This is a genomic window from Citrobacter sp. Cu231, assembly GCF_030332265.1.
In the GTDB taxonomy this organism is placed as follows: domain Bacteria; phylum Pseudomonadota; class Gammaproteobacteria; order Enterobacterales; family Enterobacteriaceae; genus Citrobacter; species Citrobacter meridianamericanus.
The window spans coordinates 692,059-805,835 of the sequence record NZ_JAOWIE010000032.1 but is presented as its reverse complement, the minus strand read 5'-3'; the positions used below and the strand labels follow the sequence as shown (position 1 = coordinate 805,835).

The window sequence follows — 113,777 nt, the reverse complement described above, 5'->3', positions numbered from 1 at the left end:
GCATTCAGACTGAAGCTGCATCCGGGCGAAAAACCGGGGGGTCTGTCGATTTACTGTGGGTAAACGGCGAAAATTTTCGTACGCTGAAAGAAGCCGGGCTGCTGCAAACCCAGTGGGCGCAAACGTTGCCTAACTGGCGCTATGTTGATACCCAAAAACCGGTGAGCGAAGATTTCTCCGTTCCAACCGAGGGGGCTGAATCCCCCTGGGGTGGCGCACAGCTAACCTTCATCGCGAGGCGCGATCTCACCGCGCAGCCACCGCAATCCCCACAGGCGCTGCTGGAATTTGCCCAGGCGCATCCTGGCACGGTGACCTATCCGCGTCCACCAGACTTTACCGGCACGGCGTTTCTGGAGCAGTTGTTAATTTCGCTCACCACGCAACCACAAGCGCTTAAAATCGTACCAGATACAGCCACATTCGCCGACGTTACCGCGCCATTGTGGCATTATCTTGATACACTGCACCCTGTACTGTGGCGTGAAGGTAAAGACTTTCCGCCCTCGCCTGCACGAATGGATGCGCTACTCAATTCTGGAACCCTGCGTTTATCATTGACCTTTAACCCTGCCCACGCGCAGCAAAAAGTAGCCAGCGGCGAATTGCCTAAAAGCAGCTACAGTTTTGGTTTCTCACAGGGCATGCTCGGCAACGTGCACTTTGTTGCCATTCCGGCGAATGCCCGCGCCAGTGCAGGAGCAAAAGTCGTGGCAAACTTCCTGCTTTCGCCCGAAGCACAACTGCGTAAAGCCGACTCAACTGTCTGGGGAGATCCTTCGGTGCTTGATCCACAAAAATTGCCCGTCGAACAACGTGATGCACTGCTGGCACGGATCCCGCAAGGACTTCCCGCCGTGCTGCCAGAACCGCATGCCGCCTGGGTAAACGCTCTGGAACAAGAATGGCTACGCCGCTACGGTACGCATTAATTTTGCTACTCTGGGCCATCATGGTGGCAGTTTATCTGCCGCTGGCGCCAGCGGTTTTCTCTCTGATAGTGCCAGCCCTTAGTCTGACCCATTGGCTGGCGCTCTTTGCCGACCCTCAACTTGCGCAGGCATTACTGGCGACGCTTGTTTCCACAGGACTCGCTGCCGGCGGCGCACTGATCATTGCACTACTGGCAATCCTCGCCTTATGGCCCGGCGCTGGCTGGGCGCGTCTGTGCTCGCGCCTTCCGTGGCTGCTGGCGATTCCGCACGTTGCCTTCGCCACCAGCGCGCTGTTGATTTTTGCTGAAGGCGGTAAAATCTGGCAATGGCTCCCGTTCCTCAGCCCACAGCCAGACCGTTACGGCATTGGACTTGGCGTGACGCTGGCGGTGAAAGAAAGCGCCTTTTTGTTATGGATCCTCTCAGCCCAACTGAGCGAAAAACACCTTTCGCAGCAGGTTATCGTTCTGGATTCGCTGGGCTACAGCCGACTGCAATGCCTGAACTGGCTAATCCTGCCTTCAATCGCCCCAGCCTCAGGTAAAGCGATGCTGGCGATTGTCGCCTGGTCACTCTCCGTTGTGGATGTGGCAATCGTTCTTGGCCCCGGAAATCCGCCAACGCTTGCCGTTTTGAGCTGGCAATGGCTCAGTCAGGGCGATGCCGGGCAGCAGGCGAAAGGCGCGCTCGCCAGCCTGTTGCTGGTGCTGTTGCTCCTCATCATCGCGCTGGCAGGGTATCTGTTGTGGCGCGTCTGGCGACGCACCATTCCCGCAGTAACCGGTGAACGCCTGCGTTTTCCATCCTGTACAACCGAACGTTCGTTAGTACAACTTTTACCCCTTAGCGGTATGGTATCCGCGCTGGTTCTGGCGCTGCTCGCCAGCTATTCATCGCTAAATAGCGAGGCGCTCAGCAATAGTCTGCAACTGGGACTTGTCTCCAGCCTGCTGGCGCTGCTAATACTTTTTGCCTGGCTGGAATGGGGGCCGCAAACCGGACACCGTTGGGTCTGGCTACCGCTGATTTTGCCCGCGCTACCGCTGGTAACCGGACAATATCTGCTGGCGTTATATGCCGGACAGGATGGACTGATAACGACCATTATCTGGGGCCACCTGCTGTGGGTGATGCCCTGGATGCTATTTGTGCTTAAACCGGCCTGGCAGCGCATTGACCCGCGATTGATTTTGATTGCGCAAACGCTGGGCTGGACACGGAGCCGCATATTCTGGCAGGTAAAATGTCCCCTACTGGCTCGCCCGGCGCTGATTGCCTTCGCGGTAGGATTCTCTGTCAGTATCGCCCAGTATATGCCGACGCAGTGGTTAGGTGCTGGGCGCTTTCCCACGTTAACCACCGAAGCGGTCGCATTAAGCAGCGGCGGTAGCACTGCTATTCTGGCAACCCAGGCGCTATGGCAACTTCTGTTGCCACTCACCATTTTCGCCCTGGTCGCATTTCTCGCTGCATGGATTGGCCGCTTTCGACAAGGACTCCGCTAATGCTCATTGTGCAAAACGTTTCGTTGTACCAGGGTGCGACTGCGCTGCTGAAGAACGTTACCTTTCAGGTTGATAAAAGTGACATTGTCACAATTATGGGTTCTTCCGGCAGCGGAAAGTCTTCGTTATTTTCGTGGATGGTCGGGGCGTTGTCGCCGCAGTTTCAGGCATCAGGCGAGCTGTGGCTCAACGAACGACGCGTTGACGCGCTGCCTACGGCGCAGCGCCAGATTGGCATTCTGTTCCAGGATGCGTTGTTGTTTGACCATTTCAGCGTTGGGCAGAATTTACTGCTGGCTCTGCCCGCCAGTCTGCAAGGACCAGCCAGACGACACGCGGTGGAAAGCGCTCTCGCACGTGCGGACCTGGCCGGTTTTTATTCGCGCGATCCGGCGTCGCTCTCCGGCGGACAACGCTCGCGTGTCGCCCTGCTCCGCGCGCTACTGGCTCAGCCCCAGGCACTGTTACTTGATGAACCCTTTAGTCGGCTGGACGCGTCGCTACGTGATACCTTTCGTCAGTGGGTCTTTACCGAGGTACGTAAGCAGGGTATTCCAGTGGTGCAGGTTACCCATGACGCGCAGGATGTCCCGCCAGCAGGTCGTGTATTACAGATGGAAAACTGGGCGTGAATGTGGCGATATGCTGCGTTAACGCAAGGTTTTTACTTAACCGGCGGCACAGAATGTCGTCCTCTTTTTTCAACGTCGGGCTATTCGATGAAACGTGTTTCTCAAATGACCGCGCTGGCACTTGCTTTAGGGCTCGCTTGCGCTTCCTCCTGGGCTGCTGAAACAGCACAGACGCTCACCCTCGACCAGTTACACCAAAAGCAAGGCGCGGCGATCGATACCCGTCAGAGCGCTTTTTACAACGGCTGGCCGCAGTCGCTTAATGGCCCTTCAGGACACGAACCTTCCGCTCTGAACCTGTCTGCTGCCTGGCTAGACAAGATGAATGATGAACAACTCAGCGCCTGGGTTAAGTCACATCAACTCAGCACCGATGCGCCGGTGGCGCTGTATGGCAGCGATAACGACATGCAGGCTGTCAAATCCCGCCTGCAAAAAGTTGGCTTTAACCATATCTCTACCCTCAGCGATGCGCTTACGGACCCTGCCCGCCTGCAACGTCTGCCGCACTTTGAACAGTTGGTGTACCCGCAGTGGCTTCACGACCTGCAGCAGGGTAAAAACGTAACCGCTAAACCAGCGGGTGACTGGAAAGTGATTGAGGCCGCCTGGGGCGCACCGAAGTTGTATCTGTTGAGCCATATCCCCGGTGCGGGCTACATTGATACCAACGAAGTCGAAAGCGAACCGCTGTGGAACAAAGTGTCAGACGACCAGCTCAAAGCGATGCTGGCGAAGCACGGCATCCGCCATGACACCACGGTGATTTTATACGGCCGTGATGTCTATGCCGCCGCGCGCGTGGCGCAAATTATGCTGTATGCAGGCGTAAAAGATGTTCGTCTGCTCGACGGCGGCTGGCAAACCTGGTCCGACGCAGGTTTACCGGTTGAACGCGGCACTGCGCCATCGGTGAAACCAGAACCTGATTTCGGCGTGACCATTCCCGCCCAGCCGCAGTTGATGCTGGATATGGAACAGGCTCGCGGCCTGCTGCATCGCCAGGATGCGTCTTTGGTGAGCATTCGTTCATGGCCGGAATTTGTCGGTACCACCAGCGGCTATAGCTACATTAAGCCAAAAGGTGAGATCGCAGGCGCACGTTGGGGCCACGCGGGCAGTGATTCCACCCACATGGAAGATTTCCATAACCCGGATGGCACCATGCGCAGTGCGGATGACATCGCCGCCATGTGGAAGCAATGGAATATCCTGCCACAGCAGCAGGTCTCGTTCTATTGCGGTACCGGCTGGCGTGCTTCGGAAACATTTATGTACGCCCGAGCGATGGGTTGGAAAAACGTCTCAGTCTACGACGGCGGCTGGTATGAGTGGAGCAGCAATCCCAAAAATCCGGTTGCCAGCGGTGAACGGGGTCCTGAAACCAGCAAGTAAGGCTGTCATTATTGCCGGATAAGCGCATCCGGCAACGCAATACGCTACGCCTGACGCTGGACCGCTTTCAGTGTCAGGTATCCGCTCCGGATCCGGGTAAACGTCGTCATCCAGCACAGTGCGCCAAAGACCCACGCCATCATGGCAAAATATTCCGGGAACAGACACCCCAACACAAACAGCATAATCGTCTCGGTACCTTCGGTCAGCCCCCCCAAATAATAAAACGATTTATGCGCGTACCCCGGGTTATCAATTTGATGTTTCGCCGCCAGCGCGGCAAAGGCCAGAAAGCTGCTGCCGGTTCCCATAAAGGCGAACAGTAGCCAGCCACCAGCCAGCGAGTTAGCCGCCGGATCGGCGAGCATAAAACCGAATGGTACCAGGGCGTAAAACAGAAAATCGAGCGAGATATCAAGAAATCCTCCCGCGTCGGTTAGCCCTCTGCGCCGCGCCAGCGCCCCATCCAGCCCATCAAAAAGCCGATTAAGCACAATCGCCGCCAACGCTGCCAGATACCAGCCTAACGCCAGAAATGGCAAGGCCAACACGCCAATAGCAAAACCGACCAGCGTAAGCCCGTCCGGCGTAATCGCAGGCTTATCAATAATGCCCACGCAGCGATGCAAAAGCGGTTTTAATCGCGGATGAAGATGACGATCAAGCATGCGGGCGTCCTTTAAGGCTGTCGCACAGCCCCTGGGAAGGGATCTCGAGAGCGGCATTAAAACGCGCCGAGAGATTTTGAAACGCAATCAACGCGGTCATTTCAGTAATGGCGTCCTCGGTAAAATGCTGCTTCATCTGCGCTTTAAGCGCAGCGTCAACCTGTGGAGGCGTAGCGGTGACCGCATCAGCATAGGCCAGCGCTACGCGCTCTTCTGTGTTAAATAGCGTCGATTCTTGCCAGTTGGCAACCTGTAAGACTTTATCCAGCGCGCCACAGCGTTCAGCCAACCGTAAACTGTTGGCATCAACGCAGAAAGCGCAGTGGCACACCTGAGAAACGCGGGTCATCAACAGCGCGCGCATCACCGGCGTTAAACGTGCTTTTTTACGCTCCAGAAATCCGACAAACAGCGCCACCAGCCAGAACAGAAACGGCATCCGCCCCCACCAGCGAGTAGGATGCAATACATCGCCATAATGCTTTTTCTGCGTAGCAACGAGCGGTTTTAAACTGGAAGGGATGCGCGTTAACGGTTTTACCCACGACTGAGGATCATTCAACGGTTGCTCCTGAATACTTTAGATAAAACAAAGATAACGATAGTATGTCATTTTCTGTCATTAGATCTTGATGAATATAATGAAAACCCTCGACGTGGTCGCCGCTATTATTGAACGTGATGGCAAAATTTTACTGGCTCAACGTCCGCAGCATACAGATCAGTCAGGGATGTGGGAGTTTGCGGGCGGCAAGGTTGAATCGGGCGAAAATCAACCCGAGGCGCTGATCCGTGAATTGCGTGAAGAGTTGGGCATTGAGGCGGTCGTGGGTCGCTACATTGCCAGCCATCAACGCGAAGTTTCGGGCCGACTGATTCACTTACATGCCTGGCATGTACCGTCATATCAGGGGGAACTGAAAGCGTATGAACATCAGGATATCGTCTGGTGTTCACCCGAAGAGGCGCTGCGTTATCCGCTGGCGCCTGCTGATATCCCACTACTGGAAGCGTTTATTCTTTTACGCGACGCCAGACCAGCGGATTTGTGCTGATCGTTTTTTCATCGCGTTGGCACTGAAGCAAAACGCCGTCCGCTTTAATCACTGCCCCTTCTGAGTAGTTTTGATCCTGATAAATACAGCACTGACTACAGGGTTGCGCCCGCTGACCGCTGGAGCTAAACACTTCCGGCGGTACATTCACCTGCACGTCCAGGCGATAAAGCTGATTTGCCAGCGTCGCGCTGGACACCAGGGCCAACACGCCTGCCACGATTAAACGGCGCATATTCTTTCCTTTTTAACTGACAATTATGCTCAGTATAACGGTATAAATCGGCAGAAACTTTAGCCTCTTCGATCATCGCTTTTAGTTATGACCCACGACGCAATATTAATTTACTTAGCGGGGTTAATTTTTTCTTGCGTCGCGTCACAGTGCTGATGGTATAGTCAAAAACTGCACAACACTTAACACAAAAATCAAAAATATAACCATATCAATACATAAGAGGTTCTTATATCTATGGATCAGACATGTTCTCTGGAGTCATTCCTTAACCATGTGCAAAAGCGCGACCCGAATCAGACCGAGTTCGCGCAAGCCGTTAGTGAGGTGATGACCACGCTGTGGCCTTTCCTTGAACAAAACCCGCGTTATCGCCAGATGTCATTGCTGGAACGTCTGGTTGAACCGGAGCGCGTAATCCAGTTCCGTGTAGTCTGGCTGGACGACCGCAATCAGGTGCAGGTCAACCGCGCATGGCGCGTGCAGTTTAGCTCTGCCATTGGCCCATACAAAGGCGGTATGCGTTTCCACCCTTCCGTGAACCTGTCGATCCTGAAATTCCTTGGCTTCGAGCAGACGTTTAAGAATGCCCTCACCACGCTACCAATGGGCGGAGGTAAAGGCGGGAGCGATTTCGATCCAAAAGGGAAAAGTGAAGGCGAAATCATGCGTTTCTGCCAGGCGCTGATGACCGAACTGTTCCGCCATTTAGGTCCCGATACAGATGTTCCGGCGGGCGATATCGGTGTGGGCGGCCGTGAAGTCGGCTTTATGGCCGGGATGATGAAAAAACTCTCCAACAACAGCGCCTGCGTCTTTACCGGTAAAGGTCTCTCTTTCGGCGGCAGTCTGATCCGCCCGGAAGCGACCGGCTACGGTCTGGTGTATTTCACCGAAGCGATGCTCAAACGCCATGGTCTGGGCTTTGAAGGTATGCGCGTAGCGGTTTCTGGCTCCGGTAACGTAGCCCAATTCGCCATTGAGAAAGCCATGGAGTTTGGCGCGCGGGTGGTTACCGCCTCCGATTCCAGCGGTACTGTGGTCGATGAAAGCGGATTTACCAAAGAAAAACTGGCGCGGCTGTGCGCAATCAAAGACAGCCGCGACGGTCGCGTAGCAGATTATGCCCGTGAGTTTGGCCTGACCTACCTGGAAGGCAAACAACCGTGGTCAGTTCCGGTCGACATCGCCCTACCGTGTGCCACGCAGAACGAACTCGATGTGGAAGCCGCGCAAATGCTTATCGCCAACGGCGTCAAGGCCGTGGCTGAAGGCGCGAACATGCCGACCACCATCGAAGCCACCGACCAGTTCCTCGAAGCGGGCGTACTGTTTGCGCCGGGTAAAGCCGCCAATGCCGGTGGCGTCGCCACATCCGGTCTGGAAATGGCGCAGAACGCCGCACGTCTGGGCTGGAAAGCGGAGAAAGTGGATGCGCGCCTGCACCACATCATGCTGGATATTCACCATGCCTGCGTTGAGTACGGCGGCGAAAGCAAGCAAACCAACTACGTACGTGGCGCCAACATCGCGGGCTTCGTGAAAGTTGCCGACGCGATGCTGGGCCAGGGAGTGATCTAATTCATTCCGTACGCCGGATGCGGCACACGTGCCTTATCCGACCTGGAAACTACACGCCCGCCTCTTCAGATGGCGGGCTTTTTTTCGCCGGGCGTTTACGCGGCGCACTCTTTTTCTTATCGCCACCACCACCGTCCGGTGCAGCAATTCCACGAAAGCGTCGTACCGGTGTGCTGCGCGCCTGATCGATAAGCTGATACAGCGTTCCCACCAACGGTTGCATAAAGTCCTGATAACGACACTGCTTTTCACTGATTTGGGTCAGGATAGATTCCCAGTGCGCGGTCATATCCGGACGCGTCGCCATTTCAGGTAGTGAATGAAATAGCGCTTTTCCGGCATCGGTGGAATGGATATAACGCCCTTTTTTCACCAGAAAACCTCGTTTAAACAGCAGCTCGATAATCCCGGCGCGTGTGGCTTCCGTTCCCAGGCCATCCGTTGCACGCAGGATCTTTTTCAGATCTTTGTCTTGCACAAAGCGCGCAATCCCGGTCATTGCTGACAGTAGCGTGGCATCGGTAAAGTGTCGTGGCGGTTGAGTCTGGCGTTCAACCACTTCGCCTTTTTCACACAGCAACTCGTCGTCTTTTGCCACCACCGGCAACGGCGTCCCGTCGTTATCTTCGTCGCGCTCTTTGTTGCCAAGCAGCGTGCGCCATCCGGCTTCCGCCAGAAAACGTGCTTTGGCGACAAACTTGCCTTTGGCGATGTCCAGCTCAATAACGCACTTCCTGAATACCGCATCCGCGCAAAATTGCATCAGATACTGACGGGCAATCAGGTTGTAGATTTTCGCTTCGTTGTCATTCAGGTTGATGGACGCAGTGCGTGCGGTAGGAATGATGGCGTGGTGCGCATCCACTTTTTTATCGTCCCAACAGCGGTTTCGCGTATCTGGATTGACCGCCGGTTGTGGGAGCAGATCCGGCGCATGAACGCTAATCGCGTTCAACACCGCGTGACGTCCGGCAAAGTGTTCTTCCGGCAGATAGCGGCTATCCGAACGCGGATAGGTAATCAGCTTATGGGTTTCATACAGCTTCTGACAGATATCCAGAACGTTTTGGGCGCTTAAGCCAAAGCGTTTCGCCGCTTCAATCTGCAACGCCGACAGCGAGAACGGCAGCGGCGCAGATTCTGATTCCCGTTTATCGTTATAGCTGGTGACTATCGCTGGCTGACCGTTAATGCGGTTTACCACGTGTTCAGCCAGCGTGCGATTCAGCAAGCGCCCTTCTTCATCCTGATACGGCTCACACGCTTCGCTCGGCTGCCAGATAGCGGTAAACCGCTCATCAGCAGGCGTCACGATATGCGCCTTTACCTCAAAGAAGTCTTTGGCGACAAAGTTTTCAATCTCTTCATCGCGACGCACCACCAGGCCGAGCACTGGCGTCTGTACGCGTCCGACCGAAAGTACGCCCTGATAACCCGCATTACGCCCAAGAATGGTGTAAGCGCGCGTCATATTGATGCCGTACAGCCAGTCGGCACGCGCACGCGCCAGCGCCGAGACGCACAGCGGAATAAACTCACTGTTGGCGCGCAGACGCTCAATAGCCCGCTCCACAGCCTGCGGGTTAAGGTCGTTAATCAGGCAACGTTGCACCTGCTGGCGCTTTTCAGGCGCCAGTTGCAGGTAATCCAGCACTTCATCCACCAGCAGTTGCCCCTCACGATCGGGGTCACCTGCGTGAATGACTTCACTGGCCTCATGCAAAAAACGCTTAATGACGTTAAGTTGCTTGGTCACTGAGGGACGCGGCTGCAGTTGCCACTTTTCCGGGACAATCGGCAGATCGACCAGACTCCAGCGAGCATAGCGACTGTCGTAGGCGTCTGGCTGCGCCTGCTCAAGCAGGTGACCGATGCACCAGGTCACCACTTGTCCGTTTCCGCATTCAATAAAGCCGTCACCTTTGCGATGTGGCTTTGGCAACACATCGGCGATAGCGCGCGCCAGACTCGGTTTTTCGGCAATAAACAACCGCATCGAGTTAACGGATCTCAACCATGGCGCGACCGCCACGAGCTTCCACTAACTCACCAATCGCGGTGAGGTCGATGCCAAACTGCGCCGCTGCCGCTTTAACTTCAGCCTCAGCTTCCGGCGTTACCGCCAGTAGCAAACCGCCGGAGGTTTGCGGATCGCAGAGCAGATCGCGTACCGACTGCGGCATTTCACCCATCAGGTGGCCGTAGCTGGCAAAGTTACGCTGGGTGCCACCCGGCACTGCGCCCAGTGCAATGTACTCTTCAACACCGGGAAGCTTAGGAATATCCTGGTAGACGATCTGCGCCTGAATGCCGGCCCCCTGACACATCTCACTCAGATGTCCCAGCAGACCAAAACCAGTAACGTCGGTCATGGCTTTCACGCCGTCTATGTCGGCGAATGCCGCACCAGCAATGTTCATCTGGCACATCACTTCCGTCGCCAGTCCTTTGTGTTCGTCCTTCAGCAGTGATTTTTTTTCTGCGGTAGTCAGGACGCCAATCCCCAGCGGCTTGGTCAGGAACAGTTTGCATCCTGCCTCGGCGGTGCTGTTTTTCTTCACACGTTCGGTCGGGACAATACCGGTTACCGCCAGACCAAAGATAGGCTCAGGGGCATCAATAGAGTGACCGCCCGCCAGCGCGATACCCGCCTGACGGCAGGCAAAGCGCCCACCTTCGGTGACTTCGCGGGCGATTTCCGGCGCCAGCTTATCAAGCGGCCAGCCAAGAATAGCAATTGCCATAATCGGTTTGCCGCCCATGGCGAAAATATCGCTGATGGCGTTAGTGGCGGCAATACGCCCAAAATCAAACGGATTATCGACAATCGGCATAAAAAAATCGGTGGTACTGATTACGCTGGTACCGTTCCCCAGATCGTATACCGCCGCGTCATCGCGTGTTTCATTACCCACCAGTAAGTTCGGATCAACAAACTTCGCCTGCTCACTGTGCAGGATGGTTTCCAGTACTTTGGGGGAAATTTTACAACCGCAACCGGCTCCGTGGCTGTATTGCGTTAAACGAATAGCTTGCTCGCTCATGGACATCTCCTGTCAGTGCAATCCGGATATGGTAGCGCTCATTCCATGATGTGGTAAGAGTGACTGTCTGAATTCGGGTCTCTTTGCTCATAATCCAGACAGTTTTGCCGTTGTTATCAGAAATAACGGACGAATGCGCTCGGATCGGCCAGGTTAATCGTCGAGGAGGGTTTGAGCTGCGGTGTGCCCAGATAGAGGAAACCGACGATTTTATCCTGTGGACGACAGTCGAATGCTTCGCGAACAACCGCACTTTCGGTTAATGCACCGCTGCGCCAGATACCGCCAAAGCCTTGGGCAACTGCCGCCATCTGCATGGCCATTACTGCACAACCGGCAGACATTTCCTGTTCCCACAGCGGAACCTTGTCGTTTTCTTCACATTTCGCCACCACGGTAATAATCAGCGGCGCGCGAAACGGTGCGCTGCGCGCTTTTTCCTGAGCTTTTTCATCGCTACCTGCGGCAATCGCGCCTTTCTCAAGTACGGCGCTAAAGCGTTCACGCCCTTCTCCCTCAATGACATAGAATTGCCACGGTTGCAGCGTTTTGTGGTCCGGAGCGCGCATTCCCGCCCGCAGAATATTTTGCAGTTGCTCTCCTGTCGGGGCTGGCTCGACGAGACGAGAAGCGCTACGACGGGTGATAAGTAATTCGAGTGCATCCATTTGCTTAACTCCAACAATGAAATTTGTTCACAAAATTAACACGTGAGCGGATTTTGTTACAGCACAGGCGGCGATTCCTGCTGACAAGTGCCTGTCGGGTCATTACGATAGCCTCATCTTAACGCCTTTCTCCGGAATTTCGGGTGGCGTGTTGTTAATCGGTAGGGAGAATACATGCGAACCCTGTGGCGATTTATTGCCGGATTTTTTAAATGGACATGGCGATTACTCAATTTCGTCCGTGAATTTGTGCTTAACCTGTTCTTCATCTTTTTGGTGCTGGTTGGTGTGGGCATCTGGATGCAGGTCAGTAGCAGCAACACCAGCGAACATGCTGAGCGAGGCGCACTGCTGCTGGATATCTCGGGCGTGATTGTTGATAAGCCCTCGAGTACCAGTCGCTTAAGCGTTATTGGCCGTCAGTTGTTTGGCGCCAGTTCCGATCGTCTGCAGGAAAACTCCCTGTTCGATATCGTGAATACCATTCGCCAGGCGAAAGATGACCGCAACATCACCGGTATCGTGATGGACCTGAAAAACTTTGCCGGGGCCGATCAGCCGTCCATGCAGTATATCGGCAAAGCGCTACGGGAATTCCGCGATAGCGGTAAACCGGTCTTTGCCGTGGGCGATAACTTCAGCCAGGGGCAGTATTATCTCGCCAGTTTTGCCAACAAAATTTACCTCTCTCCACAAGGTTCCGTTGATCTGCACGGCTTTGCCACCAACGGCCTGTACTACAAATCCTTGCTCGACAAGCTGAAAGTTTCCACACACGTGTTCCGCGTCGGAACCTATAAGTCTGCCGTCGAGCCATTTATCCGCGATGATATGTCTCCTGCCGCGCGTGAAGCAGACAGCCGCTGGATCGGCGAGCTGTGGCAGAACTATCTCGACACGGTCGCCGCCAACCGCCAAATCCCTGCGCAACAGGTGTTCCCCGGCGCGCAGGCCATGCTGGACGGTTTGACGAAAGTCGATGGTGATACCGCGAAATATGCGCTCGACAACAAACTGGTGGATGCACTCGCCTCCAGCGCTGAAGTCGAAAAAATGCTGACCAAACAGTTTGGCTGGAGCAAAGCGGATAAAAACTACCGCGCCATCAGCTATTACGATTACACGCTGAAAACCCCGGCCGACACTGGCGACAGTATTGGCGTTATCTTCGCCAATGGCGCGATTATGGACGGTGAAGAAACGCCTGGGAATGTGGGCGGTGACACCACTGCCGCACAAATCCGTGAAGCACGTCTTGATCCGAAAGTGAAAGCCATTGTTCTGCGCGTAAACAGCCCTGGTGGCAGCGTGAGCGCCTCTGAAGTGATCCGTGCTGAGCTGGCTGCGGCAAAAGCGGCGGGTAAACCGGTTGTGGTGTCCATGGGCGGCATGGCAGCCTCCGGTGGGTACTGGATCTCCACGCCAGCCAACTACATTGTGGCGAACCCCAGCACTCTGACCGGTTCAATCGGCATCTTTGGTGTGATCAATACCGTTGAAAATAGCCTGGACTCTATCGGCGTACATACTGACGGCGTAGCGACCTCCCCGCTGGCGGATATCTCCGTCACCAAAGCATTACCGCCGGAAGTGCAGCAGATGATGCAACTGAGCATTGAGAACGGCTACAAGCGCTTTATCACGCTGGTCGCAGATGCGCGTAAGACAACGCCTGAGCAGATTGACAAAATCGCCCAGGGCCACGTCTGGACCGGTCAGGATGCGAAGGCCAACGGTCTGGTAGATAGCCTCGGTGATTTTGACGACGCCATCGCGAAAGCGGCTGAGCTTGGCAAACTGAAACAGTGGCACATTGAGTATTATCAGGACGAACCAACATTCGTTGATATGGTGATGAACAGCATGTCAGGCTCCGTTCGTGCCATGTTACCTGACGCCATACAGGCTATGCTCCCGCCACCGCTGGCCTCTGCGGCCAGTGCAGTAAAAGCCGAAAGCGATAAGCTGGCCGCATTCAACGATCCGCAAAACCGCTATGCGTTTTGCCTGACCTGCGCCAACGTTCGCTAACTATTGACCCCTCTTCGGGATGAAGAGGGGTTTTCTTTGAGACAGAAGAAAAGTCATGCAGAAAAAATCAATTTACGTTGCCTATACCGGCGGTACCATTGGTATGCAGCGCTCAGAACAGGGTTATATTCCCGTTTCCGGTCACCTGCAGCGCCAGCTGGCATTGATGCCTGAATTCCACCGTCCGGAGATGCCAGACTTCACCATCCACGAATACGCCCCGCTGATGGATTCCTCCGATATGACACCGGAAGACTGGCAGCATATTGCGGAAGACATTAAAGCGCACTACAACGATTATGATGGCTTTGTTATTCTGCACGGCACCGACACCATGGCGTTTACGGCTTCGGCGCTCTCTTTTATGCTGGAAAATCTGGGTAAGCCCGTAATTGTGACAGGGTCACAAATACCGTTAGCCGAGCTACGCTCAGACGGGCAAATCAACCTGCTCAATGCGCTGTACGTTGCGGCAAATTATCCGATTAATGAAGTGACTCTGTTTTTCAACAATCGACTATTTCGTGGCAACCGTACCACTAAAGCGCACGCCGATGGTTTTGACGCCTTTGCCTCACCCAACCTTGCACCGCTGCTGGAGGCAGGGATCCACATTCGTCGCCTGGGGACACCGCCTGCACCACATGGCACCGGCGAACTGATTGTGCACCCTATTACGCCACAACCGATTGGCGTGGTCACCATTTACCCCGGTATCTCCGCTGATGTGGTGCGAAACTTCCTGCGCCAGCCGGTAAAAGCGTTAATTCTGCGTTCTTACGGCGTGGGCAATGCGCCGCAAAATAAAGAGTTTCTGCAAGAACTTGAAGATGCGAGCTCACGTGGCATTGTGGTGGTTAACCTGACCCAGTGCATGTCCGGCAAGGTAAATATGGGGGGCTATGCGACGGGGAATGCCCTGGCACATGCGGGTGTGATTGGCGGCGCGGATATGACGGTCGAAGCCACGCTCACCAAATTGCACTATTTACTGAGTCAGGGACTGGATACGCAGACCATTCGTGAAGCAATGACGCAAAATCTGCGCGGTGAGCTTACCCCGGACGAATAAAGGAGTTTATGCCCATGACCCGAGCCTTACTGTTGGTCGATTTACAAAATGACTTTTGTGCCGGTGGTGCGCTCGCCGTTCCGCAAGGCGACAGCACAATTGATATTGCCAACCGTCTGATTGACTGGTGTGCCATACGCGGTGACACCGTCGTTGCCAGCCTGGACTGGCACCCGGCTCATCACGGCAGCTTTGCCAGTCAGCATCAGGTTGCCCCCTACAGTCAGGGACAACTCGATGGCCTCGCGCAAACCTTCTGGCCTGACCATTGCGTACAGCACAGCGAAGGTGCAAGCCTGCATCCACTGCTGAACCAGCGGGCAATAACTCAAACCTTTACCAAGGGCGAGAACCCGCTGGTCGACAGTTACAGTGCGTTTTTTGATAACGGTCGTCGCCAGGCTACAGCACTGAATGCGTGGCTACAGCAACATCATATTACCGACCTCATCATCATGGGGCTGGCAACTGATTATTGCGTCAAATTTACCGTTCTCGATGCGCTCGACTTGGGTTATACCGTCAGCGTTATTACCGACGGTTGCCGTGGCGTTAATATTCAACCCCAGGACAGTGTAAACGCCTTTATAGATATGGCGGCGGCGGGCGCAACGCTGTATACACTTGATGACTGGCTGGAAACCCAACGCTAATTGATGCCGACAGGATCCCCCTGTCGGCACGTTATCTCAAGCCAGTGTTGAAATCTCTTCCAGCGAAACTTTGCGTGTTTCGATGCCAAAGCAAAAAAGAATCAGAGCGCACAGCACCAGCATTATGCCTAGCACGATAAAGACCGTGATCGAGCCGTAGCGGGTCAATAAGATTGCGACGCCATAGGGAGTAAATACTGCGACAATTCTTCCCACAGCATTCACAAAGCCTGATCCCCGCAATCTAAGGTGTGTGGGCCACAGTTCGGGGACATATACCGCAGAGGCAAAGCACACGTACATATACAAAAAAAAGATCATCACCAGCCCATAGCTCAAAATAGCCCACTCTTCGGTTTGAATTGAATAGAAATAGCCGAGCAGCGCGATAATAATCAACAAGAATGAACCAAACAATCGCCGTGGAAAACGATCGATAATCAGTGTGGCGATAAATATTCCAACGGGTGCGCCAATCATAATTATCGCGGTCATAAAAATAGATTTCGTCACATCTATTCCCGAATTAACAAAAATCGTCGGGATCCATACCGTAATAGTATAGAGCGAAATATTCATCGCGATAAGCACGGTGATTGCCACCAGCGTGCAACGCAACATCGCCCCTTTGAACAAGAGCCAAAATGAATCACTTTCCGTGCATATATCAGTCGTCAGGCAATCGCTATGACAGGAAGGTAAAGTGATGTTTTTTTCTTTCTGAATTTGGAGTTCCACCTGCAGAAGATGTTTTTCAGCTTCGTTTCTCTGTCCTTTGCCAGCCAGCCAACGAGGAGATTCAATATAGTACTTCCCCGACAGATACCATGCTAAGAGCATTGCCATGCCACCGAGTAAAAACATCATCCGCCAGCTTAGAAAGGCGATAATCACAACGCCAATTGCCGCGGACAGCATCGGCGACCAGTTGCCGACAAACGACAGGCGAGCAGACCACTTCCCACGTACCCCGGGCGGAATAAATTCAGTAAATGAGGCATAGCCCACCATAATTAGCGCTCCCATTCCACTCCCCATCAGGAAGCGGAAAAAGATAAGCCAGTACATGTTAGGCACAAACGTTGCCACACAGGCAGAGATCCCGACGATCAGCAAATTGAAGCGGAACGCTTTGCGTCGACCAAGATAATCACCAATAAAGCCACCGGTTAGTGAACCAATAAAATAGCCAAACATCAGAGCCGAGGTAAACATGGCGTTGAGGTAATTATTAGACCAACCGGTACTGACTAATTTTGCCAATACCACATTCCCGGAATAGCTGAGAAAACCGGTGACTAATAAACTAAAACTGATAATGCCGAAAATACGAAAATGAAATCGAGATAAAGGTAAGCGATCTAATCTTGCACCGATAGGGTCACATTGTTCCATCTGGATGCCTCAAATTAAGCTAAATAGAAAGTATGGCGATCGCGGCAAAAAATTTGCCGCGCCATCCATCATCATTAGATTCTTATGGCATTTCCCAGGTGCAAATTAAAATAATATCGACACGACCCACGTTAAAATTAATATACGAGTTGAATATTATTCTCTTTGCAAAATGCAATCCACTCTGCACCCGGTGCCTTATTGGTTATCAGGTAATTAATATGGCTAAAGTCCACGAGCTGGACGAACGCTTTACGATCGAACTTCGAATGATCAACTAACAGAGCTACTTCGGTCGCCTGGCGGATCATCGTCTTTTTGATTTCCGCTTCCGCTTCGTTAGAGTCAAGCGCTCCGCTCTGCATATCCAGACCTTTGCAGCTCATCACCAGGATATCAACATGATAGCGGCTGATAATCTCCTTGGTGATCCTTCCCTGAAGCGACAGCGTATTCTTATTTAATTCACCGCCAGTTGAAACAACATTAATCTCTGACTGTGCCAGTTCATGAAAAGCTTCAGCTGAGTTGGTCAGTAGCGTCAGATCGTTTCTTTCCTTCAACAGTTTCAATAATTCCATCGCGGTACTGCTGGAATCTGCAGCCATGGTGGTCTTATTTTTAATAAACGGTAATGCATTACGGGCAATGATCTGCTTTTCTTCAAAAAAAGATTTTGCACGCTTATAAAAATGGATATTGTCGGACAACGCGGTGGTGTTGAGTACAGCACCGCCATATGTTCGGGTCAAAAAACCTTCATCTTCCAGTTTTTCCAGATCGCGGCGAATCGTTTCTTCAGTTACCTGAAAGATCGAGCTTAAATTAGATACCGCTACTTTCTTATCATTCGCCACCATTTGCTTAATGGCCTGAATCCTGTCTTTTGCCGCCACGATGACACCTCTGTTTCCTGCAAAGTAATAATAAGACCCAAGTATCTCACAGGCTATGTTTATTTTCAAAAGAACATGTCTGAATCACAGATTTTAATACTATTTTACACAGAAACAGAGGTAGCTCCCATTTGGCCTATATTGTATCCAATGCCTCAGCCATTCGCCTCATCAATAAAGAATCATCATCGGTCAGGGAAATCGTTAATGCCTGAACATTTTCACGAACCTGTTCAGGTGCGGTTGCGCCGCTCAGCAAGGTGATTAAATCGCTTTGCTGTAAAATCCACGCCAGTGCCAGCGCGGGGATTGTACAGCGGTATTTTTCGCACAATGGCCGCCATTGCTCAAGCATGTCAATCACCCGTAGCATATTGTCCCGTTGGAACCAGACTTTGTTGGCCCGCGCTCCGCCTGGGATATAATCGCGATCAATAGTTCCGGTCAGCAGCCCCTGCTCAAGCGGTGAATATACCTGCACCACGATGCCATGCTGCTGGCATAACGGCAGCAGTTCAGCCTCCAGTGCCCGGTCAAGGATGCTGTACTTAGCCTGGATGATATCCAGCTCACCGTGTTTGAGATACTCCCTGATATGTTCCGCATCAACGTTCGCCGCACCAATAGAACGAATTTTCCCCTCTTTCTTGAGTGCGTTTAGTGTATCGACGGTTTCCGCAATCGGCGTAAAACAGGGTTCGACCGACTGCCAGTGGGTCATGTAGATATCAATGCTCTCAATACCCAGTCTTTGCAGGCTGGCATCCACCTCTTCGCGAATCGACTCGGGCGTGAGATTTTTATACAACTGCCGGTCGCCCACTTTGTTAAACAAACTTCCTGTTCGCTCCCAGACGATGCCGCATTTGGTTTCAACAACGATATCGTTACGCGGCAGCTTTTTCAGTGCCTGTCCGACAATCACCTCACTATTACCGAAGTTGTAACCTGGCGCGGTATCAATCAAATTAATACCGCAGCGATGCGCCTCAACAATGGTATCAATACAGGCCTGCAAATCGAGATCGCCGTTCCATGCCGGACCGCCGCCAATCGCCCAGGTGCCTAATCCCATGCGGGAAAGCGTAATATCCGTATTGCCTAAAGGAATCATTTTCATCTGCCGCTATTATCCTTCATATTCATCGAGAAGTTGTTCAACCAACTTTCTGTTCTTCACACCCGTCGTGGCCCCTACGCTCAAAACCGATATGGCTGCCGTTGCATTAGCAAACAGCGCGCATTCACGCAGGGTTTTGCCTTCAAGCAGTGCGGAAATAAATCCCGAGGCAAAATTGTCTCCCGCGCCGATAGTGTCGATGGCGGTAATTCCAGAAACGGCTGGAACCTCGATTTTCATGTCGACACGCTTGATAAAGCAGCCTCTCTTGCCGGTCTTAATCACAACTGTTTTCACACCACAGTTCAGGAAACTGTCGGCAATGTCATCCAGCGTCTCTTTCCCGGTGAGGAGTTTTGCCTCCTCAAAATTAGGAAACAGATAATCCACGTAGCTCAATGCCTGTTGGATATCTTCCAGTGTTTCATTAAGCCGCGGTTTGATCATATCCGCGCAGATAATTAACCGATGCGCTTTCGCCTGAGTGAAAATTGCCGTCAGTGCATCGCCATCCAGTAACGGGCTATTAAAAATACTCGCCAACGACAGCAGTTTTGCCTGCGAGAAGCGGTCAAAATCAACATCGCTGATATTCAGCTTCCACAGACTGCCGTTACGGTTAGTCACAAAAGTACGCTCGCCATCGGCGGTGACTAATCCCACGTTAATAGATGTATCAATTGCGGCATCCTGTTTCAGGCTCAGAATATCTATATTCTCCCGACGACAGTGGTCGAGAATAAAATGGCCTGCTGCATCAGCACCTACCCGGCTCATTAACGCTGTACGATGCCCAAGACGAGAAATAATTGTCGCTTCATTAATTGCGTCGCCGCCGGTTGTCATCGCTATTCGTTCTAACGGATAAGAGTCGACATCAAAGATATTTTTACTCACAGGCTGCAAAGGAATATCAACAATAGCAGCCCCTATACAAATAACCTCGATATTATCCATATTGTCATTCCGCTTTACCGTCAGAACCAAACAATTTAATTTTCTCCAGCGCGCGCTCTTTTACCGCTTTGCGAACTTCACGTTCAACGTGCAGGAAGGGCTGATTTTGGTTCTCCTGCACTGCCACCATGGCAGCCTGGCACAGTTCGGTATGAATATTGATTTTAGAGATACCTAATGAAATGGCTTTTTTGATATCCGCATCGCTGATACCCGACGCACCATGCAGCACCAGTGGAATGGATACGGCTTCCCGCACGCGTTTAACCACGTCGAAATTCAGTTTCGGCTCTGAGGTATAGACGCCGTGCTGATTACCAATCGCCACCGCCAGCGAATCACAGCCGGTACGCTCGACAAATTCCGCCGCCTGGTTCGGATCGGTATAGTGATAACCCGCCAGTGCTTCTTCATATACCGTTTCATTGCCCACATGGCCCAGTTCAGCTTCGACCGGCACACCCAGCGGATGGAAAAAATCCACGGCCTCTTTTGTCAGACGAATATTCTCTTCGAAATCAAAAGCAGAGGCATCACGCATCAGCGAATTCATGCCATGAGTCCAGGCATTATGGATAATCTCCATGCTGCGTCCGTGATCCCAGTGGGTAATAACTGGAACCGAGGCCTTTTTAGCCATTGAAACCATCATGTGCGAAAAATCTTCGAACGAGGTGTTACCCACAAAACCAGTACCGAAGGAGATAATCACTGGCGATTTTGATTCTTCAGCCGCATCAATCACCCCCATTAGCATTTCTGCATTCCACACGTTGAAGTGAGCAATCGCATAATGTTTATTTTGGGCATCATTTTCCCAATATTTAATATCTGCCAGCATAGTTATTTCTCCCTTTTCGATAAATTAATGATTTACTTTAATTACGCCTTTAATAATTTCGCTTTTGTTATTAACGGATTCATCAAACGCGCGCTGAACATCTGCATAATCGTAAATATGCGTCACCATCGATTTCACATCGAACCGGCCGGAGGATATGGCTTCAATAGTAACCGGATAGCGGTTGGCGTAACGGAAAACGGTCTGAATAGACACTTCGCGGTTAATTTTGAGGAAATTAATTGCGGAATCACCGGGTACTGTACCGACGATCATGATTTTCCCTCCGCGCATCACCAGATACGGCGCCTGCTTAACGGTGATGGCTGAACCGGCAGTTTCGAAAACAATGTCCGCGCCCATATCGCCAGAAAACTGCTGGCAGCGGGCAATGGTGTCCTCTTTTGCACCGTTGATAACGGCTGTCGCCCCGAGTTGTTCGGCCATCGCCAGACGTTTGTCCAGCACATCAACCACCGCGATCTCGGTTGCGCCCAAGCATTTACACGCTTGCAGAGTCATTAAACCAATACACCCCGCCCCGAGAATGACGATTTTCTTACCCGGTTTAACGTCTGCCAGCATTGCAGCATGCATACCTACAGCTGCAGGTTCCACCAGCGCACCTTCCAGGGTGTCCATGTTATCGGGCAATTTGTAAGTGAAACTCTCTGGATGACAAAGATAGTGGGTTAGCGCGCCGCGATAGTTGGGCTGCGTGGCCATAAAGTCAACATCAGGGCAGATGTTGTATTTCCCTTCCAGGCAGTAGCGGCAGTGACCGCACGGTACACCGGGTTCAATATTCACCCGATCACCCGGTTTAAATTTGGTTACACGGCTACCTACCGTCACCACCGTACCGGCGCATTCATGCCCCAGACCAATTTCCTGATGAGGATCTTTCGGTGGAATAAAAGGACCTGATTCAAAACCGTGAACATCTGAACCGCAAATACCAACGTATTCAACTTTAATCAGCACTTCATGTTCATTGGGCACCGGAATATCGGCGGCGATGATTTTCATCGTGCCCGGCGTTTTTAATATCGCTTTCGAGTTTTTCATTTTATTTCCCGTCAATATTATTTGCTGGTAACTACATCAATCCCAAGACTTTCGACAGAGACGCCTTTGGTTTCAATTCCGATGGTAGCAATGGCAATAGCGACAATGATGGAGACCACACCTAACAGTACAAACACCCCTGTCACACCGTAACCATTAAGTAATACTGCGACCGCATAAGGTGCGGCGATACCACTGACACGCCCGACAGCGTTGGCCAGTCCCGAACCGCGAAGTTTCGCTTCGGTCGGCCATATTTCCGGAACATATACAGCGGAGGCATAACAAACATACATATAGACAAAGGTAATCAGGAAAAAACCGATTAATGTAATTAGCAGCATACTGGTTTGTAGCGAATAGATATAACCCAGCACTGCAATTAACACTAATAACCCCACCCCCATTGTTTTTCTCGGAATTTTATCCATGACCAGCATGGCGATAAAAATCCCAAACGGCGCACCGAACATGCTCATCGTATTTAAGACAATGGAGTCTTTCAGATTAATACCCTGGGTCATAAATATTGTCGGTAGCCAGTTAATTAATGTGTACTGAACGACGTTCATGGCAATCAGAACAAAAGAACCCAAAATAACCCGCTTCAGCAATACGCCGGTTAATAAGGCGGAGTACGGTACAGAACGCGGTTGTTTGCCATTATCCTTTATCACGACTGGCGGCAGAGGCTGACCGGTCTGTCGAATGACACCTTCTTCAATTACCCGCATCACCTTTTCGGCTTCCTGGTAGCGACCGCGAGATTCAAGCCAGCGAGGCGACTCAGGGAAACTGCGCCAGGCAATAACAGTTGCTATGAGCGACAGTACTGCTGGAATCAACAGCTGTACGCGCCAGTTCCATTCTGCGCTGATAAGTGGCGTCAGCCCCATCGCGATCAGTGAACAGAGCGGGTAAGACCAGTTGCCGATAAACGAAACCCGACTCGACCAGGTACCACGATTTCTGCCAGGCATATATTCCGTAAACCCGGCAAATAAAGTGACCAGCAACGCACCTAATCCAACGCCCATCACAAAGCGACAGGCGATCAGGAAAGTCATATTGGGTGAAAACGCACCCACTATCATAGAAATAATATGAATCGCTTCATACAGAATAAACGCGTTTTTACGCCCGATTTTATCGCCAATAATTCCCCCACCGAGCGCACCGAGGAACATTCCAGCTGTCGTAATGGCAGAGAACGTGGCGGTAGTAGAATTATCAGTCCAGCCAAGTTCTTTTAACTGCGCGAGAATTAATCCGCCGACAGCATTACTCCAGCAAACCAGTAATCCGAAGGCAACCATGGCAAACATTGACGTATGCCAGCGACAGTCAGGCAGCCTGTCCAACCTCGCGCCGCAGTGCGGTTTTGCTATTTGTTCCATCCGGGAACCTTCCTTTAATAAATGGGGTTATTCATCAAAGTCGTAGGTCATGATGACCTTAATCGCGGTCTTATCGACCATCGCGTCAAAACCTTCTCGCCATTGGGATAAGCCGATACGGTGAGTGATCATCGGTTTGACTTTTATCGCACCGCTCGCGAGCAGGCGAATAGCATTGCGCCAGGAAGTGGAATCGTAGGCCATATGACCAATGATGCTTTTATTCCACGCAGTGATGTCGTTAATAGAAAAATCGAGAGGTTTGAAGCCCATCCCCACGCGGACAACTTCACCGTTAGGACGCAGCATTTCGATAGATTGTTTCAGGGCAATATTTGCACCGGAACATTCGATGACCAGTCCCAGATTGTCTTTCCCGCAGATCTCCTGACAACGTGCGACCACATCTTCGGTCGAACCATTGACGACAGCCGTGGCCCCCATTTCTTTGGCTATCGGGAAACGCACCGCGACATCGTCTTCCAGCCCGACCATCACGATATTAACGGCCCCCATAATGCGCGCCATTTGTACGGAAAAAAGTCCTAGTGGGCCTGTACCAAAAACCACCACATCCTGACCCGGAAGAAATTTGGATTGCTGAGCGATAGATTTGTAGGCATTGCAGATAGGATCGAGTACAGCCGCCTCTTCATAATCAACGCCTGTTGGGATTTCCCACAACGCATGACGGTGAATTTTGAGGATCTCCCCAGGAACCAAACAATATTTTGAAAACCCACCTCCCCAGGTATTGTTATCCAGACCTAAATTCACCTTTTCTGTACAACAAAGAAAATCACCTTGCTCGCAAGCCGGACAAACGCCACAGACGTGCCCGCTGTTGTCAGAAACCACTCGTTGACCGACTTTCCAGTCCTTAACCTTATCGCCAACTTGCACAATTTGGCCGGCAAATTCGTGACCACGAATCGAATTGAACTGATCAGATCCACTGTCGACGTTATAGTGTTTCATGTCCGCGCCGCAGATAGCTGCCGCCTTAATTTCAATCACTACGTCATCCTGGCCGCATACCGGTTCCGGGACATCAATCATCTTGTAGCCGCCAAAGGCCTTGCCAAATCTTGCCAGTGCTTTCATTGAATTTTCCTTTGTGTTTAGTTTTGCATCACCTGGCATCATATTTATCCATATAATTTTTGAGGTCAACATAAAATCTTTAAAACAAAGATATCAATCTGCATTTCACAACTTAGATCACAAATAAGTGCCAGAATAAACGGAAAGCCAAAGGCACATCGTAGCCGCCTGGCTAAAATGCCGTGAACCCTTTCGCATTTTTTCTGTTATGAAACTGTTAACCTGAAAGTGCTGTTTTTTTTCGCCATCCCATTTCCGTGGCGTGTTTGCTTGTTTAAATGTCAAAGAGGAACACCGATGAAACTTTTGCCTTTGTTGGCAGCATTACCCCTGCTCTGCGCGAGCGTTGTTTCCGCCAGTTCGCTGATGTCTGTTGGCTATTTCAATGGCGGTGGCGATGTCACCGCGGGTCCTGGTGGCGACATCAATAAACTGGATGTTCGTCAGATAACCCATCTCAACTATTCTTTTGGTCTTGTCTATAACAATGAAAAAGACGAGACCAATGACGCCTTAAAAGATGCCAGCAAGCTCCATCAAATTTGGCTTTCACAGAAAGTGCAGGATGATTTGCTGAAAATTCCACAGCTGCGTAAACAGAATCCGAACCTGAAAGTTCTGCTTTCCGTCGGCGGCTGGGGCGCACGCGGTTTCTCTGGGGCTGCAGCAACGAAAGAATCACGCGCGGTGTTTATTCAGTCTGCGCAGGAGATAATTGCGAAATATGGACTTGATGGCATCGACCTTGACTGGGAATATCCGGTTAACGGGGCATGGGGGCTGGTTGAAAGCCAACCAGCCGACCGCGCGAACTTTACCGCGCTGTTAACAGAACTGCGTGCCGCGTTAGGTCATAAAAAACTGCTAACCATCGCCGTGGGTGCGAATGCGGAAAGTCCGAAAAGCTGGGTAGATGTGAAAGCCATTGCGCCATCGCTCGATTACATCAACCTGATGACCTATGACATGGCTTACGGCACCCAGTATTTTAACTCGAACCTGTATAATTCGACGCAATGGCCGACGGTCGCTGCGGCGGATAAGTACAGCGCCGATTTTGTGGTCAGTAACTATCTCGCAGCCGGTCTGAAACCGAGCCAAATGAATCTGGGCATTGGCTTTTATGGACGCGTACCAAAACGCGCCATTGAGCCAGGCATTGACTGGAGCAAACCTGACGCGCAGAAAAAACCGGCTACCCAGCCCTATTTCGGGCCAGCGCAAATTGAGTTGTTCAAATCACTGGGCGTCGATCTGAGCAAAGATACCTATGTGAAGTACAACGATATTGTGGCGAAGTTGATCAACGATCCGCAAAAACGCTTTAGCCAACATTGGGATGATGAAGCGAAAGTGCCGTGGCTGTCGGTGCAGTCTGCGGATGGAAAAACACTCTTTGCCCTCTCCTATGAAAATCCGCGTTCGGTGGCGATAAAAGCCGACTACATCAAAAGCAAAGGGTTGGGAGGCGCCATGTTCTGGGAGTACGGCGCAGATGACAATAATCAATTGGCGAAGCAGTTAGCCGATTCGCTAGGCATCAAACACTGATCCCAACGCCTGACACAATAGGTTATGATTAGCCCATTCTGCTGCGCCAGCTTTTGGCGCAGCTCTTCATTATCTACTGGAGGCATGCGCTTTTATGGCTTTTATCCCTAAAAATTACGCCCGTCTGGAAGTCGGATACCGGGAAAAGGCGCTAAAACTCTTCCCCTGGGTTTGCGGACGTTGTTCACGTGAGTTCGTGTATTCCAATCTGCGCGAGCTGACGGTACATCACATCGATCACGATCACTCCAATAACCCGGAAGATGGTAGCAACTGGGAGATGCTGTGCCTGTATTGCCACGATCATGAGCATTCGAAATATACTGAGGTGGATCAGTATGGTTCTACTGTAGTGGCGGGGGAAGATGCGCAGAAAGACGTCGGCGAGGCGAAATATAATCCGTTTGCCGATCTGAAAGCGATGATGAATAAGAAATAACATCAACTGCGGGCCCGACACCGATGTTTGTCGGGCCTGGATAATCAGGATTTAAACGTCGCAATCGGTTCGGGCATAATACCAAATTCCACTTTCAGCTGTTGCTTACTCTTCATCACCATCTCACCATTGGTATCAATCGTCATATGCTGCGCGTCAATATTGTTTCGCGCCTGCCATAACATCACCAGCTGTAAACTGTTCTCTTTTTGTTCTGCCGTTAGCGCGACGCCATCCGGCCATTTTCCGAGTTCAACGGCTGTAGATAAGCGCTGGTAAACTTCCGGCGTCATGCTGTTGATCATCTCATCAAGATTCATGTTAAATCCACTCTTCGTAGAATAATTTGCTGAATCGTTTCCTCAGCCCTTGGTTTGCCCACCGTTTTCACCATCGGTGAAGTTCAAAGACGCTGAGTTAACGCAGTAACGTTCACCGGTAGGTTTAGGGCCATCCGGAAAGACGTGTCCGAGGTGCGCATCACAGTTACCACAGCGAATTTCAATGCGCTGCATGCCATGTGACGTATCTTTTATGTAACGGATAGCCTCTTCACTGACGGGCTCGTAAAAGCTGGGCCAGCCGCAACCAGAGTCATATTTTGTCTCGGAAAGAAATAGCGGTTTATCGCAGATCAGACAATGGTAGATGCCGTCACGCTTGTTATGCAGCAAACGCCCGGTAAATGGCGGTTCTGTCCCGTGATTCTGCGTCACGTAGAACTGCATTTCGGTTAAATTTTTTTTCAGTTCTTCTGGAGAAGGTTGATTAGCCATTTGCTCACATCTCACTTTATCTAAACTCACATTGCGAGACAGATTCTAACAAAACATTAACACCGGAGTGCGAACTTTTGTTCTAAACTTGATCCTTGCGAAATGGCAGCCTGTAATTCGTGATCAGACTCACGTTTTTATCTTAATTGCCCTTTAAAATTCGGGCCGCCGACCCCATGTGGTTCCAAGCCCAAAGGAAGAGTGAGGCGAGTCAGTTGCGCAAAGCTTAGGCAGCAGATTGATTTGTCGCAATGATTGACACGATTCCGCTTGACGCTGCGTAAGGTTTTTGTAATTTTACAGGCAACCTTTTATTCACTAACAAATAGCTGGTGGAATATATGACTATCAAAGTAGGTATCAACGGTTTTGGCCGTATCGGTCGCATTGTTTTCCGTGCTGCTCAAGAACGCTCTGACATCGAGATCGTTGCAATCAACGACCTGTTAGACGCTGACTACATGGCTTACATGCTGAAATATGACTCCACTCACGGCCGTTTCAACGGTACCGTTGAAGTGAAAGACGGTCATCTGATCGTAAACGGTAAAAAAATCCGTGTTACCGCTGAACGTGATCCGGCTAACCTGAAATGGGACGAAGTTGGTGTTGACGTAGTTGCTGAAGCTACTGGCCTGTTCCTGACAGACGAAACCGCTCGTAAGCACATCACTGCTGGCGCGAAAAAAGTGGTTCTGACTGGTCCGTCCAAAGATAACACTCCGATGTTTGTTAAAGGCGCTAACTTTGACAAATACGAAGGTCAGGACATCGTTTCTAACGCTTCCTGCACCACTAACTGCCTGGCTCCGCTGGCTAAAGTTATCAACGACAACTTCGGCATCATCGAAGGTCTGATGACAACTGTTCACGCGACCACCGCTACTCAGAAAACCGTTGATGGCCCGTCTCACAAAGACTGGCGCGGCGGCCGCGGCGCATCCCAGAACATCATCCCGTCCTCTACCGGTGCTGCTAAAGCTGTAGGTAAAGTTCTGCCAGAACTGAACGGCAAACTGACTGGTATGGCGTTCCGCGTTCCTACCCCGAACGTATCCGTTGTTGACCTGACCGTTCGTCTGGAAAAAGCTGCTTCTTACGAAGAAATTAAGAAAGCAATCAAAGCTGCTTCCGAAGGCCCGATGAAAGGCGTTCTGGGTTACACCGAAGACGACGTAGTATCTACCGATTTCAACGGTGAAGTTTGCACTTCCGTGTTCGATGCTAAAGCAGGTATCGCACTGAACGACAACTTCGTGAAACTGGTATCCTGGTACGACAACGAAACCGGCTACTCTAACAAAGTTCTGGATCTGATTGCTCACATCTCCAAATAAGTTGAGATGAAACAGTAATCTGTAAGAGCGACTCTGGTCGCTCTTTTTTTTGCCTGAAGATACCCGTCATACTTCAAGTTGCAGGTGTGTTGGCTACGCTCTCTCACTCGAATCGCTTACTACAGTAAGCTCATCGAGGTGAATCAGGGACATCCATGTCCCTGACCGAAGGCAACCTTCGGTTGTTCAAATTCGTTCCTGACGAATTTGTCGTTCACTTGCCGCCGTCCTGCAACCCGAATTATTCAAGGTTAAAAAGGATTGCGTAATGATTAATAAAATTTTTGCACTTCCGGTAATCGAACAAATTACCCCTGTCCTATCCCGCCGTCAGCTTGATGAGCTTGAGGTTCTTGTTGTCGATCACCCACAGGTTAAAGCTTCTTTCGCGCTGCAGGGCGCACATCTTCTATCCTGGAAACCAAACGGCGAAGAGGAAGTCCTGTGGCTAAGTAACAATACCCCGTTCAAAACCGGCGTAGCGCTGCGTGGCGGCGTCCCCATTTGCTGGCCGTGGTTTGGCCCGGCGACTCAACAAGGTTTGCCTTCTCATGGTTTTGCTCGTAACTTGCCATGGACGCTGAAAGCGCACAATGAAGACGACAATGGCGTGGTCCTGACATTTGAGCTGCAAAGTAGCGCTGAAACGCGTCAGCTGTGGCCACACGAATTCTGCTTGCTAGCCCGCTTCAAAGTAGGCGCCACCTGCGAGATGGAACTGGAAGCTCACGGTGAGTTTGAAACCACCTCCGCGCTGCATACCTATTTCAACGTCGGTGATATTGCGGCAGTGAAAGTCAGTGGTCTTGGCGATCGCCTGATCGATAAAGTGAATGATGCTAAAGAAGATGTACTGGCTGACGGCATTCAGACTTTCCCAGACCGCACCGATCGTGTTTATCTGAATCCGCAAGCGTGCAGCGTCATTCATGATGATGCGCTGAATCGCAATATTAACGTGATCCATCACCACCATCTGAACGTTGTCGGCTGGAACCCGGGCCCGGCGCTATCCATTAGCATGGGTGACATGCCGGATGATGGCTACAAAACGTTTGTTTGCGTCGAAACGGCTTACGCGACCGAACCGCAGAAAACTACCGCCGAGAAACCGTCTCGCCTGGCGCAAACCATTCAGGTTGCTAAACGCTAAGATTGTATCCATTGCCTGAAACAGCTCAGAGCACCATGCCGGATGCGGCTAACGCCTTATCCGGCCTACAAACAACACGTAGCCGGAGACCTGAGCATCGTCATTTGACAAATCAGACCATATCCAGCGCCGTTTTACCTTTTGGTGCCGGATATGCCTCATCCAACAGCTTCAGTTCATCAACCGAGAGCATGATTTCCAACGCGGCAGCATTTTGTTCGACATGCGCTACGCTTGCCGCTTTTGGGATCGCCATCACGCCCGAAAGACGAATCACCCACGCCAGTAAAATCTGCGCGACGCTAACATGGTGTGTGTGTGCGATGTCGTTGACCACAGGGTTAGAAAGCAAGCCACTGCGCAATCGCCCCGCCTGAGCCAGCGGACTGTAAGCCATGACCGGCATCTGCTGCTGCTGGCACCACGGCAGTAAATCATATTCAATACCGCGCGATGCCAGATGATAGAGCACCTGGTTAGTTGCACATTCCCGCCCACCAGCGACCTGCCATAACGCCTGCATATCATCGTAATCGAGATTAGACACCCCCCAACGGCGAATTTTGCCCTGTGCGATAAGCACTTCCATGGCGTCAACGGTCTCGGCAAATGAAAAATCTCCCGTCCAGTGCAACAAGTAGAGATCCAGATAATCGGTTTTCAGTCGGCGAAGACTCGCTTCACAAGCAGCAATGGCCTTCTGCCCACCCGCATTCCATGGGTAAACTTTCGAGACTAAAAAAGCGCTATCACGGCACCCCGTCAATGCTTCACCAACCACCTCTTCCGCTGCACCATCAGCATACATTTCGGCGGTATCGATCAGCCGCAGGCCGAGATCCAAACCAGCCCGCAGCGCAGATACTTCATCCCGGCGTCGGCCAGCATCCTCGCCCATATACCATGTACCCTGCCCAATAGCAGGAAGTGATACCTGTTTTGTAAACATCACCTGTTTCACGGTCATCGCACCCTCCTGTGTTGATGCACCACAGTAAAGCAAAACTACTGGCATATGTCCTGTTAAGGTGCACAAATTGCACCATCATGATCTGGGGGTTATCTTAATTTTAATGATGTAAAAAAGCCCGCATCTCAGCGGGCTAGTATTTGACACGCAGTGATATCAGAACTTGTAGGTCACACCCACCGAGAAGATGCCAGACCAGGATTTATCAACCATCGGGCTATCCTTCACTTCATCACTCAAACGCACATAACGGCCTGTGCCGTATACGTCCCAGTTGCCAAGGAAGTTATAGCTCGCAGTCAGCTCCAGGAACGGATCCCATCCATCGTCAGCGTTGTAGCTTTTCAGGCCACTGCGGCGAGACTCTTTATTGGAAACGCCATAATAATAGTCGTTGTAGTTTTCGCTGCTGTACTGCACACCGATACCCGGCGTCAGAGTCAGCGCACCATTGGTGTAACGGTAGAGCCAGGCCAGATCCCAGATAAAGCCGTTGCTGTTATCCAGGGTATCACCCGCCAGTGCGGTGCGCAGGAAACCATACTGGGTGTTGTGTACATACGAGAGGCCAGCCATCAAGCTGCCTTTGCGCTTGTCGAGCTGGCGCAGAGCATGGCTATCGCTATCACCCGGCTTGAAGTGCGTCGGATCATAGTACGCCATGATGGAGAGCTTATCTGCCGTGTCATTCCACAGATAGTAGCCGCCACCCAGACCGCGGAACCAGACGTTATCGCCTTCATAGGTAACAACCGGAACGGGATAAACATCGCGGTCATACTGTTTGTACGGGCTGTTAATCACGCCGACACCAGCACCAACAGTCCACTGACTTTCCGCCTGTGCGGTGCTAACTGCGGTTGCGGCAAGGACGCCCAATGCCAGAAGTTTGAGTTTGGTCACAGTCCATAATTCCTTATTCAAATGTGTAGCGGTCAAAGTGTAACCGCCAATACGCTTCAACCCAACTATTTTACGTATTCCCCCCAGAATGTAACCCCCTAATTTCTCAGCGAGTGATGACAATTTGCTTGCAGGAAGGTGAACACCGCATGAATCCTGCCCCATATCTTTACATTAGATGTGCTTTTTTTGCCGATGAGTTATTGATATGCCATTGAAATTCATTTGCGCGCACAGGCAAGTTTTGCAAATGCCATCTACGCTTAATTTTAGAAGGTGTATCACCGAATACGTTGATCTCCTGACCACCACAATGGCATGAGAGTTGCTTATTTCTTCGGCAACGACGTCGTTCAGTTTACCTCTTCAGGGGCCTCTACTATTCATATGAACGGCTCTTAACATGTGCTAAAAAACGAAAGGACGGCATACCATGAATATATTCGATCACTATCGCCAGCGTTATGAAGCTGCCAAGGACGAAGAGTTCACACTGCAGGAGTTTCTTACCACTTGTCGGCAAGATCGCAGTGCTTATGCCAATGCGGCTGAGCGGCTATTAATGGCTATTGGTGAGCCTGTCATGGTCGACACTGCCCACGAACCTCGACTTTCTCGACTCTTTTCGAATCGGGTGATTGCACGGTATCCCGCATTTGAAGAGTTTTACGGCATGGAAGATGCCATTGAGCAGATTGTTTCTTATTTGAAGCATGCGGCTCAAGGTCTGGAAGAGAAGAAGCAGATTTTGTATCTGCTGGGGCCTGTGGGAGGGGGGAAATCATCTCTTGCTGAACGGCTGAAGTCGCTGATGCAGCGAGTACCGATTTATGTCCTGAGTGCCAACGGCGAACGTAGCCCGGTAAACGATCATCCATTATGCCTGTTTAATCCGCAGGAAGACGCGCAAATTCTGGAAAAAGAGTATGGGATCCCGCGTCGCTATCTCGGGACGATCATGTCGCCCTGGGCTGCGAAACGTCTGCATGATTTTGGCGGGGACATTACAAAATTCCGCGTTGTCAAAGTCTGGCCGTCTATTCTGGAGCAGATCGCTATCGCTAAAACAGAGCCTGGTGATGAAAACAACCAGGATATCTCTGCGCTGGTCGGGAAAGTGGATATTCGTAAGCTCGAACACCACGCCCAAAACGATCCTGATGCCTACGGTTATTCGGGCGCACTGTGCCGTTCAAACCAGGGGATTATGGAGTTCGTTGAGATGTTTAAAGCACCGATTAAAGTGCTGCATCCTCTGCTGACCGCAACCCAGGAAGGAAACTACAACGGGACAGAAGGTATCTCTGCCCTGCCGTTTAACGGGATTATTCTTGCCCACTCGAACGAGTCCGAATGGGTGACGTTCCGTAATAACAAAAACAATGAGGCGTTCCTTGACCGTGTTTACATTGTCAAAGTGCCTTATTGCCTGCGGATCTCCGAAGAGATCAAAATTTACGAAAAACTGCTTAATCATAGCGAGCTGACCCATGCACCTTGCGCTCCGGGGACGCTGGAAACGCTCTCTCGCTTTACCATTCTTTCTCGCCTGAAAGAGCCGGAGAACTCGAGCATTTACTCGAAGATGCGCGTTTATGATGGTGAAAGCCTGAAAGATACCGATCCTAAAGCGAAATCCTATCAGGAGTATCGGGATTACGCCGGGGTCGATGAGGGAATGAATGGTCTGTCAACGCGTTTCGCGTTTAAGATCCTCTCACGCGTCTTTAACTTTGACCATGCCGAAGTGGCAGCTAACCCTGTGCATCTGTTTTACGTACTGGAGCAACAAATCGAGCGTGAACAATTCCCGCAGGAGTTAGCTGAACGTTATCTTGAATTCCTGAAAGGCTACCTGATCCCGAAATATGCTGAATTCATCGGTAAAGAGATCCAGACGGCTTATCTCGAATCTTATTCCGAATACGGACAGAACATTTTCGACCGTTATGTCACCTATGCGGATTTCTGGATTCAGGATCAAGAGTATCGCGACCCGGATACCGGTCAACTGTTTGACCGTGAGTCGCTGAACTCAGAACTGGAGAAAATTGAGAAACCGGCTGGTATCAGTAACCCGAAAGATTTCCGTAACGAGATAGTCAATTTTGTTCTGCGTGCCAGAGCGAATAACAGCGGTCGTAATCCAAACTGGACCAGTTACGAAAAACTGCGCACGGTTATTGAGAAGAAAATGTTCTCCAATACCGAAGAACTGCTGCCGGTCATTTCGTTCAATGCGAAAACCTCGACTGACGAGCAGAAAAAGCACGACGATTTTGTCGACCGTATGATGGAAAAAGGCTACACACGTAAACAGGTGCGTTTACTGTGCGAATGGTATTTGCGCGTACGTAAATCATCTTAACAACATAAACGGCCCGGAAAATTTTATCCATTTACCGGGCCAACAGTTCTTCTGTACGCGAAATCATTCAAGAGGTATCAGGGCGGCAAATGAGTGAATCCCCAGGAGCGTACATAAGTACGTGACTGGAGTGAGCCAACGCAGAGACAACTTGAAGGATGAAGCGTAAGTTGGCAAATGCAGTACGGGGGGCTTATGACCTGGTTTATTGACCGGCGTCTTAACGGCAAGAACAAGAGCACGGTAAACCGCCAGCGCTTTTTACGCCGTTATAAATCGCAAATTAAACAGTCGATCTCCGAGGCCATTAACAAGCGTTCGGTGACTGATGTGGATAGCGGCGAATCTGTCTCTATTCCTACCGATGATATTAGCGAACCGATGTTTCATCAGGGGCGTGGTGGACTGCGCCATCGTGTGCATCCGGGTAACGACCATTTTGTACAGAACGACCGTATTGAACGCCCGCAGGGCGGAGGCGGCGGTTCAGGCAGCGGGCAAGGCCAGGCCAGCCAGGACGGCGAAGGCCAGGATGAGTTCGTCTTCCAGATCTCTAAAGATGAATATCTCGATCTGTTGTTCGAAGATTTAGCACTGCCTAACCTGAAGCAGAATCAGCAGCGCCAGTTAACGGAGTATAAAACGCACCGGGCAGGTTTTACCTCTAACGGTGTGCCGGCCAACATCAGCGTGGTGCGCTCACTGCAAAACTCACTGGCACGCCGTACGGCCATGACCGCAGGTAAGCGTCGCGAGCTGCACGCGCTTGAAGCGGATTTGGAAACCATTGCCAAAAGTGAACCCGCGCAGTTGCTGGAAGAGGAACGGTTACGCAAAGAGATTGCCGAATTACGGGCAAAAATCGAACGCGTACCGTTTATCGACACCTTTGATTTACGCTACAAAAATTATGAAAAACGGCCCGATCCTTCCAGCCAGGCGGTGATGTTCTGTCTGATGGACGTTTCCGGCTCAATGGATCAATCGACCAAAGATATGGCTAAGCGTTTTTATATCCTGCTGTACCTGTTCCTGAGCCGGACCTACAAAAACGTGGAAGTGGTTTATATTCGCCACCATACCCAGGCGAAAGAGGTGGATGAGCATGAGTTCTTCTACTCTCAGGAAACCGGGGGAACCATTGTTTCCAGCGCGTTGAAGCTAATGGATGAAGTGGTAAAAGAGCGCTACAACCCGGCGCAGTGGAACATCTATGCCGCACAGGCTTCGGACGGTGATAACTGGGCGGATGATTCACCGTTGTGTCATGAAATTCTGGCGAAAAAACTGCTGCCGGTAGTGCGGTATTACAGCTATATCGAAATCACTCGCCGCGCTCACCAGACCCTGTGGCGTGAATACGAACATCTGCAATCAACCTTTGATAACTTTGCGATGCAGCATATTCGCGATCAGGATGATATTTACCCAGTATTTCGCGAACTGTTCCATAAGCAAAGTACAACCAGTAATAATTGACCGACAACAATCAGCCGTAGCTCTGGCTCCGGCTGATTGTATTCCTCTTTCCAGAATAGTGACATTTTGCAATGGTTTATCCCGCCGCTCCGTTAGAGCGTTACTGGTGCATGTGCTAAAATCGCATCTCTACTCCAGGGCTGTAAATCATTATGAAATTGCATCATAAAGCGCTCAGGCTCTTTATCTCCGTAAGCGTAATTGTTTTGACGTCTTCTTTTTTGGTTTATGAGCTCATTGCCAGCGATAAAGCAATGAATGCGTATATGCGCTATATCAATGAGAAAGCCGATTCATCGTTTCTTTATGATAGATATACTAATCAAAGCATTGCAGCCCATCTGATGCGCACATTTTCATCCCCCAAGGAACCCGCTTCTGTCGAACAACAAAAAACACTTTGCAACGCTTTCGACAGCGTGAACGGCACTCATGGGCTCAATCTCATAGAGCATAACTACCCGCTTTTGCACGGAACGCTGCAAACCACCTCAACGAAATGTAGCGAAAAACTTGAAGACATATTCCTGCTGCCCTCTTTTGATAAGGCGGTCAACGCTAATCGAGAACAGAAAGATTACGGTCAGGGTTTAGGTACGCTGGAGTATAAATTCAGATATTACGTCGACCTCAAAAATAATTACGTCTATTTTTATGACCGGATCGACTCGCGCCAATTTGCGATACATAACTGGACATTTTTGCAAAAAGGCAGCCTGGGCATCGACCAGAATGATATTGACGGTATTTTCACTGGGCGCACGGTGATCTCCAGTATTTATCAGGATAACCTGACCGGGAAAAAGGTGATGAGCTTTTTAACGCCGGTCTACTATACCGGTAAGTTAAAAGGTGTAGTAATGGTGGATATCAACAAAGAGAATTTAAAGAATATTTTTTATACCAGCGACCGGCCTCTGGTCTGGCGCTATCTTAACGTTACGCTCTCGGATATCAGCTCCGGTAGAGAAATCCTCGTTAACCAAAGTGAGACTGACCTGTTTCACTATGTTCACTACGAGAAAGACATTCCAGGCGGAATACGAGTCACCTTATCACTTGATTTAATGTATTTTATTGTCTCGTCCTGGAAAATCTTCGCTTTCTATCTGCTGGCAACAATTCTGCTGTTGAATTTGGTCAGAACGCATTTTCGCTTGTATCACAACGTCACGCGCGAAAATATCAGTGACGCAATGACCGGACTCTACAATCGGAAAATTTTAACCCCTACGCTCGAACAACGTTTGCAGCAGTTGGTCAATGCGGGCACTCTCGTCACTTTTATCGCCATCGACTGCGATAAGCTGAAAGTCATCAATGATACATTAGGGCATAAAGAAGGCGATCGGATTATCACCCATCTGGCCAAAGCCATTCAAAGCTCTATTCGCAAAAGCGATTATGCCATCCGCCTCGGTGGCGATGAGTTTTGTATTATCCTCATTGACCACCCCAGTGATTTAACGCCCCGCCTGCTGGAAAGGATTCGCTATAACTTAAAAATTATTGCGCATGATATATCCATCAGCTTCTCCACCGGGGTTTATAATATGCAGCCGAACGACACTATTGATGATGCTTACAAAGCATCTGATGCACAGCTTTATCTGAACAAACAGAAAAAACGCGCCGGTGTGTGATTATTTTTCTGCAGGATTTTCATTGTTGTACCAGGAGTCAGTCATGACGGAAGTGAACAAAGGTAACGCAACGCATGAGCGTTTAATTTCGCTGTTATCAGAGCAAGGCGCAACGTACCGCGTGGTAAGCCATGAAGCCGTCGGCAAATGTGAGGCGGTTTCTGAAATTCGCGGCACCGCACTTGGCCAGGGAGCAAAAGCCCTGGTCTGTAAGGTCAAAGGCAATGGCGTTAATCAGCATGTGCTGGCAATTCTTCCCGCGGACCAGCAGGCCGATCTCAGTTTGTTAGCGGGCCATATTGGTGGGTTAAGAGCATCGCTTGCCAGCCCGGCGGAAGTCGATGCACTGACAGGCTGCGTTTTTGGCGCGATCCCACCGTTTAGCTTCCATCCTAATCTCAAACTGGTTGCCGATCCGCTATTGTTTGAGCGTTTCAATGAAATTGCGTTTAATGCCGGGTTGCTGGAAAAATCTGTGATCATGGATACCGCAGATTATCTGCGTATCGCGCAACCTGAATTAATCCCTTTCCGGCGCGAGCAATAACGGTTGGCGTTAGCAGTAAAAAACGTCGCCTCGTGCGTTAGCCAAAAAAAAATCATAATCATAAAAAAAGCCTGTTCCGTCACGCGTTTACGCGTACAGTAAACAGGCTTATTATTTCTTCTGGTAAGGAAACTACGATGTTTGATGTCACTCTGCTGATCCTCCTCGGACTGGCAGCTCTGGGCTTTGTCAGCCACAACACCACTGTCGCTGTTTCAATCCTGGTGCTGATCATTGTTCGAGTTACCCCTCTCAATACTTTCTTCCCATGGATAGAAAAACAGGGTCTGACCGTCGGGATTATCATTCTGACCATTGGCGTCATGGCGCCAATAGCCAGTGGAACGCTACCGCCCTCCACGCTCATCCACTCCTTTGTGAACTGGAAATCACTGGTCGCTATTGCCGTTGGGGTATTTGTCTCATGGCTCGGCGGGCGCGGCGTCACGCTTATGGGCAGTCAGCCCCAGCTTGTTGCAGGTTTACTGGTCGGCACGGTATTGGGCGTGGCGCTCTTTCGCGGTGTGCCGGTGGGACCGCTCATTGCGGCAGGTCTGGTCTCATTGATTGTTGGGAAGCAGTAGCCAGCCCCGCCAGATAACGGCCTGGTGTTTGCCCCAGGCCTTTTTTGAACATGGTGATAAATGCTGTGGTCGAATCGTAACCGAGCATTTGCGCAACCTGTTGCACGTTATGACCATCTATCAGCGCCTGCAGCGCAAGAATCAGTTGAAGCTGGTGACGCCAGCGACGAAAGCTTAATCCTGTTTCCCTGACAACCACACGGGCAAGGTTTCGCTCACTCATCGCAAATTCGCTGGCCCATTGCCCTAGCGTTTGCCACTGCGCAGGCTCCCGCGCCATCGTCTCCACCATTCTGCGGATTTTCGGGTGATCGGATACCGGCAATTGCATTTGCTCCTGCGGCTGCTGCGGGAGTTCATCAAATAACACCTGCGTCAACCGCTGGGTTACCGGTTCCAGTCGTTGAGCATCCGTTTTGGACGCCAGCGCCAGAATGAGTTCCCGACATAATGGGGCGATTTTAAGCGTGCAACAGCGTTCAGGCATCACGACCGCCTGCGGTTCAATAAACAGAAAACATAATTGCGCGCCCACTGTAACATGGTTGCTGTGTGGAATTTCGCCGGGGATCCACACCGCATATTGCGGAGGCACCATCCACATGGCGTTTTCAACCTCACAAGTGATCGCGCCATGCAGCGCCAGGATCAATTGCCCCTTACGATGCTGATGCAGAGGGCTGAAAAGTTCATCTTCCCGAGCCTGAATACAAAATGCGACCGCTGCATCATGATGCAAATCGGGTTCATAACCATCCAGTCTCAGCCCCAACATAATAATGTCCTATTTTAGCGATAAACTGTCATTTTAGCTTGATTCATCCATAGTGTAAAAACGCTAAAGTATCGCCTCGCCTGACGATATGAGAAAAAAATGATTACGACACCCTCCTCCCGCGGCAAAAACACAGTGCTGCTGATCGCGGGGATCCTGATGATTGCCACCACACTGCGTGTCACCTTTACCGGAGCGGCCCCATTGCTGGATGCCATTCGCGCCGACTACGGCCTGAGTACCGCCCAGACGGGACTTCTGACCACTCTGCCGCTGCTGGCCTTCGCGCTGGTATCCCCCCTGGCTGCCGCCGTTGCGCGCCGTTGGGGCATCGAACGCAGCCTGTTTGCCGCTATGCTGTTGATTTGCGCAGGTATTGCGATACGTTCGCTACCTTCGTCAGGATTCCTGTTTAGCGGTACTGCCACCATTGGGTGCGGTATCGCTCTGGGAAATGTGCTACTACCCGGGTTGATTAAGCGCGATTTTTCCCAACATGTGGCAAAACTCACTGGCGCATACTCGCTGACCATGGGCGCGGCGGCCGCACTGGGTTCGGCCATTGTAGTACCGCTGGCATTAAGTGGATTTGGCTGGCGCGGGGCGCTGATGGTTCTGATAGCCTTTCCACTTCTGGCGCTGATTATCTGGTTGCCTCAATGCCGCCAGACCGCTCATGCCAGTCTGAGTAACTCGCGCGCCTTGCATTCCCGCGCAATCTGGCGCTCTGGCCTCGCCTGGCAAGTGACGCTGTTTCTGGGGATCAACTCCCTTGTCTATTACGTCATCATCGGCTGGCTACCCGCCATTTTAATTAGCCATGGCTACAGTGAATCTCAGGCCGGTTCGTTGCATGGTTTACTGCAGTTGGCAACTGCCGCGCCGGGGTTATTGATTCCCCTCATTCTGAACAGATTTAAGGATCAGCGCGCCATCGCCGCTCTGGTTTCGTTAATGTGCGCTATCGGCGCGGCGGGATTCGCCCTCATACCCGACCAGGCTTTGCTGTGGACCATACTGTTTGGTTTTGGCTCAGGCGCGACTATGATCCTCGGCTTGACCTTTATTGGCCTGCGCGCAAGCTCGGCGCATCAGGCTGCGGCCTTGTCCGGCATGGCACAGTCTGTCGGGTATTTATTGGCCGCCTGCGGGCCACCGCTGATGGGGAAAATTCACGACCTCAACGGGAGCTGGCTGATGCCGTTAGCCGGGGTCGCCGTGTTGGCAATGCTGATGGCGGTATTTGGTCTGTGTGCGGGACGCAATCGGGAGATAGCGAGCGCATAATGCAGCGGGCAGGTGGTGATCGACCTGCCCGTTTTTTATCCTCGCGCAGCGCGCAGCATCGCCTGAACTAACGGCACGGGTTTTCCCACCAGTGCCCCACGTTCATGCTGAAAGAGTGTGCCGACATAAAAAGGATGCGTCACCAACTCAATGGCGCGAATATCACCTGCTTCATCCCAACCGGTAACACGAAGATCGCCGCTCTCCAGCAAAGCGGCAAAATCTTCCGATACGCCATAGTTGCAGTGGTATCCCTCCGAGATAACATCCCGTCCGTAGGCTTTGGCAATCAGCGTATTGGCACGCAGTTCAATATCATCCGTTTTTTCTACCAGCGAACAGCTCAACGGTGCGATCACTATCCGACCCGTGGTATCTGTTTCCGCATGGGCGGCATCGCTCCAGCCCAGCACATTGCGGGCATACTCCAGAATCGCATGCTGAAAACCGCCACAGGTTCCCAGGAATGGGATGCTGTTTTCACGCGCATAGCGTATCGCGATCAGCGCCCCTTCCAGGTGGCGATAAGGACTGCCTGGCACGACCCAGATGGCATCATAGCCAACCAGATCCTCACTGCTGCTGATATCAGATGTGGTTAGCCAGTCATAATCAGCCACTAATTCCAGGACGGCAGCAGCATCATCGATGGCAAGAGGAATCGCCTGATGCGCCACAATATCGGGGTTGTAATCGCCCACCAGCGCAATGCGAAGCGTATCTTTAATCGGGGAAATTTCCATTAAACTTTCCTTATGTCCAGACAATGAGGGACACTATAAGGAGCCTCAGCCTACCGATTTTTTGTTGGTATCACAATCCCTTAAATTGGGAGGCAGGGCTGGTCGAATGCTATAATGGTTACGTTTTACGATCTTATTTTACCGTATTAGCAATGGCGTAATGGAGCGGATGAAGAGATGAATATTCAGTGCAAACGCGTGTATGATCCGGCAGAAAAAAGTGATGGGTATCGTGTACTGGTCGACCGGTTGTGGCCTCGTGGGGTGAAAAAGAGCGATCTTATTTTCAACGAATGGAATAAAGTACTTACCCCGTCATCTGATTTACGCAAGGCATTCCACGCGGAGCTGCTCGATTTCTCGCATTTTTCTGAGCAATATCGCGCTGAACTGGCTCAACAGCAGCAGGAAGGAAAGCGTCTTGCAGAGATTGCCCGAAAGCAAACCTTAACGCTACTGTATGCGGCGAAAAATACCCAGCAAAACCACGCGCAGGTGCTGGCAGACTGGCTACGTCAATGCTGACCGTGTATCACTTGACCGTGGTGGGATGATCTCTGCGCCAGAGCGCCCATTCATCAATCACTTCCCCACCAGGTAGTTTGCAGTCTGACCTTACGCCTTGTGGAGTCTGCACCGCAATCAGCGAACCGCCCTTTTGTTCGCAATACACCGATGCCGGATTCGCCATGCCTATTTTTGGCGGTTTGGGGGCGTCAGGCTGCGTGGTACATCCTGCCAGCACCAGCAAGCCGGGCAAAACAATAGTCGTAAGTTTCATCTCTACTCCTGTTTAAAAGCATTATTCCGGCAGATTACCCCGACTTCCCTTCTATCTCCATGTTTAACGTTACGATTTCAATTTTGTGATTACATTTCAGCCAGGAACGCGTGTTTCATCTTGCTCCCGGATGTTCTATCATGCGCCCACATCAGCCCTGTCATCACTCAAGAGTATTTACACCTCATGTCGGACATGATCCTCGCCAGAGTCTCACAATCCTTAGCCATGGAGCAGTCAGTTGAGAATCTGGTTCGCCAACTTCTGGAGATGCTGGAAGTGGTGACAGAGATGGAATCCACCTATTTAACCAAGGTTGATTTAGATGCCCGCCTGCAGCATATTTTGTACGCGCGTAATAGCCGACAAATGCAAATCCCCGAAGGGCTGTCCGTACCGTGGGATGAGACGTTGTGCAAACTCGCCATAGATGAAAACTGTCTGTACAGCGACAACGTACCCACACGCTGGCCGGAATGCAGCGCTGCCCGCGCGCTGGAAATCACCACCTTCCTGAGTACTCCGGTTCATCTTCCCGACGGCACTTTCTACGGAACACTCTGTGCTACCAGCCGCCGCCAGCATGCGTTGAGCGAACGTGGTGAACAGGTGTTGCATCTGTTTGCCGGACTTATCGCCCAGTCGATTCAAAAAGAGTCGCTGGTGGCGCAGCTACGCGAAGCGAACGCCGCGCTGGTTGCTCACTCCTACACTGATGCCCTGACCGGATTACCGAATCGGCGCGCAATTTTTGAAAACGTCGAGACACTTTTCTCGCTCGCCCAACATCTTAGACAGAAAATAATCTTTGCCTATATTGATTTGGATGATTTCAAATTGATTAACGATCGATTTGGTCATGAGATCGGCGACCAGTTTCTAATCCAGATTGGGCAGCGCCTGCTCCGTGAATGCGGTGACAATGATATTCTTGGTCGACTGGGCGGTGATGAATTTTTAGTCGTTAGCTTGTCACCGGAAGATGACAAGGAGCAGCGCGATCGCCTGCAGCAGGTGAAAAATCAGTTGCAGCAGCAAATTTGCGGCGACTATCACCTGGGCGACATTCATTTGTTTTATCCTGGTGCCAGTCTGGGCGTGGTGGAAATCGATCCGCTGGAGACGGATATAAACTGTGCGCTTCATCTCGCAGACAGTGCAATGTACAAGGATAAAAAGCGTCAGGATAAAACCACTTTTGTCGTACATTAACCCCTGCTATGCTGACCCGTCTTTAAATAACCCTGGCAGATAATCGTATGCGACTCGGTATTATTTTCCCCGTCATCATTTTCATTTCCGCTGTCGTTTTCTTATCCTGGTTTTTTATTGGCGGCTACGCTGCGCCGGGAGCATAACGATGAAAAAAACAACGCTCATTATGATTGGCGTGGCTATCATCGTCGTTCTGGGAACAGAACTGGGCTGGTGGTAATCTGAAAAAGGCCACTTATCAGTGGCCTTTTTTGTCAGTATGTTTGCTTAGCTTTTGATTTTTCTGTAGATAAGCAGCACCACAATTGCGCCGATAACGGCTACGACGAAACTGCCGAAGTTGAAACCATCGACTTTACCAAAACCAAAGAAGGTACTGATCCACCCCCCTACTACCGCACCAACAACCCCTAAGATAATGGTCATAAAGAATCCGCCGCCATCTTTACCCGGCATAATCCATTTTGCCAAAATCCCAGCGATAAGACCGAAAATCACCCATGAAATGATGCCCATAATATCCCTCACTTATGTTTTTAAGTTAACGATTCGCTCGCTGTATAAAAGCATAGCATAGCGCTGAAAAATTAAAATTTGTGATGAACATCACCTGACATTTTCATCTTTTTCTGATCTTTCATAAGGTTAAACCATTCAATGGCGAAACTTGCCCTGACGTAGCTCGTCATTAATGTCGAATCGTCAGTCATTCAGGTTTGTCTCATTCCCCCTCAGCACCTGCAATTGCTGGGTTTTCACTTCTGGCACACTTTATGCTTTAACAGTCCGTCACTATGACAAATCGTAGTCCGCGATGCGTATCGCGTGGCTCCGTTTACAATTCGCGCTATTTCAGCATTTAACAGGTCTGTTATTGATGAAAAAAATCACCAGTGTATGCCCATACTGTGGGGCCGGGTGCAAGCTCAAGCTTGTTGTGGAAAATAACAAAATCATCCGCGCCGAGGCCGCAGAGGGGGTAACGAACCAAAATCAGTTATGCCTGAAAGGCTACTATGGTTGGGACTTTCTTAACGACACTCGCCTTCTGACTCCCCGTCTGACTCGCCCGATGATCCGGTATGAAAAAGGTGGAAAATTCACTCCCGTTAGCTGGGATGAAGCTATTCGTTACACCGCAAAACGCTTATCTGAAATCAAAAATACCTATGGTCCCCGTGCCATCATGACTACCGGGTCTTCACGTGGAACAGGGAATGAGACCAACTACGTGATGCAAAAGTTCGCGCGTGGCGTTCTCCATACCAACAATGTCGATTGCTGTGCCCGTGTATGCCACGGCCCTTCCGTTGCCGGGTTACAGGAAACGTTAGGCAATGGTGCCATGAGCAATTCCATCAGCGACATTGAAAACTCAAAATGTCTGCTGATCTTTGGTTATAACTGTGCCGACTCGCACCCCATAGTGGCCCGCCGGGTAATTAAAGCTCGCCAAAACGGCGCAAAAATCATTGTCTGCGACCCACGTCGTATTGAAACTGCTCGTATCGCAGACCAACATTTGCAATTGAAAAACGGTTGCAATATGGCCCTGGTCAACGCCTTTGGCCATGTTCTCATCGATGAGCAACTCTACGATCGCGAGTATGTACAAAAGCATGCGGAAGGACTGGAAACATACTGGGAAACCGTGAAGGACTATGCGCCTGAAGCCGTTGAACATTTGACGGGCGTTCCCGCACAGCAGGTTCGTCAGGCGATGCGTACTTTTGCCGCTGCGCCATCGGCAACCGTGATGTGGGGAATGGGTGTCACCCAGTTTGGTCAGGCCGTTGACGTGGTTCGAGGCTTGTCGAGTCTGGCGTTGCTGACCGGTAATCTGGGACGCCCTAACGTCGGCGTTGGTCCGGTGCGTGGGCAAAATAACGTCCAGGGCGCGTGCGATATGGGAGTGCTACCTAACCAGTTCCCAGGGTATCAGGACGTGACCGACTTCACCGTCAGGGAGAAATTCGCCAACGCCTGGGGGATTGATGTTAATCAGATGGATGACAAGGTTGGGACCCGCATCACCGAAGTTCCGCATCTGGCTATCGAAGGCAAAATTAAAGCCTACTACATCATGGGGGAAGATCCGTTGCAAACCGAGGCTGATTTGGGTCTGGTTCGCGAAGGCTTTAACGCGCTCGATTTTGTCGTCGTGCAAGATATCTTCATGACCAAAACAGCGGAAATGGCTGACGTCCTCCTGCCAGCCACCTCCTGGGGTGAACACGGTGGCGTCTTTACCTGCGCCGATCGCGGCTTCCAGCGTTTTGAAAAAGCGATTGAACCCTCAGGTGACGTAAAGCGTGACTGGGAGATCATCAGCCTGCTGGCCAGCGAAATGGGCTATCCCATGCAGTATCAAAGTAACCAGCAAATCTGGGATGAGATGCGCGAACTATGCCCTCTGTTCTACGGCGTAACCTATGAGAAAATGGGTGAGATGGGCCATGTGCAGTGGCCATGCCCGGAACTCGATCACCCCGGTACCCCTTACCTCTATGCGAACAGCCAATTTGATACCGCCAATGGCAAAGGCAAACTGTTTGCCGCACAGTGGCGAGCGCCCGCAGAAGTTCCTGATGAAAAATATCCACTGGTACTGTGTACGGTGCGTGAAGTTGGGCACTACTCCTGTCGCTCAATGACCGGCAACTGTGCAGCGCTGCAAGCCCTGGCAGATGAACCAGGGTATGTGCAAATCAATACCCATGATGCAGAAAAATTAGGTATTCGTCATCGTGACCTGGTATGGGTCAGTTCGCGTCGAGGTAAGGTCATCAGCCGCGCGGATGTCTCCGATCGCATTAACGTCGGAACGGTGTATATGACCTATCAATGGTGGATTGGCGCATGTAACGAGTTAACCCAGGATAACCTCGATCCTATTTCAAAAACGCCGGAAACCAAGTATTGCGCCGTAAATATTGAGCACATTAGCGATCAGGGATGGGTAGAAAAGTATGCCGCACAAACGTATAGCGACATGAAATCACGCTTGTGTGAGGCCATTGGGTAAGTCACCACCAGGCCGCCTGAGTCTGGATCCCCAGACTCAGGCATTTTCTCGTTACTTCGCCAGTTGTGGTTCACTAAAACGAATGGTAGCTGATTCCACCTGCTTATCCCGCTGCATAAAACCGAGGTTCATCAGGAACAATCCTGCCATAAACGGGAGTTCATACAGCTCTTCAATGAGATCGCCGTACTGCGCATTGTGCAAAAAGATAGGGGCCAGCAGACGATGATGCTCTACCGTATCGGATATCAAAAATGCACAGATGGTGATCGCTAATAGCCACAGCGGTAGCGGTTCATTGCGTAAGCGACAGGCAATATCCTGGCGTAAGTGTTTTGATATCAGGACAGGCAGAATAATCATCGCAATCAATACCACTGAGATAGCTCTGAACAGAAGTTTAGGTTGATCAGGGAAATAATCACGGCCCCAACTGGTACTGCGACCCAGCAACACCAACCACCACACAGCCGCCCAAAGCCAAAATTGCTTCTCGCCTTCGGGACGTGATAAGGGCCGGATGTAGCTGAGAGTAAAAAGCGCACCAAACAGCAGCCATAACGCCTGGCCATTCTCAATCCATCTGACGACAGTACCGTTGAGCAAAGGTAGATTCCAGTTCGCAGTGAACGGGATCGTTACGATGACCAGCCCAAGAATGAAAGTAGGTAATGTTAGTCGGGTATTCAGTTTCATAAGCGAGGTTCTGTATTGTGACTGTTTCACGATCATAACCCCTGTGAATGATCCAACATTAGCAATCAATGCGGATTTCTTAAGGTATTCTTAATAAATCTTTTTACGAATATTTCCCGGATAGCACGGATAAAAAAAACCGCGCTGCGCCGTCAAAACGCAGTGCGGTTTATAAATCAAAAACGATGATATTCAATCAGAAGCAGAGGCTAACATCTACCAACCGCAGACATCGTGCTCATTCTCGGTATCGTATGAACGTACCGTATTGACCAGGTCCTTAACCACTTCAGCGGCCACATCCGGAATCAACAGCGTCATCGGCGCTTCAGTTTCATAATCGACTGACACACCATTGCTGTTATTGGTCACTGTTACGGTATAGGTTGCTTTGCCCATGATTTACTCCTTGCCGGTATGCACGACTTTTCGTTGATTTGCAGTCTCCATCAGAATTTCCGGGGCAACAAAAAAGTCGATATTAAAGTAAGTATCGTCGGTCATCACTTCAATGTTATGCCATTTTTCCGGCGGAAAAACGCCAAACTGACCGGCTTCAATCACCATCACCTGTACTGGCTCCGGGCTGTGTTCATCTGCGTATCCGAGATATTTGACCGCCCCCTGCATAACCGAAAGTCGAGGATAAACCCCGGCACGGGTTCCTTTATCAAGGTGGCGTTCGAAAATTCCGGCAGGCGCCGTTTCTTTGTTCCAGAATGGAGTAGAGCGTGTATGGATATGGTTCTGTGGAATTTGAAGCATTTTTCTTCCCTTTTCCAGTCGACAACCAGCGAGTTCTTTCTGAACCGCTGCTGTACACAGGGTACGCCTCTAAATATACATTTAAAATACCATTTATTGGTTATAACAATACAAGTGTAAATGAATTGCAGTACGTAATATTGAAGGCCCGCCGTAATCAACGGGCCAATGGCATCACGACTGAAGCGTGGCCAGACGAGCAGCAAAACCAACGAAAATCAGACCGATAAGAGAATTGCCCACTTTGGCCAGTTTCTTTTTCGTACGGATATACTGCGTCACGAACGCGCCAGAGAAAATAAGAAAGCTCAGATAGAAAAAGCTCACTATCTCAAGCGTAATAGCCAGAATAAAGAATGACAGCCCTGAGTGCGGCGCATTGACATCAATAAACTGCACGAAGAACGAGACATAAAAAAGAATAGCTTTGGGATTGGTCAGGCTCAGAATTAATGCTCGTTTAAAAATAGCACCAAACGGGACTTCCTCAGGCGTCGCATCGCCAGCCCTCGATTTGAGTGTTGCATACAGGATTTTCGCGCCAAGATACAGCAGATAAAACGCGCCGAGATAGCGAACAATGTTGAACAAAACAGGCGTTGTTTTAATCAATGCGGCAACACCGGCATAAGCCAAAAACATCAGTACGGCATCACCGATAAACACACCGCTGGCGGCGAGATATCCGCCCTTTACTCCCCGTCCGACGCTATTTTTCAGCACAAATATTGTATTTGGCCCCGGTACCAGCACGATAAAAATAGCCCCTACCAGGTACGTCCAGTAATTCAGAACTCCATACTCTGCGAACACATTAACCTCTTCCTGAAAAAACACATGCACTTGCTGCGAGACAATATGCTAACGAATGCATCGGGTGATGGAAAGAGAAGGTTATTAATTAAAAAACCCGCCACTGGCGGCGGGTGTGTACAGATAAGTTTAGTCCGGCTTAATGGTGCAGCATCTCATCCACGACCTCTTCGCCCTTTAACTGATAAGGATAGTAGGTAGGCCAATTTTCCATCTCTTCCAGCAAGGCGGCTTGTGAGGTATTTCCCATAAAAATATGGAAATGGCTGGACTTACGCGGCGCGATAATATGATCGCTGAATTGTACGTATTTTGGTGCTTTGCTGTCAGCGTCTTTACACTCAAACAGATAACGTACACCTTTCTTGCCTGATTTATAGTGCAGAATTTTATACCCGGCGTAGTCGTATTTACACGATACAACCTGACTACCGGTGTGAAATTCCATGACGTCATTTTCGATGCCGATAGTGTCTACGTTAGTTGCATAACCTTTACGGTAGTACTCTTTAATTTGTTCTGCCGTTTTGCTTTTGTCTTTCTCCGCTTTCTTTTTGAATACCGGATCAAGCTCACCGCTGACCAGATACGGATAGACTGATTGCCACATGCCATCCCAGTCGGTCAGTGCCCTGTTTTGTACCTGGTTGTCATCAAATACCCCTTCCGATGCCTTTTGTTCCGCTTCACTCATCGGCGCACCATGGGAATGATGACCGTGCGCCATAACCGAACCACTGACTAAAAGCATCCCCAGAGCGATTGTCAGTTTTTTAATACGAATAGCCAAAATTTCACCCTCAAATCATTTGCGAGTGAAATGTTATAATATAACATATCAATTTAATCAATAGACCACCTGAAAGCCCTTGCCTTACTCTTCAATAAGTTTCCTGGAGCAGACCTGATCAAGCAACGCCTGCTGATGGCTGATAATCAGCATAGCCAATGGCCGACGCTGACATTCTTCAAGCAGCAGCGCCCAGATATCTCTTTGAATGGAAGGGTCGAGCTGGGCGGTAATTTCATCGGCAATAAGAAAACACGTCCGCGGATCCAGTGCGCGAAGTATGGCGATGCGCGCCAGTTCACCGCCAGAAAGCTGTCCTGGACGGCGAGTTAACCACTCAGGGTTAATATGAAGACGGGTAAGCATTTCCGCATCAGGTAGCCAGGCATCATGAACCGCATCGCCAGTACTGCGTCGGGGATTAAAGGTTAATTCCGGATGTTGCGGCACCAGCTGCACCGGGCAATATTGGTGCATCGGCAGCGGTTGGTCATCGATCAGGATCTCGCCTGAAGTCGGTTTTTGCCAACCCGCCAGCACGCGCCCCAGCGTCGTTTTGCCTGTTCCGCTAGGGGCACAAACTCCTATGCGTTCTCCAGGGCGCAGAGAGAAGGTCAGATTTTGCCACAAAACCCGTTCTCCCTGGCGAATGGTCACATCACGACAGCACAGCATCCCGCTCTCCAAAAAGTTGACTTATTTCAGGTAGCGCCCGCCATTGACGTTGCAGATGCTCGCTGATCTCTCCGCGTAACAACTGCTCTCTGCTGACGTTATCCGACACCCTTCCTTGATGCAGCGCGACAATGCGGTCCGCATGGCGGGCTGCCAGTGTGAGATCGTGCGTTACCCATAACACGCCAGCCCCTTTCTCACAAAGCTCGCGCAGTTGTTCAAGCAGTTGATTAGCCAACGGTGCATCAAGCCAGGCGGTAATTTCGTCCGCCAGAATATAACGAGCCAGACTCAGTGACGCGTGACAGGCCAGAACACGTTTCGCCATACCACCAGAAAGCTGCCGCGGGAAGGCATCCAATACACGGCTTTCCAGTTGGCTACGTTTGAGCAATTGGTCAATCTTCCCGGCATTCCACTCCTTGCCGGAGAGATGACTTGCCCTACGCAGATGCTTTTCAATCGAGAGTAGCGGATTAAGCGCCTGAACGCCTTGCGGGACATAGCTGAAAGTATTGCCACGACATTTGCGAATATCCTCGCTGTCCAGCGTTTTACCCTCCAACGTGATAGCGCCGTGGAAGCGCAAATTGTCCGGTAAGAGATCGAGAAGGCATTGCAGCAGCAGGCTCTTACCCTCCCCGCTTCCTCCAACTAACGCCACCATCTGGCCGGGAGCCACGTCGAAAGAGATATCCTGCAACAGCGAAGACCAGTTTCGCGCGCCGTACCAGCGATAACGCGCCACCTCCAGCGAGACCTGCCTTAAACTTAACATGCGTCACCTCGTAACCATAAACGATGCACCGCCCTTGCGAGCTGATCGAATAACATCACCAGACTGAACAGCATCAGCCCCGGAAACAGCACTAACCACCAGTCGCCATGACTGATAAATCTCAGCGCATCCGCCAGCAGCAGTCCCAGTGACGGTTCATGAGGCGCCAGTCCAAAACCGAGGAAGCTTAACGCCGCGCTATGCAACACCGCGTGGGGAAACATCAGCAGTGTTCCCGTTAGCCATTGGGGTAACAAAGCGGGTAGATAGTGATGTCGCCAGCAGTAAAAATGTCCGTGTCCCAGACGCCAGGTCAACGTCAGATAGTCACTGTGCGCCACGCGCTGCGCTTCGGCACGCAGGATCAGAGCCAGACGCGGCCAGTGGGTCAGCGCAACTGCCATAATCACGCCGTTTTTCCCACCACCTAGCGTAAAACAGATCAAAATGAGCAACAGCAGATGCGGCATCGACAGCATGGCATCGGTAATCAGGCGCATAAACACATCCAGACGCGGATGCATACGCGAAACAGCCGCCATCATTAATGCAATGAAACCGCTGCACAGGGCCGCGCCGATACCAATTTGCAGACTGGTTAACGCGCCCTGAAAGCAACGGATCCAAAGATCGCGACCGAGATTATCGGTGCCAAACCAGTACAACGCATCAGGCGGTAAATGCCGGGCAAGCAGATTAACGCTTAATGGGTTATCCAGCGTCGTCGCGCCATACACCGCAATGCCCAGCAGGCAGCTAAAAGAGAACAAAAGACGAATCAGCGTCGGCGTCGGGTTATAGAGCATCAGGTCGCTCCAGAGCACGGTTCAACGCATGAACAAGCCAGGTAGACACCGAGTTGCCAATGAAAACCAATACGGTACTGAACAACACAATTCCCATCAGTAACGGCAGATCGCCACGTAATCCAGCATCAATAGTGGCCTGCCCCAGTCCTGGATAAGCAAACACTTTTTCTGCCAGTAGTGCGCCGCCCAGCAGTTCACCCAGTGAGGCAAACTGCAGGCACAGCGCTGGCGTGATGGCGTGGCGCAAAACCTGATGGCGCAACAGCGACCAACCTTTGTCTCCCTGAGAACGCGCAAAACGAACAAATTCGCTTTTCATCACGCTGGCGATACTTTCCCGCGTATGGAGCGTAATTTGTCCCAGGCCCAACAAACTGAGCGCGCAAACGGGAAGCACCAGGTGGCGTAGACGTTCACTCAATGTTGCCATATCACCGCTATTGCCAGGCTCCCATGCACAGCAGACCGGAAAGACCGGCCAGCGCACGGCAAATAACGCCAGCAACAGCATGCCAATCCAGAAGGTCGGCAACGAAGAAAGCAGATAGCTCAGGCGACAGATTGCTTTATCCGGCCAGCGATTCAGATAGCGTCCCGCAACAAATCCCAGCATCGTTCCAAGTATTCCTGACAGCAGCCACGCGCCGCTTAGCAGTGCAAACGAGGTCGCAAAGCGCTCCTTGATCACGCTGGCAACCGGCGCGTTAAACAACATTGAGTAGCCGAGATCGCCCTGTAATACCCGGACAAACCAGTGCCCAAAACGCTCCCATAGCGGTTGGTCCAATCCCCAGCGAGCCGCAATACGCGCGTATTGTTCCGGCGGCACGTGCAGGAGATCGTTACCGATATAAGCCCGAATCGGATCAACAGGAGAAAAGCTGAGCAGCATAAAAGTGCCAGCCGCAACCAGCACTAATAACACCATCAGCCGTAGAAAATGGCCTACAACAGACTTCATCAACGGCAGGTCCAGGTCCATTCATCCAGATTATTGAGCAGTGACCAGCTACCGTGAATTTCCGGTGCGCCTTTGCCAAGATCAATGCACGGATTTGCCAGGTAAGTGTGCTGAATATTCAGCAGCCATGCCCAGGCCGCATCCCCTTGTACACCAGCTCCTTGCTTGCCATCCCATTCCACTTGTTGCCAGAACGGCAACGCTTTTTGCCAGTCTGGAGCGTCAATTGCCTGTTTAAGATGCTGCTCAACGGCGGGATTGCTGTAATACCCTGGATTGTAGTATTCCACGCCCGCAGCCTGATTACTGTAGTGATGGAAAAGCTCCATCGGATCCAGGCTTCCCCAGCCAAACAGCGTCGGGTTGGCATGCATATGCCGCTCAACGGTTTCCCAGCTTCCGGATTGCAGAGAAATCTGAATACCCACTGGCTCCAGCATCGCACGTACGGCTTCGGCTAAATCCCGACGCGTGCTGTCACCGCTGGCGTACCACAACGTCAAGCGAGCTTCTTTACCGTCTTTCACTCGTATACCGTCTTTACCCACCTTCCAGCCGGCTTCTTCCAGAATCGTTCGCGCTTTTTCGCTATCGCCATCTTTGAACGCAACTGATTGTCCCTGCCATGGCAGACCCTGAACCGCGCTATACGCCGGAATCGCATGACCTTCCATAACCTGATCGGCAAGCTGCTTGCGGTCGATGGCGTAGTTGATGGCACGCCTGATGGCAACATCGGCCGTGATATCGTTACCGACCGGATAACCGTTAGCATCTTTTTTACCCGCAGGAACCATCGGGAACACAATGCCGCGATTTTCCACGCTGTCGCGAACCCAAAGCTTCAAATTCTGCTGCTGAGGGGCAACCGCCATCGAAGGTGCAATGCGCACGAGTCCCAGTTGACCACTGCGCGCTGCGGCATAAGCGTTATCTTCATCAAGGAAAACAAACACCAGCTTACTGAAATCATTTTTCTTGCCGGCATACCAAGGGTTAGCCTCCACGATCAATTGCTGACCCGGCTGAAAGCTCACCAGTCGATACGGACCCGCACCAATCGGATTTTTCGCAAATGTTTTTTCGTCATACCGTTTTTCCGGAACAATGCCTAATGAACCGAGCACATTCACAAAGGTACTTTGCGGGCTACGCAACGTAATTTCTACCGTACGGTTATCTTTCAGGCTGGCATGGGCGAAGTTACCCATATCGATTTTGCCGCCGCTTTTTGCGGCTTTGTTATAAGTGAAGACCACATCTTCAGCAGTTAACGGGGAACCATCAGAGAATTTAAGGTCGGGTTTTAACGTCAACGTCCAGGTTTTGCCATCAGCGCTGGTTTCTACTTTTTCCGTCAGCAGGTTTCCCCAACTCATATCAGCATTTTGTTTTAATAATGGTGCATGCAAAAGCAAATAGCTGCCATGACTCCATCCCAGCATCGGGTCAAACCCCTCCGTTGGCTCTGGTCCAATTGCCAGCTTTAACGTCTGTCCTTCGCTGGCATTTTGTGCAGCAAAGAGTGGTGAGGTTAATGCGAGAGTCAATGCGCACGTCAGCAGTGCTAGCTTGCCTTTGATCATTATTTTTTCCAGATTTGCGTTATTTTTATACCGCCGAACGACTGATAGCCGTTTAACGGCCTCCTGGGGATAGGATTATGGCGGACAGAAATGACGAAAAAAATGATGCGGCGCAGAAAAGTATGACGATTTTCTAAAATTATCATACTTTTTTCTGATACTCCGTTATGAGTACGACCTGAATCTCAGAAAATTGAGTAAACCTTAGCCATGTATTCAATGCCATATTAATCACAGACTAATAGTTATCAATAAGGATTATTGGCCACCCCGATTTTCCTTTATCTAAAACTCATGACAATTTATGTATATTTATTCAAGAAAATCACCAGAAGTGACAAGTTATGTAAATTTGTAATGATAATTATTTGTATTATCATTTCGATCACTTATCTTACTGCCTTTGATTTTTAACAAAGGAAGTTTGACTATGCGTTTAAAACCTGTTGCCTCTGTCGTTCTGTCCTGTTTAGGATTTTCCAGCCCCTTTGTTTTCGCCGAAGATGTCATGGTGGTAACCGCGTCCGGTTACGAAAAGAAAATCACCAATGCCGCCGCCAGCGTCTCTGTAATTTCACAGCAAGAATTACAAACCAATAAATATAATGATTTAGGTGAAGCCCTGCGTTCTGTTGAAGGGGTAGATGTTGAAAGTAGCACCGGTAAAACCGGTGGTCTGGAGATCAGCATTCGTGGCATGCCCGCCAGCTATACCCTGCTTCTGATTGACGGTATTCGTCAGAATGGCAGTAGCGACGTGACGCCAAACGGCTTCTCTGCCATGAATACCAGTTTTATGCCTCCACTGGCGGCGATCGACCATATTGAGGTAATTCGCGGCCCGATGTCGACACTTTATGGCTCTGACGCAATCGGTGGCGTAGTCAATATCATCGCCAAAAAAAGCACCGACAAATGGAGCACTTCCATCAATACCGGCGTTAATCTGCAGGAGAGTAATAAGTGGGGTAACAGCACGGTCGCCAACTTCTGGTCAAGCGGCCCATTAATCGCAGGCGTACTGGATATGCAGGTGCGAGGAAGCACCACCCAACGTCAGGGTTCGAGTATCACTTCGTTGAGCGATACCTCTTCCACCCGCATACCTTATCCAACCGAGTCGGAAAACTACAATATCGGCACGCGACTCGACTGGAAAGCCAATGAAAGCAATACGCTGTGGCTGGATCTCGACGCCGCCAGACAGCGTTATGACAACGATGATGGTCAGTTGGGTAACCTGACGGGAGGTTATGATAAAACGCTGCGCTATGAGCGTAACAAAGTGACCCTCGGTCACGATACCGCCTTAACATTTGGTACTTGGAAATCCTCCCTTGGCTGGAACGAAACCGAGAACAAGGGCCGACAACTGGTCTCCTCCGCACTCACGCCAGAAAACGCCGGCCGGGCCGGTGATGCGCGTGAGCTTAAAAACACCAACGTCATTCTGGACTCCGTACTGCTGACGCCACTAGGTGATTCGCATCTGTTAACCCTCGGCGGAGAATACTGGGATGCGCGGATGAAAGATGGTGTGGTGCTGGCTAATACTGGCGAGACGTTCCATCAAAAAACATGGGCAGCCTATGCCGAAGATGAATGGCATATTCTCGACTCGCTGGCCTTAACCGCAGGGACGCGCTATGAACATAACGATGTCTTCGGTGGTCATCTCAGCCCGCGTGCGTATATGGTCTGGGACGTATCTGAGGAATGGACGCTCAAAGGCGGCGTAACGACCGGTTATAAAGCGCCATCACTGAGCCAGTTACATAACGGGATCAGCGGCGTAACCGCACAAGGAACGGTGAATACGGTCGGTAACCCGGACCTCAAACCGGAGGAAAGTATCAGCTACGAAACCGGGCTGTATTATGAGAACGACGCAGGGCTGAACGCCAACATAACCGGTTTCTATACCGAATATAAAAATAAAATTGTCTCGTATTCTATCGATGACAATACCAATAGCTATACCAACAGCGGTAAGGCGAGAACCGATGGCATTGAATTTGCCAGCACCTTCCCTCTTTGGTCGGATGTACTGACCCTATCCCTCAATTACACCTACACCCAGAGTAAGCAAAAAGACGGTGACAATAAAGGCGCGCCGTTAAGCTACACGCCAAAGCATATGGCTAACGCCCGTCTGAACTGGCAGGCAACGGATGATATGAACGCCTGGCTGAGCGCACGGTATCGCGGTAAAGCCCCACGCTTCACGGAAAATTACGACAATCTCAGCGCAGTACAAAAAGCCGTCTATGACGATAAAGGTGCTAATTTAAAAGCCTGGACCGTCCTGGACATGGGAATGTCTTACAAACTGACCAAAGATCTGACGCTGAATACGGCAATCAATAACGTGCTGGATAAAGACTTTAGCGAGGTTAAACTTTACCAGGTGGGCCGTAGTAGCACCTACGCGGGGGATTACTATCAGACGGCGCAATCAACCACCGGATACGTAAACCCAGGTCGCAACTATTGGGTATCCTTAAACTATCAGTTCTAATGTTATTTCCTCTTCCTGACGGGCTGTCAATGATAGCCCGTCAGGGATATGTTACATAATAATCACTGTCAAACAACGATGTTACAACAGCCTATTCTTTATAAGAGTATCATTAAAATAACGCCTGCTTTTTGTAACTAAAAGTAACGAGTCCGACTGCAATATTCTCACGAAGTAAGAAATCCGGAATCAAATTCATTCGCTCTATGAATATTTAGATTTTAAAAACCGAAAAATAAAACCCAATATCATCATATCTTCCTGATCTACATGCCATCACCCTCAAAAAAAACATTTATCATTACAATAATAAATATACATTCATAAAACCAATCATCTAGATTTAAAAAACAAAACGTAACATCTCTTTTATTTTATCCAGATACGCAATGTTATTATTTCGAAAATAACATCAACGGTAACCATCATGCTCATCACGCACGAAGTACTTTATAGAATAATCGGTGAAAGGATTTCCGATGATTGTATTATTTACTTGTCTGGACCGTCATCATTAGATACGCCCCTTGATATAATGCGTAGTAAAAACTGCATTTGCGTAAATGGTAGCGCAGGTTATTTGGTTAACAACAATATACCTGTATTTATCTATGTTGTTTGTGACGGTTCATTTTATGAAAATAATAAAGAATTATTTTATAAATATTGTACCTATGCCCAACATACTTTTATTAGTGAGGATGTTGTTAAAAGAGCTGACATGACCGAGAAAGAGAACTTACTCAGCACATGCTTTCTTTTAAAGGACATTTGCAAATCCAGAGGAGGCATTGGCCGAAAAATTCGTTATAAAATAAAATCCTTTGCTAATAAAAACCTTAAAATTAAGTGTTCAGCCTTCAGAAAAGTGAAAACGATCGCATTTTCAACTGATGTCACCTATGGCCATTTTGGTAGTGCAACGGTCGCATTTAGCGCATTACAAATAGCCATTAGCTTAAAGTTTGAAAGAATAATATTTTCTGGTTTAGATTTAAATGGGAGCTGTAAACGATTTTATAACGAAATAAATACGCAACCTACAACACTTCCAGCTGACTTTGAATTCATATTAAAGTCATTTTCTTTTGTAAGCAGCAATTATGACGGTAAAATCTTCAATCTTTCGTCCCAAACTGCTATTCCGTACGATGTAATTCCATTTATAAGTACGGAAGAAGCAGCTTGTTTCAGCATCCACTCGTGACTCAGTAATCACATTAAAATAGCTAAACAATTAATACAAAAACACCCCTTCCTGCACCATTAGATACAATACCAAAGCAATAACTCCAGCGATACCGCCTAAAAACAGGACCGCTGCAATCGCAAGTTGGTTGCGGTTTGTGTATTTCACATTGCTTTGCACATCCAACTTTTCTTTATTTCCTGAGACCGCCTCGTGACGTGAATCACACTCCATAGCGAATGTTATATCTGCCATACCGTTATCCAATTACTGTACAGGAAAACACAAATAACCATCACACTGCTAAGGATATAGGCTTTAAAGAACAGGAACTGAGATTTATCTCACGATAATCGCTGGATTGTTCACAGCTCAACCAGACATCTGACGCTTTTTGGGGGATGAATCTCATCCATTTCTCACCAAAAAACTTGACTTTTGATTTTGTTAACAGAACGCAGCGCTATCAAAACCTGAACTGTAGGTCCAGGAGGCCCATGAGGCCCATGAGGCCCAGGTAACACGTCAATACATTACACCTGGTATCAGGTTGAAAATAACTAAATCCTAATCTCCTATTGATAATAAGGATTTGTTAAGCTTTCTGCGATACGGTAGCAGCGACATATCGTTTGAGGAAAAAATAATGTCCAGGTTCTCAAAGCTTCAGATCCACTTACACTGGCTAACATTGATGTTAATAGCAATAACCTATGCAGCTATGGAGCTCCGTGGCTGGTTTCCCAAAGGCGGCAATGCTTACCTGTTGATGAAAGAGACCCATTACAATGCCGGCGTATTTGTTTGGTTTTTAATGATAGTGCGTTTAATTATTAAGCATAAATACAGTGACCCGGCCATCATACCTCCCCCACCAGCATGGCAACTGGCGTCTGCCAAATTGATGCATATCCTGCTCTATGTTTCTTTTCTGGCACTACCATTGTTAGGGATCTTAACGATGGCTTTCGGTGGTAAGAGTTGGACTTTTTTGGGATTAAATATTCCTCCTTTCGTTGACAGTAACGGAGAGATAAAGTCAGTTGTTAAGGACATTCACGAAACACTTGCCAATATTGGCTACTTCCTGATTGCAGCCCATGCTGGGGCAGCATTATTCCATCACTATATACAGAAGGATAATACGCTTGTGAGAATGATGCCGGAGTCTAAACACTTAAAATAACGGGAAATTACTTCATTCCGCATTGCAGACATGAAAGCATACAAGCTGTCATTATAACGGTTATTTATTAAATTTTGGCAAATAGTCAGACTGACAAACGCCAGTCTGACTATATGTACCATTCGTTCAGCGTTCCCTGGTTTCCGGCAAATTCCCCCATTTTCCAGGCTTATCCCATTTCCAGCAAGGCGCCGTAATGCGATTCATCATTGGCATACACGCCGGTGCTGTAAGCATTGACTGAACCTTTGCAACGGTCATCCGTCCGGTTTTCGCTTAAGCGGCTTATGAAAACCCTGCACCTACAAAGAATCATGCTGTAGTGAGATAGAGGGGATATTCAGGCATGGATTGCCTAAGAGGCCCATTCAGTTCTTGCCGTTTCGAATCGTGCCTGGCGATTTCAACATCGTTATGTTGTGGCATCGATTACGCCTTCTATTGAAATCCGCATAAAAACGCAGTATAAACCCTGTATATTCATCCAGCAAAGAGACAATGAGCAATGTTTGTGGAACTCGTTTATGACAAAAGGAATTTTGATGGACTGCCCCGTGCAAAAGATATCATTCTGGACGAATTAACAAAGAGAGTTCACCGAATCTTCCCCGATGCTGAGGTCCGGGTTAAACCGATGATGACCCTGCCAGCCATCAACACTGACGCGAGCAAACATGAGAAAGAACAGATAAGTCGTACTGTTCAGGAAATGTTTGAAGAGGCTGATATGTGGCTGGTTTCAGATTAAGTGCGTTCGATTCATCTTCCTTTACCCTATCCCGCTCGACTGTATTCTGCTGCTATGTGCAAATAGCTGTCACCACCGGGATTTCATGCAACAGTCAGTAATTCATCTGTGTTGAGGCCTGATTGAGTCGTATCAGGGTTAAATTATAAAGTGACCTTAACTGGAGAATTACTGATGGAGTGGGTAAACGCGTTGATGAACCATTTCGCGCTTCATCCTTTCAGCCTGTGGGGCCTTCTTTTTGGAATAGCATTCGCAAAATCTACGTTCCTCATTTCTGCTGTATTGCCGCCAGCATCTGTTATGTTGGTTGCTGTAATTTCTGTCGGAAAGGCGACGCTTTCACCATGGGAAGCGGGAATTGCTGTAATGATTGGAGCATGGTGCGGGACAATTGTTAATTATCATCTTGGAATGATGATGGGACACCTGGCCTGGCTTGCACGCATAATGTCCCATCATGCCGATACAGTAGTACGGGTTCGACGCCGGTTGCAAAACAGTTCAGTACCGATACTTTTTACTTCACGCTTTATTGCCGTACTCCGTTATATTGTGCCACTAGTGGCTGGAATGTTGCGGCTTCATCCAGTGAAAGTATATGTAGTCAGTCTGATATCTGCGGCGAGCTGGTCAGCACTTTATGTTGGAGGCTTTACTCTCGTTTTGCCTTTTATTAGCTAAATCGCTCATAACGAGCCCACAACAAGCCTTGATGACTCCCTGCTAACGAGTGGATAATAAGACAGGGAAACAATTTCATTGCAGGCACGTTCAACACGCTACCGTTAATTGCAAACCTCGATGGTAAAGATCTTACAGTCGCAATGTTAAATCTTGCGGGTAAGGATCAAAGTAATTTTGCGTCAGCAGGTAGCCGTCCGGGTATTCCGCCAGATAATGTTTCAACAGCGTCATCGGGGCCAATATGGGCAGTAGCCCGGCGCGATAATTAAGGATAACCTCGCGTAACTCACCGCGTTGGCGCATCGTTAACTGATTACGGAAGTACCCTTGAATGTGCATCAGCACGTTAGTGTGATTTTTACGCGAGGCCGGTTTCTTCAGGATTGCCATTAATTTGTCGCGGTAGACCGCAAAAAACGCGTCCAGATCGTCCCACTCATGCAGTGATGCGACAAATGGACCAATTTCCCGGTATCCGGCCTGATGGTGGGCCAACAATTGCAGTTTATAACGGCTATGAAATTCCAGTAGCGTCCGCCGCGTCAGACCATTTTGGCGCAGCGTATTGAGCTCATGTAACGCGAAAACACGTTCGACGAAGTTTTCACGCAGAACCGGATCGTGCAGCCGTCCATCCTCCTCAACCGGCAGCCACGGATATTTCTCCATCAGCGCAGCAGTAAAGCGCCCTACCCCGTCTTTACGCCCACGATTCCCTTTTTCATCATATAAACGCACGCGTTCCATGCCACAGCTGGGGGATTTGGCACAGACAATAAAACCAGACAATGTTTCCAGCCCAGCCAGATACATCTCGCAAAAGTCGTCCATTTTGTCGGTTACGTCTTCGTGAGGGGCATGGCTAAAACGCATACGGATATCCCCGGTCGTCGTCTGTACCAGCCGCAGCGCCGGTCGGGGGACAGGCAAGCCCATCGCCATCTCCGGGCAAATTGGCCGGAAAGTCACCCAGTGGGCCAGCCTCTCCATCACAAATTCTGCCCGCTTATGCCCGCCGTCAAAGCGAACGGCAGCCCCCGTTAAACAGCCGCTGATCCCAACGATGGGTTGCATTTTCATGGCGTCTTCCTCGCTATTGCGTTTTACGGGAGAAGAAGAGCGTCACCGTGCCGACGGTGAGACCAAATTTCTTCATCTCCGTTTTATTAAACAAATGGTTAGCATCCTGCAGGTACATCCAGTCATCAAAATTCAGCAACCAGGTTCTGCCGCTGGCTTTCACATTCATACTGTAATGCCAGTTGAACGCGTTGCCCGCTGCTTGCCCCTTCGCCACGCCTTCAATATCGCCAGCGGTACCTTCGTAACGATCGGCGCTGACTTTACGGATATGCCATACACGCTGCTGCTTCTCTCCATCGTCGTACACAAAGCGTTCATTGAGGGTCAATGTGTCCCCCACCACATCGCCGTTAATATCGACATGGAAACGACGAAGCTGTTTACCGCTGCGATCCTGAACCATCCCCCATGCTTGCGTTTCTCCCTGAAAATACTGAAAGATATCCAGCGTCGGCTGCTGCTGGCGATACTCAGTAATTTCGGCGCTACAACCAGAAAGTTGCATCATCAGCGGTAAGCTTAGGGCTAATAAACGTTTCATTTATTACCTCCAGTGAGCTGCTGCCGCAGCTCAGGATATTGCGTACGGGAACCCAGCCAGACAGCGAGAAAGTTTTCGCTGAACGCCGCCGACTGTGGTGGGCCAAGCGGGATGAAATGCCTTTGTGCCACTGACAAGCGATACCAAAATTGCCCCTGCTTATCCTGGAAGACAAAAACCAGTTGTGTACCCGGCGCAACGTCTGGCCATAGCTCACCCAACATGCGAAGCCAGGACTCACTCTGCGCTTCCCGTGCCAAAATACCCTGCGCTCGCCACTGATCACGGGTGGCATCCACCAGTTCTTGCCGTTCAATATTGCGCTGATAGGTGATAATCAGTGCCTGATCCTCTTTCAACCCACGATAGCGCCCATCCGGAGTGCGTAATTGTGAGTTATAGATCGTGAATGGCCCCCAGGTGAGCGTCGCATCACCGACTTTCCGCCAGCTTAACCAGTCTGTGGCACCTGCAAACGGCGCAATCGCCATTACTCCCAGCAGTATCAGTAAGGCAAGTTTCATTGGTGTCTCCCCATAAAAATATGAAAAAACAGCATCAACACCAGCCAGCCCGTCGCCATTAAACCGACCACAATAAATGTCGGCTCCAGAAAAGTAATGGCTCCCAAACGCTCTCCTATCAGATAAGCGATCGGTCCACCACCGGTGGCCATGATTACCAGCATCCATCCTGGCAAGGAGGTCGAACAGGTGAGGTGCGTCCACATGACGGCGAACATGAGCCAGAGCGCAAGCATCCATAACGGCAACAATGCTTCGCCGTGAAAATCGATCAACCCGGTCAGCGCCCACAACGCATCCAAACCACCGCCCGCAGCTGTCAGCATTAACGCGCACAGTCGTTGCGCCGCAGGCAACATGAAGCAGGCCAGAATAGCCAGACCAAGCCATAACACCAGACCGCGCTCACGAAATAACACCACCATGAACCAGTACAGATCGAACCCGACAGCCAGGAGAAAGACCTGTAAATGGCGCTTCATGGACGCTCCGCCGTCAGTTGCACCACACTGATTGTGCGGGCGTTAAATCCGGCTTCGCAGTAACCGAAGTAGTACAACCACATACGGCGAAAACGCTCATCAAAGCCCAGCTTTTCAATTTCATGCCAGCCGTGAACAAATCCTTGCCGCCAGTGCGCAAGAGTCCGGGCGTAGTCGGGCCCCATATCGAACAGGTTGCGAACCACAAAGTCAGTATGTTTTGTCATCAGGCCGCTCATCGCGGTGATGCTGGGTAAAAAACCTCCCGGAAAGATATAGCGCTGAATAAAATCGACACTTTTACTGTAATCGCGATAGCGCTGATCCTGAATGGTAATCGCCTGAAGCACCATTTTGCCCCCAGGGCGCAGGCGTGCCTGACACGTACGGAAAAACGTCGGCAGATAGCGCTGCCCCACCGCTTCGATCATTTCAACTGATACCAGTTTGTCGAATTCCCCGGTCAGGTCGCGGTAGTCGCAGAGCAATACGGTGACTCTCTCCTGTAAACCAGCGCGGGCAATGCGCGCTTTCGCCCAGGCAAACTGCTCCTGCGACAGGGTCGTGGTGGTCACCCGGCATCCGTAATGACGCGCGGCGTATTCCGCCATCGCTCCCCAGCCGGTCCCAATTTCCAACAGATGATCATTCGCGGTCAGCGCCAGCTGATCGCAAAGTCGCGCCATTTTGGCCTGCTGAGCCTGCGCTAACGACTGCTCGGGGCAGGTGAACAAGGCGCTGGAATAGAGTAAATCCTCATCCAGAAAGTGCGCGTAAAAGGCATTGCCGAGATCGTAATGCGCGGCAATGTTTTCTTTTGCCTGTTGCCGATGGTTGCGGCGCGTCCAATGACGTAAACGCTCAACGGGTCGGCCAAGCAGGCGGAATCCACTTTCCAGTCGCCCCAGCAGGGTGCTGTTGAGCGCAAATATTTGCAATAACGGCGTGAGCTGCTGCGTTTCCCACTCTCCATCCATCCAGGACTCTGCCGCTGCAAGACTTCCCCCCGTCAACACCCGCCAATACACTGTGGGCGAAACAATATGTACGTCGGCGCGTAATTCAGCCGAAACATCACCAAAATGAAAGACCTGGGCCCCTTCCCGCACCGTGACTGAACCCTGACAAAGGCCGCTCAGCATACGAAAAAGGAACCAACGCGCAACACGCAGGTTGCGCGGAATATCGGGTTCAATCGCAAAGGTGGGATCGGTCATGATCGTTCACTCCTGCTCACGGGATGATTGTAGAGAGGGACTCGCTTGAGCCACAGTCGTAGCGCCTGCCAGTAAATCGCTGACACCGTTTTCAGCGTCATTATCGGCAGTCGTCGCAGCAACGTGCGTAAACTTGCCGGCGTCAACGGCTCGCGTTTGAGCATCAGGGTGGCATCAAAAATTTTCTCTGCCTGATGGTTTTCGATATGCATATGCAGCGTTTTACCCGGCGAGTTAAATCGCCAGTGATAGACCATATCCATCGGATTAAACGGCGATACATGGAACGCTTTTTCCAGTGGCCGCTTTTCCTGCGCATCTACGGCATAGTAATGACGCTCATTCCACGGCGTATTGCGGACCTCCGCCAGCACCCAGCGCAGGATCTGCGCGCGGTCATAGCAGTAGTAAAAATTGACCGGATTAAAATGAAAACCGAAATAGCGCAACTGCGTCAGGAGCATCACGCGACCTTCAGGACGATCGCCCGTCAGGCTGGCAAGCTGATTCAGCACGTTCTCTTTTAACGGGGTTCCCAGCGGGTAATCCGCATCATGAAAAGCAGTTGCAGCGAAGCGATTACGTTTCACGCCCACGCCCGGAAGCTGAGCGAGCTCGTCCAGATCGAGCCAAGCCATAAACACCTGATAAGTAAACTGGTGCGTGGCCGGCTGAAGGCGTCGGTGGCGTAATACGCCGTGGTACAGGCAGCTGTTCATCTTAGCGCCCCTCTCCTGCGGCAATGCCGTGTACCACATCCAGCGCACTGCGTACGCCATCTTCGTGAAAACCGTTGTACCAGTAAGCACCGCAGAACCAGCTCCGATGCTGACCGTTGATCTCAGCGCGACGCGCCTGCGCCCGCCAGCTTTCAGGGTTAAACAACGGATGCTCGTAAACAAAGCGTCCCCAGACGAAGCGGTCGTCGATGGGGATGTCCGGATTGAGGGTCACGCAAAATAGCGGGCTTCCTTCAGGCAATCCCTGGAGAATATTCATGTTATAGGTGACGCAAGCGCTGGCCCTCTCTTGCTCACTCAGGCGGTAATTCCAGCTTGCCCACGCGCGTTCGCGTACCGGTAACCAGCGGCGATCGCTGTGCAACACAACCTCGTTACGTTGCCAGCCAATTGCGCCCAGCACGTCACGTTCTGCTGGGGTCGCATCCTCAAGTAAAGCCAGAGCCTGCGAGGAATGGCAGGCGAAGATCACCTGATCAAATGTCTGTATTGATCCTGCCAATTGTATTTTGACGCCGCTGTCGTAGCGAATAACCTGCTGAACAGGTGAATTGAGGTGCAATTTCAGACGATCGCCCAGCTTCGCCAGCATGACACGAATGTATTCGCGCGATCCGCCCGGCACCACATACCATTGCGGTCGATGCCAGATATCCAACAAGCCATGGTGCTCAAAGAACCGTAAGAACAGCGCCAGTGGAAAACGGCGCATCTCCTGAAGTGAAGATGACCATATGGCCGCGCCCATCGGCAAAATATAATGCCGCGCAAAGAACACGCTGAAGTGGTGTTGGTCGAGGAAGGTCTGAAGCGTCGCGTTCACATCGGTCTCATTTAATGCCTGTTTCGCCAGACGATTAAAACGGACAATCTCTTTCAGCATTCCCCAATATGCGGGGTTGACCAGATTTCGACGTTGGGCAAACAATGAAGTCAGCGTATGACCGCTATACTCCATACCGCTTTGCGGATTATGCACCGAGAAGCTCATCTGCGTTTTTTGCCCCTGAATGCCGAGTTCGCTCAGCAAGCCCATAAAACGCGGATAGGTTCGGTCGTTATAGACGATAAAGCCGCTATCAATCGCGAAACTCCCGTGCGGAGTCGCCACATCCACTGTCGCAGTATGGCCGCCAGGGGTCGACGCCGCTTCAAAAAGCGATACCTGATGGTGTCCGGCCAGACGCCAGGCGCAGGTTAGTCCGGCAATACCACTGCCAATGATAGCAATTTTCATGAACGTACCATCCTGCGCAGCAACATGCGCTGGAAACACTCAGGCAGCCCGGCCAACAGACGCAGCAGCACGCCAAAGCCTGTCGGGAAGGCAATATGATTTTTTCCTTTCACCAGGCCACGGCGAATCGCCTTCACCGCCTGCTCTACACTTACCTGACCGGGCATAGGAAAATCGTTTTTACGGGTAAGCGGGGTATCGACAAATCCTGGCGAAACGACAGTCACGGCGACACCTTTCGGTTCCCAGTCCAGACGCAAACTGTTAGCAAACCAGGTTAGCGCCGCTTTAGACGCGCCATAGGCTTCAGCCCGAGGAAACGGCATCCAGTGCGCCATCGAACTGACCAGCACCACGCGGCTACCGGAGGTTAACTGCGTCTGAAGCGCTTCCAGGCAGTTGATGGGGCCCAGATAATTCGTCGCCATCACCCGTTCAACCTTCTCGGCATCTATCCAGCCGTGGTCGAGATATTCGCAGGTTCCGGCGCAGAGAATAACCAGTTCGGGTTTGCAGTCCGCCAGCGCCTGGCGACAGGCGTCCCTGTCTGTCATATCGAACAGGCGTACTGTAATGTTGGCATGGGATTGGCGCAATTGTTCCAGCCGTTCAGGGTTGCGACCACAGGCAATCACGTGACAGCCGTCATCGGCCCATGACTTTGCCAGCCCGGCCCCAATCCCGGAGCTTGCGCCAGTAATGAGGACAGTCATCATGCGCGCACCCTCCTTTTCACACCGCGAACGGCCCAGCCCAACAGTGGCAGATGCTCATAGAGCATCTCACCGGCATCGTAATAATCACGCTGGCGAAAAATCTTCTCACCATGCGTCTCTACCATTGAACATCCCGGCAAAGATCGTATTTCTCCACCAGAAATCCGCGGATGCGACCAGTACATGGTCCAGGTCACGGCAAACCGCCCGCTCTCACAAAGCGGCGGATCTATAGCAAAACGGCAGGCGTTTACATTCGCCAGGAGGTGCGAGAAATAGCGCTGGATGGCAAACAGCCCGTTATGTTCCCCGAACGGATCGACAAGTACCGCATGCACGTCGTACAACCCGGCAAGCGCGGGGACAGGCTGGCGATCCAAACTGGCGTAGTAATCCACAAACCTGTCGATAACGGATGGCTGTGCGCGCATAGCTCTTACCCTTAAGTGAACCACATGACGTAGTGGCATAATTAAAACTTACACAAACACTTAAATTTGTCCAAGTTTTTGCTAAAAAATATTTATAAATCTATTTAATTCAATAAATTAGAAATAATTATTTTTAGATAAATCATTCAGAAGCTACTAAAGCAGTGGCTGATCGACACACAGGAAAGGTCGTGACAGAGGATTAAAGCGGGATCACTTCGAGGGAGTTGACCTGTTGCTGCCAGAGCTCTATCTGTTTTTTACGCGCCGCAGTGAGCTTACCAGACGTCACCAGCAGCCATTTTCGCTCGGGAAAAATCTCAGGCGCAAGCGTCTCGGGCGGCACGGGAAGCACATCAATGCGCAGTCCCTGTCCGGTACGACAAAGCGCTTCAAGCCAGATTTCGCAGGGGTCGGTAAGATGCCAGCCGGTAATCAGGTAGTTATCGCCCGGCGCACGCTTATCCCCTTCCAGACAAAATGAGGTGTAAGAAATGATAATGCCATCAAGGATTTCACGCAGTGTCATGATAGCCGGCACGTTGGCCGAGACCTGACTTCGCAGAGGTCGCAACACCTCACTCACCAATTCAGGACGAGGATACTCGCGGCCCGCATCATAAATAAGCTGGCGCAGGGATTCAATTTTCCCTTCATTCAGGCGCTGCAGCATACTCTCTTGCAGGGTGAGCCAGTTATTCGTTCGCCGGGCGCCAGGGCGGGCCAGCAACGGTTTTACCTGACTAATTGGTACGCCTTTTTTCACCCAATCGAGAATTTTAAGCGCCTGCCGGATATCGTCATCGCTATACAACCGGTGCCCACCATCCGTACGCTGTGGTTTGAGAAGTCCATAACGACGTTGCCAGGCACGCAGCGTTGTGGCGGTTATTCCACAAAGCCGCGCAAATTCACCGATGGAATAGGACATACAGAACACCTGATAACAAAGAATACGCTCAATATACTACGAACTACGTTGGATTAGATAAGCGAAAACTACTTGCCTTACAATTGCTAAATACCATACAACCGCCTTCAGGAAGACGTAAACAAAATAACCTGAGAGTAGCGCGCAATTTTTCAATTCTAACTAATTGATATATTAGGCTATTAACTTTACGGCTTCCTGGTAGCTGTTGTTCCTAAAATATTTTTACTTTTTGAAGATTTTCCCCTGCGTTCCGGCATCCGTATCCCGCCAGACATCCTCACCTTTCACGCGACGGTCTCCCTGGAGGGTATAAATCACCATCCCCTGCTTGAACTGCAGCCCACCATCTATTTTTGTGGCATGTACGCTCTTTCCATTGACGATGACTTTATCATTTTTATCAATACTGATGTTCGCAACCGTATCACCGCTATCACTCAAAGCTAACCACTTACCTGCATAAGGACTGGTTGCTGATGCTGTGGTATCGCTGCTCTCATTAACAAAACCAGCTTTTGCATTTTCAGCTTTAGATTTGTTGATATCACAACCTTGCGCCTCAGAGACCTGAGTACAACCAGACTGCTCAAGTTTATGCCGATAATCTTTATTGATAGCCCAGGTAGTGGATGTGAACAGCATAGAAACTAATGACAGGCAAATAACTACCCTTTTTGTACACATAGTGCGACCTCACGATGATAAGCCCAGATGAGAAGCAGCGAATAGCTACCCTTCTAAAATCTTAGTCAAGATCGTAGATACCTGTTATAAAAAGAGTATCACCATTCGATTTTTTGATAAATTTTTAAGCAGCAAGGGGCAATGAGCAAGATAGTTATTCGAATACCGACTGCTGTTGCTACGGTACAATGTGACAAACTAATCAAGGCCGAATAGCAACCATCTTGATGCGTAAAAAGACGAAAAGATAATGCGATGTTAAAAATGAAAGAAAACAACATTAATATCAACCGAATTCACTTTCTTTATGAGGCGTTGGCCAGGAGACATGCTTCCCCTGAAGATAAATACCTGGCCATTCTGAATGAAGGATTGAAAGCCTTTGACCTGTCTCTTGGTATTATTAGTCAGATAGAGGGTGAGCGTTACTCTCTACTTGCGGTTTCTCCAACAAGTGGAGACATTTCAGCTGGTATGGTTTTTGATCTGAAAAACACTTATTGTCAGCAAGTGGTCAGAGAAAATAGAATAATAAGCGTTGAACATGCAGGAACACATCCTGACTTTAATTCCCATCCAGTCTACATTGGTATGAGGCTGGAAAGTTATATCTCAGCGCCAATATGGGTGAGAGAAAAATTATGGGGCACAATCAATTTCTCCTCCACTCAGATAAGAACCATAGAATTCTCTGAGGATGACTATGAATTTATTAGTTTAATGGCCGAGGGTATTGGTTCGTTAATCGAGATAAATTTATTAATCAGTGAAAATGAAATTGTTATTTCAGCACTACAAAAAAACAATGACATACTCGAAGCTATTTTTAAGAACTCAACTATCGGGATGGCTCTTGTCGCTTCTTCTGGCCAATGGAAAAAAGTTAACAATTCACTGACCCGTATGCTGGGATATACTGAAGAACATCTGCTTTCCATTAACTTTCAAAATATAACCCACCCCGATGATTTAAGCACTGATTTAAAACAATTAGATGCACTTTCTCGAGGAGAAATTCCATTCTACCAACTAGAAAAGAGATATCTGACAGCGACCGGGAATTATATCTGGATACTTCTGAGTGTTTCTTTGGTACGCGAAGATAATGGTGAAGTCAAATATTATATTGCTCAGATACAAAGTATTAATGAGCGTAAAAAGATGGAAATTGAGCTCAAAAAGCAAAAGGAGGAGTTACACAAAATCAATACTATGCTGGAGCGAATGGCCACTGAGGACAGTCTGACGGAGATTGCAAATCGCCGAAAGTTTATGCTCTGGTTTGAGAATGAAATGACCAGAATGGCGCGACATCCCGTACCGGTGTCACTTGCCATTGCCGATATCGATTTTTTTAAATCATATAATGATTCCTATGGCCACCAGGAAGGTGACTATGCACTTAAGAATATCGCCAAAGAACTTAGCCATACCCTGCGAAGCCAAGATAAAGTCGCACGATTTGGTGGTGAGGAATTTATCATGCTTTTCCCTGAAACGGATGAAAAAGGCTGTTTTTTGGCTTGCGAAAGATTAAGGAAAAGCATTGAGAAACTGAGCTCGCTCAGAAGACCGGTCACAATCAGTATTGGTGCAGTAACCTACCATCCCAGAGAAGGGAAGCTTGTTACCTTTGATGATTTATTGAAAGTGGCAGACTCCAAACTCTATGATGCTAAAAGGTCTGGGCGAAATAAGGTAAAAGTAGTCAATTTAGCAGACCATCAGGGCTAATCGAGTCTCTATCTCGACGCGAACCCGCTCAATTGGTTCTTAATCAGAACGACACCGTTGCAGCTGCGGGCAGTGGTATGGATGTGGGTCTTTCTACCATGACCGATGGGTAAAGCAGTTGTGCAATAAACGGCAGTTCGCAACGGAATCAGTGGGTTATCCCAAAAACTGATACTGGAAAAAACCTAAAGCTGTAGCCAGTTTAAGTTGACCACTTCAGAGGCAAATACGGCATTGAATGGGAAGCAGGAACCGCCCCAACCTTTCATGAGCAACGATCGCTTTCAGTAAGAATTAATGGGAACAAAGAATTGATACACAGAAATTATTGGGACATAAATCAAGAAAAATGACAGACAAATATAACGACGACAGAGGTAAGGATTGGATAGTTGTCGAAGTAAAAAAAGAGGTGAGCATGCCTGGTTTTTGGGAAAACGTTTTGGAGAGAGTTTTGGGGAAACAATGTTGCAGGCATAAAAAACGGGAACCACCTGGCTCCCGTTATCATACAACCCAAAATCTGGATTACATATTTTCGATGATCGCGTCACCAAACTCTGAACATTTCAGCAGCTTAGCGCCGTCCATCAGACGTTCGAAGTCATAGGTTACGGTTTTCGCGTTGATTGCGCCTTCCATACCTTTAACGATAAGGTCAGCCGCTTCAACCCAACCCATGTGGCGCAGCATCATTTCAGCGGACAGAATGATAGAACCCGGGTTCACTTTATCCTGACCGGCATACTTCGGTGCAGTACCGTGGGTTGCTTCGAACAGCGCGCATTCGTCACCGATGTTCGCGCCCGGAGCGATACCAATACCACCAACCTGTGCTGCCAGCGCATCGGAGATGTAGTCGCCGTTCAGGTTCATACAGGCAATCACGTCATATTCAGCCGGACGCAGCAGGATCTGTTGCAGGAACGCATCGGCAATAACGTCCTTAACCACGATCTCTTTGCCGGTTTTCGGGTTCTTGATTTTGACCCAAGGACCGCCGTCAATCAGCTCACCACCGAATTCTTCACGCGCCAACTGATAACCCCAGTCTTTGAACGCGCCTTCGGTGAACTTCATGATGTTACCTTTATGTACTAAGGTAACAGAATCACGATCGTTAGCGATGGCATATTCGATTGCTGCACGAACCAGACGTTTAGTTCCTTCTTCAGAGCATGGTTTGATACCGATACCGCAATGCTCAGGGAAGCGGATTTTCTTCACGCCCATTTCTTCGCGCAGGAATTTAATCACTTTCTCAGCGTCGGCAGAGTCCGCTTTCCACTCGATACCCGCGTAGATATCTTCAGAGTTCTCACGGAAGATGACCATGTCGGTCAGTTCTGGGTGTTTAACCGGGCTAGGCGTACCCTGGTAATAACGCACCGGACGCAGGCAGACATACAGGTCAAGTTCCTGACGCAGGGCAACGTTCAGAGAGCGAATACCGCCGCCAACTGGAGTAGTCAGTGGGCCTTTGATGGCAACACGATATTCACGAATCAGATCAAGGGTTTCAGCAGGAAGCCAGACGTCCTGGCCATAAACCTGGGTGGATTTCTCGCCGGTGTAGATTTCCATCCAGGAGATTTTACGCTCGCCTTTATAGGCTTTCTCGACAGCAGCATCGACAACTTTGATCATCGGTGGGGTTACATCAACGCCGATACCGTCGCCTTCAATGAACGGGATAATCGGATTTTCAGGAACGTTGAGTTTGCCGTTTTGCAGGGTGATCTTCTTACCTTCCGCCGGAACAACTACTTTGCTTTCCATTCACCTCTCCTTCGAGCGCTTCTGGTTCTGCTCGTCTGTCATCGCGCTGCATGTGCGTTTGCGTCCTGCTGCACGAATGCGTTAGAGCAATTTTTTGTTAATGTTTTGTAATGAGCATGTCAATACTACCCTAATGTTCGCCGCCATGAAAGACACTCGTTCTTAGGCTATAATGCGGCAATTGATATAATCTGAAAATACCATGCAAAAAACTTCTTTTAGAAATCACCGGGTTGAGCGATTCAGCTCACGACAAGTCACCAGACAGCGTAAAGAAAACCAGCCAAAACGCGTGGTTTTGTTCAATAAACCCTACGATGTTTTGCCGCAATTTACTGACGAGGCTGGCAGAAGAACGTTAAAAGATTTTATTCCCGTGTCGGGGATCTATGCTGCGGGTCGACTCGATCGGGACAGTGAAGGGCTTTTGGTGCTGACCAATGATGGTGCGCTGCAGGCCCGGTTAACGCAGCCCGGTAAGCGTACCGGGAAAATTTATTACGTCCAGGTCGAAGGCGAGCCGACGGCAGAAGCGCTTAATGCGCTGCGTAACGGGGTAACGCTCAATGACGGTCCCACGCTGCCCGCAGGTATTGAAGTAACAGAAGAACCTGCATGGCTGTGGCCGAGAAACCCGCCTATCAGGGAGCGGAAAAATATCCCTACCACCTGGCTGAAAGTCACCTTATATGAAGGCCGCAACCGTCAGGTACGCCGCATGACAGCCCATGTTGGATTCCCGACGCTGCGCCTCATTCGCTATGCCATGGGGGATTACACACTGGATAATCTCGCCAATGGTGAATGGCGAGATGCAACTAACTGAATAAGGAACAGGTATGTTCAAACCGCACGTTACGGTCGCCTGCATCGTGCATGCAGAAGATAAGTTTTTAGTCGTTGAGGAAACAATCAATGGCAAAGCCTTATGGAATCAACCAGCCGGACATCTGGAAGCGGATGAGACGTTAGTGCAGGCCGCCGCTCGCGAGCTATGGGAAGAAACAGGTATCCACGCGCAGCCACAACATTTTATTCGAATGCATCAATGGATTGCGCCGGACAAAACGCCGTTTTTGCGTTTTCTGTTTTCTATCGAGCTTGCCAATATGTGCGCTACTGAACCTCATGACAGCGATATTGACTGCTGTCGCTGGGTCAGTGCAGAAGAGGTTCTCTGCGCGCCAAACCTGCGCTCTCCGTTAGTTGCGGAGAGCATTCGCTGCTATCAGAGCGGACAACGCTACCCGCTGGCGATAATCGGTGAATTTAACTGGCCGTTTACAGAGGGTGTCAAGTAAGGGGCTGCGTGCTAGAATATGCCGCCTTGAAGTTCAATGTCGTGAGTATTCCTATGTCTGAAAGCCCAAAAAAAGTGATCGTCGGCATGTCCGGCGGTGTCGATTCCTCCGTTTCTGCCTGGCTGTTGCAACAACAGGGTTATCAGGTAGAAGGCCTGTTCATGAAGAACTGGGAAGAGGACGATGGCGAGGAATATTGCACAGCGGCTGCCGATCTTGCAGATGCACAGGCTGTCTGTGACAAACTCGGCATTGAGCTGCATACCGTCAACTTTGCCGCAGAATATTGGGACAACGTCTTTGAATTGTTCCTTGAAGAGTACAAAGCGGGCCGTACGCCAAACCCGGATATTCTGTGTAATAAAGAGATTAAGTTTAAAGCCTTCCTCGAATTTGCCGCTGAAGATTTAGGTGCCGATTACATCGCCACCGGTCACTACGTGCGTCGCGCGGATGTCGACGGTAAAAGCCGTCTGCTGCGTGGGCTCGATGGCAATAAAGACCAGAGCTATTTCCTCTACACGCTCGGCCATGAGCAAATCGCGCAAAGCCTGTTCCCGGTGGGCGAACTGGAAAAACCGCAGGTGCGTAAAATTGCTGAAGATCTCGGTCTGATTACGGCCAAGAAAAAAGACTCCACCGGTATCTGCTTCATTGGCGAACGTAAGTTCCGAGAATTTCTCGGTCGCTACCTGCCGGCTCAACCCGGTAAAATCATCACCGTTGATGGCGAAGAGATTGGCCAGCATCAGGGGCTGATGTACCACACCCTGGGTCAGCGTAAAGGTCTGGGCATTGGCGGGACGAAAGAAGGCACGGAAGATCCGTGGTATGTGGTGGATAAAGACGTTGAGAACAACATTCTGGTTGTTGCTCAGGGTCATGAACACCCGCGCCTGATGTCCGTTGGCCTGGTGGCGCAACAGTTACATTGGGTCGATCGCGAACCGTTCACTGGCACAATGCGCTGCACGGTGAAAACCCGTTATCGTCAGACCGACATTCCGTGCACCGTTAAGGCACTGGATGCCGAGCGTATTGAAGTCATTTTCGATGAACCCGTCGCGGCGGTAACGCCGGGTCAGTCGGCTGTCTTTTACAATGGCGAAGTTTGCCTCGGCGGCGGCATTATCGAACAACGATTACCTCTGTCGGTATAATTACCTACACATTTGATACAAGGAAGCAGTGAACGTGGCAAAGAATTATTATGACATCACCCTCGCCCTGGCAGGCATTTGTCAGTCGGCACGCCTGGTGCAAGAACTGGCGCACCAGGGGCATTGTGATGCCGATGCATTACACGTTTCACTGAACAGCGTCATTGACATGAATCCCAGCTCTACGCTGGGCGTGTTTGGCGGCAGCGAGGCCAACCTTCGTCTCGGCCTGGAAACACTGCTCGGCGTGCTCAACGCCAGCAGTCGTCAGGGACTGAACGCGGAACTTACTCGCTATACATTAAGCCTGATGGTGCTGGAGCGTAAACTTTCAGCCGCTAAAGGCGCCATGGACACGCTGGGAGACCGTATTAACGGCTTGCAGCGCCAGCTGGACCATTTTGATTTGCAGTCAGAAACGCTACTGAGTGCGATGGCAGGCATTTATGTTGACGTTATCAGTCCACTCGGCCCGCGTATTCAGGTCACTGGCTCCCCGGCCATCCTTCAGAGCCCACAGGTTCAGGCCAAAGTTCGCGCTTCGCTGCTGGCTGGCATTCGCGCGGCCGTACTCTGGCATCAGGTGGGTGGAGGCCGTCTGCAACTCATGTTTTCTCGTAATCGCCTGACGACTCAGGCAAAACAAATTCTTGCTCATTTAACCCCGGAGTTGTGATCTATGGAATTATCCTCACTGACCGCCGTTTCCCCTGTCGATGGACGCTACGGCGATAAAGTCAGCGCGCTGCGCGGGATTTTCAGCGAATACGGTTTGCTGAAATTCCGTGTACAGGTTGAAGTACGCTGGCTGCAAAAACTGGCCGCGCACGCAGCGATCAAGGAAGTTCCTGCTTTTGCTGCCGACGCAATCGGTTACCTTGATGCGATCGTCGCTAACTTCGATGAAGAAGATGCTGCGCGTATCAAAACCATCGAGCGTACGACCAACCATGACGTGAAGGCAGTTGAGTATTTCCTCAAAGAAAAAGTTGCGGATATCCCGGAACTGCACGCCGTTTCCGAGTTTATCCACTTCGCATGCACCTCAGAAGACATCAACAACTTATCTCACGCGCTGATGCTGAAAACCGCACGAGACGAAGTAGTCCTGCCGTACTGGCGTCAACTGATTGATGGCATCACAGCACTTTCTGTTGAATATCGCGATATTCCCCTGCTCTCTCGTACTCACGGGCAACCGGCCACCCCATCAACGATGGGCAAAGAAATGGCAAACGTGGCGTATCGCATGGAGCGTCAGTACCGCCAACTCAACCAGGTTGAAATCCTCGGTAAAATCAACGGTGCTGTGGGTAACTATAACGCCCACATCGCCGCTTACCCGGAAGTTGACTGGCATCAGTTTAGCGAAGAGTTCGTCACCTCGCTTGGGATCCAGTGGAATCCATACACCACACAGATCGAGCCGCACGATTACATCGCTGAGCTGTTTGATTGCATCGCCCGCTTTAATACCATTCTGATCGATTTCGATCGCGACGTCTGGGGTTACATTGCGTTGGGTCACTTCAAGCAGAAAACTGTCGCGGGAGAAATCGGTTCTTCGACCATGCCACACAAAGTGAACCCTATCGATTTCGAAAACTCTGAGGGTAACCTGGGTCTGTCTAACGCGGTTCTGCAACATCTGGCGAGCAAACTGCCGGTTTCGCGTTGGCAGCGCGATCTGACGGATTCAACCGTTCTGCGTAATCTGGGCGTAGGTATTGGCTATGCGCTGATCGCCTATCAGTCCACCTTGAAAGGTGTGAGCAAACTGGAAGTGAACCGCGATCATTTGCTGGACGAACTGGATCATAACTGGGAAGTTCTCGCAGAGCCGATTCAGACCGTGATGCGTCGCTATGGCATTGAAAAACCGTACGAGAAGCTGAAAGAACTGACCCGTGGAAAACGCGTTGACGCCGAAGGTATGAAGCAGTTTATCGACAGTCTGGCACTGCCGGAAGAAGAGAAAACGCGCCTGAAAGCCATGACGCCAGCCAATTACATTGGTCGTGCCATCATCATGGTTGATGAACTGAAGTAATCAACAACCCGCAGATGCTGAACTGAAGCCGGATGAGCGTAAGCGATTCCGGTTTTTTATCGCCGTATGAACATCCCTTTCCCGTTTTATTAAATGGTTATCCCCACGGATCATGCTCAGCGCTAGACTAAAAAAGTAATTTTGTAAGTTATTTACTGATAAATTATATTAAAATCAATAGGTTAATAAAATATTATTTTGGACCATTGCGGGAAATATGAGTCATTTCAGCGCCCCAAATTTGGCCCAAAAGTAACAATCGATGTTGGTCTGAATTGCCACAGGTTTAACAAACACTTTAAAATCATGCATAGGCAGCATCGTCTACCTGGAGGCGTCAGTCTAGGTAAAAAGTGAAGATTTTAGCAAAGTTTTATGTTTTATGTTTTATGTTTTATGTTTTATGTTTTATGTTTTATGTTTTATGTTTTATGTTTTATGACAGAAATAAAAAAGCATTATCTTTCAAGATAATGCTTTTTCACCTGAACTGATTCTTATAACAATTAGATTAATGTAATTTTAATATCGTAACTTTCAAGCCCAGTCATTTTTTCACGAGCAGTAAACTGGATATCAGAGACTTCTTTTCCTGTCTTTTTTTTGAGTTCAATAATTTTTTTTGTGATGAATTCAGAAATATCCGCTTCAGTTTTTCTTTTTAAATCTTCGACGTTCATTATTTACCTCTCTTGATCTCTAACGCATCAACGCCAGGCGCGTTACTTTCCCCGTGGAGCACAGGTAAAAGCGCTGACATATTTAAAAGATAGAATGGAAATCCTAAATTATCAAGAGGTTGCAGTATAATCTTCATGCAAAAGAGCTCGTAACCCTACAAACCACTGACTAAAATCTGGGTCGGTCACGAAACAACCAGTTCTCATTTCAAAAGCTTCGATGCGGCCTCGAGAATCTCTTCGGAACTGACATCACGATCTGAAGCCACATAAACTATTTTATGGTCTCCAGTCAGAGATGGAAAGCCCGCAGACATTACGGATAGATGCGCTTTTTCTCCATTGGGAAACTCACGCATTATCGTCGTAATACCTTTCATTACAGATACAACGACTGCCGGTTGTGAGTTAAAAAAAACAATTACTTTTTTCATAATTTTACCGTGACGGTTCTTATATAAATGAACGGTTAAGCATACAAAAAAGGCTCCATAAGGAGCCTGAAATTTATTTTCTATAATCTGATGAAGACTGACCAGAACGAATGTATAGTGCCACATTATCAAATGTTATCATTGTTGATTTGCAAAAAATACATTTCGCTCCGAAAGGATTTTTTTCAGTAACATCAAAGTTTGACGTTCTGTACTGAGATCCGTGACAACACGGGCATCTGAAGTGAATATTATTAGTAATAACAGTTACCTTATACAGCCACAACATTAACTGCTGTGGGGCCTTTGGGTCCCTGTTCAACACTAAATTCAACTTCCTGATTCTCATTCAGAGTTTTGAAATCATTGCTCTGGATAGCAGAGAAGTGTACAAACACATCTTTACTGCCATCTTTAGGGGTGATAAACCCAAAACCTTTTTCAGGATTGAACCATTTTACTAAACCAGTCATTTTATTAGACATAATCATTACCTTAATTGAGTGAGCCCTTGGGCAGATTGGTCCGAAAAAAATTATCAGAGAGAAAAGCTAACAAGGAAATCTCAACAGGAACAAGGAATAAAATTATTTCAGCGACTGCTTCAGATAAATTCGTAACAAACCAGAGATTCATTAACGCATGATTAACCAAACATAGCAAGCTTTAGTTTTGTAAGGAAATCACCCATAACTTTGAGCATAAAAATTAATTTAAACTGCAATATTTCCGAGCATGTCGGTGAGCATTGTGACGTTCATCCAGACGCATTTCTCAGTAGACAGCTTCATGCCCTGAACTACCGACTTTTTTATCAGCCCCCATTGGTTAATAAAATTAAGATTTCCTGGACAAATTAAGGTAAAGTTAAAGTCCATCCAATCAAGGAAAAGCCTATGTCAGAACGTAAAGACTCTAAATCACGCCGTAACTATCTTGTCAAATGCACTTGCCCAAACTGTACCCATCAATCTGAACATAGTTTTGCAAGAGTACAAAAAGGTTCCCTTTTAATCTGTCCTCATTGCAATAAAGTATTCCAAACAAATCAAAAAGAAGCAGCCTGAATCTGTTTGAGATACCGTTTCTCGCACAGAATCACCACATCTGTATTTTAATATTGTTCAAGCCACCGATAATAAAAAAAACGCTCAGGCCTTAGCCGTCATTGTTATCGCATACACACATAAAGCGGATTTTACTTTGCGATAACTCCACTGCCGGCAACCGGACCTTTAGTACCATGTTCAATAGAGAATAAAACTTTTTGACCTTCAAACAAAGTGCGAAAATTACCGTTCTGGGTAGCAGAGAAATGAACAAACACATCTAATCTGCATGACTCAGAAGTACTCCTTCCCGGATTACGCGTTGAGTTTTGTCGAATGAATGGTTTCGAGGCCCGTCTGTAGCGAACATGTATCTCTCATCATTTGTAGCCCCTGATTTCTGGAATCATAAAAGATAAATTAAAAACAGGGAGAGGTTCACATGTATCCGAAAATATATCTAAACGACTGGTTGACAGGCCTTAAGAGCTCATGTTGCACGCTGGTAGTGACTACACTTTCTGTCATCTAACCTGCCAGGCTAAGTGATTTTTTTACAGACACCAAAGCTTTAGAGGTATCTGGTGCAACAATGCTGTCGATTACTTCTATTGTATACACATTACAGCGTGTTATCGGAGAAAATACCCGTCTGGTAGATATTGAGCATACCGACATTTTGCATTACCGAAAAGAGTTATTGACCGGGACAATTATTAACCCGGCAATGCCGAATCTCACCAGGCAGGGCCGCGCGCCCTCAACAGTCAATAAACAGATGGCAGTTTTATCAGAAATGCCTAAGCTCGCAAACCGAAGCCAGTTTATATTGCATGCTCCTTATGAGGGCGTGTCGCGACTCAAGTTATCTAAAAATGATCCCGACCCACTTTTACTTCATAAGTACCAGGCACTGATAACCCCCCTTCCCCGTAGCCAGGCATTAATCATCATTGTTGCCGTATATACAGGGATGAGGCCGGGCGAGATAGGCGCCCTGGCATGGGAAGACGATGCACATATGGTGTACGAGATTTACTCCAAGTGGATTGGCGACATGAACCAGGATCAGGTCAATATGCTGAACAATCAGATGCCAACAGCACTGCCCCCAGAACGCCCCACAGGCAGGGGAGCATGAGAAAAGTTATTTAAGTTCATAGCGCTGCTTTCAATCCACATAATCAGCGTTAAACTATTCATACCGTTATTTTAGGGAGAAACGATGATGCGCGTACTGGTTGTCGAGGATAATGCTTTATTACGCCACCACCTTAAGGTTCAGCTACAGGATTTAGGTCATCAGGTAGATGATGCAGAAGATGCCAAGGAAGCAGACTATTATCTGAATGAACATCTTCCGGATATCGCACTCGTTGACTTAGGCCTTCCCGATGAAGATGGTTTGTCGTTGATCCGCCGTTGGCGCAGCAATGAGGTTTCGCTGCCGATTCTGGTATTGACCGCGCGTGAAGGCTGGCAGGACAAAGTGGAAGTACTCAGCGCCGGCGCTGATGATTACGTCACCAAACCGTTTCACATTGAAGAAGTGGCTGCGCGCATGCAGGCGCTGATGCGTCGCAACAGCGGTCTGGCCTCGCAGATTATCTCCCTTCCGCCTTTCCAGGTTGATCTCTCTCGCCGCGAATTATCCGTCAATGATGAAGTTATTAAGCTCACGGCGTTCGAATATACCATTATGGAAACACTCATCCGTAATAGCGGCAAAGTCGTCAGTAAAGATTCGCTCATGCTGCAGCTATACCCGGATGCTGAACTACGTGAAAGTCACACTATTGATGTCCTGATGGGACGTCTGCGTAAAAAAATTCAGGCGCAATATCCGCATGAAGTAATTACCACAGTACGTGGGCAAGGCTATCTTTTCGAACTGCGCTAATGAACAAATTATTGCGTCATTTTTTCCCGTTATCGCTGCGGCTGCGCTTTTTACTGGCAACCGCAGGTGTGGTATTGGTGCTTTCACTGGCCTACGGCATGGTTGCCCTGGTAGGTTACAGCGTTAGTTTTGATAAGACCACGTTCCGCCTGTTGCGCGGTGAAAGCAATCTGTTTTATACCCTGGCGAAATGGGAAAACGGCAAGATTAACATCGAGCTGCCCGAGAACCTCGACATGCAAAGCCCAACAATGTCGCTGATTTACAATGAAGCGGGTGAGCTTCTGTGGGCACAGCGCAACGTGCCCTGGTTGACGCAAAGCATCCAACCAGACTGGCTTAAAACCAACGGTTTTCATGAGATTGAAGCCAACGTTGACGCCACCAGCACCCTACTGGGCGAAGACCACTCCGCACAGCAACAGTTAAAAGAAGTCAGAGAGGATGACGACGACGCCGAAATGACCCACTCCGTGGCGGTTAACGTCTACCCCGCCACTGCCAGAATGCCACAGTTAACCATTGTGGTTGTCGATACAATTCCTATTGAGCTAAAGCGCTCATACATGGTCTGGAGCTGGTTTATTTATGTGCTGGTCGCCAATCTGTTGCTGGTCATTCCGCTCTTATGGGTGGCCGCCTGGTGGAGTCTGCGGCCAATTGAGTCGCTGGCGCGTGAAGTCCGCGAGCTTGAGGAGCATCATCGTGAGATGCTGAACCCCGCCACCACGCGCGAACTGACCAGTCTGGTTCGTAACCTGAATCGACTTTTAAAAAGCGAACGTGAGCGCTACGACAAATACCGCACCACATTAACTGACCTCACCCACAGCCTGAAAACACCACTGGCGGTATTGCAGAGTACCCTGCGCTCGATGCGTAATGAAAAAATGAACGTGAGCGACGCCGAGCCTATCATGCTGGAACAAATCAGCCGTATTTCCCAGCAGATTGGCTATTACCTGCATCGTGCAAGCATGCGTGGCAGCAGCTCTCTGCTCAGTCGCGAACTGCATCCAGTCGCGCCGTTGCTTGATAAACTCACCTCCGCGCTGAATAAAGTTTATCAGCGTAAAGGCGTCAATATCAGTCTCGATATCTCCCCCGAAATCAGTTTCGTAGGCGAGCAGAACGACTTTGTCGAAGTGATGGGTAACGTACTGGATAACGCATGTAAATACTGTCTGGAGTTTGTCGAGATTTCAGCGCATCTGTCAGAAGATCAACTGCATATTCTGGTTGAGGATGATGGTCCTGGTATTCCGCAAAGCAAACGGGAAGTGGTGTTTGACCGTGGTCAGCGCGTCGATACGTTACGACCTGGACAAGGCGTCGGACTGGCAGTGGCGCGAGAAATAACTGAACAGTATGACGGGCAGATTATTGCCAGTGATAGCCTGCTGGGTGGCGCGCGCATGGAGGTTATTTTTGGTCGCCAGCAGCCGGGGCAGAAAGACGAGTAATCGCCACGTGTAATAAATATGTGCTGACTTCACGCTTGAGGTTAAGTATCCGTTATAATCGGTTGCAGATACCAGCCTGCGGGAAGCTCACTATGGAATACCAACTCACACTTAACTGGCCCGATTTTCTTGAACGCCACTGGCAGAAACGCCCGGTGGTATTAAAACGCGGGTTTAACAACTTTATTGACCCACTTTCTCCTGACGAACTGGCTGGACTGGCAATGGAAAGTGAGGTCGACAGCCGACTCGTCAGCCACCAGGACGGCAAATGGCAAGTTAGCCACGGTCCCTTTGAAAGCTATGACCATCTCGGCGAGAACAACTGGTCGCTTCTGGTCCAGGCGGTCAATCACTGGCACGAGCCAACCGCTGCGCTGATGCGTCCGTTTCGCGAACTGCCTGACTGGCGTATCGACGATCTGATGATCTCCTTCTCCGTCCCTGGCGGCGGGGTTGGCCCGCATCTGGATCAGTACGATGTATTTATCATCCAGGGAACCGGACGTCGCCGCTGGCGCGTAGGTGAAAAACTGCAGTTAAAACAACACTGTCCTCACCCGGATCTCCTTCAGGTCGACCCGTTTGAAGCCATCATCGATGAAGAGCTGGAACCCGGCGATATCCTGTATATTCCACCGGGGTTCCCGCACGAAGGCTATGCGCTGGAAAACGCCATGAACTATTCGGTCGGCTTCCGTGCGCCAAACACGCGCGAACTGATTAGCGGGTTCGCCGACTACGTATTACAACGTGAGCTGGGCAGCACGTATTACAGCGATCCTGACCTGCCGCCGCGCGACCATCCTGCCGACGTACTGCCACAAGAGATGGACAAGCTGCGCGAAATGATGCTGGGGCTGATTAATCAACCGGAACATTTCCAGCAGTGGTTTGGCGAGTTTATTTCTCAGTCTCGTCATGAGCTGGATATTGCGCCGCCGGAGCCACCGTATCAGCCAGATGAAATTTACGATGCCCTGAAGCAAGGGGATGTGTTAGTGCGTCTGGGCGGATTACGCGTATTGCGCATCGGCGACGACGTCTACGCCAACGGTGAAAAAATTGACTCGCCGCATCGTCCTGCCCTGGAAGCGCTGGCCAGCCATATCGTGCTAACGGCTGAGAACTTTGAGGATGCGCTGGAAGATCCGTCTTTCCTTGCCATGCTTGCCGCGCTGGTCAACAGTGGGTACTGGTTCTTCGAAGGGTGATGAGTCATTTTGCCGGATGACGTTTTGTGCATCCGGCATCTACTTCGGGCTTGTTACTGCTGCTTCGCAGTTAACTCCGCAATACGCACAATCACCTGCACCGCTTTTTCCATTCCTTCCAGGGTTACAAACTCATGTTTGCCATGATAGTTATAACCACCGGTGAAAAGATTCGGACACGGTAATCCCATAAACGACAGCTGTGCGCCGTCAGTACCGCCACGAATAGGTTTCAGCACCGGCTCAATATCGCAATCGCGCATTGCCTTCTGGGCGATATCCAGCACGTGTGGATGTTCAATCACTTTTTCGCGCATATTGTAGTAACTGTCTTCAATCACCAGTTCGATATAGCAATCCGGGTGTAACCCTTTGCCGACCTTTTTGGCGATATCCATGATCTTACGTTTACGCGCTTCAAACTGCTTGCGGTCAAAATCACGGATGATGTAGTGCATATCTGCACGATCGACCGTCCCTTTCATGCTCGCCAGGTGATAAAAGCCTTCGTAGCCTTCCGTCGTTTCCGGGCTTTCGTCTGCCGGAACCTCAGCGTGAATACGCGCCGCCAGCGACAGCGCATTCACCATCACCCCTTTTGCAGTACCGGGATGCACATTGTTGCCGACAATTTTGATATTAACCGAGGCGGCGTTGAAGTTTTCAAACTCCAGCTCACCTACGCCACCACCGTCAACAGTGTAGGCCCACTGCGCATCGAATGCCGCAACGTCAAAATGCTTGGCCCCTTTACCAACCTCTTCATCCGGCGTGAAGGCCACGCGGATATCACCGTGCGGAATGTTTTTTTGAATAAGCACGGCCAGCGCGGTCATGATTTCCGCCACGCCTGCTTTGTCATCCGCGCCCAGCAGGGTTTTACCGTCTGTAGTGATTAGCGTCTGGCCCAGAAGTTGATGTAGCACCGGGAACATCACCGGCGACAGAACTTCATCACCAATGCCTAACGCAATATCGCCGCCGCGATAGTTTTCGACGATTTGCGGATTAACGTTTTTACCGCTGAAATCCGGTGAGGTATCCACATGGGAAATAAAGCCGATCGCGGGAATATTGCCAGCAACGTTAGCGGGCAGCGTCGCCATCAGCGTACCCTTTTCGCTCAATGAAATATTAACCAGCCCCATCTCTTCGAGCTGTTGTTTGAGCAGTTGTAACAACTTCCACTGTCCTTCGGTGCTGGGTACCTGCCGCACGCCCGATTTTGATTGGGTGTCCAGCGACACGTAGTGTAAAAAACGCTCAAGTAGTTTATCCATGCAGTCACCCTCACTTTTTGTGACAACATTATCAATAAGCAACAAAAGACAAATATTGCGTCAGGTCACTTTTATCCCCGCAAGTAAGAATATTTCTCCTCGACATCCCCTCTGACTATAGGGTTAAGTCAGTAATTCGCAACAAGGATTGGCGATTACAATGGTTTGCCGTAGAATAACCGCCCTCATTAAGAGTCATCAAGGTGGTTAACCACAAACCCCGCATCGGTCAGCCATCCGTTGCGTTTACATGGGACAGAGTAAAAAATTGAATAAACAACCGCGTTCGCTTTCTCCACTGGTGCAATTAGCGGGAATTCGCAAAAGTTTCGATGGCAAAGAGGTGATTTCCAGCCTGGATTTGACCATCAATAATGGCGAGTTTCTCACGCTGCTCGGCCCCTCTGGCTGCGGTAAAACAACCGTTCTTCGCCTGATTGCCGGCCTGGAAACTGTTGATTCCGGTCATATTATGTTGGACAACCAGGACATCACTCACGTTCCTGCGGAAAACCGCTACGTGAACACCGTCTTCCAAAGCTATGCGTTATTCCCCCACATGACCGTATTTGAGAATGTGGCCTTTGGCTTACGCATGCAAAAAACGCCCGCTGCCGACATTTCTCCCCGCGTTACTGAAGCTCTGCGCATGGTGCAACTGGAAGAATTCGCCCAGCGAAAACCACATCAACTCTCCGGTGGACAGCAGCAGCGCGTAGCGATTGCCCGTGCGGTGGTGAACAAACCCCGCCTACTCTTGTTAGATGAATCCCTCTCTGCACTGGACTACAAACTGCGTAAGCAGATGCAGAACGAACTGAAAGCGTTGCAGCGTAAGCTGGGTATCACTTTTGTCTTTGTCACACACGATCAGGAAGAAGCGCTGACCATGTCAGATCGCATCGTGGTGATGCGCGATGGTAAGATTGAGCAGGACGGTACGCCGCGCGAAATCTACGAAGAGCCTAAAAATCTGTTCGTCGCCGGATTTATTGGCGAGATCAACATGTTTAACGCCACGGTGATAGAACGTCTGGACGAACAGCGCGTTCGTGCTAACGTTGAAGGTCGCGAGTGCAATATTTATGTCAACTTTGCGGTGATTCCTGGGCAGAAGCTGCACGTTCTGTTACGCCCGGAAGATCTGCGCGTGGATGAAATCAACGACGATAATCATATCGAAGGTCTTATCGGCTACGTGCGTGAGCGCAACTACAAAGGCATGACGCTGGAGTCGGTTGTGGAACTGGAAAACGGCAAGATGGTGATGGTCAGTGAGTTCTTCAACGAAGACGATCCTGACTTTGACCACTCGCTCGACCAGAAAATGGCGATTAACTGGGTAGAAAGCTGGGAGGTCGTACTGGCTGATGAAGAACACAAGTAAATTCCAGAGTGTGGTGATCGTCACCATTGTCGGTTGGCTTGTGTTATTTGTCTTTCTGCCCAACCTGATGATCATCGGCACCAGCTTTTTGACCCGCGACGACGCCAATTTCGTCAAAATGGTCTTTACGCTGGAAAACTATACACGCCTGCTCGATCCGCTCTATTTTGAGGTGCTGGTTCATTCTCTCAATATGGCGCTGATTGCTACGCTCGCCTGTCTGGTACTCGGCTACCCGTTTGCCTGGTTTTTGGTGAAACTGCCGGAAAAAGTGCGTCCACTGCTGCTGTTCCTGCTGATTGTTCCGTTCTGGACCAATTCACTTATTCGCATCTACGGACTCAAAATTTTCCTCAGCACCAAGGGCTATCTCAACGAATTTCTGTTGTGGCTCGGCGTTATCGATACCCCTATTCGCATCATGTTTACCCCCAGCGCGGTGATTATCGGCCTGGTGTACATCCTGCTGCCGTTTATGGTAATGCCGCTCTATTCCAGCATTGAAAAACTCGATAAACCGCTGCTGGAAGCCGCGCGCGATCTGGGCGCCAGTAAACTTCAGACCTTCACCCGCATCATTATTCCGTTGACGATGCCGGGAATTATCGCCGGATGCCTGTTGGTTATGCTGCCCGCAATGGGGCTGTTTTACGTATCCGACTTAATGGGCGGGGCGAAAAACCTGCTGATTGGTAATGTGATTAAAGTTCAGTTCCTGAACATCCGCGACTGGCCGTTTGGTGCCGCCACCAGCATTACGCTGACCATTGTGATGGGGCTGATGCTGCTAATCTACTGGCGCGCCTCCCGCTTGCTGAACAAGAAGGTTAGTGACATAGACAGTTAATTTTTATTATTCAATGAGTTAGATTGCTTTTTGGCATGCTTTTTACATGCAAGTAAATTGCATGCCAAACTCTCTAAAATCATGTAGTTACAACGGAGTTTTGGAAAATGATTTTTCGCTAATTATTCTGCTGGGGATATTTGTCTCCGATGATATCTGGGATTCTTACATCACCGGATAGTCATCAAACTCCTCGCTATTGGCATCATTAATGATGTACGTCATCACTCCAAATATCATGAAAGGAATACTGTTTTATATAATCCAGCAACACATGATTATCATATATTAGAGCATGGCGACAATTTCAAGTAAAACAATACCAGCATGCATTATTTATCATTGAATAATTCATTGCTGCAACCTGATATTTTGTATATACGTTACTTACCAGTTTAAATATCACATGATACTTCCCGCCTCATGTTGATACTGATAGAATGTTTCCATGTGACTGATATCAAAAAAAATATGCTTTCAACATTCTTGTAATTATTGGATAGGTATAAAACACGGATAGCTTAAAAATGAACACATCTATCACCATTGTTACCGCATTTTTCGATATAGGACGAGGAGACTGGACGAGTAATAAAGGTTTCTCTCCTCACTTAGAGAGAACAGCTGATACCTATATTCAGTACTTTGAAAATCTGTCTGAATTGGGTAATGACATGGTCATTTTCACATCCAGTGAACTTAAACCCAAAATTGAAGCAATTAGAAATGGTAAAAGCACTGTTGTAGTGACTTTAGATATTAATAAAAAATTTCAACACATCAAAAAAAGAATTGCGCGGATTCAAAAAGATAACGAGTTCATAAGCAAACTTGAAACTCGCCAGTTGATAAACCCCGAATACTGGTCCCCAGACTATGCACTGGTTTGCAATCTGAAAACATATTTTGTAAACAGAGCTATAGAGTTAAATCTTGTGAATGATGATATGGTTGCATGGGTTGACTTTGGTTACTGTCGTACTGCAGACGTAACCAGAGGGTTATCTCGATGGGACTATCCTTTTAACCGAAACAAAGTAAATTTCTTTACAGTTAAAAAAGGCTTGACCGTCAAAACTATCCATCAGGTTTTTGACCACATGATTAACAATCGCTCCTATATTATTGGCGGGGCAATTGTAGCAACACAAAATAAATGGAAAGAGTTTTATAAACTGGTTTATCAGTGCCAAATAAAAACACTCAGAAATAATATAGTTGATGACGATCAGGGCGTTTTTATAATGTGCTATCATTACAATCCTAAATTAATAAAACTAAATTACCTGGGTAAGAACCGCTGGTTTAATCTATTTAAACTATTCGGAAGGAAAGATTTAATTACTTTAATAAGAAGATTAAAGGTCTCTCTTATAGGTAAATAATTTTTAATTGATGTATGAACAATGCCGATTCTAATCAGCCCCGGCATTGTTTTGCTTAAGTCTGTTATATGGGCAATGGAGATTCAAGCCAGATGATGTTTTGGGCATCCTCAGGGTAATTCGGTTAAGCATTATACAATACTTTTTCCATGCAATAAGTGCTTTCGATTCGTCTTACGTCGCCATGTCCAGATCAACTGCATCATGAACCCATTGTGTCCCGTCCAATTTAACATATCCCCTTCAGGAGCCACTGATACAACATTTTCAGGCAGGCCCAACATCCAGGACACCTCTTTTGCTGTTTTAGCTGTTTCGACATATGCCTTCGCTGATACACCGCAGCCGGTCAGCGTGGTGCCTGTTCCATATGAAAGTCTGCTGTAAATGGTGCTCATTATGGTCATAGCCTCACCTCCGATTTTTCGGATGGCGCTGTGTTTGATTGAGAAGGGTCAGGCTTCACGGGCCGGATTTATCAAAAAAGCGCGTAACGGATGATTCCCGTGAGCCTGAAATGAAAAAGGCCACCGAATGGCAGCCTCAAAGTGAATGTGATTAATATTGGCGATTCTAACGGGCTTAGGCTTTTCTTGCTACAGCCAGCAGATGCGATGAAATACCATGCAATTCAGGAAATTCCTCAGTTAAACGAAGATATTTCAGCAAAAGGGCCTTTTTGTCCTCTACCTGCATTATCTCATCCGTGTCAATGATGCTGGCAAACCCCTCTACAGCAAACAGTCTGATATCCTGAAACCCTGTTTGCTGAAGCTCCTGCATAATTAATGACGGGCTATGGAAAAAAGCAGTAGTGAAATAATTTGGGGTGTCATAAGGGTTTTCATGGTTTCCCGTCAGCAGATCGGTTTCCACGATATGTTGAAACACCGGGTCATTTATAAACTGGTATTTATATCCATCCACCAGCGATGCTGACCTCGATATATATGTAAAAACAGCTATGCCGCCGGGTTTCAGAACACGAAGGCATTCTTCAATGCATTGCATCCTGTCAGCGCTTTCCTGCAGGTGATACAGAGCCCCCATCAGCATCACCAGCCAGCCCAGTACCGGAAATTGGATCGGACATTTAGCCCCCCTTAATTGCTGTGAGTTCTCTCAAAACGAGAGGAATAAAAAAGGCCGCCATTTGGCAGCCTCTAAGTATGAACGGTAACTTACATTGGTGGAGCGAGAGGACCTTCTGACACATCTGCTTCACCGTTATGGCAAATGTCATCGCCTCTGGTCAGATGCCAGACACCGGTGATTGTTTTACCTGTTTCCAGCTCATCAACAGTGTCATTCGTGTAGTATGCCACCTGAACAACACCGACATGCTGAATCCAGTAATAGTCCCTTCTTTCATAAGCTCCTCCGCGATACTCAGCAGATAGTATAGAGCGGTACAAATAATGCTGTGGTGCAGGAAGCCACAACTTAATTTTTGCTAATAAAGTAATTTCGAAAGATGACAATAATGGGTAATAAATGTAAGGCTGGAGGAACCGCCATGAGCATGACAGTTAGCACTTTGGGTCAGGACATACTGCAAAGCACAGTAAAACAAGCACCTTCAAGTACTGGCAACTCTGTTTCACAACAAATTCAAATCCTGAAAAAACAAATTGGTGAGTTGACAAAAGAACTCAGCGCCATGGGTTCAAAAATTAATGAAGTAACCTCCGAAGAAGAGGCAAAACTGCTTAAACAGCAGATGGAGATGATTCAAAGGCAAATCGAGTCTATATACGCCAAAATTGCTCAATTACAAAAACAAGAAGCAGAAAAAAAACAAATAGAATCAGTAGCATTACCTACTGTAAGTAACAAATCAAGTTCGAACGCTGCAGGGAATAATACTAAAAATATTGATGTCTACGTTTAGCAGATGACCCCTCTCATTTTTCCTCTGAGTTAGAAACGAAAAAGCATTGGAGCATTGTGAGAACATGTTTTCGAGTTAACGATTTCAGCCCGGCTGATATGACAGGGGTACTGGTGCAATGCACCTCGCGAATACCCCTGTCATATCGCCGGAAAGCAAAAAACCCGCGCTGGCGGGGTTCTCGTTACATTCAAATTGTTCGCTTTTCGTCGCTGCCATCGTGGCGCAGGTCTGCCAGGCATGGGTAAATCATTCACTTTGTTGGCCCGTTTTCAAACGCTTTTACATCATAAAACACTTATAGCTAATTTTTACCGCCACTTTGTACAAATATCACTCAACAAATGAGCTATTCGTTACAAAACGATCGTTTTGAACGATCGATAAATAAAAATCGATCTGTAATACCAATTTTAATTGTGTGGTTATCGCACGTAGACTCAGGGCCAAACCTAATAAATGGAATTATCATGAGCCTTTATCACTATTTGGCCATATATATCGCGGGCTTCATCGTAATGTTTGCTTTGTTGGTTCGTGGGGATAGAGTACACGGCCTCGAATTTGACCTGGCAGATACGTTGATAACCTCCATTCTGTGGCCCTTCTACTCCGTTGCTATTATCTGTATTGAGATTTATGAGCGTTTTAAACACAATCGTCACTAATAACCATTTACCCCGGCTACTAACCGGGGTTTTGTTTCGAATGACAGACTCATCAGTCTCCCGGTCAGTTCCTATTTTGGTATGACCAATCATCCTCTAACCCGGCTCTCATCTGGTTACGAACCGCAAGGAATGTTTTTGCTCTGAATATTTCCAGGCACCATCGCACGCGCTTTCTCGCCTCCCCATCGGTTAACCATGGCGCAATCGCCTGCAGTTCCCGGGTTATGCCTGAGATTTTTTTCGGGTGGTGTAATACTGAGGACCAACAACATAAACTGGATCATTTATATCCAGCCCAGCGCCTGCAGTACGCATTGCTCAACAAAATCGACATCATCATTATGCAAGGCTTCATCAATCACACTGGCAGTTGACTGTGGCCAGAGAATGCTATGTGCCCTGTTCATTGCCTGCTGTCCACGGAATCCCTCTTCTCTAGCCTGATTTAACGCTACAGTGAAGCGCTCTAACGCCTTATCTGAGTTCCGTCCCTTAAGCATATTCCAGCACGCATGGCGTTACCGCTCACGCTTTATTGTGAGTCTGTTAACATGACACTAAAGGAAGTGATTGCATGCTGTCGGGACAGAATCGTCAGCCCCTACCTGATTCACAGCCGGCAGCAGGAAAAACACCAACCACATTCCACGAACAGCGCTCGTTATCCGAGCGGTTATATCGCGTACAGGGTATCGATACTAAAACGTTACTGGGCCACAAGGTACGGGCAACAACAGATCGCTATAACGACACTCGCGGCCAGGAATGGGCAATGCGGGTCATTTAAATGGGCATTTTTTTCCGATCACGTGGAAAATTGTTGTAAAATTCGCGGCCTTAGTGATGGCCGCTTACTTTTTGGCTGTCTGTTTTGGTGGGAAGTTTTGGAGAGATTTTGGAGAAGAGAAAAAGTTGATTATTTTCAATGCTCTGAAAGCGTCACGCCTTTTGAACAAGAAGGTGGAACTCGAATGATCGGTCGCCTGCTCAGAGGCGGTTTCATGACCGCTATCTACGCGTATCTGTATATTCCAATCATTATTTTGATTGTGAACTCCTTTAACAGCTCGCGCTTCGGCATCAACTGGCAGGGATTCACCACCAAATGGTACGGCCTGCTGATGAACAACGACAGTTTGCTACAGGCGGCGCAGCACTCGCTGACGATGGCAGTACTCTCCGCCACGTTTGCCACGCTGATCGGTTCACTCACAGCAGTCGCACTGTACCGCTACCGTTTTCGCGGTAAACCGTTTGTCAGCGGCATGCTGTTCGTGGTGATGATGTCGCCAGATATTGTGATGGCGATTTCTTTGCTGGTGCTGTTTATGCTGATCGGCATTCAACTGGGCTTTTGGTCACTTTTGTTCTCGCATATCACATTCTGTCTGCCCTTCGTGGTTGTAACGGTCTACTCGCGTCTGAAAGGCTTTGACGTACGCATGCTTGAGGCGGCCAAAGATCTGGGTGCCAGTGAAGTAACCATTCTGCGCAAGATCATATTGCCATTGGCTATGCCTGCGGTGGCTGCCGGTTGGTTGCTGAGCTTTACGCTGTCGATGGATGATGTTGTCGTTTCGTCATTCGTTACCGGGCCGGGTTATGAAATTTTGCCATTAAAAATCTACTCAATGGTCAAAGTCGGCGTATCACCAGAGGTGAACGCGCTGGCGACCATTTTGTTGGTTCTGTCGCTGGTTATGGTAATTGCAAGCCAGCTTATTGCACGTGATAAAACCAAGGGCCGTTGAGGCCCTTAATTCAGGGGACGTTAAATGATGAAAAAATGGTCACGCCACCTGCTCGCGGCGGGTGCTCTGGCACTGGGCATGAGCGCCGCTCACGCAAATGACAACAACACGCTCTATTTCTATAACTGGACCGAGTATGTCCCGCCTGGACTGCTGGAACAGTTCACCAAAGAGACCGGCATTAAGGTGATCTATTCGACCTATGAGTCGAATGAAACTATGTATGCCAAGCTCAAAACTTATAAAGACGGCGCATACGATCTGGTGGTTCCGTCCACCTATTACGTCGATAAAATGCGCAAAGAAGGCATGATCCAAAAGCTCGACAAGTCGACGTTGACCAACTTCCACAACCTCGATCCGGAAATGCTCAACAAGCCGTTTGACCCCAACAATGATTACTCCATCCCGTATATCTGGGGTGCTACGGCTATTGGCGTCAATAGCGATGCCATCGACCCGAAAACGGTGACCAGTTGGGCCGATCTGTGGAAACCGGAATACAAAGGCAGCCTGCTGTTAACGGATGATGCACGTGAAGTGTTCCAGATGGCACTGCGCAAGCTGGGATATTCCGGCAATACCACTGACCCGAAAGAAATTGAAGCTGCCTATAACGAGTTGAAGAAACTGATGCCAAACGTTGCAGCGTTTAACTCTGACAACCCTGCCAACCCGTATATGGAAGGTGAAGTCAATCTGGGGATGGTGTGGAACGGCTCCGCGTATGTTGCGCGTCAGGCAGGCACACCGCTTGAAGTTGTCTGGCCAAAAGAAGGTGGGATCTTCTGGATGGACAGCCTCTCTATTCCGGCTAACGCGAAAAACAAAGAAGGTGCGCTGAAGCTGATTAACTTCTTACTGCGCCCGGACGTGGCGAAAGAAGTTGCGGAAACTATTGGTTATCCAACGCCAAACCTGGCGGCACGCAAGCTGCTCAGTCCTGAAGTCGCGAACGATAAAACCCTGTACCCGGATGCAGAAACCATCAACAAAGGGGAATGGCAGAACGACGTCGGTTCCGCCAGCGCTATTTACGAAGAGTATTATCAGAAGCTGAAAGCAGGACGCTAATTCAGCGTGATGCCGGGTAAGGCGAAGCTGTCACCCGGCACATAAAATTGATCACAGTCCCTTCAACAACTTCTCCACAAACTCAGGTACCACCTGGCTTGCCGGACCGTAATACTTCTCTTCAAACTCGCTTCCCACCTGGCTCGGTTCAAGATTTAACTCTACCGTATGCGCCCCATGTAGTCGCGCCTCATGCACAAACCCCGCAGCCGGGTACACATGGCCCGACGTACCAATTGCAATGAATACATCCGCCATTGCCAGCGCCATGTAAATTTCATCCATACCCAGCGGCATTTCACCAAACCACACCACGTGCGGTCGCAGCGGTGCCGGAAATTGACAGCAGTGACATTTATCTTCCGGGGTCACATCGTCCTTCCATTCCAGAATCTGCCCACTTTGCGAGCAGCGAACCTTGAGTAGTTCGCCGTGCATATGGATAACGTTCTGGCTGCCCGCACGTTCATGCAGATTATCAATGTTCTGTGTGACCAGTAAAAAACGATCGCCCAGCTCGGCTTCGAGTTTTGCCAGCGCGATATGCGCCGCATTGGGCTGGATTTCTGGTTGCTGCAACTGGTGGCGACGGGCGTTATAAAACGACTGAACCAGTTGCGGATTACGACTAAATCCTTCCGGTGTCGCAACGTCCTCAACCCGATGTTCTTCCCAGAGACCATCCGCCGCGCGGAAGGTTCGAATTCCTGACTCAGCGGAGATTCCCGCTCCCGTCAGTACCAGCACTCTTGGTTTTTCCATCAATTCAGGCACCACTCTGTCTCTGAAAAAGATTCGTTGACGCAGGCGATCGCGCAAATGGCGTTTATTTTTACGAAAGCGGCTTAACCGATGACCCCGACGCGACAGCATAACAACCTCTTTGTATTAATCGGTAAGATGTAGGAAAGCGGCCCCGCGCATCCCGCCCGCATCGCCGTGCCGCGCTTGCTCAATACGCGGCACCCGTGCGACCGGCAGCAGATGACGTGGCAGCCGATCCGCCAGCTGCGTCGTGATAGCGGTAAAATTCGACAAGCCTCCGCCAATCACCACCAAATCAGGATCGACGATGGTCAGAATATTTCCAAGGCACACCGCCAGCAAATCCAGATAGCGTTCAACGTGAGCACGCGCTTGCTCATCACCCTGCTCCCACAGCGCGATAATTTCACGGGCATCCAGCGGTTGATGGTAGTAATGCTGATACAACCACGCAAATCCGCCGCCGGAAAGGTAGCTTTCGATGCATCCCAGCTGGCCGCATCCGCAGCGGCGTAGCGGGAAATCAAAACCCATCAGCGTCAGCGCATCGACTGGCAAACGAATATGACCAAACTCACCGGTAATATAGCTGTGTCCAGTGATGGATTTCCCGTTAAGTACCAGGCCGCCGCCCACGCCCGTACCAAGGATCAATCCCATCACCAGTGGATATTGAGTAAACTCGTCATCCCAGGCTTCGGAGAGAGCAAAACAGTTAGCGTCGTTATCCAGGCGTACATCCCGGTCCAACCGCGCGCTGAGGTCAGCACGTAAAGGTTTACCACTGGCAGCGGGAACGTTGGCTGCATAAAGCGTACCGTCTTCCGTTTCCGGCATACCAGGAATGCCGATGCCTACCGAACCTTTAACGCCAAACCGTTGGTCTGCTTCCTTTACCAAATTGCAAACCGCATCAAGGAAAGCGTCATAACTATCACGCGGCGTAGGGACGCGCGTTTCCCATTGCAAACGACGTTGATTATCGAATACGCCTAACGCAATTTTAGTCCCACCGATGTCAAATCCGTAATACATCACCGCTCCTTGATGCAGCATAAATGCTTTAATGTATATATTGTTATTGGCCGCTAAGTACTCTCGCAGGATCAATATTGCTGGCGCGACGCGCCGGATACCAACTCGCCAAAAGACTCAGCACTAATGCTGTCACCAGCACGTAAATCACATCCAGCCAATGTAATTCAGATGGCAGGAAGTCAATGAAATAGATATCGCCGGACAAGAACTGATGACCGATAAGCGCCTCGATACCGTTTATGATCGGCGTCAGTTGCAGTGAGACAACTACCCCAATAACCACGCCGATCAAGCTACCGAAAAGACCCGCCAGCAGGCCGTACCAGACAAAAATGGCTCGTATCAACCCATCTTTTGCCCCGAGGGTTCTTAATACCGCAATATCGCCGCTTTTGTCTTTTACCGCCATCACTAACGTGGAAACGATATTAAAGCAGGCCACACCAATCACCAACACCATCGCCAGATACATAATGGCGCGAATCATCTGGATATCGCGATACATATAGCCGTAAGTACCGATCCAGCTCTTAATATAAACATAGTTATTGGTCACTTCGCCCGCGTCTCGCACCAGCTTATTGGCGTTAAACACGTCGTTAACTTTCAGCGCAATCCCGGAAACGCTGGATCCCATATCCAGGTATTGCTGCGCGTCTTGCATTGGGATCATGGCAAAGCTGTGATCGAGTTGGCCGCTCAGTTGCAGGATCCCAGTGACGTGTAAACGCACGCGTTTAGGCTGCTGTAACTTATGATCCGCACTGGCGTTGGGGATCATAATTGACACCCAGTCGCCCTGCTTCACCTTCAGCGCATCGGCAATACCCTTGCCAATGATTATCTGCTGCTCACCGGCTTTGAAATTATTCCAGGCGTGGTTCTGCACGAAGGAGGGCAACGCGCTCAAGCGCTGTTCCTGCTGCGGATCAACACCCTTCACCTGCACTGCGCGTAGGTTCGCCCCACTCTCCACCAGCCCGGTAAAGTTGATATAAGGCGCCGCAGCGACAATGCCGGGCACTTTCTGAACTTTATCGAGCGCTTCCTGCCAGTTGTTCCACGGCTGATTTACGGCTTCAATCTCACCATGCGGAACCACGGCCAGAATACGGTTGTTCAACTCACGCTCAAATCCGTTCATCGCGCTTAGACCGACGATCAACACCGCCACGCCCAACGCAATACCGACGGTAGAAATCACGGAAATCAGCGACACCATACCGCCGCGCCGCCGACCGCGGCTAAAGCGCAGACCAATCAATAATGATAAAGGCGACGCCATTACTCAGCCCCCATCAGGCTCAGTTCAGCCGTCAGGCGACCATCGCGCATTTCAAGCTGGCGGCTCATTCGCTTCGCTAACTGTAGATCGTGCGTCACCACCAGAAATGCCGTGCCCTGAGAGCGATTCAGCTCGCCCAGAAGCTCGAAAATACTGTCCGCGTTTCGCGCATCAAGGTTACCCGTTGGCTCGTCAGCCAGTACCAGGCGCGGGTTATTTACCAACGCACGCGCGATGGCCACGCGCTGGCGTTCTCCGCCAGATAGTTCAGACGGGCGATGACTGGCGCGATGATCCAGCCCCACAGCTTTTAGCATATCCCGTGCGCGCTCGGTAATTTCAGCCGGTTTTTTCTTGCCTATCAGCAGCGGCATTGCCACGTTCTCCAGCGCGGTGAAATCCGGCAACAGATGGTGAAACTGATAAATAAAGCCCAACTTCTGATTGCGCAGTTCCGCTTTCGCCGCCGACGAGAGCTTGCTCATCGGCTGGCCGCTAAAAATCACGTCGCCGGAAGTCGGCGTATCCAGCCCGCCCAGCAGATGCAGCAATGTACTCTTCCCGGAGCCGGAGCTGCCGACAATTGCCATCATCTCGCCTTCGCCGACGCTAAAACTGACATCGTGCAGGACATCGGTTTGCACAGTGCCTTCCTGATAGCGTTTGCACAGTTTGTCGCATTGCAACAGGATCTTATTCATAACGTAAAGCCTCAGCGGGTTGAGTGGCGGCAGCGCGCCAGGAAGGGTAAAGCGTAGACAGCAGCGCGATGGCCATCGCCACCAGCGCAATGACGATAACCTGCAGCGGCTCGATGGCCACCGGCAACGCAGCGCCATCCAGCAGCACGCCGATAATTGGCATCAGGTTGTTCAGTTGGCTGGCGAGCAATGCGCCCAGCACCGCGCCCAGCAGCGCGCCGATAATCCCGGCACTGGCCCCCTGCACCATAAACACCATCATGATTTGCCGCGGCGTTAGCCCCTGCGTTTGTAGAATCGCCACTTCCCCTTGCTTCTCCATTACCATCAGACCCAACGAGGTAATAATATTAAAAGCTGCCACCGCCACGATCAGGCTAAGCAGCAGCCCCATCATGTTTTTCTCCATGCGCACGGCCTGGAACAATTCCCCTTTGCGCTCGCGCCAGTCCTGCCATTTGGTACCTTGTGGCAGCGTTTGCTGGCTCAGCGTGTCAACTTTTAGCGGTTCATTCAGCCACAAACGCCAGCCGGTGATATTACCTACCGGGTAGCGCATCAGGCGGGACGCATCCTGAATGTTGGTCAGCATCTGGTAGCCGTCAACTTCACTGTTGGCAGCAAAGGTGCCAATCACCGTAAACAGACGCTGACTCGGCAGACGTCCCATCGGGGTAAACTGGCTGGCTGAGGGCACCATCACGCGAATTTGATCGCCGCGATTGACGCCCAACTGTCCGGCAAGCTGCTCACCAAGGATGACATTATACTTACCCGGCTGCAGATCTGTTTGCTTCACATTGACCAGATACGGCGTGAGTGGATCTTTTTGCGCTGGATCGATACCCAGCATCACGCCGACCGCCACGCTACGCGCACTTTGCAGCACCACATCCCCTGTAGTTATCGGTGCGACGCGGTTGACGCCGTTCAACACCACCGCTTTTTCCGGCAGTTGCTGTGGGTTCAGGGAACCCTGTTCAGACGAGAGAACGGCCTGAGGCATCAGACCAAGGATATTATTTTGCAACTCGCGCTCGAAACCGTTCATCACCGACAACACCGTGACCAACGCCATTACCCCGAGAGTAATGCCAATGGTGGAGAGCCAGGAAACGAAGCGACCGAAGCGATCTGCTGCACGCCCACGCATATAACGCAGGCCGATGAATAGAGCGACAGGTTGGTACATGAAATCCGTCTGGTTGCTGTTAGCAAAGTCACGAGTATATAAGCGAAAGCGGAATGGGTAAATGACTGAACCGTAAGTGTTCGTCAGCACTTGTCCTAAAAGTATAAATAAATCAATCCGCTAAAGTTGTCCCTCTTTCCTTAAGTCCAGCCCCCTGATCTTTATCTTAAAAAAACAAAATGCAGACAGTTACGCATTACAGCCCACCGCGAGTTGCGCAGGATGGCAGGCTATAGCAATCAATATGGATACGCCGTCTCGATGATTAAAAAAGAACTATGGATTAATCAGATCAAAGGGTTATGTATTTGTCTGGTGGTAATATATCACTCGGTGATCACGTTTTACCCGCACCTCACCTCCTTTCAACATCCGCTTTCAGAGATGCTGAGCAAATGCTGGGTTTATCTGAACTTGTACCTGGCGCCGTTTCGCATGCCGGTGTTTTTCTTTATATCGGGGTATCTGATCCGTCGCTATATCGATAGCGTCCCGTGGACAACCTGCCTGGATAAACGGATCTGGAACATCGCCTGGGTGTTGGTGCTCTGGGGAGTGGCGCAATGGCTGGCGTTAGTCGCGCTCAATAACTGGCTGGCCCCGCAGCGCGATCTGAGCCATACCGCCAATGCCGCCTATGCCGGTTCACTCGGTGGCTTTGCCCACGGGATGCTCACCGCCAGCACCAGCTTGTGGTATCTGTACGCGCTGATTGTTTATTTTGTTCTGTGTAAGATTTTCAGCCGCTGGGCGATGCCGCTATTAGCGCTATTTGTGGCGCTAAGCGTGGCGATCAATTTTGTCCCGACGCCGTGGTGGGGAATGAACAGCGTGATGCGTAATCTGCCATACTACAGCCTCGGCGCATGGTTTGGCGCAACGCTGATGGAATGGATCAAAGAGGTTCCCTTGCGCCGCCATGCTGTGTTTTTTCTAGTTAGCACAATCGTCGCCGCCGTCGCGTGGCTGGCAAATGTCTCACTATTGCTTTCTCTTCTTTCCATTGTGCTGATCATGAAGCTGTTTTATCAATTTGAGCTCCGCTTTGGTATGCGCACGTCCAGTCCATTAAGCGTGATTGGTGCCAATACCATCGCCATTTACACCACTCACCGTATTCTGGTTGAGCTGTTCAGCTTAACGTTAATACCCAAAATTAATCATGCTATCTGGCCTGCATATGCGGAGCTGGCCCTGCTTCTGATGTATCCGTTCGCTTGCCTTCTGCTGTGCACCCTGCTTGGCCTGCTGGTGCGTAAAATTTCGCAAAAAACCGTGGCCGATCTGCTCTTTTCCCCACCTTCTTTATCGGCCGCCTCGCGCTAACCTCAACGCGTTTTTTGCCCCCCTTTGGGGGCGAATCAATTTGCTTATGAGAAACGATCACGGATAATAAAGGACATTGCTTATCAGATGTATATATACGAGATCCTGACAACCGAATGCCTGAACAACATCGTTACACGCTCCCAGCGAAAGCAGGCGATCAGCGCCAGTTGGGTGAACTCACCGGCGCCGCCTGCGCAACGCTGGTCGCAGAAATCGCTGAACATCACGCGGGGCCAGTGGTGCTGATTGCACCGGATATGCAAAATGCGTTACGTTTGCATGACGAAATTCGTCAGTTTACCGACCAGATGGTGATGAACCTGGCCGACTGGGAAACGCTGCCCTACGACAGCTTTTCTCCCCATCAGGAGATTATCTCTTCACGCCTGTCCACGCTATATCAACTGCCTGCCATGCAGCGCGGCGTATTGATCGTTCCGGTCAATACACTGATGCAACGTGTCTGTCCGCACAGCTATCTGCACGGCCATGCGCTGGTGATGAAAAAAGGTCAGCGTCTATCGCGCGACGCCCTGCGCGAACAGTTAGACAGCGCAGGCTATCGTCATGTTGATCAGGTCATGGAACACGGTGAATATGCCACACGTGGCGCATTGTTGGATCTGTTTCCGATGGGCAGCGAGTTACCTTATCGCCTCGATTTCTTTGATGATGAAATCGACAGCCTGCGCCTGTTTGATACTGACACCCAGCGCACGCTGGAAGAAGTCGACGCCATTAATTTGCTGCCCGCGCACGAATTTCCGACCGACAAAACGGCCATCGAGTTGTTCCGTAGCCAGTGGCGTGACACCTTTGAGGTGAAACGCGACGCCGAACATATTTATCAGCAGGTCAGCAAAGGCACGTTGCCTGCGGGTATTGAATACTGGCAGCCGCTGTTTTTCAGCGAGTCGCTGCCGTCGCTGTTCAGTTACTTTCCCGCCAATACGTTATTGGTCAATACCGGCGATATCGAGACCAGCGCAGAACGCTTCCAGGCCGATACCCTGTCACGTTTTGAGAATCGAGGCGTAGATCCAATGCGCCCGCTTCTGCCACCGGAATCGCTGTGGCTGCGGGTGGATGAGCTGTTTACTGAACTGAAACGCTGGCCGCGCGTTCAGCTAAAAACCGAGAGTCTGGCGAACAAAGCTGCGAATACCAACCTTGGGTTCCAGAAGCTGCCGGATATCGCCGTGCAGGCGCAGCAAAAATCGCCGCTAGATGCGTTACGTAAATTCCTTGAGGGTTTTACCGGTCCGGTAATTTTCTCGGTGGAAAGTGAAGGACGCCGGGAAGCGCTTGGCGAACTGCTCGCCCGCATCAAGGTCGCGCCGAAGCGGATATTGCGTCTCGATGAAGCCGCAGACAACGGTCGTTATCTGATGATTGGCGCCGCCGAGCATGGCTTCATCGATAGCAAACGTAATCTGGCGCTGATTTGTGAAAGCGATCTGCTGGGCGAACGCGTGGCGCGCCGCCGTCAGGATTCTCGTCGCACTATCAACCCGGATACGTTAATTCGTAACCTCGCGGAGCTGCATCCCGGTCAGCCAGTGGTGCATCTGGAGCACGGCGTTGGTCGCTATGCCGGGATGACCACGCTGGAAGCTGGCGGCATCACTGGTGAATACCTGATGCTCACCTACGCCAACGACGCCAAACTGTATGTGCCGGTGTCATCGCTGCATCTGATCAGCCGCTACGCCGGTGGCGCGGAAGAGAATGCGCCGCTGCATAAACTTGGCGGCGATGCCTGGTCACGCGCTCGCCAGAAAGCCGCCGAGAAGGTCCGCGATGTTGCGGCAGAGCTGCTGGATATTTACGCTCAGCGCGCGGCGAAAGAAGGTTTTGCCTTTAAGTATGACCGTGAGCAGTACCAGCTGTTTTGCGACAGCTTCCCGTTTGAAACCACGCCCGACCAGGCACAGGCGATCAACGCGGTACTCAGCGATATGTGTCAGCCGCTGGCCATGGACCGCCTGGTGTGTGGCGACGTCGGCTTCGGTAAAACCGAAGTCGCGATGCGCGCCGCCTTCCTCGCCGTAGAGAACCACAAACAGGTTGCCGTGCTGGTGCCGACCACCCTGCTCGCCCAGCAGCACTTCGACAACTTCCGCGATCGTTTTGCCAACTGGCCGGTACGCATTGAAATGCTGTCCCGTTTCCGTAGTGCCAAAGAGCAAGCGCAGATCCTGGAGCAGGTTGCCGAAGGTAAAATCGATATTCTCATTGGCACTCACAAACTGCTGCAAGCGGATGTGAAGCTAAAAGATTTGGGGCTGCTGATCGTCGATGAAGAGCACCGTTTCGGCGTGCGCCACAAAGAACGCATCAAAGCCATGCGCGCGGACGTCGATATTCTGACTCTGACGGCAACGCCAATTCCACGCACGCTCAATATGGCAATGAGCGGCATGCGCGATCTGTCGATCATCGCCACGCCGCCCGCCCGGCGTCTGGCGGTCAAAACCTTCGTACGCGAATACGACAGCCTGGTGGTACGTGAGGCGATCCTGCGTGAAGTTCTGCGTGGGGGACAAGTTTATTACCTGTTTAACGACGTCGAAAATATCCAGAAAACCGCCGACAGATTAGCGGAACTGGTACCGGAAGCACGTATTGGCATCGGCCACGGGCAAATGCGCGAGCGCGAGTTGGAACGCGTGATGAACGATTTCCATCATCAGCGTTTTAACGTCCTGGTGTGTACCACCATTATCGAAACCGGGATCGACATTCCCACCGCGAACACCATCATCATTGAACGTGCTGACCACTTCGGTTTGGCGCAATTACATCAGCTGCGCGGTCGTGTGGGACGCTCACACCATCAGGCCTACGCCTGGCTACTGACGCCGCATCCAAAAGCGATGACCACCGATGCGCAAAAGCGCCTGGAAGCCATCGCCTCGCTGGAAGATTTGGGTGCAGGCTTTGCGCTGGCGACCCACGACCTCGAAATTCGCGGCGCCGGGGAACTGCTGGGCGAAGATCAAAGCGGTTCTATGGAAAGCATCGGCTTCTCGCTGTATATGGAGCTGCTGGAGAACGCCGTCGATGCACTCAAAGAAGGGCGAGAACCTTCGCTGGAAGATCTCACCAGCCAACAAACCGAAGTTGAACTGCGTATGCCGTCACTCCTTCCGGATGACTATATCCCGGATGTCAACACGCGACTGTCGTTCTACAAGCGCATTGCCAGTGCGAAAGGTGAAACCGAGCTGGAAGAAATTAAAGTCGAGCTGATAGACCGTTTTGGTCTGCTTCCCGATCCGGCTCGTACGTTGCTGGATATCGCCCGTTTACGTCAACAGGCGCAGAAACTGGGGATTAGAAAGCTCGAAAGCAATGAAAAAGGCGGTACGATTGAATTTGCCGAGAAAAATCACGTCAACCCGGTCTGGCTGATTGGTTTACTGCAAAAGCAGCCGCAGCATTTCCGTCTGGATGGTCCAACCCGCCTGAAATTCATGCAGGAGTTGGGTGAGCGTAAAACGCGAATCGACTGGGTCCGCCAGTTTATGCGCCAGCTTGAAGAGAACGCCGTAGCCTAGCATCAGGCCGGGTGAGCAGACCACTCACCCGGCCTGATGAATTTACAAACTCTTTGCACTTCCCTGCACTTCCCGACACAGTAAGCCGCCATAATTCCTGTTTACTTTTACATAATAAAAACCACGTAAAAACAATGGATTTATGGTGATGTTAAACAATAAACGACTCTCACGCTGGTTAGCGTTTTTTACGCTGGCAGCGACCTTCACGTTAGCACTTCCGGTTCAGGCCAATACCTGGCCGCTACCGCCACCGGGAAGCCGCGTGGTAGGTCAGAATGCTGTTCACGTTGTTGAAGACAATGGTGGCTCTCTGGAAGCGATTGCTAAAAAATATAATGTCGGCTTTTTAGCGCTATTGCAGGCCAACCCCGGCGTTGATCCGTATGTCCCCCGTCCGGGCAGCGTTTTGACTATCCCATTGCAAACCCTGCTGCCAGACGCGCCGCGCGAAGGCATTGTCATCAACCTCGCCGAACTGCGTCTGTATTATTACCAGCCGGGTACAAATTCGGTGACCGTCTATCCTATTGGTATTGGCCAGTTAGGCGGTGACACGCTAACTCCGACAATGGTGACGACTATTTCTGATAAACGCGCCAACCCCACCTGGACACCCACGGCAAATATCCGCGCACGATATAAAGCGAACGGGATCGACCTTCCTGCCGTAGTACCTGCCGGGCCGGATAACCCGATGGGTCATCATGCCATTCGCTTAGCGGCTTACGGCGGCGTGTACCTGCTGCACGGAACCAATGCTGATTTTGGCATAGGAATGCGTGTCAGTTCTGGTTGTATTCGTCTGCGCGATGGAGATATCGAAACCCTGTTCCGTCAGGTAACGCCCGGAACCAAGGTCAATATTATCAATACGCCGATCAAAGCATCTGTTGAACCTAACGGCGTGAGACTGGTTGAAGTTCATCAGCCGCTGTCAGAAAAAATCAATGACGACCCGCAGTTGCTGCCGATCGTATTGAACAAATCAATGCAGACGTTTAAAAATGCAGCGCAGACGGATAGCACAGTCATGGAGCATGCGATGGAAATTCGCTCAGGCATGCCGGTTGATGTAACCCGTCATCAAGACGTCGCTGAACAACCGCTGTAAACTCCACATATAAACAAACCCCGCCGGATTTTATTCCGCGGGGTTTTTTATTTAACTCGCAGTGGCATTGCGAAGGGTTAAAACTTATTTGTAGATAACCGCAGTCCCGTGAAGAGTGTTAGGACCGGTAACGGAAGTAATACGGAAAGACTTCGCCCCCATCTCATCCGCTTTTTGCGCCAGCTGATCTTCCAGAGAACCTAAGTTAGTGCCCGCATTCGCAGAAATAGTACCGACTTTCTGTTGACCCGCAGGTGTGGCCTGAACTTCAACAGCGGCAAAGCTTGCAAATGACAATGAGCTAAGAACAGCAGCAACGAACAGATTTTTTACGTTTTTCATGATAGTGACCTTTAGCAGATGAATGTGTGTCGAAAAGATTAACTTAACGATCGATAGTTAAATCATAGATGTGATCCAGGTCACACGTCAACAAGTTTTTATAATGATCGTTATATAAAATATAAAATCTCTATTTTTCATACTAATAGCCATAAATTTTTTTATCATTAATCCGCTGGAGTGTGCAGTCGAATATTTTTATAATGGTTATTCAATAAACTCAACAAAGGTACAGCGGCACCATGACAACTGAAACGACAGGTTGTGCTAAAAAAAGCCGTGGCCGACCAAAAGTGTTCGACAGGGAAGCCGCGCTTGATAAGGCCATGACACTCTTCTGGCAACACGGATATGAAGCAACATCGCTCGCCGATCTCGTAGAAGCAACAGGCGCAAAAGCGCCCACGCTGTATGCAGAGTTCACCAACAAAGAAGGGTTGTTTCGTGCCGTGCTGGACCGCTACATCACGCGCTTCGCAGCGAAACACGAGGCCCAGCTGTTTTGTGAAGAAAAAAGCCTTGAGTCCGCGCTGGAAGACTATTTCACCGCAATAGCAACCTGCTTTACCAGCAAGGACACCCCGGCGGGATGTTTCATGATTAACACCTCTGCGACACTGGCAGCCTCTTCCCGTGATATTGCGCGTACGGTGAAGTCTCGCCATGCAATGCAGGAACAGACGCTAACCCAGTTCCTGCACCAGCGCCAGCAGCAAGGCGAAATTCCGGCCCATTGCGACGTGCAAAAACTGGCCGAATATCTGAACTGTATTTTACAGGGTATGTCGATCAGCGCCCGCGAAGGTGCAACGTTTGAAAAGCTGATGCAGATCGCTCGTACAACCCTGCGACTGTGGCCCGAACTCATCAAAGCTTAACGTATTTCCGCTGTTTCCCCCGCTGTACTGACACCATCGGGAGCTGATAAGGCTCCCGCTTAAATTCGCGCACATTACCCACACATTCTTCACTGTTTTCATTATCTTATCCGATTATTTTTTGTAAAATGTATTGATAAAAGCAATCATTATCAGCAATATTCGCATTTGTTTTAACACCCGTTACACGATGTAACCATCGGTTTCTCTACCGCCATAACAAAAACAGACCGAATTTTTTAAAAGGAACACAAATGCATAAGCGTCTCTGGGTGCTCAATCCTATCCTGTTATCTTTAACTCTCCCGGCTATTGCGGCTGAAGAAGATAATCTCATCGTCAGCGCCAACCGGAGCCAACGCACCGTGGCAGAAATGGCGCAAACGACCTGGGTTATCGAAGGAAGCGAGATTGAACAACAGGTTCAGGGTGGGAAAGAGTTTAAGGATGTTCTGGCTCAGTTAATCCCGGGAATCGATGTCAGCAGCCAGGGACGCACCAACTACGGCATGAATATGCGCGGTCGCGCCATCGTCGTGCTGGTTGACGGCGTCCGTCTGAACTCCTCGCGCACCGACAGTCGCCAGCTTGACTCCATTGACCCGTTTAACATTGCTCACATAGAAGTCATCTCAGGCGCCACTTCACTTTATGGCGGCGGCAGTACCGGCGGATTAATCAACATCGTTACTAAAAAAGGCCAGCCGGAGCGTGAAGTCGAACTCGAACTGGGGGGTAAAAGCGGTTTCAATAACAGCAACGATCATGATGAACGCGTTGCTGTGGCAGTGAGCGGAGGAACCGATCGCGCTGCCGGGCGCATGTCCGTTGCGTATCAACGGTTTGGCGGCTGGTATGACGGTAACCACGATGCCTTAATGCTGGATAACACCCAAACTGGCCTGCAGCACTCCGATCGTCTGGACGTAATGGGTACCGGGACGATTGAACTTGACGACAACCGACAGTTGCAACTGGTTACGCAGTATTATAAAAGCCAGGGGGATGACGATTACGGGCTGGATCTTGGTGAGAACATGTCCGTCGTGACGGGAAACGGTAAAGCTTATACCAGCAGCGGGCTGAACTCCGATCGTATACCCGGCACCGAGCGTCATCTGATCAGCCTGCAATATTCTGATGCGGATTTCTTCGGCCAGAACCTGATCAGCCAAATCTATTACCGCGACGAATCGTTGAAATTTTATCCGTTCCCAACGCTAAGCAAAGGCAAGGTCACCAGTTTCTCCGCATCACAGCAAGACACCGATCAGTTTGGCGCCAAAATTACCCTCAACAGCCAGTTGATGGACAATTGGGAACTGACGTGGGGTGTCGATGCCGATCACGAAACCTTCGATTCCAATCAGAAATTCTTCGATCTGGCCTGGTCCCTGCCCTCCGGCGGTATGGACAACCGAACCGCGTATACCACCGGGCGTTACCCGGGTTACAGCATCACCAACTTCGCACCTTTCCTGCAAAACAGCTATGACATTAACGACATCTTTACCCTCAGCGGAGGGTTGCGCTATCAATGGACAGAAAACAGAGTTGATGATTTCGTCGGCTATGCCCAACAGCAGGGAATTGCGACCGGACTGGCGAACTCCGCCGACACCATTCCTGGCGGTAAAACCGATTACGATAATTTCCTGTTTAACGCCGGTATCCTCGCCCACCTGACCGACCGCCAGCAGACGTGGTTTAACTTCTCTCAGGGTGTCGAGCTGCCAGACCCGGGTAAATATTATGGCAACGGTACTTATTCCCTGGTGGGCGATCATTACCGGCTCCAGCGCAGCGTCAATGTGGCGGATTCACGCCTGGAAGGGATTAAAGTCAACTCGTACGAACTGGGATGGCGCTACACCGGCGATAGCCTGCGCACGCAGTTGGCCGCTTACTACTCGACTTCGGATAAATCAATCGTTATCAACCGTAGCGATATGACCATCAACGTTCAGCCCGACGATCGGCGTATTTATGGCCTTGAAGGTGCAGTGGATTATTTCATTGCGGATACGAACTGGAGCCTGGGCGGCAACTTCAACATCATAAAATCAGAAGTGAAGCAAAACGGGAAATGGCGGAAATGGGATGTCACTCTGGCCTCACCGTCGAAAGCAACCGCCTGGGTCGGCTGGGCGCCTGAACCGTGGTCATTGCGCGTACAGAGCCAGCAAACATTTGATCTGACCGACGCCAGCGGCAACAAGCTGGATGGCTATAACACCATGGACTTTATCGGCAGCTATCAGCTCCCGTTGGGTAAATTGACCTTTAGCGTGGAAAACCTGCTGAATGAAGAGTACACCACGCTGTGGGGACAACGTGCGCCACTGTTATATAGCCCGACCTACGGCAGCTCGTCACTGTATGAATACAAGGGTCGGGGCCGCACCTTTGGGCTGAACTACGCTTTAACCTTCTGATAAAAAAAGCCCCCCAGCCTGAGCGAATGGGGGGCTAATGTTCAGGATAATGCTATTTTACGCTTTGTTATTCAGTACCAGCTGTCCGTTGTTATCCAACGGAATTTGCGCGCCAGGATCCTTATCCATACGGATTTTCCCTTGCTGATCGCCAATTTTGTACGTCACATCGTAGCCCAGCATTTTTTCTGATTTGTCATACACCGTTTTACAACGCTGCTGCGTCGTGGTGTAAGTATCATTTTCCTGCATCGAACCCTGGATCTGGTTACCAGCATAACCGCCGCCTAAGGCACCGGCCACGGTGGCAATATCTTTACCACGTCCGCCGCCAAACTGGTGACCAATAACGCCCCCCGCCACGGCACCGAGCACGGAACCCGCGATACGGTTTTCATCTTGTACCGGCTTACGGTGCGTGACCGTCACGTTCCGGCACTCCTGGCGTGGTGTTTTTACCGACTCTTTAATTGGCGTTGCAGAGACAACTTGTGCGTATTGTGGGCCACGCTCGAAAACGTTAAGACTGGCCACCGCTGCAACACCCAGCGCAGCAGCTACGCCAATCCCTATACCCGCCAACATTGATTTATTCACGGGACTTCCTCCTTTTTTGCTATTAGTAACAACTTTGCAACAGAAGGTAAGGAATGCCAATCAGATTACGGATGAAAATAGCGCAAGGAGAAGCGAATGCAGAATGATTCGGAGAACTCTGAAGGAAGGCGCCGGATGAGTAAAATCAACCGACGCCATAGGTCAAGATTAATGCAGTTTCAGACGCGGGCGAATCACCCGGTTAATACTGCCGACCAGCATCATCAGACCGGTTTTGAAGTAACCGTGTAGAGCAATCTGATGCATACGGTACAGTGAGATGTACACAAAGCGCGCAATACGCCCTTCCACCATCATCGACCCACGGGTCAGGTTGCCCATCAAACTGCCCACGGTAGAGAAGTTAGAGAGCGAAACCAGAGAGCCGTGATCTTTATACTGATACGCTTTCAGCGGCTTACCGTTCATCTGCGCCAGAATGTTGTTCATTGCGCAGCTTGCCATCTGGTGCGCAGCCTGAGCGCGCGGCGGTACAAAGCCCCCTTCCGGGCGAGCGCAGGAAGCACAGTCGCCAATCGCGTAGACGTCGGGATCGCGCGTGCTCTGCAGAGTTGGCTCAACCACCAGCTGATTGATACGGTTCGTTTCAAGTCCGCCAATGTCTTTCATAAAGTCTGGCGCTTTGATCCCCGCCGCCCACACCATCAGATCGGCTTTAATGTATTCGCCATCTTTAGTATGCAGTCCGCCTTCATCTGCACTGGTTACCATCGTCTGGGTCAGGACGCGTACGCCCAGTTTGGTCAACTCATTGTGCGCAGCGCTGGAAATACGCGGCGGCAACGCAGGCAGAATACGTTCACCAGCTTCTACCAGCGTCACGTTCAGTGCTTCGTTGGTCAGCCCTTTGTAACCATAGCTGTGCAGTTGTTTTACCGCATTATGCAGCTCGGCGGAGAGTTCAACCCCCGTCGCACCGCCGCCGACGATAGCAATATTCACTTTGCCGTTAGCGCCCAGATTCGCGGAATACTTGAGGAACAGATTCAGCATTTCCTGGTGGAAACGACGCGCCTGATGCGGGTTATCCAGGAAAATGCAATTTTCTTTGACGCCCGGCGTGTTGAAATCGTTAGAGGTACTACCCAACGCCATCACCAGCGTGTCATACGGTACTTTACGCTCAGGAACCAGCAGATCGCCCTTCTCATCGCGCAGCTCGGCGAGAGTAATGGTTTTCGCTTCACGATCGATATCCACCACCGAGCCCAACTGGAACTGGAACCCGTGGTTGCGGGCATGCGCCAGATAGCTCAGCGCATCCACACCTTCATCCAGCGAACCTGTCGCGACTTCATGCAGTAACGGTTTCCATAAATGGCTGTGGTTTCTGTCCACCAGCGTAATTTTGGCCTTTTTCTTGCGGCCCAGCTTTTTACCCAGCTGCGTCGCCATTTCCAGTCCGCCAGCACCGCCGCCGACAATCACGATCCTTTTCAATGGTGTAGTCAACGTGACCCCCTCAAATTTATTAACCAATTGTTAATTAAAAGTTATTGTCATAGCCTTTAATTAACAACAAGTTACGATAATGAAAATGTTCTTCGAGAGTGAGAATAACACGAACGGTGCATTGGTCATACCAAAATTGATGTGTATCAAGTTTTGATGCTGAAAAGATAGACAACCCGAACTTTAAGAACAAAAAAACCAGCCCGGAGGCTGGTTTTTTACACGCTCATTGAAGGTTAACCCAACGTTTTGAACGCTTTGATACGCTGTAAGTGCGGGGAGATATTCTTAAACTTATGCGTCTGCTCTTCGTCCCAGACAATCTCATAAAAGTGGTGCAGTTCTTCTGACGAACGCTGACTATTAAGTGCTTCATCATGACGGGACAAGATAACCAGACAGCGATCGCGATTTTTTTCGCGGAAATTGGTCACGCATTTTGTCGCGATATCGGCATATTCTTCAGGCCGGTCGATTTTTCCCTCCATGTTCTCATACGGGAACAGATTGGGATTAAACACAACCTGGCGAATATCACACAGAAAACCAATTCTTTCAGCCCAAAACCCTCCGAGCCCCACGCCACAAATCAGCGGTCGGTCGTCGACATTAAGCTGCAGCATTTTGTCCACTTCTTTAAGCAGATGCTGCATATCATGTTTAGGATGCCGCGTGCTGTAGCTAATCAGCCTGACGTCCGGGTCGATGAACTGCAGCTGCAGCACCTTTTCGTGGTTGCCTGGACTGTTAGAGTCAAAACCGTGTAAATAGATAATCATCGCATCCTCGCCAAACGTGCGTTAATGACCTGCTTTCTCTTCCTGCCAGCGCTCATGAAGCTGGTTGAGCTGGGCGCTTACCGTCTTCCAGCGTGTCGAGTCCATCAGTTCCTGACGTGAAAATGAACCTTTATGATACAAACGTGTAACACGTTCTGCATTGATCGGCGACAGATTATCTAACACACTGGCCGCTCCTTTACGATTATTGCAGACCAGGATCATATCGCAACCTGCATCCAGCGATGCCTGGCCGCGTTCCGCATAGCTTCCCATAATCGCCGCACCTTCCATCGACAGATCATCAGAGAAAATAACGCCGTCGAAACCCAGCTCCTGACGCAGCACCGTTTTCAACCAGTGTGGCGAGCCACTCGCCGGGCGCGAGTCTACATCGCTGTAGATGACGTGTGCAGGCATAATGGCGTCGAGTTTGTTTTCGGTAATCAACGTCCTGAACACGGACATATCTTTCGCCCGAATTTCGGCTTCCGAGCGTGGATCGGTTGGGGTTTCTTTGTGTGAATCCGCCGTCACTGCCCCATGTCCGGGGAAATGTTTACCAGTCGTTTTCATGCCAGCGCCATGCATACCGTCAATAAAGCGGGTTGCTATAGCCAGCGCTTTTAGCGGATCGGCATGGTAAGAGCGCTCGCCGATTGCTGCGCTGATATGCCCCACATCCAACACCGGTGCAAAGCTGATATCAATGTCCATTGCGATCATTTCGCTGGCCATTAACCATCCGGCGTCTTCAGCCAGTTTGCCACCTTCTTCCAGACCGTGCAGCGCTGCAAACGATTGGGCCGCAGGCAGACGCGTAAAACCCTCGCGAAAACGCTGCACCCTGCCGCCTTCCTGATCTACCGCCACCACCAGATGATTACGCGATGCCGCGCGGATCTGGCGCACTAATTCCCGCAACTGTTCCGGGTCATGATAATTTCGGGTAAAGAGGATCAACCCACCTACCAGCGGATGCGCCAGAATCTCACGTTCTTCAGCGTCCAGCTCATACCCTTCGACATCCAACATTACTGGGCCCACACTGCTCTCCTTATCCTTTCATTGTTAGCTGCCGCCAGGTTTCATCGGCCAGCCTGATAAATTGTCGATCGCCGGTTTGTTGCCAGCGATACTCAAACCACCCCGCCTTCAGCATCATTATCCAGGGTTGCCATCGCCTGACCTGTCGCCAGAGCACGTCTGGCTCAATATGCGCTCGTTGGGCGTAGGCGCTAACCAGCCGTTGATGCTGGGACTCGTCGCTGACCCAAACCGCCGCCAGCTCCAGCGCGAGATCACCGTCGCCGGCATATTCCCAGTCAATCAACCGCAGCCCTGAGTCTGTACGTACGATGTTGTTGCCGTGGACATCCATATGCAGCGGCCCCAGGCGCAAAGGTCGAGGCTCACCGCTTTTCCTTAGCAGCTTAAGCGCGCGTAACCAACATGGCGTACGACGCGCCGGATCCCCACACTGCCAGTATCGTTCGAGTAGCGGCAGCAGGCTGATTCGCCAGCCGAATCGGGGCTGCTGGTGCAGATGATACAATAAGGCAGCGAGTTCGTCGGCGTCCGGTAATCTGGATTCTACCTGACCGTGAAAAAAATCCACGGCCATCCACCCGCGCGTATAAAAGCGAGGGCGCGGCGCAAGGCTTTCTGGCAGGTGCTTTAACGCATGATAGTGGCGTAAGAAATGCGATTCAGGCGCGTCAGGATCGTGATGACAACGCAATACTAAGCGGTGGGTATGATGTTCGATGATGCAGCTCCCGCCGCTCAGGCCGCTCTGGCTACCTGCGACGGGATGATACTGCGGGAAATAGCGCGACAACACTTCGTCGCGCTTCAGTCGGTTATTGTTGCTGAACGGCACCTTTACCTGACCAGATAATTTCGCCAGTTTGTACCAGCATTAATTGCATTTGCAGCGCAGGCGAATTGACGTTGCCTGATGCGCTGGAATAGAGCACATATTGTGCGCCAACGTTACGGGCGATACCAATCGCTTTGCTGCGCGTACCCAGACTGTCGTTCGGCGACAAACCTAGCTGCTGTTTGGCGACGGCCAACTGCTGGGCGGAAACCAGAGTAAACTTGCCGTTATTCGCCAGCGCGCTGCGCAAAGTCTCGGTGGCTTCCCCTCCATTCAACGAGCCGTTGGTGCGGTTATTGACGCTATCAACCAGCAGAACGCCCCCCGCTTTGACGCCGTCAGCCTGCAGCATTTTGCCGACCATCGGCTGCATAGCCCCGTTCCAGTCATAATGACGCTGACGTGGCGTCGGCTGCGCCGTCTGGTCCTCGTGCTCAATCGGCCCCGGCTGCTGTGGAATGGTGGGAACCGTTGGTACAACCGGTACCGGCTGTTGCGGCTGCGTGGGTTGTTCCGGCACCGGCTTCACTTCCTCTACCGGTGCGGGTTCACGTTGCGCCACACAACCAGAGAGAAACATCGCCAGCGCGGCAATCAGTGCGTAGCGATTCATTTTTATCTTCAAGATTCACCCCTTACAAATAAAGATAAAGTCTAACCTTGTGCGCCCCCAGATAATTGGCGCTGCCGTACAGCGTCACCGACGAATGAGCCGGGATAGTCACGCTACGCGGCGCTT

118 protein-coding genes and 6 pseudogenes (2 of these 124 only partly in view) are annotated in these 113,777 nt (G+C 50.1%); 55 read left to right on the top strand and 69 right to left on the bottom strand.

What is annotated here, in order from left to right; genetic code table 11:
* The 4 genes from OGY15_RS10365 to OGY15_RS10350 form a co-directional block, all read left to right on the top strand.
* Positions 1–932: the 3' portion of an ABC transporter substrate-binding protein gene (locus tag OGY15_RS10365; RefSeq protein WP_286539018.1), read on the top strand. The gene continues 238 nt to the left of window position 1, outside the view; the window shows 932 of its 1,170 coding nt (coding positions 239–1,170); the start codon falls outside the window, past its left edge; its stop codon occupies positions 930–932.
* Entirely contained in the window at positions 905–2,440 is a 1,536-nt protein-coding gene (locus OGY15_RS10360; RefSeq protein ID WP_286539017.1) for an ABC transporter permease family protein, read from the top strand. The genes OGY15_RS10365 and OGY15_RS10360 overlap by 28 nt, the downstream gene beginning before the upstream one ends.
* Complete coding sequence (locus OGY15_RS10355; protein WP_151218997.1) at positions 2,440–3,072, top strand: ATP-binding cassette domain-containing protein; 633 nt, start codon at positions 2,440–2,442, stop codon at positions 3,070–3,072. Before OGY15_RS10360 ends, OGY15_RS10355 begins: the two co-directional genes overlap by 1 nt.
* An 87-nt stretch (positions 3,073–3,159) precedes the next feature.
* Complete coding sequence (locus tag OGY15_RS10350) at positions 3,160–4,467, top strand: sulfurtransferase (RefSeq protein WP_151218996.1); 1,308 nt, start codon at positions 3,160–3,162, stop codon at positions 4,465–4,467.
* A gap of 44 nt (positions 4,468–4,511) precedes the next feature.
* Here the strand turns inward: OGY15_RS10350 and OGY15_RS10345 are convergent, their stop codons facing one another.
* Together OGY15_RS10345 and OGY15_RS10340 are read right to left on the bottom strand one after the other, a co-directional pair.
* Positions 4,512–5,135: a CDP-alcohol phosphatidyltransferase family protein gene (locus OGY15_RS10345; protein ID WP_286539016.1), complete on the bottom strand. Its 624-nt coding sequence runs from the start codon at positions 5,133–5,135 to the stop codon at positions 4,512–4,514.
* A complete protein-coding gene (locus OGY15_RS10340) occupies positions 5,128–5,697 on the bottom strand; it encodes a carboxymuconolactone decarboxylase family protein (protein WP_187259554.1) in 570 nt (189 codons plus the stop codon). The genes OGY15_RS10345 and OGY15_RS10340 overlap by 8 nt, the downstream gene beginning before the upstream one ends.
* A 79-nt stretch (positions 5,698–5,776) precedes the next feature.
* Between OGY15_RS10340 and OGY15_RS10335 the strand changes: the two genes are divergently transcribed.
* Positions 5,777–6,190, top strand: coding sequence for a pyrimidine (deoxy)nucleoside triphosphate diphosphatase (locus tag OGY15_RS10335; protein WP_151225358.1), 414 nt, complete (start codon positions 5,777–5,779; stop codon positions 6,188–6,190).
* On the opposite strand, the gene OGY15_RS10330 is transcribed toward OGY15_RS10335, so the two are convergent.
* A complete protein-coding gene (locus OGY15_RS10330; RefSeq protein WP_286539015.1) occupies positions 6,150–6,425 on the bottom strand; it encodes a YnjH family protein in 276 nt (91 codons plus the stop codon). The genes OGY15_RS10335 and OGY15_RS10330 overlap by 41 nt on opposite strands.
* 237 nt (positions 6,426–6,662) lie before the next feature.
* Here OGY15_RS10330 and gdhA point away from each other — a divergent pair, with 237 nt between their 5' ends.
* Positions 6,663–8,006, top strand: coding sequence for an NADP-specific glutamate dehydrogenase (gene gdhA, locus OGY15_RS10325; protein ID WP_286539014.1), 1,344 nt, complete (start codon positions 6,663–6,665; stop codon positions 8,004–8,006).
* Positions 8,007–8,055: 49 nt separating this feature from the next.
* Here the strand turns inward: gdhA and OGY15_RS10320 are convergent, their stop codons facing one another.
* The 3 genes from OGY15_RS10320 to OGY15_RS10310 form a co-directional block, all read right to left on the bottom strand.
* Complete coding sequence (locus OGY15_RS10320; RefSeq protein WP_286539106.1) at positions 8,056–10,002, bottom strand: DNA topoisomerase III; 1,947 nt, start codon at positions 10,000–10,002, stop codon at positions 8,056–8,058.
* A gap of 4 nt (positions 10,003–10,006) precedes the next feature.
* Entirely contained in the window at positions 10,007–11,050 is a 1,044-nt protein-coding gene (gene selD / locus OGY15_RS10315; protein WP_187252559.1) for a selenide, water dikinase SelD, read from the bottom strand.
* Between the two features lie 116 nt (positions 11,051–11,166).
* Positions 11,167–11,718, bottom strand: a complete 552-nt coding sequence (locus tag OGY15_RS10310) for an NAD(P)H nitroreductase (protein ID WP_286539013.1) — start codon at positions 11,716–11,718, stop codon at positions 11,167–11,169.
* A 174-nt stretch (positions 11,719–11,892) separates the two neighbouring features.
* Here OGY15_RS10310 and sppA point away from each other — a divergent pair, with 174 nt between their 5' ends.
* The 3 genes from sppA to pncA are packed head-to-tail and all read left to right on the top strand — an operon-like array spanning position 11,893 to position 15,474.
* A complete protein-coding gene (gene sppA / locus OGY15_RS10305) occupies positions 11,893–13,749 on the top strand; it encodes a signal peptide peptidase SppA (RefSeq protein ID WP_187252561.1) in 1,857 nt (618 codons plus the stop codon).
* A gap of 55 nt (positions 13,750–13,804) precedes the next feature.
* A complete protein-coding gene (gene ansA, locus OGY15_RS10300) occupies positions 13,805–14,821 on the top strand; it encodes an asparaginase (protein ID WP_151225356.1) in 1,017 nt (338 codons plus the stop codon).
* A gap of 14 nt (positions 14,822–14,835) precedes the next feature.
* Positions 14,836–15,474: a bifunctional nicotinamidase/pyrazinamidase gene (pncA, locus tag OGY15_RS10295; RefSeq protein ID WP_286539012.1), complete on the top strand. Its 639-nt coding sequence runs from the start codon at positions 14,836–14,838 to the stop codon at positions 15,472–15,474.
* A gap of 36 nt (positions 15,475–15,510) precedes the next feature.
* Here pncA and OGY15_RS10290 read toward each other — a convergent pair whose 3' ends face one another.
* The 8 genes from OGY15_RS10290 to OGY15_RS10255 form a co-directional block, all read right to left on the bottom strand.
* Positions 15,511–16,869, bottom strand: coding sequence for an MFS transporter (locus OGY15_RS10290; RefSeq protein ID WP_278237888.1), 1,359 nt, complete (start codon positions 16,867–16,869; stop codon positions 15,511–15,513).
* Between the two features lie 137 nt (positions 16,870–17,006).
* Complete coding sequence (locus OGY15_RS10285) at positions 17,007–17,765, bottom strand: DeoR/GlpR family DNA-binding transcription regulator (RefSeq protein WP_048211911.1); 759 nt, start codon at positions 17,763–17,765, stop codon at positions 17,007–17,009.
* A gap of 136 nt (positions 17,766–17,901) precedes the next feature.
* Positions 17,902–18,885: an NADH-dependent methylglyoxal reductase gene (ydjG, locus tag OGY15_RS10280; protein WP_278237887.1), complete on the bottom strand. Its 984-nt coding sequence runs from the start codon at positions 18,883–18,885 to the stop codon at positions 17,902–17,904.
* A gap of 9 nt (positions 18,886–18,894) precedes the next feature.
* Complete coding sequence (locus OGY15_RS10275; protein WP_278237886.1) at positions 18,895–19,842, bottom strand: carbohydrate kinase family protein; 948 nt, start codon at positions 19,840–19,842, stop codon at positions 18,895–18,897.
* 4 nt (positions 19,843–19,846) lie between these two features.
* Complete coding sequence (locus OGY15_RS10270) at positions 19,847–20,683, bottom strand: ketose-bisphosphate aldolase (RefSeq protein ID WP_278237885.1); 837 nt, start codon at positions 20,681–20,683, stop codon at positions 19,847–19,849.
* Between the two features lie 24 nt (positions 20,684–20,707).
* Complete coding sequence (locus tag OGY15_RS10265; protein WP_278237884.1) at positions 20,708–21,751, bottom strand: NAD(P)-dependent alcohol dehydrogenase; 1,044 nt, start codon at positions 21,749–21,751, stop codon at positions 20,708–20,710.
* A gap of 17 nt (positions 21,752–21,768) precedes the next feature.
* A complete protein-coding gene (locus OGY15_RS10260; RefSeq protein WP_286539011.1) occupies positions 21,769–23,148 on the bottom strand; it encodes an MFS transporter in 1,380 nt (459 codons plus the stop codon).
* A 27-nt stretch (positions 23,149–23,175) separates the two neighbouring features.
* Entirely contained in the window at positions 23,176–24,252 is a 1,077-nt protein-coding gene (locus OGY15_RS10255; protein WP_286539010.1) for a zinc-binding dehydrogenase, read from the bottom strand.
* Positions 24,253–24,549: 297 nt separating this feature from the next.
* On the opposite strand from OGY15_RS10255, the gene chiD reads away from it, so the two are divergent.
* Positions 24,550–25,803 carry a chitinase ChiD gene (chiD, locus tag OGY15_RS10250; protein WP_278237882.1) on the top strand — a complete coding sequence of 418 codons (1,254 nt, stop codon included), beginning with the start codon at positions 24,550–24,552 and terminating at the stop codon, positions 25,801–25,803.
* A gap of 94 nt (positions 25,804–25,897) precedes the next feature.
* The gene (gene yajD / locus OGY15_RS10245; protein ID WP_003030690.1) at positions 25,898–26,242 is read left to right on the top strand and encodes an HNH nuclease YajD; all 345 of its coding nucleotides are present in this window, start codon (positions 25,898–25,900) and stop codon (positions 26,240–26,242) included.
* Between the two features lie 44 nt (positions 26,243–26,286).
* On the opposite strand, the gene OGY15_RS10240 is transcribed toward yajD, so the two are convergent.
* Together OGY15_RS10240 and msrB are read right to left on the bottom strand one after the other, a co-directional pair.
* The gene (locus OGY15_RS10240) at positions 26,287–26,562 is read right to left on the bottom strand and encodes a YeaC family protein (protein WP_151218986.1); all 276 of its coding nucleotides are present in this window, start codon (positions 26,560–26,562) and stop codon (positions 26,287–26,289) included.
* A gap of 42 nt (positions 26,563–26,604) precedes the next feature.
* Positions 26,605–27,018, bottom strand: coding sequence for a peptide-methionine (R)-S-oxide reductase MsrB (gene msrB / locus OGY15_RS10235; protein WP_252838264.1), 414 nt, complete (start codon positions 27,016–27,018; stop codon positions 26,605–26,607).
* Between the two features lie 341 nt (positions 27,019–27,359).
* On the opposite strand from msrB, the gene gapA reads away from it, so the two are divergent.
* Entirely contained in the window at positions 27,360–28,355 is a 996-nt protein-coding gene (gapA, locus tag OGY15_RS10230; protein WP_003030697.1) for a glyceraldehyde-3-phosphate dehydrogenase, read from the top strand.
* A 268-nt stretch (positions 28,356–28,623) separates the two neighbouring features.
* Positions 28,624–29,508, top strand: a complete 885-nt coding sequence (locus OGY15_RS10225; RefSeq protein ID WP_151218984.1) for a D-hexose-6-phosphate mutarotase — start codon at positions 28,624–28,626, stop codon at positions 29,506–29,508.
* Between the two features lie 112 nt (positions 29,509–29,620).
* Here the strand turns inward: OGY15_RS10225 and OGY15_RS10220 are convergent, their stop codons facing one another.
* Together OGY15_RS10220 and OGY15_RS10215 are read right to left on the bottom strand one after the other, a co-directional pair.
* On the bottom strand, positions 29,621–30,475 hold the full coding sequence (locus OGY15_RS10220; RefSeq protein WP_252838263.1) for an aldo/keto reductase: 855 nt from the start codon (positions 30,473–30,475) through the stop codon (positions 29,621–29,623).
* Between the two features lie 159 nt (positions 30,476–30,634).
* A complete protein-coding gene (locus OGY15_RS10215) occupies positions 30,635–31,381 on the bottom strand; it encodes a MipA/OmpV family protein (RefSeq protein ID WP_151218982.1) in 747 nt (248 codons plus the stop codon).
* A 433-nt stretch (positions 31,382–31,814) separates the two neighbouring features.
* Between OGY15_RS10215 and yeaG the strand changes: the two genes are divergently transcribed.
* From yeaG to OGY15_RS10190, 5 genes are all read left to right on the top strand, one after another.
* Positions 31,815–33,749, top strand: coding sequence for a protein kinase YeaG (gene yeaG, locus OGY15_RS10210; protein ID WP_043016649.1), 1,935 nt, complete (start codon positions 31,815–31,817; stop codon positions 33,747–33,749).
* Between the two features lie 195 nt (positions 33,750–33,944).
* Positions 33,945–35,228, top strand: coding sequence for a YeaH/YhbH family protein (locus tag OGY15_RS10205; protein ID WP_048214373.1), 1,284 nt, complete (start codon positions 33,945–33,947; stop codon positions 35,226–35,228).
* Between the two features lie 152 nt (positions 35,229–35,380).
* On the top strand, positions 35,381–36,871 hold the full coding sequence (gene dgcJ, locus OGY15_RS10200) for a diguanylate cyclase DgcJ (RefSeq protein WP_187252564.1): 1,491 nt from the start codon (positions 35,381–35,383) through the stop codon (positions 36,869–36,871).
* Between the two features lie 43 nt (positions 36,872–36,914).
* A complete protein-coding gene (locus tag OGY15_RS10195) occupies positions 36,915–37,418 on the top strand; it encodes a YbaK/prolyl-tRNA synthetase associated domain-containing protein (protein ID WP_286539009.1) in 504 nt (167 codons plus the stop codon).
* Between the two features lie 137 nt (positions 37,419–37,555).
* Complete coding sequence (locus tag OGY15_RS10190; RefSeq protein ID WP_003832453.1) at positions 37,556–38,002, top strand: DUF441 domain-containing protein; 447 nt, start codon at positions 37,556–37,558, stop codon at positions 38,000–38,002.
* Here the strand turns inward: OGY15_RS10190 and OGY15_RS10185 are convergent.
* A pseudogene (locus OGY15_RS10185) lies at positions 37,979–38,777 on the bottom strand (AraC family transcriptional regulator). The gene OGY15_RS10190 and the pseudogene OGY15_RS10185 overlap by 24 nt on opposite strands.
* A gap of 99 nt (positions 38,778–38,876) precedes the next feature.
* Between OGY15_RS10185 and OGY15_RS10180 the strand changes: the two are divergent.
* Complete coding sequence (locus OGY15_RS10180; RefSeq protein ID WP_151218978.1) at positions 38,877–40,064, top strand: CynX/NimT family MFS transporter; 1,188 nt, start codon at positions 38,877–38,879, stop codon at positions 40,062–40,064.
* 35 nt (positions 40,065–40,099) lie between these two features.
* Here OGY15_RS10180 and OGY15_RS10175 read toward each other — a convergent pair whose 3' ends face one another.
* Positions 40,100–40,807 (bottom strand): CTP synthase C-terminal region-related (seleno)protein, encoded by a 708-nt coding sequence (locus OGY15_RS10175; RefSeq protein ID WP_151225351.1) that lies wholly within the window; start codon positions 40,805–40,807, stop codon positions 40,100–40,102.
* A 177-nt stretch (positions 40,808–40,984) separates the two neighbouring features.
* Here OGY15_RS10175 and OGY15_RS10170 point away from each other — a divergent pair, with 177 nt between their 5' ends.
* Positions 40,985–41,332 (top strand): DUF488 domain-containing protein, encoded by a 348-nt coding sequence (locus tag OGY15_RS10170; protein WP_187252565.1) that lies wholly within the window; start codon positions 40,985–40,987, stop codon positions 41,330–41,332.
* Positions 41,333–41,339: 7 nt separating this feature from the next.
* Here OGY15_RS10170 and OGY15_RS10165 read toward each other — a convergent pair whose 3' ends face one another.
* Entirely contained in the window at positions 41,340–41,588 is a 249-nt protein-coding gene (locus OGY15_RS10165; protein ID WP_187252566.1) for a putative hemolysin, read from the bottom strand.
* Positions 41,589–41,774: 186 nt separating this feature from the next.
* Here OGY15_RS10165 and OGY15_RS10160 point away from each other — a divergent pair, with 186 nt between their 5' ends.
* The 3 genes from OGY15_RS10160 to yoaJ are packed head-to-tail and all read left to right on the top strand — an operon-like array spanning position 41,775 to position 43,023.
* A complete protein-coding gene (locus OGY15_RS10160) occupies positions 41,775–42,800 on the top strand; it encodes a diguanylate cyclase domain-containing protein (protein WP_286539007.1) in 1,026 nt (341 codons plus the stop codon).
* 47 nt (positions 42,801–42,847) lie between these two features.
* The gene (locus OGY15_RS10155) at positions 42,848–42,946 is read left to right on the top strand and encodes a YoaK family small membrane protein (protein ID WP_032941789.1); all 99 of its coding nucleotides are present in this window, start codon (positions 42,848–42,850) and stop codon (positions 42,944–42,946) included.
* 2 nt (positions 42,947–42,948) lie between these two features.
* Complete coding sequence (gene yoaJ / locus OGY15_RS10150; protein ID WP_099530266.1) at positions 42,949–43,023, top strand: protein YoaJ; 75 nt, start codon at positions 42,949–42,951, stop codon at positions 43,021–43,023.
* A gap of 47 nt (positions 43,024–43,070) precedes the next feature.
* Here the strand turns inward: yoaJ and OGY15_RS10145 are convergent, their stop codons facing one another.
* Positions 43,071–43,319 carry a GlsB/YeaQ/YmgE family stress response membrane protein gene (locus OGY15_RS10145; protein ID WP_151218974.1) on the bottom strand — a complete coding sequence of 83 codons (249 nt, stop codon included), beginning with the start codon at positions 43,317–43,319 and terminating at the stop codon, positions 43,071–43,073.
* Positions 43,320–43,680: 361 nt separating this feature from the next.
* Here OGY15_RS10145 and fdhF point away from each other — a divergent pair, with 361 nt between their 5' ends.
* Positions 43,681–45,828: a formate dehydrogenase subunit alpha gene (gene fdhF / locus OGY15_RS10140; protein ID WP_286539006.1), complete on the top strand. Its 2,148-nt coding sequence runs from the start codon at positions 43,681–43,683 to the stop codon at positions 45,826–45,828.
* A 51-nt stretch (positions 45,829–45,879) separates the two neighbouring features.
* On the opposite strand, the gene OGY15_RS10135 is transcribed toward fdhF, so the two are convergent.
* From OGY15_RS10135 to OGY15_RS10090, 10 genes are all read right to left on the bottom strand, one after another.
* On the bottom strand, positions 45,880–46,524 hold the full coding sequence (locus OGY15_RS10135; RefSeq protein ID WP_151218972.1) for a hypothetical protein: 645 nt from the start codon (positions 46,522–46,524) through the stop codon (positions 45,880–45,882).
* 216 nt (positions 46,525–46,740) lie between these two features.
* Positions 46,741–46,923, bottom strand: a complete 183-nt coding sequence (locus OGY15_RS10130) for a DUF1869 domain-containing protein (protein WP_003840863.1) — start codon at positions 46,921–46,923, stop codon at positions 46,741–46,743.
* A 3-nt stretch (positions 46,924–46,926) separates the two neighbouring features.
* Entirely contained in the window at positions 46,927–47,289 is a 363-nt protein-coding gene (gene yeaR / locus OGY15_RS10125) for a DUF1971 domain-containing protein YeaR (protein ID WP_286539005.1), read from the bottom strand.
* A 174-nt stretch (positions 47,290–47,463) separates the two neighbouring features.
* Positions 47,464–48,102, bottom strand: coding sequence for a leucine efflux protein LeuE (gene leuE, locus OGY15_RS10120; RefSeq protein WP_151218970.1), 639 nt, complete (start codon positions 48,100–48,102; stop codon positions 47,464–47,466).
* Positions 48,103–48,241: 139 nt separating this feature from the next.
* A complete protein-coding gene (gene zinT, locus OGY15_RS10115) occupies positions 48,242–48,892 on the bottom strand; it encodes a metal-binding protein ZinT (RefSeq protein ID WP_151218969.1) in 651 nt (216 codons plus the stop codon).
* 84 nt (positions 48,893–48,976) lie between these two features.
* Complete coding sequence (locus tag OGY15_RS10110) at positions 48,977–49,567, bottom strand: ATP-binding cassette domain-containing protein (protein ID WP_286539004.1); 591 nt, start codon at positions 49,565–49,567, stop codon at positions 48,977–48,979.
* Entirely contained in the window at positions 49,551–50,345 is a 795-nt protein-coding gene (locus OGY15_RS10105) for an ATP-binding cassette domain-containing protein (RefSeq protein WP_286539003.1), read from the bottom strand. The genes OGY15_RS10110 and OGY15_RS10105 overlap by 17 nt, the downstream gene beginning before the upstream one ends.
* Positions 50,339–51,151, bottom strand: a complete 813-nt coding sequence (locus tag OGY15_RS10100; protein WP_151218966.1) for an ABC transporter permease — start codon at positions 51,149–51,151, stop codon at positions 50,339–50,341. The genes OGY15_RS10105 and OGY15_RS10100 overlap by 7 nt, the downstream gene beginning before the upstream one ends.
* The gene (locus tag OGY15_RS10095) at positions 51,141–52,115 is read right to left on the bottom strand and encodes an ABC transporter permease (protein ID WP_151219102.1); all 975 of its coding nucleotides are present in this window, start codon (positions 52,113–52,115) and stop codon (positions 51,141–51,143) included. The genes OGY15_RS10100 and OGY15_RS10095 overlap by 11 nt, the downstream gene beginning before the upstream one ends.
* On the bottom strand, positions 52,115–53,701 hold the full coding sequence (locus tag OGY15_RS10090) for an ABC transporter substrate-binding protein (RefSeq protein WP_210904982.1): 1,587 nt from the start codon (positions 53,699–53,701) through the stop codon (positions 52,115–52,117). The genes OGY15_RS10095 and OGY15_RS10090 overlap by 1 nt, the downstream gene beginning before the upstream one ends.
* A 430-nt stretch (positions 53,702–54,131) precedes the next feature.
* On the opposite strand from OGY15_RS10090, the gene OGY15_RS10085 reads away from it, so the two are divergent.
* Together OGY15_RS10085 and waaZ are read left to right on the top strand one after the other, a co-directional pair.
* A complete protein-coding gene (locus tag OGY15_RS10085) occupies positions 54,132–56,219 on the top strand; it encodes a TonB-dependent receptor (protein ID WP_286539002.1) in 2,088 nt (695 codons plus the stop codon).
* 427 nt (positions 56,220–56,646) lie between these two features.
* Entirely contained in the window at positions 56,647–57,426 is a 780-nt protein-coding gene (gene waaZ, locus OGY15_RS10080) for a 3-deoxy-D-manno-oct-2-ulosonate III transferase WaaZ (protein WP_151225346.1), read from the top strand.
* A gap of 30 nt (positions 57,427–57,456) precedes the next feature.
* On the opposite strand, the gene OGY15_RS10075 is transcribed toward waaZ, so the two are convergent.
* The gene (locus OGY15_RS10075) at positions 57,457–57,663 is read right to left on the bottom strand and encodes a hypothetical protein (protein ID WP_151218962.1); all 207 of its coding nucleotides are present in this window, start codon (positions 57,661–57,663) and stop codon (positions 57,457–57,459) included.
* A 391-nt stretch (positions 57,664–58,054) separates the two neighbouring features.
* Here OGY15_RS10075 and cybB point away from each other — a divergent pair, with 391 nt between their 5' ends.
* From cybB to OGY15_RS10060, 3 genes are all read left to right on the top strand, one after another.
* Complete coding sequence (gene cybB / locus OGY15_RS10070; RefSeq protein ID WP_151218961.1) at positions 58,055–58,594, top strand: cytochrome b561; 540 nt, start codon at positions 58,055–58,057, stop codon at positions 58,592–58,594.
* Positions 58,595–59,099: 505 nt separating this feature from the next.
* Positions 59,100–59,342, top strand: coding sequence for a DinI family protein (locus OGY15_RS10065; protein WP_151218960.1), 243 nt, complete (start codon positions 59,100–59,102; stop codon positions 59,340–59,342).
* Positions 59,343–59,516: 174 nt separating this feature from the next.
* Positions 59,517–60,026, top strand: a complete 510-nt coding sequence (locus OGY15_RS10060; protein ID WP_151218959.1) for a DedA family protein — start codon at positions 59,517–59,519, stop codon at positions 60,024–60,026.
* A 132-nt stretch (positions 60,027–60,158) separates the two neighbouring features.
* On the opposite strand, the gene OGY15_RS10055 is transcribed toward OGY15_RS10060, so the two are convergent.
* The 11 genes from OGY15_RS10055 to OGY15_RS10005 form a co-directional block, all read right to left on the bottom strand.
* Entirely contained in the window at positions 60,159–61,109 is a 951-nt protein-coding gene (locus tag OGY15_RS10055; protein WP_286539001.1) for a YbgA family protein, read from the bottom strand.
* A gap of 13 nt (positions 61,110–61,122) precedes the next feature.
* Positions 61,123–61,653 (bottom strand): DUF3833 domain-containing protein, encoded by a 531-nt coding sequence (locus OGY15_RS10050; RefSeq protein WP_151218957.1) that lies wholly within the window; start codon positions 61,651–61,653, stop codon positions 61,123–61,125.
* Positions 61,650–62,177, bottom strand: a complete 528-nt coding sequence (locus OGY15_RS10045) for a hypothetical protein (RefSeq protein ID WP_151218956.1) — start codon at positions 62,175–62,177, stop codon at positions 61,650–61,652. Before OGY15_RS10045 ends, OGY15_RS10050 begins: the two co-directional genes overlap by 4 nt.
* Entirely contained in the window at positions 62,174–62,659 is a 486-nt protein-coding gene (locus OGY15_RS10040) for a DUF2878 domain-containing protein (protein WP_187252571.1), read from the bottom strand. The genes OGY15_RS10045 and OGY15_RS10040 overlap by 4 nt, the downstream gene beginning before the upstream one ends.
* Entirely contained in the window at positions 62,656–63,876 is a 1,221-nt protein-coding gene (locus OGY15_RS10035; protein ID WP_286539000.1) for an SAM-dependent methyltransferase, read from the bottom strand. The genes OGY15_RS10040 and OGY15_RS10035 overlap by 4 nt, the downstream gene beginning before the upstream one ends.
* Positions 63,873–64,595, bottom strand: a complete 723-nt coding sequence (locus OGY15_RS10030) for a DUF1365 domain-containing protein (RefSeq protein WP_151225343.1) — start codon at positions 64,593–64,595, stop codon at positions 63,873–63,875. The genes OGY15_RS10035 and OGY15_RS10030 overlap by 4 nt, the downstream gene beginning before the upstream one ends.
* Before the next feature lies 1 nt (position 64,596).
* Positions 64,597–65,853 carry an NAD(P)/FAD-dependent oxidoreductase gene (locus tag OGY15_RS10025; protein WP_286538999.1) on the bottom strand — a complete coding sequence of 419 codons (1,257 nt, stop codon included), beginning with the start codon at positions 65,851–65,853 and terminating at the stop codon, positions 64,597–64,599.
* Positions 65,850–66,569: an SDR family NAD(P)-dependent oxidoreductase gene (locus OGY15_RS10020; RefSeq protein WP_151218951.1), complete on the bottom strand. Its 720-nt coding sequence runs from the start codon at positions 66,567–66,569 to the stop codon at positions 65,850–65,852. The genes OGY15_RS10025 and OGY15_RS10020 overlap by 4 nt, the downstream gene beginning before the upstream one ends.
* Positions 66,566–67,000, bottom strand: coding sequence for a nuclear transport factor 2 family protein (locus OGY15_RS10015; RefSeq protein WP_151218950.1), 435 nt, complete (start codon positions 66,998–67,000; stop codon positions 66,566–66,568). The genes OGY15_RS10020 and OGY15_RS10015 overlap by 4 nt, the downstream gene beginning before the upstream one ends.
* A gap of 202 nt (positions 67,001–67,202) precedes the next feature.
* Positions 67,203–67,931: a MerR family transcriptional regulator gene (locus OGY15_RS10010; RefSeq protein WP_286538998.1), complete on the bottom strand. Its 729-nt coding sequence runs from the start codon at positions 67,929–67,931 to the stop codon at positions 67,203–67,205.
* A 225-nt stretch (positions 67,932–68,156) separates the two neighbouring features.
* Positions 68,157–68,576 carry a hypothetical protein gene (locus tag OGY15_RS10005; protein ID WP_286538997.1) on the bottom strand — a complete coding sequence of 140 codons (420 nt, stop codon included), beginning with the start codon at positions 68,574–68,576 and terminating at the stop codon, positions 68,157–68,159.
* 297 nt (positions 68,577–68,873) lie between these two features.
* Between OGY15_RS10005 and OGY15_RS10000 the strand changes: the two genes are divergently transcribed.
* Together OGY15_RS10000 and OGY15_RS24820 are read left to right on the top strand one after the other, a co-directional pair.
* On the top strand, positions 68,874–70,352 hold the full coding sequence (locus OGY15_RS10000; RefSeq protein ID WP_286538996.1) for a sensor domain-containing diguanylate cyclase: 1,479 nt from the start codon (positions 68,874–68,876) through the stop codon (positions 70,350–70,352).
* Positions 70,353–70,570: 218 nt separating this feature from the next.
* Positions 70,571–70,758 (top strand): annotated as a pseudogene (locus OGY15_RS24820) (site-specific integrase); the annotation flags it as partial.
* Positions 70,759–70,880: 122 nt separating this feature from the next.
* On the opposite strand, the gene icd reads toward OGY15_RS24820, so the two are convergent.
* The gene (gene icd, locus OGY15_RS09990) at positions 70,881–72,131 is read right to left on the bottom strand and encodes an NADP-dependent isocitrate dehydrogenase (protein ID WP_003030769.1); all 1,251 of its coding nucleotides are present in this window, start codon (positions 72,129–72,131) and stop codon (positions 70,881–70,883) included.
* Between the two features lie 202 nt (positions 72,132–72,333).
* Here icd and rluE point away from each other — a divergent pair, with 202 nt between their 5' ends.
* Genes rluE through purB form a run of 5 tightly spaced genes read left to right on the top strand, consistent with a single transcriptional unit; the run spans position 72,334 to position 76,642 of the window.
* Positions 72,334–72,957: a 23S rRNA pseudouridine(2457) synthase RluE gene (gene rluE, locus OGY15_RS09985; RefSeq protein WP_187252620.1), complete on the top strand. Its 624-nt coding sequence runs from the start codon at positions 72,334–72,336 to the stop codon at positions 72,955–72,957.
* A gap of 13 nt (positions 72,958–72,970) precedes the next feature.
* Entirely contained in the window at positions 72,971–73,432 is a 462-nt protein-coding gene (locus OGY15_RS09980; protein WP_151219999.1) for an NUDIX hydrolase, read from the top strand.
* Between the two features lie 53 nt (positions 73,433–73,485).
* Complete coding sequence (gene mnmA / locus OGY15_RS09975) at positions 73,486–74,592, top strand: tRNA 2-thiouridine(34) synthase MnmA (protein WP_151225273.1); 1,107 nt, start codon at positions 73,486–73,488, stop codon at positions 74,590–74,592.
* Positions 74,593–74,626: 34 nt separating this feature from the next.
* On the top strand, positions 74,627–75,268 hold the full coding sequence (hflD, locus tag OGY15_RS09970; protein ID WP_151225271.1) for a high frequency lysogenization protein HflD: 642 nt from the start codon (positions 74,627–74,629) through the stop codon (positions 75,266–75,268).
* A 3-nt stretch (positions 75,269–75,271) separates the two neighbouring features.
* Positions 75,272–76,642 (top strand): adenylosuccinate lyase, encoded by a 1,371-nt coding sequence (gene purB, locus OGY15_RS09965; RefSeq protein ID WP_210904972.1) that lies wholly within the window; start codon positions 75,272–75,274, stop codon positions 76,640–76,642.
* A gap of 506 nt (positions 76,643–77,148) precedes the next feature.
* On the opposite strand, the gene OGY15_RS09960 is transcribed toward purB, so the two are convergent.
* The 4 genes from OGY15_RS09960 to cspG form a co-directional block, all read right to left on the bottom strand.
* Entirely contained in the window at positions 77,149–77,322 is a 174-nt protein-coding gene (locus OGY15_RS09960; protein ID WP_003841960.1) for a GnsA/GnsB family addiction module toxin, read from the bottom strand.
* A gap of 203 nt (positions 77,323–77,525) precedes the next feature.
* Complete coding sequence (locus OGY15_RS09955; RefSeq protein ID WP_151220003.1) at positions 77,526–77,756, bottom strand: hypothetical protein; 231 nt, start codon at positions 77,754–77,756, stop codon at positions 77,526–77,528.
* Positions 77,757–77,829: 73 nt separating this feature from the next.
* The gene (gene ymcF, locus OGY15_RS09950) at positions 77,830–78,018 is read right to left on the bottom strand and encodes a cold shock small protein YmcF (RefSeq protein WP_151220020.1); all 189 of its coding nucleotides are present in this window, start codon (positions 78,016–78,018) and stop codon (positions 77,830–77,832) included.
* A gap of 10 nt (positions 78,019–78,028) precedes the next feature.
* The gene (gene cspG / locus OGY15_RS09945) at positions 78,029–78,241 is read right to left on the bottom strand and encodes a cold shock protein CspG (protein WP_000066494.1); all 213 of its coding nucleotides are present in this window, start codon (positions 78,239–78,241) and stop codon (positions 78,029–78,031) included.
* 411 nt (positions 78,242–78,652) lie between these two features.
* On the opposite strand from cspG, the gene OGY15_RS09940 reads away from it, so the two are divergent.
* Positions 78,653–78,823 carry a YnfU family zinc-binding protein gene (locus OGY15_RS09940; protein ID WP_187252621.1) on the top strand — a complete coding sequence of 57 codons (171 nt, stop codon included), beginning with the start codon at positions 78,653–78,655 and terminating at the stop codon, positions 78,821–78,823.
* Between the two features lie 131 nt (positions 78,824–78,954).
* Here OGY15_RS09940 and OGY15_RS09935 read toward each other — a convergent pair whose 3' ends face one another.
* A complete protein-coding gene (locus OGY15_RS09935) occupies positions 78,955–79,143 on the bottom strand; it encodes a cold shock domain-containing protein (protein WP_151220021.1) in 189 nt (62 codons plus the stop codon).
* On the opposite strand from OGY15_RS09935, the pseudogene OGY15_RS09930 reads away from it, so the two are divergent.
* From OGY15_RS09930 to roxA, 6 genes and pseudogenes are all read left to right on the top strand, one after another.
* Positions 79,097–79,224, top strand: a pseudogene (locus OGY15_RS09930) (S1 domain-containing protein); the annotation flags it as partial. The gene OGY15_RS09935 and the pseudogene OGY15_RS09930 sit on opposite strands and share 47 nt — an antisense overlap.
* 23 nt (positions 79,225–79,247) lie before the next feature.
* Positions 79,248–79,337 (top strand): hypothetical protein, encoded by a 90-nt coding sequence (locus OGY15_RS24815; RefSeq protein WP_423390609.1) that lies wholly within the window; start codon positions 79,248–79,250, stop codon positions 79,335–79,337.
* Between the two features lie 60 nt (positions 79,338–79,397).
* Positions 79,398–79,946 carry a site-specific integrase gene (locus OGY15_RS09925; RefSeq protein ID WP_286538995.1) on the top strand — a complete coding sequence of 183 codons (549 nt, stop codon included), beginning with the start codon at positions 79,398–79,400 and terminating at the stop codon, positions 79,944–79,946.
* An 87-nt stretch (positions 79,947–80,033) separates the two neighbouring features.
* On the top strand, positions 80,034–80,705 hold the full coding sequence (phoP, locus tag OGY15_RS09920; RefSeq protein WP_151220022.1) for a two-component system response regulator PhoP: 672 nt from the start codon (positions 80,034–80,036) through the stop codon (positions 80,703–80,705).
* Positions 80,705–82,168 (top strand): two-component system sensor histidine kinase PhoQ, encoded by a 1,464-nt coding sequence (gene phoQ, locus OGY15_RS09915; RefSeq protein ID WP_151220004.1) that lies wholly within the window; start codon positions 80,705–80,707, stop codon positions 82,166–82,168. Before phoP ends, phoQ begins: the two co-directional genes overlap by 1 nt.
* Positions 82,169–82,260: 92 nt before the next feature.
* A complete protein-coding gene (roxA, locus tag OGY15_RS09910; protein ID WP_003030786.1) occupies positions 82,261–83,382 on the top strand; it encodes a [50S ribosomal protein L16]-arginine 3-hydroxylase in 1,122 nt (373 codons plus the stop codon).
* Positions 83,383–83,435: 53 nt separating this feature from the next.
* Here the strand turns inward: roxA and pepT are convergent, their stop codons facing one another.
* Positions 83,436–84,662 carry a peptidase T gene (pepT, locus tag OGY15_RS09905; protein ID WP_187259991.1) on the bottom strand — a complete coding sequence of 409 codons (1,227 nt, stop codon included), beginning with the start codon at positions 84,660–84,662 and terminating at the stop codon, positions 83,436–83,438.
* A gap of 250 nt (positions 84,663–84,912) precedes the next feature.
* On the opposite strand from pepT, the gene potA reads away from it, so the two are divergent.
* Both potA and potB read left to right on the top strand, forming a co-directional pair.
* Positions 84,913–86,049 carry a spermidine/putrescine ABC transporter ATP-binding protein PotA gene (potA, locus tag OGY15_RS09900; protein WP_043015989.1) on the top strand — a complete coding sequence of 379 codons (1,137 nt, stop codon included), beginning with the start codon at positions 84,913–84,915 and terminating at the stop codon, positions 86,047–86,049.
* A complete protein-coding gene (gene potB / locus OGY15_RS09895) occupies positions 86,033–86,896 on the top strand; it encodes a spermidine/putrescine ABC transporter permease PotB (protein ID WP_016150058.1) in 864 nt (287 codons plus the stop codon). Before potA ends, potB begins: the two co-directional genes overlap by 17 nt.
* A 165-nt stretch (positions 86,897–87,061) precedes the next feature.
* Here potB and OGY15_RS24810 read toward each other — a convergent pair.
* Positions 87,062–87,142: pseudogene (locus tag OGY15_RS24810) on the bottom strand (HumD family translesion DNA polymerase); the annotation flags it as partial.
* Between the two features lie 281 nt (positions 87,143–87,423).
* Here OGY15_RS24810 and yibB point away from each other — a divergent pair.
* Complete coding sequence (gene yibB, locus OGY15_RS09890; protein ID WP_286538994.1) at positions 87,424–88,281, top strand: protein YibB; 858 nt, start codon at positions 87,424–87,426, stop codon at positions 88,279–88,281.
* Between the two features lie 131 nt (positions 88,282–88,412).
* On the opposite strand, the gene OGY15_RS09885 is transcribed toward yibB, so the two are convergent.
* The 3 genes from OGY15_RS09885 to OGY15_RS09875 form a co-directional block, all read right to left on the bottom strand.
* Complete coding sequence (locus OGY15_RS09885) at positions 88,413–88,688, bottom strand: holin (RefSeq protein WP_279574413.1); 276 nt, start codon at positions 88,686–88,688, stop codon at positions 88,413–88,415.
* A gap of 175 nt (positions 88,689–88,863) precedes the next feature.
* Positions 88,864–89,331 carry a methyltransferase domain-containing protein gene (locus tag OGY15_RS09880; RefSeq protein WP_279574414.1) on the bottom strand — a complete coding sequence of 156 codons (468 nt, stop codon included), beginning with the start codon at positions 89,329–89,331 and terminating at the stop codon, positions 88,864–88,866.
* 131 nt (positions 89,332–89,462) lie between these two features.
* Complete coding sequence (locus tag OGY15_RS09875; RefSeq protein WP_151220023.1) at positions 89,463–89,684, bottom strand: hypothetical protein; 222 nt, start codon at positions 89,682–89,684, stop codon at positions 89,463–89,465.
* A 113-nt stretch (positions 89,685–89,797) separates the two neighbouring features.
* Here OGY15_RS09875 and OGY15_RS09870 point away from each other — a divergent pair, with 113 nt between their 5' ends.
* Positions 89,798–90,172 (top strand): FlxA-like family protein, encoded by a 375-nt coding sequence (locus tag OGY15_RS09870; RefSeq protein WP_187252627.1) that lies wholly within the window; start codon positions 89,798–89,800, stop codon positions 90,170–90,172.
* A gap of 732 nt (positions 90,173–90,904) precedes the next feature.
* Here OGY15_RS09870 and OGY15_RS09865 read toward each other — a convergent pair.
* Positions 90,905–91,358 (bottom strand): annotated as a pseudogene (locus OGY15_RS09865) (hypothetical protein); the annotation flags it as partial.
* Here OGY15_RS09865 and OGY15_RS09860 point away from each other — a divergent pair.
* The 3 genes and pseudogenes from OGY15_RS09860 to potD all read left to right on the top strand — a co-directional run.
* Positions 91,353–91,630 (top strand): annotated as a pseudogene (locus tag OGY15_RS09860) (site-specific integrase); the annotation flags it as partial. The pseudogenes OGY15_RS09865 and OGY15_RS09860 sit on opposite strands and share 6 nt — an antisense overlap.
* A 184-nt stretch (positions 91,631–91,814) precedes the next feature.
* Positions 91,815–92,594: a spermidine/putrescine ABC transporter permease PotC gene (potC, locus tag OGY15_RS09855; protein WP_003030794.1), complete on the top strand. Its 780-nt coding sequence runs from the start codon at positions 91,815–91,817 to the stop codon at positions 92,592–92,594.
* A gap of 27 nt (positions 92,595–92,621) precedes the next feature.
* The gene (gene potD / locus OGY15_RS09850) at positions 92,622–93,668 is read left to right on the top strand and encodes a spermidine/putrescine ABC transporter substrate-binding protein PotD (RefSeq protein WP_286539102.1); all 1,047 of its coding nucleotides are present in this window, start codon (positions 92,622–92,624) and stop codon (positions 93,666–93,668) included.
* A gap of 51 nt (positions 93,669–93,719) precedes the next feature.
* Here the strand turns inward: potD and cobB are convergent, their stop codons facing one another.
* From cobB to lolC, 5 genes are read right to left on the bottom strand one after another with little or no spacing between them, the layout of a single operon-like run.
* A complete protein-coding gene (cobB, locus tag OGY15_RS09845) occupies positions 93,720–94,541 on the bottom strand; it encodes a Sir2 family NAD+-dependent deacetylase (protein WP_151220008.1) in 822 nt (273 codons plus the stop codon).
* Between the two features lie 15 nt (positions 94,542–94,556).
* Positions 94,557–95,468 (bottom strand): N-acetylglucosamine kinase, encoded by a 912-nt coding sequence (nagK, locus tag OGY15_RS09840; RefSeq protein WP_151225263.1) that lies wholly within the window; start codon positions 95,466–95,468, stop codon positions 94,557–94,559.
* Between the two features lie 43 nt (positions 95,469–95,511).
* Entirely contained in the window at positions 95,512–96,756 is a 1,245-nt protein-coding gene (gene lolE / locus OGY15_RS09835; RefSeq protein ID WP_151220010.1) for a lipoprotein-releasing ABC transporter permease subunit LolE, read from the bottom strand.
* Positions 96,756–97,457 carry a lipoprotein-releasing ABC transporter ATP-binding protein LolD gene (lolD, locus tag OGY15_RS09830; RefSeq protein ID WP_151220011.1) on the bottom strand — a complete coding sequence of 234 codons (702 nt, stop codon included), beginning with the start codon at positions 97,455–97,457 and terminating at the stop codon, positions 96,756–96,758. The genes lolE and lolD overlap by 1 nt, the downstream gene beginning before the upstream one ends.
* Complete coding sequence (gene lolC, locus OGY15_RS09825) at positions 97,450–98,649, bottom strand: lipoprotein-releasing ABC transporter permease subunit LolC (protein ID WP_003030806.1); 1,200 nt, start codon at positions 98,647–98,649, stop codon at positions 97,450–97,452. The genes lolD and lolC overlap by 8 nt, the downstream gene beginning before the upstream one ends.
* Before the next feature lie 261 nt (positions 98,650–98,910).
* Here lolC and OGY15_RS09820 point away from each other — a divergent pair, with 261 nt between their 5' ends.
* The 3 genes from OGY15_RS09820 to ldtC all read left to right on the top strand — a co-directional run bounded on the left by OGY15_RS09820 (position 98,911) and on the right by ldtC (position 104,652).
* The gene (locus OGY15_RS09820) at positions 98,911–99,975 is read left to right on the top strand and encodes an acyltransferase family protein (RefSeq protein WP_278237864.1); all 1,065 of its coding nucleotides are present in this window, start codon (positions 98,911–98,913) and stop codon (positions 99,973–99,975) included.
* A 116-nt stretch (positions 99,976–100,091) separates the two neighbouring features.
* Positions 100,092–103,538: a transcription-repair coupling factor gene (gene mfd, locus OGY15_RS09815; protein WP_151220013.1), complete on the top strand. Its 3,447-nt coding sequence runs from the start codon at positions 100,092–100,094 to the stop codon at positions 103,536–103,538.
* Positions 103,539–103,686: 148 nt separating this feature from the next.
* Positions 103,687–104,652, top strand: coding sequence for a L,D-transpeptidase LdtC (gene ldtC, locus OGY15_RS09810; protein ID WP_151220014.1), 966 nt, complete (start codon positions 103,687–103,689; stop codon positions 104,650–104,652).
* Between the two features lie 84 nt (positions 104,653–104,736).
* Here ldtC and bhsA read toward each other — a convergent pair whose 3' ends face one another.
* Entirely contained in the window at positions 104,737–104,994 is a 258-nt protein-coding gene (gene bhsA, locus OGY15_RS09805; RefSeq protein WP_286538993.1) for a multiple stress resistance protein BhsA, read from the bottom strand.
* Between the two features lie 242 nt (positions 104,995–105,236).
* Here bhsA and comR point away from each other — a divergent pair, with 242 nt between their 5' ends.
* Positions 105,237–105,872, top strand: a complete 636-nt coding sequence (gene comR / locus OGY15_RS09800; protein ID WP_286538992.1) for a TetR family copper-responsive transcriptional repressor ComR — start codon at positions 105,237–105,239, stop codon at positions 105,870–105,872.
* Between the two features lie 254 nt (positions 105,873–106,126).
* Positions 106,127–108,307, top strand: a complete 2,181-nt coding sequence (locus tag OGY15_RS09795; protein WP_286538991.1) for a TonB-dependent siderophore receptor — start codon at positions 106,127–106,129, stop codon at positions 108,305–108,307.
* A 57-nt stretch (positions 108,308–108,364) separates the two neighbouring features.
* Here OGY15_RS09795 and OGY15_RS09790 read toward each other — a convergent pair whose 3' ends face one another.
* From OGY15_RS09790 to OGY15_RS09760, 7 genes are all read right to left on the bottom strand, one after another.
* Positions 108,365–108,904 carry a glycine zipper 2TM domain-containing protein gene (locus tag OGY15_RS09790; protein ID WP_003030814.1) on the bottom strand — a complete coding sequence of 180 codons (540 nt, stop codon included), beginning with the start codon at positions 108,902–108,904 and terminating at the stop codon, positions 108,365–108,367.
* A 168-nt stretch (positions 108,905–109,072) separates the two neighbouring features.
* Positions 109,073–110,377 carry an NADH-quinone dehydrogenase gene (gene ndh / locus OGY15_RS09785; RefSeq protein ID WP_151220016.1) on the bottom strand — a complete coding sequence of 435 codons (1,305 nt, stop codon included), beginning with the start codon at positions 110,375–110,377 and terminating at the stop codon, positions 109,073–109,075.
* A 236-nt stretch (positions 110,378–110,613) separates the two neighbouring features.
* Positions 110,614–111,156 (bottom strand): alpha/beta hydrolase YcfP, encoded by a 543-nt coding sequence (ycfP, locus tag OGY15_RS09780; RefSeq protein ID WP_187252632.1) that lies wholly within the window; start codon positions 111,154–111,156, stop codon positions 110,614–110,616.
* Between the two features lie 21 nt (positions 111,157–111,177).
* Positions 111,178–112,203, bottom strand: a complete 1,026-nt coding sequence (nagZ, locus tag OGY15_RS09775) for a beta-N-acetylhexosaminidase (protein WP_286538990.1) — start codon at positions 112,201–112,203, stop codon at positions 111,178–111,180.
* A 10-nt stretch (positions 112,204–112,213) separates the two neighbouring features.
* A complete protein-coding gene (gene thiK, locus OGY15_RS09770; RefSeq protein ID WP_151220018.1) occupies positions 112,214–113,038 on the bottom strand; it encodes a thiamine kinase in 825 nt (274 codons plus the stop codon).
* Positions 113,019–113,651, bottom strand: a complete 633-nt coding sequence (lpoB, locus tag OGY15_RS09765; protein ID WP_151220024.1) for a penicillin-binding protein activator LpoB — start codon at positions 113,649–113,651, stop codon at positions 113,019–113,021. Before lpoB ends, thiK begins: the two co-directional genes overlap by 20 nt.
* Positions 113,652–113,673: 22 nt before the next feature.
* A protein-coding gene (locus OGY15_RS09760) for a YcfL family putative periplasmic lipoprotein (RefSeq protein ID WP_151220019.1) crosses the window boundary here: on the bottom strand, positions 113,674–113,777 show its 3' portion. Its footprint extends 271 nt past the window's final position; only the last 104 of its 375 coding nucleotides appear in the window; its start codon lies beyond the right edge, outside the window; its stop codon occupies positions 113,674–113,676.

Excerpts from the sequence above, each read along its gene's own strand:
- cobB (WP_151220008.1), bottom strand. The coding sequence starts at position 94,541 with ATGCTGTCGCGTCGGGGTCATCGGTTAAGCCGCTTTCGTAAAAATAAA.
- yajD (WP_003030690.1), top strand. The coding sequence starts at position 25,898 with ATGGCTTTTATCCCTAAAAATTACGCCCGTCTGGAAGTCGGATACCGG.
- OGY15_RS10265 (WP_278237884.1), bottom strand. The coding sequence starts at position 21,751 with ATGAAAAACTCGAAAGCGATATTAAAAACGCCGGGCACGATGAAAATC.
- OGY15_RS10105 (WP_286539003.1), bottom strand. The coding sequence starts at position 50,345 with ATGTTAAGTTTAAGGCAGGTCTCGCTGGAGGTGGCGCGTTATCGCTGG.
- OGY15_RS10335 (WP_151225358.1), top strand. The coding sequence starts at position 5,777 with ATGAAAACCCTCGACGTGGTCGCCGCTATTATTGAACGTGATGGCAAA.
- OGY15_RS10055 (WP_286539001.1), bottom strand. The coding sequence starts at position 61,109 with ATGAAAATGCAACCCATCGTTGGGATCAGCGGCTGTTTAACGGGGGCT.
- OGY15_RS10160 (WP_286539007.1), top strand. The coding sequence starts at position 41,775 with ATGTCGGACATGATCCTCGCCAGAGTCTCACAATCCTTAGCCATGGAG.
- OGY15_RS24815 (WP_423390609.1), top strand. The coding sequence starts at position 79,248 with ATGTATCCGAAAATATATCTAAACGACTGGTTGACAGGCCTTAAGAGC.
- OGY15_RS09795 (WP_286538991.1), top strand. The coding sequence starts at position 106,127 with ATGCATAAGCGTCTCTGGGTGCTCAATCCTATCCTGTTATCTTTAACT.
- OGY15_RS10095 (WP_151219102.1), bottom strand. The coding sequence starts at position 52,115 with ATGAAGTCTGTTGTAGGCCATTTTCTACGGCTGATGGTGTTATTAGTG.
- msrB (WP_252838264.1), bottom strand. The coding sequence starts at position 27,018 with ATGGCTAATCAACCTTCTCCAGAAGAACTGAAAAAAAATTTAACCGAA.
- lolC (WP_003030806.1), bottom strand. The coding sequence starts at position 98,649 with ATGTACCAACCTGTCGCTCTATTCATCGGCCTGCGTTATATGCGTGGG.
- OGY15_RS10350 (WP_151218996.1), top strand. The coding sequence starts at position 3,160 with ATGAAACGTGTTTCTCAAATGACCGCGCTGGCACTTGCTTTAGGGCTC.
- OGY15_RS10330 (WP_286539015.1), bottom strand. The coding sequence starts at position 6,425 with ATGCGCCGTTTAATCGTGGCAGGCGTGTTGGCCCTGGTGTCCAGCGCG.
- OGY15_RS09955 (WP_151220003.1), bottom strand. The coding sequence starts at position 77,756 with ATGAAAAAAGTAATTGTTTTTTTTAACTCACAACCGGCAGTCGTTGTA.
- OGY15_RS10345 (WP_286539016.1), bottom strand. The coding sequence starts at position 5,135 with ATGCTTGATCGTCATCTTCATCCGCGATTAAAACCGCTTTTGCATCGC.
- ydjG (WP_278237887.1), bottom strand. The coding sequence starts at position 18,885 with ATGAAAATGATTCCTTTAGGCAATACGGATATTACGCTTTCCCGCATG.
- OGY15_RS10060 (WP_151218959.1), top strand. The coding sequence starts at position 59,517 with ATGGAGTGGGTAAACGCGTTGATGAACCATTTCGCGCTTCATCCTTTC.
- OGY15_RS10255 (WP_286539010.1), bottom strand. The coding sequence starts at position 24,252 with ATGAAAGCACTGGCAAGATTTGGCAAGGCCTTTGGCGGCTACAAGATG.
- potC (WP_003030794.1), top strand. The coding sequence starts at position 91,815 with ATGATCGGTCGCCTGCTCAGAGGCGGTTTCATGACCGCTATCTACGCG.
- OGY15_RS10030 (WP_151225343.1), bottom strand. The coding sequence starts at position 64,595 with ATGAACAGCTGCCTGTACCACGGCGTATTACGCCACCGACGCCTTCAG.
- OGY15_RS10355 (WP_151218997.1), top strand. The coding sequence starts at position 2,440 with ATGCTCATTGTGCAAAACGTTTCGTTGTACCAGGGTGCGACTGCGCTG.
- OGY15_RS10195 (WP_286539009.1), top strand. The coding sequence starts at position 36,915 with ATGACGGAAGTGAACAAAGGTAACGCAACGCATGAGCGTTTAATTTCG.
- lpoB (WP_151220024.1), bottom strand. The coding sequence starts at position 113,651 with ATGAATCGCTACGCACTGATTGCCGCGCTGGCGATGTTTCTCTCTGGT.
- OGY15_RS09870 (WP_187252627.1), top strand. The coding sequence starts at position 89,798 with ATGAGCATGACAGTTAGCACTTTGGGTCAGGACATACTGCAAAGCACA.
- pncA (WP_286539012.1), top strand. The coding sequence starts at position 14,836 with ATGACCCGAGCCTTACTGTTGGTCGATTTACAAAATGACTTTTGTGCC.
- OGY15_RS10225 (WP_151218984.1), top strand. The coding sequence starts at position 28,624 with ATGATTAATAAAATTTTTGCACTTCCGGTAATCGAACAAATTACCCCT.
- OGY15_RS10020 (WP_151218951.1), bottom strand. The coding sequence starts at position 66,569 with ATGATGACTGTCCTCATTACTGGCGCAAGCTCCGGGATTGGGGCCGGG.
- yibB (WP_286538994.1), top strand. The coding sequence starts at position 87,424 with ATGAACACATCTATCACCATTGTTACCGCATTTTTCGATATAGGACGA.
- sppA (WP_187252561.1), top strand. The coding sequence starts at position 11,893 with ATGCGAACCCTGTGGCGATTTATTGCCGGATTTTTTAAATGGACATGG.
- rluE (WP_187252620.1), top strand. The coding sequence starts at position 72,334 with ATGCAAAAAACTTCTTTTAGAAATCACCGGGTTGAGCGATTCAGCTCA.
- OGY15_RS10190 (WP_003832453.1), top strand. The coding sequence starts at position 37,556 with ATGTTTGATGTCACTCTGCTGATCCTCCTCGGACTGGCAGCTCTGGGC.
- OGY15_RS09980 (WP_151219999.1), top strand. The coding sequence starts at position 72,971 with ATGTTCAAACCGCACGTTACGGTCGCCTGCATCGTGCATGCAGAAGAT.
- bhsA (WP_286538993.1), bottom strand. The coding sequence starts at position 104,994 with ATGAAAAACGTAAAAAATCTGTTCGTTGCTGCTGTTCTTAGCTCATTG.
- OGY15_RS10045 (WP_151218956.1), bottom strand. The coding sequence starts at position 62,177 with ATGAAACTTGCCTTACTGATACTGCTGGGAGTAATGGCGATTGCGCCG.
- potB (WP_016150058.1), top strand. The coding sequence starts at position 86,033 with ATGAAGAACACAAGTAAATTCCAGAGTGTGGTGATCGTCACCATTGTC.
- cspG (WP_000066494.1), bottom strand. The coding sequence starts at position 78,241 with ATGTCTAATAAAATGACTGGTTTAGTAAAATGGTTCAATCCTGAAAAA.
- cybB (WP_151218961.1), top strand. The coding sequence starts at position 58,055 with ATGTCCAGGTTCTCAAAGCTTCAGATCCACTTACACTGGCTAACATTG.
- waaZ (WP_151225346.1), top strand. The coding sequence starts at position 56,647 with ATGCTCATCACGCACGAAGTACTTTATAGAATAATCGGTGAAAGGATT.
- OGY15_RS10050 (WP_151218957.1), bottom strand. The coding sequence starts at position 61,653 with ATGAAACGTTTATTAGCCCTAAGCTTACCGCTGATGATGCAACTTTCT.
- ycfP (WP_187252632.1), bottom strand. The coding sequence starts at position 111,156 with ATGATTATCTATTTACACGGTTTTGACTCTAACAGTCCAGGCAACCAC.
- OGY15_RS10220 (WP_252838263.1), bottom strand. The coding sequence starts at position 30,475 with ATGACCGTGAAACAGGTGATGTTTACAAAACAGGTATCACTTCCTGCT.
- OGY15_RS10240 (WP_151218986.1), bottom strand. The coding sequence starts at position 26,562 with ATGAATCTTGATGAGATGATCAACAGCATGACGCCGGAAGTTTACCAG.
- OGY15_RS09880 (WP_279574414.1), bottom strand. The coding sequence starts at position 89,331 with ATGGGGGCTCTGTATCACCTGCAGGAAAGCGCTGACAGGATGCAATGC.
- chiD (WP_278237882.1), top strand. The coding sequence starts at position 24,550 with ATGAAACTTTTGCCTTTGTTGGCAGCATTACCCCTGCTCTGCGCGAGC.
- OGY15_RS10135 (WP_151218972.1), bottom strand. The coding sequence starts at position 46,524 with ATGAAACTGAATACCCGACTAACATTACCTACTTTCATTCTTGGGCTG.
- OGY15_RS10310 (WP_286539013.1), bottom strand. The coding sequence starts at position 11,718 with ATGGATGCACTCGAATTACTTATCACCCGTCGTAGCGCTTCTCGTCTC.
- gapA (WP_003030697.1), top strand. The coding sequence starts at position 27,360 with ATGACTATCAAAGTAGGTATCAACGGTTTTGGCCGTATCGGTCGCATT.
- OGY15_RS10170 (WP_187252565.1), top strand. The coding sequence starts at position 40,985 with ATGAATATTCAGTGCAAACGCGTGTATGATCCGGCAGAAAAAAGTGAT.
- OGY15_RS10065 (WP_151218960.1), top strand. The coding sequence starts at position 59,100 with ATGTTTGTGGAACTCGTTTATGACAAAAGGAATTTTGATGGACTGCCC.
- OGY15_RS10090 (WP_210904982.1), bottom strand. The coding sequence starts at position 53,701 with ATGATCAAAGGCAAGCTAGCACTGCTGACGTGCGCATTGACTCTCGCA.
- OGY15_RS10000 (WP_286538996.1), top strand. The coding sequence starts at position 68,874 with ATGTTAAAAATGAAAGAAAACAACATTAATATCAACCGAATTCACTTT.
- gdhA (WP_286539014.1), top strand. The coding sequence starts at position 6,663 with ATGGATCAGACATGTTCTCTGGAGTCATTCCTTAACCATGTGCAAAAG.
- mfd (WP_151220013.1), top strand. The coding sequence starts at position 100,092 with ATGCCTGAACAACATCGTTACACGCTCCCAGCGAAAGCAGGCGATCAG.
- OGY15_RS10005 (WP_286538997.1), bottom strand. The coding sequence starts at position 68,576 with ATGCTGTTCACATCCACTACCTGGGCTATCAATAAAGATTATCGGCAT.
- OGY15_RS10130 (WP_003840863.1), bottom strand. The coding sequence starts at position 46,923 with ATGGGCAAAGCAACCTATACCGTAACAGTGACCAATAACAGCAATGGT.
- OGY15_RS10270 (WP_278237885.1), bottom strand. The coding sequence starts at position 20,683 with ATGCTGGCAGATATTAAATATTGGGAAAATGATGCCCAAAATAAACAT.
- OGY15_RS09925 (WP_286538995.1), top strand. The coding sequence starts at position 79,398 with ATGCTGTCGATTACTTCTATTGTATACACATTACAGCGTGTTATCGGA.
- purB (WP_210904972.1), top strand. The coding sequence starts at position 75,272 with ATGGAATTATCCTCACTGACCGCCGTTTCCCCTGTCGATGGACGCTAC.
- OGY15_RS10165 (WP_187252566.1), bottom strand. The coding sequence starts at position 41,588 with ATGAAACTTACGACTATTGTTTTGCCCGGCTTGCTGGTGCTGGCAGGA.
- selD (WP_187252559.1), bottom strand. The coding sequence starts at position 11,050 with ATGAGCGAGCAAGCTATTCGTTTAACGCAATACAGCCACGGAGCCGGT.
- OGY15_RS10320 (WP_286539106.1), bottom strand. The coding sequence starts at position 10,002 with ATGCGGTTGTTTATTGCCGAAAAACCGAGTCTGGCGCGCGCTATCGCC.
- fdhF (WP_286539006.1), top strand. The coding sequence starts at position 43,681 with ATGAAAAAAATCACCAGTGTATGCCCATACTGTGGGGCCGGGTGCAAG.
- OGY15_RS10025 (WP_286538999.1), bottom strand. The coding sequence starts at position 65,853 with ATGAAAATTGCTATCATTGGCAGTGGTATTGCCGGACTAACCTGCGCC.
- OGY15_RS10260 (WP_286539011.1), bottom strand. The coding sequence starts at position 23,148 with ATGGAACAAATAGCAAAACCGCACTGCGGCGCGAGGTTGGACAGGCTG.
- yeaG (WP_043016649.1), top strand. The coding sequence starts at position 31,815 with ATGAATATATTCGATCACTATCGCCAGCGTTATGAAGCTGCCAAGGAC.
- OGY15_RS10100 (WP_151218966.1), bottom strand. The coding sequence starts at position 51,151 with ATGCTCTATAACCCGACGCCGACGCTGATTCGTCTTTTGTTCTCTTTT.
- OGY15_RS09820 (WP_278237864.1), top strand. The coding sequence starts at position 98,911 with ATGATTAAAAAAGAACTATGGATTAATCAGATCAAAGGGTTATGTATT.
- OGY15_RS10035 (WP_286539000.1), bottom strand. The coding sequence starts at position 63,876 with ATGACCGATCCCACCTTTGCGATTGAACCCGATATTCCGCGCAACCTG.
- OGY15_RS09940 (WP_187252621.1), top strand. The coding sequence starts at position 78,653 with ATGTCAGAACGTAAAGACTCTAAATCACGCCGTAACTATCTTGTCAAA.
- OGY15_RS10175 (WP_151225351.1), bottom strand. The coding sequence starts at position 40,807 with ATGGAAATTTCCCCGATTAAAGATACGCTTCGCATTGCGCTGGTGGGC.
- ldtC (WP_151220014.1), top strand. The coding sequence starts at position 103,687 with ATGTTAAACAATAAACGACTCTCACGCTGGTTAGCGTTTTTTACGCTG.
- phoP (WP_151220022.1), top strand. The coding sequence starts at position 80,034 with ATGCGCGTACTGGTTGTCGAGGATAATGCTTTATTACGCCACCACCTT.
- roxA (WP_003030786.1), top strand. The coding sequence starts at position 82,261 with ATGGAATACCAACTCACACTTAACTGGCCCGATTTTCTTGAACGCCAC.
- pepT (WP_187259991.1), bottom strand. The coding sequence starts at position 84,662 with ATGGATAAACTACTTGAGCGTTTTTTACACTACGTGTCGCTGGACACC.
- potA (WP_043015989.1), top strand. The coding sequence starts at position 84,913 with ATGGGACAGAGTAAAAAATTGAATAAACAACCGCGTTCGCTTTCTCCA.
- mnmA (WP_151225273.1), top strand. The coding sequence starts at position 73,486 with ATGTCTGAAAGCCCAAAAAAAGTGATCGTCGGCATGTCCGGCGGTGTC.
- icd (WP_003030769.1), bottom strand. The coding sequence starts at position 72,131 with ATGGAAAGCAAAGTAGTTGTTCCGGCGGAAGGTAAGAAGATCACCCTG.
- OGY15_RS09885 (WP_279574413.1), bottom strand. The coding sequence starts at position 88,688 with ATGACCATAATGAGCACCATTTACAGCAGACTTTCATATGGAACAGGC.
- OGY15_RS10155 (WP_032941789.1), top strand. The coding sequence starts at position 42,848 with ATGCGACTCGGTATTATTTTCCCCGTCATCATTTTCATTTCCGCTGTC.
- OGY15_RS10205 (WP_048214373.1), top strand. The coding sequence starts at position 33,945 with ATGACCTGGTTTATTGACCGGCGTCTTAACGGCAAGAACAAGAGCACG.
- OGY15_RS10040 (WP_187252571.1), bottom strand. The coding sequence starts at position 62,659 with ATGAAGCGCCATTTACAGGTCTTTCTCCTGGCTGTCGGGTTCGATCTG.
- phoQ (WP_151220004.1), top strand. The coding sequence starts at position 80,705 with ATGAACAAATTATTGCGTCATTTTTTCCCGTTATCGCTGCGGCTGCGC.
- yeaR (WP_286539005.1), bottom strand. The coding sequence starts at position 47,289 with ATGCTTCAAATTCCACAGAACCATATCCATACACGCTCTACTCCATTC.
- lolD (WP_151220011.1), bottom strand. The coding sequence starts at position 97,457 with ATGAATAAGATCCTGTTGCAATGCGACAAACTGTGCAAACGCTATCAG.
- OGY15_RS10145 (WP_151218974.1), bottom strand. The coding sequence starts at position 43,319 with ATGGGCATCATTTCATGGGTGATTTTCGGTCTTATCGCTGGGATTTTG.
- OGY15_RS10085 (WP_286539002.1), top strand. The coding sequence starts at position 54,132 with ATGCGTTTAAAACCTGTTGCCTCTGTCGTTCTGTCCTGTTTAGGATTT.
- OGY15_RS10275 (WP_278237886.1), bottom strand. The coding sequence starts at position 19,842 with ATGGATAATATCGAGGTTATTTGTATAGGGGCTGCTATTGTTGATATT.
- ansA (WP_151225356.1), top strand. The coding sequence starts at position 13,805 with ATGCAGAAAAAATCAATTTACGTTGCCTATACCGGCGGTACCATTGGT.
- OGY15_RS09960 (WP_003841960.1), bottom strand. The coding sequence starts at position 77,322 with ATGAACGTCGAAGATTTAAAAAGAAAAACTGAAGCGGATATTTCTGAA.
- lolE (WP_151220010.1), bottom strand. The coding sequence starts at position 96,756 with ATGGCGTCGCCTTTATCATTATTGATTGGTCTGCGCTTTAGCCGCGGT.
- OGY15_RS10015 (WP_151218950.1), bottom strand. The coding sequence starts at position 67,000 with ATGCGCGCACAGCCATCCGTTATCGACAGGTTTGTGGATTACTACGCC.
- OGY15_RS10010 (WP_286538998.1), bottom strand. The coding sequence starts at position 67,931 with ATGTCCTATTCCATCGGTGAATTTGCGCGGCTTTGTGGAATAACCGCC.
- OGY15_RS10180 (WP_151218978.1), top strand. The coding sequence starts at position 38,877 with ATGATTACGACACCCTCCTCCCGCGGCAAAAACACAGTGCTGCTGATC.
- dgcJ (WP_187252564.1), top strand. The coding sequence starts at position 35,381 with ATGAAATTGCATCATAAAGCGCTCAGGCTCTTTATCTCCGTAAGCGTA.
- comR (WP_286538992.1), top strand. The coding sequence starts at position 105,237 with ATGACAACTGAAACGACAGGTTGTGCTAAAAAAAGCCGTGGCCGACCA.
- potD (WP_286539102.1), top strand. The coding sequence starts at position 92,622 with ATGAAAAAATGGTCACGCCACCTGCTCGCGGCGGGTGCTCTGGCACTG.
- OGY15_RS10360 (WP_286539017.1), top strand. The coding sequence starts at position 905 with ATGGCTACGCCGCTACGGTACGCATTAATTTTGCTACTCTGGGCCATC.
- OGY15_RS10075 (WP_151218962.1), bottom strand. The coding sequence starts at position 57,663 with ATGGCAGATATAACATTCGCTATGGAGTGTGATTCACGTCACGAGGCG.
- nagK (WP_151225263.1), bottom strand. The coding sequence starts at position 95,468 with ATGTATTACGGATTTGACATCGGTGGGACTAAAATTGCGTTAGGCGTA.
- OGY15_RS10290 (WP_278237888.1), bottom strand. The coding sequence starts at position 16,869 with ATGGAACAATGTGACCCTATCGGTGCAAGATTAGATCGCTTACCTTTA.
- OGY15_RS10110 (WP_286539004.1), bottom strand. The coding sequence starts at position 49,567 with ATGCTGTGCTGTCGTGATGTGACCATTCGCCAGGGAGAACGGGTTTTG.